Source organism: Streptomyces kanamyceticus (genome assembly GCF_008704495.1).
In the GTDB taxonomy this organism is placed as follows: domain Bacteria; phylum Actinomycetota; class Actinomycetes; order Streptomycetales; family Streptomycetaceae; genus Streptomyces; species Streptomyces kanamyceticus.
Genome location: NZ_CP023699.1, coordinates 6,561,666 through 6,677,008, shown reverse-complemented (window position 1 = coordinate 6,677,008; position 115,343 = coordinate 6,561,666). Strand labels below are relative to the sequence as shown.

Here is a 115,343-nt window from a genome sequence, read left to right as displayed (position 1 = left end):
CTGCCGGGACGAGGAGACCGTCGTCGGCGCCACCGTGCACCGGCTGCGCACCGACTTCCCCGCCGCGCACGTGTGGGTCGTCGACGACGCGAGCGAGGACCGCACGGCCTCCGTGGTCGCCGCGCTCGCCGAGGACGACGTCCGCGTCCACCTGGTCTCGCGCCGCCTGCCCGACGCCCGGATCGGCAAGGGCGCGGCCCTCAACGCCGCCTACGCCGAACTCGACGACTTCCTGCCCGCCGAGGCCGACCGCTCCCTGGTCGTCGTGTGCGTCGTGGACGCCGACGGGCACCTCGCCCCCGGCGCCCTCGACGCGGTCAGCGGGCCCGCCGGATTCGGCGACCCCGAGACGGGCGGCGTACAGGTCAGCGTGCGGATGCGGAACGTCGACGAGCCGCGCCCGCTGCCCGAGCGCGGGCGGCTCCTCAACTTCCTGGCCCGGCTCCTGGTCCGCATGCAGGACATGGAGTTCGCGGTCTCCAACGCGGGCATGCAGCTGCTGCGCGGCCGCACGGGATCCGTCGGCCTCGGCGGCAACGGGCAGTTCACCCGGCTCACCGCCCTCGACCGGATCGCCGCGGCCGAGCGCCGCCCCTGGCAGCGCGACGCGCTCCTGGAGGACTACGAACTGGGCCTGCACATGATCCTCGGCGGCTACAAGGTGGCCCACATCGCCGACACGTACGTCTCCCAGGAGGGCCTGCCGCACGCCCGCCGCTTCCTGACGCAGCGCACCCGCTGGGCGCAGGGGAATCTGCAGTGCGTGCGGTACGCGCCGCGCATCGTCGGCTCGCGCCACTACTCGGGACGCGGCGTCGTCGAGACGCTCTACACCTTCATGCAGCCCCTCGCGCACGTCGCGAGCCTGGCCCTGACGGTGCTGCTCGTGGCCGCCCTCGCGTTCGGCCGCACCCCGCTGGACTCGGCGGTGGGCGTCTGGCCGCTGGTGCTCGTCCTGTGCCTGCTCTCGATCCTGCCGTTCGCGCTGTGGGGCCCGGTCTACCGCAGGGACTTCGCGCCCGAACGCTCCTGGCTCGCGGGCCTGTTGTGGGGCTTCGCGCTGTGGCTGTACGCCTACCACGTGTTCGTCGTCGCGACCCGCGGGCTGCTGCGCGTGCTCCGGGGCAAGAACGGCTGGGCCAAGACGCGGCGCAACGCGGAGGCCGTGGGGACGGGGCCGGTCGCCACGGAGGCGTAGCACCACGGAGGCGTAGAACGGCGAAGGCTCCCGGGACCGAAGCACGGTCCCGGGAGCCTTCAACTACCTGTGCCCATCAGGCATTACGCGGCGGGCAGCGCCTCCAGCTGCGCCTGCAGCCGGGCGATGTCGGCTTCCGCCTTGGTAAGGCGGCCGCGGATCTTGTCGACCACGTTGTCCGGGGCCTTCGCCAGGAACGCCTCGTTGCCCAGCTTCGCCTCGGCCTGTGCCTTCTCCTTCTCGGCGGCTGCCAAGTCCTTGGCCAGGCGCTTGCGCTCGGCCGCGACGTCGATCGTGCCGGACAGGTCGAGCGCGACCGTGGCGCCCGAGACCGGCAGCGTCGCCGTCGCCGTGAAGGCGTCGCCCTCCGGCTGGAGGCGGAGCAGCTGGCGGATGGCGGCCTCGTGCGGGGCGAGCGCCGTGCCGTCCAGGGTGAGGCGGGCCGGGACCTTCTGGCCCGGCTGCAGGCCCTGGTCGGCGCGGAAGCGGCGGACCTCGGTGATGACCTGCTGGAGGGTCTCGATCTCCTGCTCGGCGGCCGTGTCGCGGAAGCCGCTGTCGGAAGGCCACTCGGCGATGACGAGCGACTCGCGGCCGGTCAGCGCGGTCCAGAGCGTCTCCGTCACGAACGGGACGATCGGGTGGAGCAGTCGCAGCGTGACGTCGAGGACCTCGCCCAGGACGCGGGCCGAGACCTTCGCGCCGTCGCCGCCCGCCATGAACGTCGTCTTGGACAGCTCGACGTACCAGTCGAAGACCTCGTCCCACGCGAAGTGGAAGAGGGCGTCGGAGAGCTTGGCGAACTGGAAGTCGTCGTAGAGCGCGTCGACTTCGGCGACCGTGGCGTTGAGGCGGGACAGGACCCAGCGGTCCGTGGCCGACTGCTCCTCGACCGGGGGCAGGTCGCCCTCGATCGTGGCGCCGTTCATCATCGCGAAGCGCGTGGCGTTCCAGATCTTGTTCGCGAAGTTGCGCGAGCCCTGGACCCAGTCCTCGCCGATCGGCACGTCGGTGCCGGGGTTGGCGCCGCGGGCGAGCGTGAAGCGCAGGGCGTCCGAACCGTACTTGTCCATCCAGTCGATGGGGTTGACCGCGTTCCCGAAGGACTTCGACATCTTCTTGCCGAACTGGTCGCGGACCATGCCGTGCAGCACGATCGTGTGGAACGGCGGGGTGCCGTCCATCGCGTACAGGCCGAACATCATCATCCGGGCGACCCAGAAGAAGAGGATGTCGTAGCCGGTGACCAGCACGGAGTTCGGGTAGAACTTCGCGAGCGATTCGGTCTGCTCGGGCCAGCCGAGGGTGGAGAACGGCCACAGGCCCGACGAGAACCACGTGTCGAGCACGTCGTTGTCCTGGTACCAGCCCTCGCCGGTCGGGGCCTCGTCGTCCGGGCCGACGCAGACGACCTCGCCGTTCGGGCCGTACCAGACGGGGATGCGGTGGCCCCACCAGAGCTGGCGCGAGATGCACCAGTCGTGGAGGTTGTCGACCCAGTCGAAGTACCGCTTCTCCATCTCCTGCGGGTGGATCTTGACCTTGCCGTCGCGGACCGCGTCACCGGCGGCCTGCGCGAGCGGGCCGACCTTGACCCACCACTGCATCGAGAGGCGCGGCTCGATGGTGGTCTTGCAGCGCGAGCAGTGGCCGACCGAGTGCGAGTAGGGGCGCTTCTCGGCGACGATGCGGCCCTCGGCGCGCAGCGCGCCGACGATCGCGGAGCGGGCCTCCAGGCGGTCCAGGCCCTGGAAGGGTCCGGGCACCGTGATGACCGCGTGCTCGTCCATGACGGCGACGTTCGGCAGGTTGTGGCGCTGGCCGATCTCGAAGTCGTTCGGGTCGTGCGCCGGGGTCACCTTGACGCAGCCGGTGCCGAACTCGGGGTCGACGTGCTCGTCCGCGACGACCGGGATGGAGCGGTCGGTCAGCGGCAGCTTGATCAGCTTGCCGACCAGGTGCTTGTAGCGCTCGTCGTCGGGGTGGACGGCGATCGCGGTGTCACCGAGCATCGTCTCGGCGCGGGTGGTGGCGACCACGACGGTCTCGTCCCCGTCGCCGTACTTCAGGGAGACCAGCTCGCCGTCGTCGTCCTGGTACTCGACCTCGATGTCCGAGATCGCCGTCAGACAGCGCGGGCACCAGTTGATGATGCGCTCGGCGCGGTAGATCAGCTCGTCGTCGTAGAGCTTCTTGAAGATCGTCTGGACGGCCTGCGAGAGGCCCTCGTCCATGGTGAAGCGCTCGCGCTCCCAGTCGACGCCGTCGCCCAGGCGGCGCATCTGTCCGGAGATCTGGCCGCCGGACTCGCCCTTCCACTGCCAGACGCGCTCGATGAACGCCTCGCGGCCCAGGTCGTGGCGGGACTTGCCCTCCTTGGCGAGCTCGCGCTCGACCACGTTCTGCGTGGCGATGCCCGCGTGGTCCATGCCGGGCTGCCAGAGCGTCTCGTGGCCCTGCATGCGCTTGCGGCGGGTGAGGGCGTCGATCAGCGTGTGCTCGAAGGCGTGGCCCAGGTGCAGCGCGCCGGTCACGTTCGGCGGCGGGATGACGACGGTGTACGGCGGCTTCTCGCTCTTCTCGTCGGCGGAGAAGTAGCCCCGTTCTACCCAGCGCTCGTACAGCGGCCCCTCTACCTCGGCCGGCGCGTACTGGGTCGGCAGTTCGGGAGTGGTCGCTGGGGGCTGCTGCTGAGCGTTCTCGGTCACGCGGCCAGTTTAGAGGGGTCGGGGAGCGGTCCCGAAACCGGAATCTTCGATATCGCTTACCTCCGGGGCCCCCACGGCGCCGCGACGTCGTTCAGGATGTCCGGGACACGTCAGCGTTCGGAGGGGGACCCACGCCATGAGCCACAACCAGCCGGGACCGTACGACGGCCAACAGCCGCAGCAGCCGGGACCGTACGGGCAGCAGCCCCCGCAGCAGCCCCCGCAGCAGCCCCCGCAGCAGCCAGGACCCTACGGGCAGCCGCAGCAGCCCCAGCAGCCCCAGCCCGGCTACGGGTTCCCCCAGCAGCCGCCCGGGCCCCCTCCGCAGGACGGCTACAGCCAGCCCCAGCAGCCCGGCCCCTACGGGCAGCAGCCGCCCCAGGGTCCGTACGGACAGGCCCCGCAGGCCCCGTACGGGCAGCCCCAGGCCCCTTACGGGCAGGTCCCGCCCCCTCCGGCGCAGGGCGGGGGCAAGAAGAAGACCGGCATCATCATCGGCGCGGTCGCGGTGGTCGCGGCGCTCGGCGTCGGCGCGTACTTCCTCTTCGGCGGCGACTCGACGTCGATCGAGGACGACGGCGCGCACAAGCTGGTGCCGCCCGCCTCGGTCGGCGAGTTCAAGAAGGGCGACGACGCCAGCTCGCCCGACGACGGCCCGCTGGGCTCCGGCGACAAGAAGAACGCCGAGGCCATCGGCATCAAGAACCCGCAGAACGTGGCGGCCTCCTACGAGTCCGGTGCGGCCCTCAAGGGGAAGCAGATGAGCTTCCAGGGGATGTACGGGGACATCGCCGACCCGGAGAAGTCCGTCGACGACGGGTTCGCCAAGGCCGACGAGAACTCGAAGAAGCAGTCGGGCGACGGCGCGGGCGGCTCCGACGACATCAAGCTCGTCGGCAGCCCCGAGACCGTCGAGCCCGACGGCCTCGACAACGCCGTCATGAAGTGCCAGAGCGCCAGCTTCGAGCAAGGAGGCAAGGAGCAGAAGCTGCCGATCTGCATCTGGGCCGACCACAGCACCTACGGCATCGTCTTCGGCGTCGACATGGCGGCGATGGCGAAGGGCGGCGGCATGGCCACGGACGACGTCGCCGGGTTCGCGGCCGACCTGCGCAAGGCGGCGCGGGTCAAGGCGTAACGGCCCATACGCGGAGGAAAGGCCCGGGGTGGTCCGCCCGCCCCGGGCCTTCGTACGTCCGCCCTCTGGCACAGCACATCAACAACTAGGCATCGATCCGGTCCGACCGCGCAACCCCGCACTCGCGTCCGCGAGGATGTTCGGAACACATAAGCATCGGGAGGGAACCCCAGTAATGAGCTACAACCAGCCGGGCCCGTACGACGGGCAGCAGCCGCAGCAGCCCGGTCCTTACGGCGGCGGGCAGCCTCCCCAGCAGCCTGGCCCCTACGGCCAGCCGCCCCAGGCCCCCCAGCCCGGCTACGGCTACCCGCAGCAGGCGCCGCCGCAGGGCGGCTACAGCCAGCCCCAGCAGCCTGGCCCCTACGGGCAGCAGCCGCAGCCCCCGTACGGGCAGCAGCCCCAGGGGCCGTACGGCCAGCAGCCGCAGGCCCCCTACGGGCAGGTCCCGCCCCCGCCCCCGGGCGGCGGCAGCAAGAAGACCGGCATCATCATCGCGGTCGCCGCCGTGGTCGTGGCCGCCGCGGTCGGCGGCTACTTCGTCTTCGCGGGCGGCGACGACGACAAGGGCGGCAAGAAGGGCGGCTCCTCCAACGTCGCCGGGGGCGACAGCGGCGGCATCAAGGACGACGGCCCGCACAAGCTCACGACGCCCGCGAACGTGCTCGGCGAGTACAAGACGGACCCGAGCCAGTCCGGCGGCACGAACAGCGTCGACCTCGACAAGGCCGAGGCCGCCGGGGTGAAGAACCCCAAGGACGTGTCGGCCGCGTACAAGTCGGGCGGCGAAGAGAACCCGATGGCGCAGAAGATCCTGAACTTCGGCGGCGTCTACGGCGACATCGAGGACCCCGAAGGCGTCGTGGACCACATGTTCACCAACGCCAAGGAGAAGAACGAGTCGTCGGCGGGCGCCAGCGGCGGCCAAGACGTCACGCTGGTCGGCGAGCCGAAGGAGTACAAGCCCGCGGGGCTCGACGGCGCCGTCCTGAAGTGCCAGGAGATGAAGGTCGCCCTGGGCGGCGGCGCGGGCACCACCGGATCCACCTCCGGGGCCGGCGGGTCGAAGGCGATGTCCGCGGCGACCTGCATCTGGGGCGACCACAGCACCATCGGCTACGTCGTCGCCACGGACGTGGCGAGCGCCGTGTCCGGCGCCTCCGTCGACCTCGACGAGGCCGCGGGCACCACGGCCAAGTTCCGCGGGGAAGTGCGCGTCAAGCTCTGACGCCGCGCGGTGGCACGGCGTCGAAGTGAGGGGCCCCGGTCGGCTGACCGGGGCCCCTGCGTCAGGATGTCGGCAACACATCAGCGTTTCGGAGGGGAACCCACGCCATGAGCCACAACCAGCCGGGCCCGTACGGCGGGCAGCAGCCGCCCCAGCCCGGTCCTTACGGCGGCGGGCAGCCTCCGCAGCAGCCAGGCCCCTACGGCGGCGGGCAGCCTCCCCAGCAGCCAGGACCCTACGGGCAGCCGCCCCAGGCCCCGCAGCCCGGCTACGGCTACCCGCAGCAGCCGCCCCAGCCCGGCTACGGCTACCCGCAGCAGGCCCCGCAGCAGGGCGGCTACAGCCAGCCCCAGCAGCCCGGCCCCTACGGGCAGCAGCCGCCCCAGGGCCCGTACGGCCAGCCCCCGCAGGGCCCCTACGGGCAGGTTCCCTTCGGGCAGGTCCCGCCCCCGGGCGGCGGCAGCAAGAAGACCGGCATCATCATCGCGGTCGCCGCCGTGGTCGCGGCGGCAGCGGTCGGCGGCTACTTCGTCTTCGCGGGCGGCGACGACGACAAGGGCGACGGCAAGAAGGGCGGCTCCTCCAACGTCGCGGACGGCGGCATCAAGGACGACGGCCCGCACAAGCTCACGACGCCCGCGACGCTGCTCACCGAGTACAAGAAGGACTCCAGCTCCACCGGCGGCTTCAACTCCAGCGACCTGGCGGCCGCCGAGCAGGCCGGGATGAAGGATCCCCAGGACATCGACTCCGCATACCAGGCGGGCGACAAGAGCAACCCCCTGTCGGCGAAGGCCCTGCAGTTCATGGGTGTCTACGGAGAGGTCTCCGACCCCGAGAAGATCGTCGACGCCATGTTCGCCAAGATCAAGAAGGACTCCAAGGGGAACAGCTCGGAGACCGGCGAACTGACCGGCAGCCCCCAGGACTTCAGCACGGACAAGGCCGTCCTCAAGTGCCAGGAATCCGTGGTCACCAACGAGAACCCGGCCGCGGGCGCCCCCAAGGAGATGCGGATGCCGGTCTGCATCTGGGGCGACAAGAGCACGGTCGCCGTGGTGGTCTCCATCGCGATCGCGGACGCCATGGCGGGCAAGGCCCCCTCGCTGAAGGACGCTTCGGCCACCACGCTCAAGGTCCGCGACGAGACGCGCGTCAAGCTCTGACACCGGACACGACGAAGGGGGCGCCCGGCGAGTGATCGCCGGGCGCCCCCTTCTCACGTACGCAACAGGGCGCCGCCTACGCGGACTTCTGCTCCCCCGAACCCGGGCCCCGCGCCTCGCGCGGCACCAGCGTCGGGTTCACGTTCGAGCGGACGACGTCCGCGGTGATGACCACGCGGGCGACGTCCTTGCGGGACGGCACCTCGTACATCACCGACTGCAGGACCTCCTCCATGATGGCGCGCAGGCCGCGCGCGCCGGTCTGGCGGAGGATGGCCTGGTCCGCGATGGCCTCCAGGGCCTCGCGCTCGAAGTCCAGCTCCACGCCGTCCAGTTCGAACAGGCGCTGGTACTGCTTCACCAGGGCGTTGCGCGGCTCGACCAGGATCTGGAGCAGGGCCTCACGGTCGAGGTTGTGGACCGAGGTGATCACGGGGAGGCGGCCGATGAACTCGGGGATCATCCCGAACTTCACCAGGTCCTCCGGCATGATGTCCTCGAACTGGTCCTTCTCCTCCATCTCGCGCTTCGAGCGGATGGTGGCGCCGAAGCCGATGCCCTTGGCGCCCGCGCGGGATTCGATGATCTTCTCGAGGCCCGCGAAGGCACCGCCCACGATGAACAGCACGTTCGTCGTGTCGATCTGGATGAACTCCTGGTGCGGGTGCTTGCGGCCGCCCTGCGGCGGTACGGAGGCGGTGGTGCCCTCCAGGATCTTCAGCAGGGCCTGCTGGACGCCCTCACCCGAGACGTCGCGCGTGATCGAGGGGTTCTCGCTCTTGCGAGCCACCTTGTCGATCTCGTCGATGTAGATGATCCCGGTCTCGGCCTTCTTGACGTCGTAGTCGGCCGCCTGGATCAGCTTGAGCAGGATGTTCTCGACGTCCTCGCCGACGTAACCCGCCTCCGTCAGCGCCGTCGCGTCCGCGATGGCGAACGGGACGTTCAGCATGCGCGCCAGCGTCTGCGCGAGGAGCGTCTTGCCGGATCCCGTCGGGCCGAGCAACAGGATGTTGGACTTGGCGAGTTCGATCGCGTCGTCACGGCCCTGTGCGCCGCCGTTCTCTCCGGCCTGGACCCGCTTGTAGTGGTTGTACACCGCTACCGAGAGGGCCTTCTTCGCGGGCTCCTGGCCCACGACGTAGCCCTCAAGGAATTCGTAGATCTCGCGAGGCTTGGGAAGTTCCTCCCAGCGCACCTCGCTCGTCTCCGCGAGCTCTTCCTCGATGATCTCGTTACAGAGGTCGATGCACTCATCGCAGATGTACACACCGGGGCCTGCGATGAGCTTCTTGACCTGCTTCTGACTCTTTCCGCAGAACGAGCACTTGAGCAGATCGCCGCCGTCACCGATGCGTGCCACGAGGTGCTTCCCCTTCGCCTGGGAGACGCCACGTTCAGCGGCTCCTGGTGCCTCTATCCGACGGTACCTTGCCGGGCCCCCCGTTCGGGCCCCCCTTGGCACGGTTCACTTGGACGCGGGCTCTGAGTCGAGCCCACGAGAACCTTCCGCGAACCATGCCAAGGAGCGGCAGATGCTACAGCGCCGTGTCAGGCCACCGAGGCATTGTTCATCTTCCGGGTGGAGATGATCTGGTCGATGAGGCCGTACGCGAGTGCGTCCTCGGCCGTGAGGATCTTGTCGCGCTCGATGTCGTCGCGGATCTTCTCGATCGGCGTCGTGGAGTGCTTGGCCAGCATGTCTTCCAGCTGCGCACGCATCCGGAGGATCTCGTTGGCGGCGATCTCCAGGTCGGAGACCTGGCCGCGGCCGGTCTCGCTGTAGGGCTGGTGGATCAGCACGCGGGCGTTCGGCAGCGCCATGCGCTTGCCCGGCGTACCCGCCGCGAGGAGCACGGCGGCGGCGGAGGCGGCCTGGCCCATGCAGACCGTCGACACGTCGGGCTTCACGAACTGAATCGTGTCGTAGATGGCCGTGAGGGCCGTGAACGAGCCGCCCGGGCTGTTGATGTAGATCGAGATGTCACGGTCCGGGTCCATCGACTCCAGGCACAGGAGCTGCGCCATGACGTCGTTGGCGGACGCGTCGTCGATCTGCACGCCGAGGAAGATCACGCGCTCCTCGAAGAGCTTCGCGTACGGGTCGTACTCGCGCACGCCCTGCGAGGTGCGCTCGACGAAGCGCGGGATGATGTAGCGGGACTCGGCGCGGGCGCCGGTGAACTCGGCCTGCGCGGCCTGGCCGTAGGCGGCCTCGGGGCGCTCGTAGAGGCCACTGCCGGGGAAGTTGTTCATCTCTCTTGGTCTCCTGAGGAGCGTGGGCTGAGGTGTCGGCTTGCGGGCGCTGAGGGGGTGCCTCAGGCGCCCGTGCCGCCCCCGCCCGGCATGCCGGCGGCGCTGGACATGATGTCGTCGATGAGGCCGTACTCCTTGGCCTCCTGCGGGTCGAACCAGCGGTCACGGTCCGAGTCGCGGGTGATCTGCTCGACGGACTGACCGGTGTGGTGAGCCGTGAGCTCCGCCATCCGCTTCTTGGTGTGGAGCAGCCGCTCGGCGTGGATCTTGATGTCCGACGCGGAGCCCGCCAGGCCCGCGGAGGGCTGGTGGATCAGGATCTCGGCGTTCGGCAGCGCGAAGCGCTTGCCGGGCGTACCGGCGCTGAGCAGGAACTGGCCCATGGAGGCGGCCATGCCCATCGCGATCGTCACGACGTCGTTCTTGATGTACTGCATGGTGTCGTACACCGCCATGCCGGCCGTGATCGATCCGCCGGGGCTGTTGATGTACAGGAAGATGTCCTTGTCCGGCTCGGCGGCAAGGAGCAGCAGCTGTGCGGTGATCTTGTTGGCAATGTCGTCGTCGACCGGCTGGCCGAGGAAGATGATCCGCTCGCCGAGCAGCCGGTTGTAGACCTGGTCGCCGAGGCCACCACCGATGGAGGGGTCGCCGGCGGCGGAGGGCATCAGATTCGTCACGTATCCACCTGCTCGTCTTACGACGGCGCCGGGCCGTCTCACGTCTTCTCGTAAGGCCTGGGGCCCCGCGTGCTCACCGCTCCGGGGCGGCTTCGGGGACTCCCCTGCCCTCGTATTCATGGACCCTAACGCGCGGGGTCCTCCGGGGAATCCCGCAGAGGGAACTGTTCGCTGTGAGCGCAGGTCGCTGCGCTCGGCCTGAGCGGGCGGGTGACTGCGCCCCGTAAGGGACGCGGGGAACTGCGCGAGCAACCCCCACAAGCCGCAGGCGCGTCTGCCGGGTGCGGTCCCAGGGCGGGTGCGGCCCGTCGCGGGCTGAGCGCGCAGTTCCCCGCGCCCCTTACGGGGCACGACGGGCCCCTGGGACAGTCAAGTCCCAGGGGCCCGTCGCTCATGTACAGCGGAAGCGATTACGCCTCGGTCTGCTCGCCCTCGGCGGCAGCCGTCTCGTCCGTCTCGTCCTCGTCGTCGAGGTCCACGACCTCGCCGTTCGTGTCCTTGACCGTCGCCGCCTCGACGACGACCGCGAGGGCCTTGCCGCGGGCGACCTCGCCGACCAGCATCGGGACCTGGCCGCCTTCGACGACGGCCTGGGCGAACTGGTCGGGGGACATGTTGGAGGACTGCGCGCGACGCATGAGGTGCTCGGTGAGCTCCTCCTGGTTCACGTTCAGCTTCTCCTTGTTGACGAGCTCGTCCAGGACGAACTGCGTCTTGATGCCCTTCTCGGCCTGCTCCTTGGTCTCGGCGTCGAACTCCTCGCGGGACTTGCCCTGGATCTCCAGGTACTTGTCCAGGTCGAGGCCCATCTGGCCGAGCTGGTGGTGCTCGAGGTTGTGCGTGCGGGTCTGGATCTCGTCCGCGAGGAGCTTCTCGGGGACGGGGACCTCGACCAGCTCGAGCAGCTTCTCCAGGACGCGCTCCTGGGCCTGCGTCGCCTGGTCGTACTGCTTCATGTTCTCGAGGCGCTTGCGGCTGTCGGCCTTGAGCTCGTCGAGGGTGTCGAACTCGGAGGCGAGCTGCGCGAAGTCGTCGTCCAGGGACGGGAGTTCACGGGCGGCGACCTGGGTGACCTTGACGGTGACCTCGGCCTCCTTGCCCTGCGCGGAACCGCCCTTGAGCTCGGAGGTGAAGGTGGCCTCGCCACCGGCCTCCAGGCCCTTCACGGCCTCGTCGATGCCCTCGAGGAGCTCGCCGGAGCCGATCGTGTAGGAGACGCCGGACGCGACGCCGTCCTCCAGGACCTCGCCGTCGACCTTGGCCTCGAGGTCGATCGTCACGACGTCGGCGTCCTCGGCGGCACGCTCGACCGGGGACGTGGAGGCGAAGCGCTCGCGCAGCTCCTCGACGGCCTTGTCGACGTCTTCGTCGCTGACCTCGACCGCGTCGACCTCGACCTCGATGCCGGAGTAGTCCGGGATCTCGATCGCGGGACGGATGTCGACCTCAGCGGTGAAGTTGAGGGTCTCGTTGTCCTTCAGCTCGGTGATGTCCACCTCGGGCTGGCCCAGGACGTTGAGCTCGGCCTCGTTCACGGCCTCGGTGTAGAACTTCGGGAGCGCGTCGTTGACGGCCTCTTCGAGGACGGCGCCGCGACCGAACCGCTGGTCGATGACCCGGTTCGGGATCTTGCCCTTACGGAAGCCCTTCACCGTGACCTGCTGGTTGATCTTCTTGTAGGCCGCGTCGAGGCTGTCCTTGAGCTCCTCGAAGGGCACCTCGACAGTGAGCCGAACCCGGGTCGGGTTCAGGGTCTCCACGGCGCTCTTCACGGTTCGGTCTCCTTGGGGGCTGACTTCTTGGGACTGCCCGGTTGAGAGACACACGGGCACACAGCTTGCATAGTAACGGCAAGCGGGAGTCGAGCCACAATGCGATCTTGTGGAGAGAAACGCGGAGAGATGCAAGGTGGTCGGGGTGGCGGGATTTGAACCCACGGCCTTCCGCTCCCAAAGCGGACGCGCTACCAAGCTGCGCCACACCCCGTCGGTGCGACACGTAGGGTACATGCCCGCAGGCAGTGCGGCTCCCGGATAAACGGGGACCGTACGAGGGGGGATGGTGAAGGGGGTGTGCGACAAGCCCCGTCGACCCGCTACGATGCCTGTCGTACCGCGGCTCCGGCCGTGGCGCGAACCGTGCGGGCGTAGCTCAATGGTAGAGCCCTAGTCTTCCAAACTAGCTACGCGGGTTCGATTCCCGTCGCCCGCTCTGAACGAAGAACCCCAGCCCTCCAGGGTCTGGGGTTCTTCGCGTTCCCGGGCCTTCCCGGGCCTTCCCGGTCCCTTCCCGGTCCCTTCCCGGATCCCTTCCCGGATCCCTTCCCGGGCCCCTTCCCCGGTCCGGCCATAACGGGATCTTTCAGGGGCGCATAGCCCACCCTCAGGGACGTATCGGGTCGGATACCGGCCGGTGGGGGCGGGTGGCGCCGGAGCCGGATCGGCTGCCTGGCCGCTCAGTGGGGGCGGGCCCGTTCCCCGTGCGGCGGTTTTGCGCCTGGCCTATGCCAAGGCCGTCACGGGACCCCTTGTGGTCCGGGACGCGCCGACCGGACGATCGGTCCCCTTCACCCGTCCTCTCCAGCCGTCCGCACGGCCCCCCGGAGGTTCCGATGACCGACCGACTCGCTCTCAGCCCGGATGCCGCACGGCAACTGGCGACCGCCACCAAGACCGTCCCGCAGATGCGCGGCATCACGCCCCGGTACCTGCTGCGCGCCCTGCCCTGGGTGGACCTCGACTCCGGTGTGTACCGCGTGAACCGGCGCCGCACCTTCGTCCTCGGCGACGACCGCATCAGCACCTACGACGACAACGGCAGTCCCCGCGTCGTCGCCGGGGACTTACGCGAGGTGCCGTACCTGTGCGAGGCCGACGACGCCCTGCTCGCCGAGCTCGCCGACGCCTTCACCGAGGTGTCCTTCGAGGCCGGGCAGGTCATCGTGCAGGAGGGCGACGCCGCGGACCGGCTCTGGGTCATCGTCCAGGGGCGCGCCGAGAAGCGGGTGACCGGGCGGTACGGCGAGGACGCGCTGCTCGAGGTGGTCGGGGACGGGCAGTTCTTCGACCTCGGCGCGTGGAGCAGGTCCGAGCCGATGCCGTACCGCGTCCAGGCGCTCACCCGGGGCACGGCGCTCTGTGCCGAGCGCAGCGCTCTCGCGGCACTCGCGGACCGTGACCAGGCGCTGGGCGCCGAGCTCGCGGCGTTCAACGCGAGCGACGCCGCGATGGCGGGCTGCGAGGTCCCGGTGGACTGCTCGTCGGGGCACGTCGGGGAGGTCGATCTGCCGGGGACGTACGTCGACTACGAGGCCGCGCCCCGTGAGTACCACATGACGCTCGCCCAGACCGTGCTGCGCGTGCACACCCGCGTCGCCGACCTCTACAACGGACCCATCGACCAGACGCGCGCGCAGGCGAACCTGACCATCGCCGCGCTGCGCGAGCGGCAGGAGTCCGCGCTCCTGAACCACCCCGAGTTCGGCCTGTTCCACAACGTCTCCCCCGGCCAGCGCGTGCAGGCGCGGACCGGCGCGCCCACCCCCGACGACCTGGACGAGCTGCTCGCCAAGGTCTGGAAGCAGCCCGGCTACTTCCTCGCGCACCCGAAGGCGATCGCCGCGTTCGGCCGCGAATGTACGCGCCGGGGCGTGCCCCCGGTGATCGACAACCGGTTCGGCAGCCCGCTGCTCACCTGGCGCGGAGTGCCGCTGCTTCCGTCGGACAAGGTGCGGTTCACCAACGGCGGCGGCCTCCACACGGGCACCACCGAGATCCTCCTGATGCGGATGGGCGAGGCCGAGCAGGGCGTGGTCGGGCTGCGGCCCGCCGAGGTCGCCGACGAGGCCGAGCCGGGCCTGTCGATGCGGAACATGGGCGTCGACAACAAGGGCATCACGTCGTACCTGATGACGGCGTACTTCAACACCGCGGTCCTGGTGGAGGACGCCATCGCCGTCCTCCAGAACGTCGAGGTGGCCAACTACCATGACTATTCCTGACGTTCAGGGTTTCGGCCCCGGGCTGACGGCGCTCACCGAGGCCGTGCCGACGACGGCACAGGCGGCACAGGCGACACCGGCAGCACCCGCCGCACTCCAAGCCCCGGTGCCCACAACGGTTCCCGCGGAGCCCGTCGCTCCCGCCGAACCCGCCCTGCCCGCCCTCTCGCCGCCCGGCGCCTTCTCCCCCGAGGCGGCCCGCAGGGACTTCCCGATCCTGCACCGCTTGGTGAACGGGCAGCCGCTCGTCTGGCTCGACAACGCCGCCACCACGCAGAAGCCGCGCCAGGTGATCGAGGCCCTCACCGCCTACTACGGCGTCGCCAACTCCAACATCCACCGCGGCGCCCACACCATGGCCCGCGAGGCGACGGAGATGTACGAGGCGGGGCGCGCGGCGGTCGCCTCGTTCCTGGGGGCCGAGGGGCCCGAGACCGTCGCCTTCGTGCGCGGCACCACCGAGGCGATCAACCTGGTGGCCCAGAGCTGGGGCCGGGCGAACCTCGGGCCAGGGGACGACATCCTCGTGCCGGTCCTCGAGCACCACTCGGACATCGTCCCCTGGCAGTTGATCGCCAAGGAGACGCGCGCCCGGGTGGTCCCCGTGCCGCTGGACGAAGCGGGGCAGATCGACCAGGCCGCGTACGCCGACCTGCTCTCCTACCGGACCAGGATCGTCGCGATCAGCCACGCGTCGAACGTCCTCGGCACCGTCCCGCCGGTCAAGGAGATGGCCGCGCTCGCGCACCGCTACGACGCCAAGGTCCTGGTGGACGGCGCGCAGGCGGTCGCCCACATGCCCGTCGACGTACAGGACTTGGGCGCGGACTTCTACGCCTTCTCCGGGCACAAGCTGTTCGGCCCGACGGGCATCGGCGCCCTGTACGCACGCCCTGAGGTGATGGCGGCGATGAAACCGTGGCAGGGCGGCGGCAACATGATCGAGTCCGTCTCCTTCGACCGGACGACGTTCGCGCCGCCACCGCACCTCCTGGAGGCGGGGACCGGGCACATCTCCGGGGTGGTGGGGCTGCTCGCCGCGCTGAACTGGCTGACGTCCTTCGACAGGGAGGCCGTCACGGCGTACGAGAACGCGCTCATGGCGTACGCCGAGCAGGCCATGGCCACCGTGCCCGGCCTCTCCCTGATCGGGGCGGCGCCCGAGCGGATCGCGGTGCTGACCTTCACGCTCGCGGGGCACGACCCGGCGACGGTCGCCGACTGGCTGGACCGCGACGGCATCGCGGTCCGCGCGGGACACCACTGCGCGCAGCCCGCGCTCGCGCACTACGGCCTGGAATCGGCGGCGCGCGCCTCGCTCTCGCTCTACAACACGTCGGAGGACGTGGACCGCCTGGTGGCCTCGCTGCGCGGGCTCCAACAGGCGTCCTGAGCAACACCCTTGGGGGCAGGGCGCGCCGACCGTCCTCCCCCAAGGGCCTCAGAAGCTGATCGAGTTGATGGTCTGCGCCAGTTCGTTCAGGAACCTGTTTATGGATGGCGCCATCCCGGTGGAGGCAAGGAAGAAGCCGAAGAGCACCGCGACGATCGCGGGGCCCGCCTTGAGTGATCCACTGCGCATGAGCACCACAAGGATGATCGCCAACAGCAGTACCACTGACAGCGAAATGGCCACACTGATCACACCCTAGGTCGGTCGCTCTCCCGGCCCGGGGGGTACGACCCCGCACACCCCCGCCGAGACCATCGTGCCACCAACACGCCGCCGGTATGCGGCCGGTGACACATCGTCGGCCACCGCTTCGCGGGGCGCGCACGCGGGGGTGCCCAGGGGGCGCGGGAGCGGAGCGTCGCCGTGCGGCAATTCGGTGGGTTCCGGGGGCCACAATTTCGGCTTGATCGTTTCCATCGCCACACACCACGTTCGCAGGAAATTCGAATTGTTGCCGCGCGCACATCTCGGGCCTTGAATTCTCCGACGATACGGACATTTCACCAGAGTCGCCCGAGGGTGTTATGCACCATTTAAACCGGATGAGTTGTGACGTACGGGACAAGATACGGCCACATCTCTTTGTCGACTCTCAGTGATTCCTGGGTACCCGGAGGTGATAGCCAGACCTGATATGCGGGATTCCCAGGTGGATTGAGTTGAGAGAAGTGACGAGGGTTTTACGAATACACCGCCGCGCCGCTAGGGTGCCTCAGATGTTCCACGCTGCCACCACCCCCGCAGGCGCAGTGCGGTCCCGGATCGTCTCACCGAGTCATCGGCGGGAGGGCCTGTGACCAACTCGGTGCATCCGCACGGACACCGGACGCCGCTCCCCCCGGTCCAGGCGCCGGCGTCCGGAGTCCCCACTCCCCGCGCCCATCCGACCCCGCAGGCCGCGACCGCTCCCCCCACCCCGGCCGACGGCACCGCCAAGGGCGCGCCGAAACCCGCCAAGCAGCGCGACGCGTTCTTCGACAACGCCAAATACCTGGCGATCGTCCTCGTGGCGATGGCCCACTCGTGGGAACCGCTGACGGATCACAGCCGCACCGCCGAGGCGCTGTACATGACCGTCTACACCTTCCACATGCCGGCGTTCATCGTGATCTCCGGCTATTTCTCCCGCAGTTTCGACATGCGGCCCGACCGCCTCAAGAGGCTCGTGACCGGTGTCGCCGTGCCGTACGTCATCTTCGAAGTGGCGTACACGTTCTTCAAGCGGTGGGCCGATGACGACCCGACACAGCCAATCAGCCTGCTCGACCCCTGGTACCTCACCTGGTTCCTGGTCGCGCTCTTCGTGTGGCGGCTCACCGTGCCGCTGTGGAAACTGGTGCGCTGGCCGGTGCCGCTCGCCCTCGCCGTGGCGACGCTCGCCGTGATCTCGCCGGACATCGGCGACGACCTCGACCTGCAGCGCGTCCTGCAGTTCCTGCCGTTCTTCGTGCTCGGTCTGTGCATGAAGCCCGAGCACTTCCAGTTGGTGCGCCGCCGCGAGGTGCGGATCCTGTCCGTGCCCGTCTTCGCGTGCGCCCTGCTGCTCGCCTACTGGGCGGCCCCCCGGATGTCCTCCGTGTGGTTCTACCGCAGGGACAGCGCACAGGAGTTGGGCTTCCCCTGGTGGATCGGCGTCATGATGACGCTGGCGCTCTTCGGCTGCTCGGTCATCCTCACCGCGTGCTTCTTCGCGTGGGTGCCGCGCCGCAAGATGTGGTTCACGGTCCTCGGCGCGGGCACGCTCTACGGCTACCTGCTGCACGGCTTCCTCGCCAAGGGCTCGCGCTTCGGGGGCTGGTTCGAGGAGTACGCGTGGCTGCACAAGCCGGCCGGTGAGATCTTCGTGACCGTGGTCGCGGCGACCGTGGTGACGCTGCTCTGCACTCCTCCGGTGCAGCGGATGTTCCGCTTCGCGATGGAGCCCAAGATGGAGTGGGCCTTCAAACGGGACGCGGCACAGCTCGCCAGGGAGCGGGCCAAGTCCTCCTAGGCCCTTCTAGCCGAGGGGCCCTCGGATCCCCAACAGGGCGCGCATGACGGTGTACTTCTCCGTCAGGCGCGCCCTTGTCGTCGCGTCGAGGACCGCGAGCCGGGCGGGGTCCGCGTTGTGTGCCAGGTCCGCCTCCTTGACGAGGCGGGCCCCCTCCGTGGCCAGGATGCGCTCGGCGTACGCCTCCTTGGGCTCGCCCGCGCGCTTGGTGAGGGCCAGGACGATGGCCTTCGTACGAGGGGTCAGCGCGGCCCGCGCCAGCCACTGCTCCGAGAGGGCGTCGTCCTCGACCGCGTCGTGCAGCCAGGCCGCGGCGATCTGTTCCTCGTCGCCGCCGCGGGCGCGGACTCCGTCGGCCACGGCCTGGAGGTGTTCGGCGTAGGGGCGGCCCGCCTTGTCCGTCTGGGCGGCGTGGGCTCGTCGTGCCAGGGCTTCCACTTCGGCGAGCGGGAGGACGGGGGCGGGGTTCATGGGGAGGATTCTTTCCCCCACCCCGCCCCTTCCCGAAACCGGGGCTCCGCCCCGGACCCCGCTCCTCAAACGCCGGAGGGGCTGAATCACGTGGCCCTCAGCGCCGCCCGTGCCGGGATCGTCGCCGACGCCAGGCCCAGGCCGAGGATCGCGGCCACGAACGAGCCGTAGACCAGCGGCGGGATGTACGGGGATTCGCCGGTCAGGCCCTTCATCATCGGGATGAGCGTGGCCAGGGCGATGCCCGAGCCGATGACGATGCCCGCGACGGTGACGATCAGCGCCTCCCAGCGGATCATCCGCAGCACCTGGCCGCGCGTGGAGCCGATCAGGCGCAGCGTGCCCAGTTCGCGGCGGCGGTCGAGGACCGTCATCACCAGGGTGTTGACCGCGGCGATGGCCGCGAAGCCGCCGAGTACGGCCGCCATCGTGGTGTTCGCCCAGGCGTTGAGCTCGTTGTCCAGGGACTTGGCGGTGGCGTAGCCCTCGCGGTCCTTGAGGGTGCCGAGGCCGGAGAGCGCCTGCGCGGAGCCGCCCCTGGTCCAGATCTCGGTGGCGAACGACGAGGTGACGTGCGGCTTCAGGTCGGTGGCGGACATCGTCACCTGGGAGAGGCCGAGCCCGCGGCCGTACGTCGCCACGATCTTCGGCGATGCCTTGGTGCCGTCGGGCAGGCGCAGGTCCAGGCGGTCGCCGGTCCCGACGTGGGCGGAGCGGGCGAGCGAGGCGTCGACGGCGATCTCGCCCTTGCCGAGCCGCACGGTGCCCGTCTCGACCTTCAGGTCCTGGACCTTGGCGAGGTCGGCGGCCGAGCCCGTGATGCCCTGGGTGGCGGCCGACTGCAGCCAGCGGTCGCCGCCCGAGCCGACCGGGACGAGCACGGACGTCTTGAGCAGTCCGACGGCCGAGGTGACCCCGTCCGCCGCGGCCGCCCGGCGCACCGCGCCGGGGGCGAGGCCGCCGTCGGAGCTGATGATGTGGTCCGCCGTGATGCCCGCGCGCTGCTGGTCGGCGGCGACCCGCTCCTGGCTGGTGTGCATGAACACGAGGACGGAGGAGAAGGCCATGGCGAGCACGATGGGGGTGATCGCGGAGGCCATCCGGCGGGAGTTGCTGCGGGAGTTGGCGGCCGCGAGCGAGGCGGAGGCGCCCGCGCCGCGCAGCGGGAGGCCGAACAGGGTGGCGCAGCCGCGGGCCACCAGCGGGCCGAGCAGGGCCACGGCGAGCATGAAGAGCATGACGACGCCGAGCGCCGCGTTCGCCGCGTCGTCGCCGGTGTTGCTCGCGGCGAACCCGGCGAAGACCGTGCCGCCAGCCGCGGCGGCGATGCCGAGCGGCGTGCGGATCCAGCCGAGCCCGGCCCGCTCCACGGAGGCCTCGCTGAGCGCCTGGCCCGGCTTGATGCGGGAGGGGCGGCGGGCCGCCATGTATCCGGCGCCGAGCGCGGTGAGCAGGGCGACGCCGACGGCGGTGCCGAGCGGGATGGCGGAGATGGAGAGGTCGACGGCCTCGGGGATCGCGCCCTTCTCCTTCAGCTGCCCGAACCACCAACGGGCCAGGGCGATTCCGGGCAGCACGCCGACCGCTCCGGCGAGCGGCGCGACGAGCAGGGTCTCGGTGGCGATGGTGCGGCGGATCTGGCGCGGGGTGGTGCCGATGGCCCGCAGGAGCGCGTACTCGCGGGCGCGCTGGCCCACCGAGAGCGCGACGGTGCCGGCCGCGGTGAACACGGCGGTCAGGGCGGCGATGCCGCCGAAGGAGCCGCCGAGGCCGGTGAGCATTTCCTTGGCGTAGGCGAGCTCCGAGCCCTCGGCGGCGCTGCGGTCGTCGCCGGTGTGGACGTCGGCCTTGCTGCCGACCGCGTGCGCGACCTGGGACTTGAGGGTGTCGGCGGAGACGCCCGCCTTGGGCAGGACGGCGATGGCGTCGATCTTCCCCGGGTGTCCGGAGACGCGTACGGCGTCGGAGTCGGTGAACCAGGCGGTGGCGGCGCCCCGCCCGGCCTCGACGGTGCCGGACACGCGGAAGTCGCGCGGTCCTGCCGCCGTGGTGAGCGTGGTGCGCTCGCCGACCGAGGCGCCGGGTGCGGCGAGGACGACCTCGCCGGGTCCGGGCGCCCGGCCCGAGGCGAGCTTCTCGCCGGTGAAGGCGGTGGAGCCCCAGCCGTGCGCGGTGACGTTCTTGTCGCCGGACCGCACGGGGAAGGTGACGTCGGCGACGGCGGTGCGCGCGCCGGGCACCGAGGCGGCCTTGGCCACCAGGGAGTCGTCGATCCGCGCCCGGTCGGGCAGCGGCGTGTCGCTCTCGGACCTGCTGTCGCCGCTGCCGGTGACGAAGTGGACCGACTGGTCGGCGGCGGCCACCACGGGGGCGCCCGCGTAGCGCTCGGTCGGCACGGAGGCGCGCAGGCCCGTCTCCAGGAGGATGCCGCAGGCGGCCACGATCAGCGAGGCCATCATGAGCGCGACGAACGTACCGGCGAACGCGGCGGGCTTGAAGCGGACGGCCGCGCGGGCCAGACCGTTGGGTGTGTAGGCCATTACGCCGCCGCCCTCGCGTAGGCCGGGGCGGCGGTCAGCGTCGTCATGCGGCCCGCGATCTGCTGGGCGGAGCCGCCCTCGATGCGGTCGACGATGGAGCCGTCGGCGAGGAAGAGGACGCGGTCGGCGTAGGCCGCGGCGGACGGGTCGTGGGTGACCATGACGACGGTGGCGCCCATGCCGTCGACGGCGGAGCGAAGGAGGCCGAGCACCTCGGTGGCCGTGGTGGTGTCCAGGGCGCCCGTCGGCTCGTCGGCGAAGATCACGTCGGGCTCGGTGACCAGGGCGCGGGCGATGGCGACGCGCTGCTGCTGGCCGCCGGAGAGCTGTCCTGGACGGCGGCGGCCCTTGTCGCCGAGGCCGACGCGGGTGAGCATCTCGGCGGCCTTGCGGCGGTCGGGGCGGTGGCCCGCGAGGCGCATCGGCAGGACGACGTTCTGTTCGACGGTCAGCGAGGGCAGCAGGTTGAAGGCCTGGAAGACGAAGCCGAGGCGGGTGCGGCGCAGCGCGGTCAGCTTGTTCTCGCTCATGCCGGTGATCTCGGTGCCGCCGAGGTGGACGGTGCCCGAGCTCGGCCGGTCGAGTCCCGCGGCGCACTGCAGGAAGGTGGACTTGCCGGATCCGGAGGGGCCCATGACGGCGGTGAAGCTGCCGCGCGGCAGGGCCAGGTCGATGCCCGCGAGGGCGTGCACGGCGCCGGAGCCCCGGCCGTACTGGCGGCGGACACCGCGCAGTTCGACGGCCCAGTCACCGGGCCGGGTGGTCGGCATGGCGGGCATCGGTACCGCCCCCGCGCCGTCTTCGGTCCGGTTCTTCCGTCGCAGCCCCATGGCTGTGCCCGCCTTCCGTTCGTACGTCGCTGATCGGTGTCCCTGCTGGGGTCCCTGATCGATGTCTCGAACGTACGGATCCGGGGGTGGTGCTGACCATGAGGTCGGCTGGCGAACCCGGGGTGGGGAGAACCCCACCACACGTCTTCAGAAGTCGCCCATCAGATCGTTTGGTAACCTAAGTATTGACGCGTTCTTGACGCTTCCTTTGCTCTATTTCTCATGCCCTGACGACATGCCCTGACGACTCGTACCGACCAAACAGGAGGAACGGGCCCATCGGACACGCAGACACCTTGATAGCCATGGGCGGCGCTTTTCTCGCCGCCGCCGTGCTCGCCCGCCTGGGCGGCCGCATCGGTCTCCCCACCATTCCCCTCTTCATCCTGGCCGGGATACTCCTCGGCCCGCACACCCCCGGCGTGGTCCTGGTCTCCGACCCCCACGACCTGGAAATGCTCTCGGCGCTCGGCCTGGTCCTGCTGCTCTTCTACCTGGGCCTCGAGTTCCACATGGACGACCTCAAGACGGGCGGTCGCAAGATGGCCGTCGCCGGAGGCATCTACCTCGCCCTGAACGTCGGCGCCGGCCTGGGCTTCGGATTCGCGCTCGGCTGGGGCACCTCCGAGGCCCTGGTCCTCGCCGGAGTACTGGGCATCTCCTCCTCCGCGATCGTCACGAAGGTCCTCGTCGACACCGGCAGGCTCGGCAACCCCGAGACCAAGCCGATCCTCGGCATCATCGTGGTCGAGGACATCTTCCTCGCGCTCTACCTCGCGGCGCTGCAGCCGATCCTGTCCGGCGCGGACAGCCTCTCCGCCGCCGTGATGGACGGCGGCAAGGCCTTCGGATTCCTGCTGCTCCTGGCCCTCGTGGCGCGCTTCGGCACCCGGGTCATCGGACGGCTCTTCGACACCAAGGACGACGAGTTGCTCGTCATCTCCTTCCTCGGCGTCGCGGTCTTCGTCGCCGGGGTCTCCGAGTGGTTCGGGGTCGCGGACGCGATCGGCGCGTTCATGGTCGGCCTGATGCTCGGCAGCACGGCGTCCGGCGACCGCATCCGCACCCTGGTGCACCCGCTGCGCGACGCCTTCGGCGCGATCTTCTTCTTCGCCTTCGGGCTCTCCATCGACCCCGGCGACCTGCCGGTCGTCCTGTGGCCGGTCCTCGCGGCGGTCGCGCTGACCCTGCTGATGAACGTCCTCGCGGGACTCGGCGCGGCACGCGTGTACGGCTTCGGCGCGGGCCCCGCGGCGAACATCTCCACGACGCTGCTCGCCCGCGGCGAGTTCGCCCTGATCCTCGCCACGATGGCAGCGGGCGCGGGCCTCGACTCGCGCCTCTCCCCCTTCATCGCGGGCTACGTACTACTGCTCGCGGTCCTCGGACCACTGGCCGCGGGCCGGTCGGAGTGGCTGGCGCGGATCCTGCCGGGGGGCCGGGACCTCGCGGTGGCGGGGGGACCTGGTCTGTCTCCGGCAGCAGGGACATCGGCCCCAGGGACATCGATCCCGTCGGACCGGTCAGAGAAGGCCGAACGCGCCTCGGCGAACAACCTGCCGTAGGCGAAGCTTTCAGAAGGGCGCGGGCAGTGACTGTCCGCGCCCTTCGCCCGCGTTCACGCCTCCCGGCAGATCAGCAGCAGCGCCCTGTCGTCGTTCACGTCCTTCGCGACCGCCTCGATCAGGTGCCAGGCGGCGCCGTGGAAGCCCCCGGCCACATACCGGTCGGCCTCCCCCGTCAGCCGGTCCATGCCCTCGGCGATGTCGCGGTCGGAGGTTTCCACCAGGCCGTCCGTGAAGAGCATCAGGACGTCGCCGGGGCGCAGCAGGCCCTTGACCGGGTCGAACTGTGCTCCGTCGTAGACGCCGAGGAGCGGTCCCTGGCCCGCCTTCTCCTCCCAGCGGCCGCTGCCCGCGCTGAGCTGGAGGCCCGGCGGGTGGCCCGCGGAGAAGAGTTCGTAGTCGCCGGTCTCCAGGTCGAGGACCAGGTGGATGGAGGTCGCGAAGCCCTCGTCCCAGTCCTGGCGAAGGAGGTAGCCGTTGGCTGCGGGCAGGAAGGCGTGCGGGGGCAGTGAGCCGAGCAGGCCGCCGAAGGCGCCGGACAGGAGCAGGGCGCGGGAGCCCGCGTCCATGCCCTTGCCGGAGACGTCGGTGAGGACGACCTCCAGGGTGCGGCCTCCGTTGGTGCGGGCCGCGACCACGAAGTCGCCGGAGAAGGACTGGCCGCCGGCCGGGCGCAGCGCCATCTCGCGGTGCCAGCCGCGCGGCAGCTTCGGCAGCTTGCTCTGTACGCGGATGCGTTCGCGCAGGTCGAAGAGCATGGTGCCGCCGCCGCGCCAGGGCACCCCGACCCGGCTGCGGAACTGGGCGATGACCAGGCCGAAGAATCCGCAGGCCGCGACCACGAGGACCACGCCTGGGGTGACCCGGGACGGCCCTTCCGTGTACGGGCCCAGCTTCACCGACTCCACGATCAGGGCCACCGCGGAGGCCGCGTACAGGCCGAGCAGGCTGGCGGGGCGGAGCAGCAGGCCGCCCGCGACGATCGGCAGGACGAGCGCGGCGGGCGAGAACCACACGTTGTTGACGATCGTGCAGCAGGTGATCACGGGGATGGTCAGGAGCAGACCGGCCAGGGCGACCCAGTCGGAGCCGTCGCCGCGGAAGTAGTCGACCCCGGATTTGCGCAGGCCGATGCGGGCCCGGTGCAGCCGTTTCTTCATCCGGGCCGTGAACGTCTCGGCTTCCGCACGACGCTCGCGTCGTCCGCGCCCCTGCTCTCCTACAGCCATTGCTCGTGGACCCTATCCAGCGGGCCGGGCACTTCGCACGGGAGGTCCCACTTGTCCCCCGTCAGGGGCATGCCGGAAACCGGCACGAACGCGACTTTCGGACTCGGTAAATCCTGTCGCACCGGTGTGTACCGCGCTGGTAGGGATGGCATATGACGACAGACGTGCGGATGCTCGACGAAGGCGACTGGGACACGTGGTACGGGGCGCTGGACGTCGCGTTCGGCGGGGTCCCCGAGTCGCCCCAGGAACAGAAGCTGTGGCGCGAGCTGATCGAGCTCGACCGCTCGTTCGGCGTGTGGGACGGGGCGTCGTGCGTGGGGACCGCGGCGGCTTTCAGCTTCCGGCTCTCCGTGCCCGGCGGCGCCCTGGTGGACGCGGCGGGCGTGACCATGATCAGCGTCGCGGCCACGCACCGGCGGCGCGGCATCATGACCTCGATGATGCGCAGGCAGCTCGACGGCCTGCGCGCGGGCGGCGAGTCCCTCGCCGTGCTCACGGCGTCGGAGCCGATGATCTACGGCCGGTTCGGGTACGGGGCGGCCACCCAGCAGCTGAAGGCCACCATCGACACGACCCGGGTGCGGCTCGCCCTGCCGTCAGGGGCGGCGGACGTACGCCTTCGGTACGCGAAGCCCACCGACGTCCACGAGGCGTGCGAGGCGCTGTACGCGCGCCGGGTCGGTGAGCGTCCGGGGCTGCTCGCCCGGCAGCCCGGCTGGGAGCGGCTCGGCCTGCTCGACCCGGCGTCCGACCGCGGCGGCGCCTCGCAGCTGCAGTGCGTGGTCGCCGAGCAGGACGGGGAGCTCGTCGGGTACGTGCGGTTCGCCGTCAAGCCCGAATGGGAGTGGCAGGGGCCCAAGAGCACGGTCCTGCTGCGCGATCTGGAGGCCGTCGACCCCGCGGCGTACGCGGCGCTGTGGCAGTTCCTCTTCGACATCGACCTGACGTCGTCGGTCGTCGCGCGCAGCCGCCCGGTGGACGACCCGCTGCTACAGCTGGTCTCGGACGTGCGCCGGTGCGACATCGCGGTGCGGGACTCGCTGCACGTGCGGCTCGTGGAGGTCGGCGCGGCTCTGGAGGCGCGCACCTATCAGGCCCCCGTCGACGTGGTGTTCGAGGTGACGGACGCCTTCTGTCCCTGGAACGAGGGGCGTTGGCGCCTCACGGGTGACGCCAAGGGCGCGTCGTGCGAGCGCACCCACGACCCGGCCGATCTCGCGCTCTCCGTACGGGAGTTGGCCGCGGCCTACCTCGGTGGCACCTCCCTGGTCTCGCTCGCGGGAGCGGGCCGGGTGCGGGAGTTGCGCGGCGGCGCGTTGGCTGAGGCGTCGCTGGCCTTCGGGTCAGCCAGTGCGCCGTGGCTGCCGCATGGCTTCTAGCCGAGGGCTTTGAGCTGGGGCTTTTGCTGCGGGTGCGTCGTGGCTGGGCGCGCTGTTCCCCGCGCCCCTTACGGGACACTCCTTACGCGCGCTGGCAGGTCGGGCACCAGAAGAGGTTGCGGGCGGCGAGGTCGGCGGTGCGGATCTCGCCGCCACAGATGTGGCAGGGCAGGTTCGCCCTGCGGTAGACGTACACCTCGCCGCCGTGATCGTCGACGCGCGGCGGGCGGCCCATCTCCTCGGGGGTGTGCTCGGGCCTGACGGTGTCGATCCGGTTGAGGCGGACGCCCTCGCGCATCAGCTCCACGAGGTCCTGCCAGATCGCCGCCCACTGGCGCTGGGTGAGGTCCTTGCCCGGGGTGTACGGATCGATGCCGTGCCGGAAGAGGACCTCGGCGCGGTAGACGTTGCCGACGCCCGCGATGACCTTCTGGTCCATCAGGAGCGCGGCGACGGTCGTACGACTGCGGGAGATCCGCTGGTACGCCTTGTCCGGGTCGTCCGCCGCGCGCAGCGGATCCGGGCCGAGCCGCTCGTGTATCGCCCGCTTCTCGTCGTACGTGATGAGGGCGCAGGTCGTCGGGCCGCGCAGGTCGGAGTAGTACGCCTCGTTGAGCAGGCGGAGGCGGACGGTGTCCGTGGGGGGCGGGGCGGGGCACTCGCCGATGGTGTACTTGCCGAAGAGGCCGAGGTGGATGTGGATCCACTCGGCACCCCCTTCGCCGAACCCGAGGAAGAGGTGCTTGCCGTGGGCCTCGGCGGTCTCCATCGACCTGCCGTCGACGAGGGCGGCGCTGTCGCTGAACTTGCCCTGCGGGCTGCGTACCGTCGTCGTCTTCCCCGCGAACCGTTCCCTGTGGTCCTGCGCGAGCCGATGAATGGTGTGCCCCTCGGGCAAGGGTCCCTCCGAGAATGAGTGCGGAGGGGCTGAATGTTCAGCCCCTCCGGCGTTTGAGGAGCGGGGTCCGGGGCGGAGCCCCGTGGGTTACGACTGGGGGTGGTGCGCGGGGATCGGGGGCAGCTCCCCGGACTCCTCATAAGCCGACAGCATGTCGATGCGGCGAGTGTGCCGCTCCTCGCCCGAGTACGGCGTGCTCAGGAAGATCTCGACGAACTTGGTCGCCTCCTCCTCCGTGTGCATGCGGCCACCGATCGAGACGACGTTCGCGTCGTTGTGCTCGCGGCCGAGCGCCGCGGTCTGCTCGCTCCAGGCCAGCGCCGCGCGGACGCCCTTGACCTTGTTCGCGGCGATCTGCTCGCCGTTCCCGGAGCCGCCGATGACGATGCCGAGGGCCTCCGGGTCCGCGGCCGTGCGCTCCGCGGCGCGCAGGCAGAACGGCGGGTAGTCGTCCTGGGCGTCATAGATGTGGGGCCCGCAGTCGACGGGCTCGTGGCCGTGGCTCTTGAGCCATTCGACCAGGTGGTTCTTGAGTTCGTAGCCGGCATGATCCGAGCCGAGGTACACGCGCATGGGTCCGAGTGTGGCACGTCGCGGAGGGGGTAGCCGCGACCGGGCAGGACCTTGATCTTGCCGAGATGTCGACGTGACGTCTCGGGCGCTGACCTTGGTCCAGGCCATTGGCCTGAATACAACGATCCGGATTCAGGACTTCCGTCCCGTTCACCCCTGAGTTTGAATGCGGGGGCTCGAGACCCGAGAACTTAAGGATTCGTCAATGACCTCGCAACCCTCCCTTGCGAAGGCAGACAGCGGCACCGCATCCCCTGGGGATCCGCAGTCTGGCCACAACGGTGACAACGGTGACGGCCTGCAAGCGGGTCTCAAGAACCGCCACCTCTCGATGATCGCCATCGGCGGCGTGATCGGCGCCGGGCTCTTCGTCGGCTCCAGCTCCGGCATCGCCGCCGCGGGGCCCGCGATCCTCATCTCGTACGCCCTCGTGGGCACGATGGTCGTCCTCGTGATGCGGATGCTCGGCGAGATGGCCGCCGCACGGCCGACCTCCGGCTCCTTCTCCACCTATGCCGACCAGGCGCTCGGCCGCTGGGCCGGTTTCTCCATCGGCTGGCTCTACTGGTTCTTCTGGGTCGTCGTGCTCGCGGTGGAGGCCACCGCGGGTGCCGTCATCCTCAACGGCTGGATACCCGCCGTCCCGCAGTGGGGCTGGGCGCTCATCGTGATGGTGGTGCTCACCGCCACCAACCTCGTGTCGGTGGGCTCCTACGGCGAGTTCGAGTTCTGGTTCGCCGGGATCAAGGTCGTCGCCATCGGCGGCTTCGTGATCATCGGCCTGCTCGCCGTCTTCGGCGTGCTGCCCGGATCGGACAACCCCGGCGCCGGATTCGCGCACCTCACCGACGCGGGCGGCTTCATGCCCAAGGGCGCGGGCGCCATCCTCACGGGTGTGCTCATGGTCGTCTTCTCCTTCATGGGCTCCGAGATCGTGACGCTGGCCGCCGGTGAGTCCGAGGACCCGCAGCGCGCCGTCACCAAGGCGACCAACAGCGTCATCTGGCGCATCGGCGTCTTCTACCTGGGCTCGATCTTCGTCGTCATCACCCTCCTTCCGTGGAACGACAAGTCGATCGCCAAGGACGGCAGCTACGTCGCCGCACTGAACTCGATCGGCATCCCGCACGCCGGTCAGGTCATGAACGTCATCGTGCTGACCGCCGTGCTCTCCTGCCTCAACTCCGGCCTGTACACCGCCTCCCGCATGGCCTTCTCGCTCGGTCAGCGCGGTGACGCGCCCAAGGCCTTCGCGCGCACCAACAAGCGGGGCGTGCCGCAGGCCGCGATCCTCGGCTCGGTCGTCTTCGGTTTCGTCGCCGTCTGGTTCAACTACCAGTGGAAGGACACCGTCTTCGACTTCCTGCTCAACTCCTCGGGCGCGGTGGCCCTGTTCGTCTGGCTGATGATCGCGTTCACGCAGCTGCGGATGCGCGGGATCATCCTGCGCGAGGAGCCGGAGAAGCTCGTCGTGAAGATGTGGCTCTTCCCGTACCTGACGTGGGTCACGATCGCGATGATCTCGTTCGTGCTCGTCTACATGCTCACCGACGAGGCCGGGCGCAAGCAGGTGCTGCTCTCGCTCCTCGCGGCCGCGTTCGTGGTCGTCTTCTCCCTGGTCCGGGAGAAGATCCGGCCCAGGGACGAGGTCCAGGAGCAGGTCGACGCCTGACCCTCGGCACCCTTTTCGTACGGCTTCGTACGGCGCCCCCGCGGAGTTCTCCGCGGGGGCGCCGTCGTGTCCGGGCGCGGGCGCCGGAAAAGTTGACGGCAGGTGTCAGGTTATTGCGGGATGCTCCGCCACGTCAGGCACCGCAGCACAACGGAGGCTTCCCGTGGACTTCACCGCACAGCGACTCGTCTTCCGGCCGGGAGACGCCGGGTACGACGAGGAGATCGCCGGGTTCCAGACCGGTTTCGCGACGCGGCCCGCGATCGTGTTCGGCGCGCGGAGCACCGACGACGTGGTCGCCGCCGTGTCGTACGCCGCCGCGCACGCCCTGCCCATCGGCGTACAGGCCACCGGGCACGGCCTGCCCGCGGCCTCCGAGGGCGGCGTCCTCGTCAGCACGCGGCGGATGGACTCCGTGCGCGTGGACGCCGCGGCGCGCACCGTCACCGTCGGGGCGGGCGCCAGGTGGGGGCAGGTCGCCGAGGCCGCCGCGCCGCACGGGCTCGCCCCGCTGAACGGCTCGGCGCCGGGCGTGGGCGCCGTGTCGTACACGCTGGGCGGCGGACTCGGCATCCTCGGCCGGGAGTTCGGGTACGCGGCCGACCACGTCCGCTCGCTCGACGTCGTCACCGCGGACGGCACCCCGCGCCACGTCACGGCGGACGGCGAACCCGAGCTGTTCTGGGGGCTCCTCGGCGGCGGCGCGAACCTCGGTGTGGTCACGGATCTCGAGATCGACCTGGTGCCGGTGGCCAGGCTGTACGGCGGGGCGATCGCGTTCGACGGGAGCGCGAGCGACCCCGCCGCCCTGCTGCGCGGCTACGAGGCGTGGACGCGGACCCTGCCCGACGAGCTGACCTCGTCCCTCTCGGCGCTCGTCTACCCGGACCTGCCGCAGCTCCCGCCGCATCTGCGCGGCCGCTATCTCGTCTCCGTCCGGGTCGCGTTCACCGGCACGGCGGCCGAGGGCGAGCGTCTGGTGGCGCCGCTGCGGGAGCTCGGGGACGCGGTGTCGGACACGCTGCGGGAGATGCCGTACGCCGAGAGCCACACCATCCACAGCGACCCGGACTTCCCGCACGCGTACTACGGGGACAGCGTGGTCCTGAGCGGCCTGGACGTCGCGGCGGCCGGTGAACTCCTCGCCCTGACGGGGCCCGCGGCGGACGCGATGCACGTCGTCCAGATCAACCAGCTGGGCGGGGCGCTCGCGAGGCCCGCGCAGAACGCGGTGCCCTTCCGTGACGCGGGCTGGCTGATCCGGATCCTGTCGCCGCTCGACGGCACGGACGTCGCGGCCGCGCGGACCGTGCACGCGCAGGCGTTCGGACTAGTGGCGCCGCAGACCCTCGGGCGCTCGCTCAACTTCGCCTTCGGCGGCGGCGATCGGCCCGACGGGCTCTACGACCCGGAAACGCGGAAGAGGCTCGCCGAGTTGAAGGCCACGTACGACCCGGCGAACCTCTTCAGGCGGAACTACGACGTCAGTTGACGCCCGCGCGTCCGACCGCTCAGCGGTCGAGGAACTTCCACGCCGTGGGCAGCGCGCCCATCGCGAGCGCGGCCTTCAGGGCGTCGCCGATCAGGAAGGGGGTGAGCCCCGCGGCGACGGCCTGGGTCATCGACATGCCGGTGGCGGCGGCCAGGTAGGGGACACCGACCGCGTAGATGATCGCGGAGCCGAGCACCATCGTGCCCGCCGTGCGCAGCACGGAGCGGTCACCGCCGCGGCGGGCCAGCGAACCGGCCACGGTGGCGGCGAGCAGCATGCCGAGGACGTAGCCGAGGGACGGCGCGGCGACGCCGGAGCCCGCCTCCGCGAACCACGGCATGCCCGCCATGCCGACGAGGGCGTACACCGCGAGCGAGAGGAAGCCCCTGCGGGCGCCGAGCGCGGTGCCCACGAGCAGCGCGGCGAAGGTCTGCCCGGTCACCGGCACCGGGGAGCCCGGCACGGGCACCGCGATCTGGGCGGCGATCCCGGTGAGCGCGGCGCCGCCGAGCACGAGGGCGGCGTCCTTCACGCGGGACGACGGGAGCAGGTCGGCGAGGACCTGGCCGGGGCGGACATGGGCGGCGGCGATGCTCATCGGGACTCCGCTGGGACGAGGGCAGGTGGGACCTGCCGACGCTATCCCAGGCGGACGCGGCGCGACACGGTGTCCGGCCGACAAGCCAGGGGCGGGGCCTTGGTGGGCTCTGCACAAAGGAGCCTCTGTACACCTCGCCGGGCGTGATGCGCGTCACTGAGGTCGGCGGGTGGGTGCCCCGTTTTGCACGAAGGGCGACCGCCCGGGGAGACTGTAGGTTCCCGCCAAAGCTTCGCCGGAGCTTTGCTGATCCCGAGAGCAGCACTGAGCACCATGCACGAGCCCGGAACCGTCGCGGCCGCCACGGCCACGCCCCTCGGGGAAGAGAACGAACCGCTCGCGGGCGGCCTCAAGCAGCGCCACCTCACCATGCTCGGGCTCGGCGGGGTCATCGGGGCCGGGCTGTTCGTCGGTTCGGGCGCCGGGATCGCGGTCGCGGGGCCCGGCATCGTCGTGTCGTACCTGATCGCGGGCGCGCTCGCGATGTGCGTGATGCGGATGCTCGGCGAGATGTCCGCGGCGATGCCCGCGTCAGGATCCTTCTCGGTGCACGCGGAGCGCGCGCTCGGCCGCTGGGCCGGGTTCAGCGTCGGCTGGCTCTACTGGTTCCTGCTCGTGGTCGTGCTCGCCGTGGAGGCGACGGGGGCCGCGCAGATCGCCAACGGGTGGGCGCCCGGCGTCCCCCAGTGGGCCTGGGTGCTGATCTTCATGCTGGTCTTCACCGGCGCCAACCTGGCCGCGGTGAAGAACTTCGGCGAGTTCGAGTTCTGGTTCGCGACCCTGAAGGTCTGCGCGATCGTCGCGTTCCTGGTGCTCGGCCTCCTCGCGGTCTTCGGGGTGCTGCCCGCTGGGTCCAATTCCTCTGGGGACCCGGTCGGCTTCACGCATCTCACCGGCGACGGGGGCTTCCTGCCGCACGGCTGGTCGGGCGTGATCTCCGGAGTGCTCGCCGTCGTCTTCGCGTTCGGCGGCCTGGAGGTCGTCACGATCGCCGCCGCCGAGTCCGACGACCCGGTGCGTTCGGTGGCCCGCGCGGTGCGCAGCGCCGTCTACCGCATCCTCTTCTTCTACGTCGGGTCGATGCTGATCATCGTGACGGTGCTGCCGTGGACGGCGCAGAAGGCGGGCATCAGTCCGTACGTCACCGTGCTCGACTCGATCGGGGTGCCGTCCGCCGGGACGATCATGAACATCGTGGTGTTCGTGGCGCTGCTCTCGGCGCTCAACGCCAACCTCTACGGCTCCTCCCGGATGATCTTCTCGCTCGCCGAGCGCGGCGAGGCCCCCAAGTCCCTGCTCAAGCTGTCGGGCGGCGGGGTGCCGCGCCGCGCGGTGCTCGCCTCGGTGGCCTTCGGCTTCGTGTCGGTCGTGCTCAATCTGAAGTGGCCCGACTCCGTCTTCCTCTACATGCTCAACTCGGTCGGCGCGGTGCTCCTGTTCGTCTGGGCGCTGATCGCCATCTCCCAACTGCGCCTCCGTCGGCGCATCGAGCGCGAGGCGCCGGAGCGGCTCGTCCTGCGGATGTGGGCGTTCCCGTATCTGACGTGGGCGGCGCTCGCGGCGATGGCCGTCGTGCTCGGCCTGATGGTGACGGACGACGGGGCGCGGCCGCAGCTCCTCTGGTCGGCGGGGGCGACGGGGCTCGTGCTCGCGATCGCGGGGCTGCGGGAGTGGCGCCAGAGGCGCGTGAACCGCACGTCGAGGCATTTGTGAACCGCGCGTGAACTTGACGTGCCCATTGCTTCACAAGGTGTGAGCGTCGTGTCCGTATAGCGGTCAGCTGTTCCCTGTCACCGGTACCGGACCTCAGACTGTGGGCCGCTCGCTCCCCCGTCTCGGCTACTGAACAGGGCACGCCCATGTCTCGGACGTCCACCCCGCAGGACCCAGCACCCGACGCAGCACCCGACGCACCCAAGACCGACTCCCCCCTGGTGCACGGCCTCAAGCAGCGACATCTCTCCATGATCGCCCTCGGCGGCGTGATCGGGGCGGGCCTCTTCGTCGGCTCCGGGGCGGGCATCGCGGCCGCCGGGCCCTCGATCGTCCTCGCCTACGCGATATCCGGCGCGCTCGTCATGCTCGTGATGCGCATGCTGGGCGAGATGTCGGCGGCGAACCCGGCGTCAGGATCCTTCTCCGTGCACGCCGAGCGGGCGATCGGCCCCTGGGCGGGCTTCACCGCGGGCTGGGGCTTCTGGTTCCTGCTCTGCGTCGCCGTCGGTCTTGAGGGCATCGGCGCCGCGAAGATCATGGTGGGCTGGTTCCCGGACAGCCCCGAGTGGGCCTGGGTCGCCCTCTTCATGCTGGTGTTCTGCGGCGCCAACCTGACGGCCGTGAAGAACTTCGGCGAGTTCGAGTTCTGGTTCGCCGCGCTCAAGGTCGGCGCCATCACGCTCTTCCTCGGCATCGGCGTCCTCGCGATCCTCGGCATCCTGCCGGGATCCGACGTGTCGGCGCCCGGTACCGACAACCTCACCGGCGTCGGCGGCTTCATGCCGAACGGCACCGACGGCCTGATCATCGGCCTCCTCGCGTCGGTCTTCGCGTACGGCGGTCTGGAGACCGTCACGATCGCCGCCGCCGAGTCCGAGAACCCGGTCAAGTCCGTCGCCAAGGCCGTGCGCACCGCGATGTGGCGCATCGCCCTCTTCTACGTGGGCTCGATGCTGGTCGTCGTCACGCTGCTGCCGTGGGACGACAAGGAGGTCGTCGCGAAGGGCCCGTACGTCGCCACGCTCAACCACCTCGGCATCCCCGGCGCCGGGGAGATCATGAACGTGATCGTCCTGATCGCGCTGCTCTCCGCGATGAACGCCAACATCTACGGCGCGTCGCGCATGTCGTACTCGCTGATCGAGCGCGGCATGGGCCCCAAGGCGCTCGGCAAGGTCTCGGGCGGCGTGCCGCGCCTCGCGGTGCTCGCCTCCTCGGTCTTCGGCTTCGTCTGCGTGCTGCTCAGCTACTGGCGCCCCGACGACGTCTTCCCCTGGCTGCTCAACATGATCGGCGCGATGATCCTGGTCGTCTGGATCTTCATCGCCGCCTCGCAGCTGATCCTGCGCCGCAGGACGGAGCGCGAGGAGCCGGAGAAGCTGGTCATCAAGATGTGGGCGTACCCGTTCCTGACCTGGGTGGCGCTTGCCGCGATGGCGTACGTGTTCTACCTGATGACGGAGCAGCCGGACACCCGCAAGCAGCTGCTCGCCACCGGCGCGCTGACGCTGGCGCTCGCCGTGATCGGGATCGTGCGGCAGAAGGTGGCGGAGAAGCGGGCGGCGGGCTAGCCCTCGCCCCCCCCCGACCTGGAGGAGCCCCGGACCAACTGGTCCGGGGCTCCGTCGCATCCGTGGATATTCCCGTGCGGACCTAGGACGAAGGGCTGATCAACTTCGCGTACCTCCTGCTGCTAGCCTGCACTTGCGAATGGGTTGCAATAACTTGGGCAACGCAGCGCACTAAGCGCACTACAGCAGAGCAGCAGTCGGAGGGCTCGGATCATGGCCATTTACACGCTTCCTGAACTTCCGTACGACTACGCGGCGCTCGAACCGGTCATCAACCCCCAGATCGTCGAGCTGCACCACGACAAGCACCACGCGGCGTACGTGAAGGGCGCGAACGACACCCTTGAGCAGCTGGAGGAGGCGCGCGACAAGGAAACGTGGGGCGCGATCAACGGCCTGGAGAAGAACCTGGCCTTCCACCTCTCCGGCCACATCCTGCACAGCATTTACTGGCACAACATGAACAGCCCCAAGGACGGTGGCGGCGGCGAGCCGCTGGCCGCCGACGGCGTCGGTGACCTGGCGGACGCGATCACCGAGTCCTTCGGCTCCTTCGCCAAGTTCAAGGCCCAGCTGACCAAGGCGTCGGCGACCACGCAGGGTTCCGGCTGGGGTGTGCTCGCCTACGAGCCGCTCAGCGGCCGCCTCATCGTCGAGCAGGTCTACGACCACCAGGGCAACATCGGCCAGGGTTCGACGCCGGTCCTGGTCTTCGACGCCTGGGAGCACGCCTTCTACCTGCAGTACAAGAACCAGAAGGTCGACTTCATCGAGGCCATGTGGCAGGTCGTCAACTGGCAGGACGTGGCCAAGCGTTACGCGGCCGCGAAGGAGCGGGTCAACAGCCTGCTGCTCGCCCCGTGAGCCACGGCTGTCGTCCGCTCCCCCGGTGACAGCCGATGAACGCCCCGCCTCGTGATCGTCTTCTCAACCTTCGCTGAGGCAGGCGGATAGAGGAAAGGCCCCCGTGAGGACATGACTCACGGGGGCCTTTCGGTGCGTTCGCCGCGGCAGCGGGGTCACGCGAAGTCGGGCCCTGCCGTCCGCGTCCGCTTGATCTCGTAGAAGCCCGGCGTGGACGCCACGAGCAGTGTGCCGTCCCAGAGCTTCGCCGCGGCCTCGCCCTTGGGGGCCGGGGTGACGACCGGGCCGAAGAAGGCGATCTGCTCGCCGTCGGCGCCGGGGACGGCGATGACGGGCGTGCCGACGTCCTGGCCGACCTTGTCGATGCCCTCCTTGTGGGAGGCGCGCAGCTCGGCGTCGTAGGTGTCCTTGCGCGCGTACTCGATGAGGTCGGCGGGCAGGCCCACGTCCGCGAGGGCGCCCGCGATGCTCTCGTCGGTCACGCCCTGGCCGCGGTTGTGGATGCGCGTGCCGAGCGCGGTGTACAGCTTGCCGAGGACCTCCTCGCCGTGCAGCTCCCGCGCGGCGATGGCCACCCGGACCGGGCCCCAGGACTTGCCGCCGGGACGCATGTTCTCGGCGTACTGCTCCGGCAGCTCGTCGAGCTTGTCCTCGTTCAGTACGGCGAGGCTCATCACGTGCCAGCGGACCTCCACGTCGCGGACCTTCTCCACCTCGAGCATCCAGCGCGAGGTCATCCACGCCCAGGGGCACAGCGGATCGAACCAGAAGTCGACGGGGGTCTTGCTGCCGTTCTCGGACATGTCTCTCCCTAGGGAATCCGTTCGCATCTGGCCGGGAGAACGTCGGTGGCGCATCGGGGCATTCCCGGATGTCGGCCGCGGACGGCACATGCGAGGATCGTAGACATTCGTACGAGTCATGCGAGTCACAAGGGAGTGCCGCCCGTGCCCGGTGAGAATCTGTCCCGCGACGAGGCCCAGGAGAGGGCCGCGCTGCTCTCCGTCGACGGTTACGAGGTCTTCCTCGACCTGCGGTCGGCGGTCGGCGAGAGCGGTCAGGAGCCGCGCACCTTCCGGTCCGTCACCACGATCCGCTTCCGCTCCGCGGAGCCGGGCGCCGCGACCTTCGCCGACCTGATCGCGCCCGCCGTCACCGCGGTCTCGCTCAACGGCAAGGACCTGGACCCCTCCGAGGTCTTCGACGGCACCAGGATCACCCTTGAGGACCTGGCCGAGGAGAACGAACTGGTGGTGGACGCCCAGTGCGCCTACAGCCGCACCGGCGAGGGCATGCACCGCTTCGTCGACCCGGAGGACGGCGAGGTCTACCTCTACACGCAGTACGAGCCCGCCGACTCGCGCCGCGTCTTCGCCAACTTCGAGCAGCCCGACCTGAAGGCGCCCTACCGCTTCGCGGTGCAGGCACCCGAGGGCTGGACCGCGTGGTCCAACGGCGTCGGTGAACTGACCGACGGCATCTGGAAGTTCGCCGAGACCAAGCCCATCTCGACGTACATCACGGCGGTCGTCGCCGGTCCCTACCACTACGTGACCGACTCCTACGAGCGCGTCCTGGACGACGGCACGCGCCTGGAGATCCCGCTCGGCGCGATGTGCCGCAAGGGCCTCGCCCCGCACTTCGACGCCGACGACGTCTTCCTGGTCACCAAGCAGGGCCTGGACTTCTTCCACGACAACTTCGACTACCCCTACCCCTTCGGGAAGTACGACCAGGCGTTCGTGCCGGAGTACAACCTCGGCGCGATGGAGAACCCGGGCCTGGTGACCTTCCGCGAGGAGTTCATCTTCCGCGGCAAGGTGACCACCGCGTCGTACGAGCGCCGGGCCAACGTGATCCTGCACGAGATGGCCCACATGTGGTTCGGCGACCTCGTCACCATGCGCTGGTGGGACGACCTGTGGCTCAAGGAGTCCTTCGCCGACTTCATGGGGTCCTTCTCGATGGTCGAGGCGACCCGCTTCACCAACGGCTGGATCACCTTCGCCAACAACCGCAAGGCGTGGGCCTACCGCGCCGACCAGCTGCCCTCCACGCACCCGGTCACGGCGGACATCCGCGACCTGGAGGACGCCAAGCTCAACTTCGACGGGATCACGTACGCCAAGGGCGCCTCGGTCCTCAAGCAGCTCGTCGCGTACGTGGGCCGGGACGCGTTCCTTGAGGGCGCCCGGCGCTACTTCAAGCGGCACGCGTACGGCAACACCGTCCTCGGCGACCTGCTCTCGGTCCTGGAGGAGACCTCCGGGCGCGACATGGCCTCCTGGTCCAGGGCCTGGCTCCAGACGGCGGGCGTCAACTCCCTCACCCCGCAGGTCATCCTGAACGCGGAGGGCCGGATCACCGAGCTCTCCGTTCTCCAGGAGGCCGCCGGCTCTGCTCATCAGTCGGCTCCGCCGACGGGCACCCCCGAACTGCGGCCGCACCGCGTCGCGGTGGGCCTGTACCGCCGCGCCGCCGGTGGCGACCTCGAGCGGTACGCCCGCGCGGAGGTCGACGTCGAGGGCCCGCGCACGGTGGTGGGCGAGCTGGCCGGCTCGGAGGCCCCCGAGCTGGTCCTGGTCAACGACGACGACCTGACCTACTGCAAGATCCGCTTCGACGAGAACTCGCTCGCCACGCTGCGCGAGCACCTCGGCGACATCACGGATCCGCTGGCCCGCGCCCTGTGCTGGTCCGCGCTGTGGAGCCTCACGCGCGACGGCCTGATGCCCGCGCGGGACTTCGTCTCCCTCGTGCTGCGCTTCGCCGGGCGCGAGAGCGACATCGGCGTCCTGCAGATGCTGCACGCGTGGACCAACTCCGCCCTCACGCACTACGCGGCGCCCGGCTGGCGCGAGGAGGGCGGGCGCGCGCTCGCCGAGGGCGCTCTGCACGAGCTGCGGATCGCCGGTCCCGGCAGCCAGCACCAGCTGACGTGGGCGCGGTTCTTCGCGACCGTGGCGTCCTCCGATGCCGATCTCCAGCTGCTCCAGGGCCTGTTGGACGGCACGGCCAAGATCGACGGCCTGGACGTCGACCAGGAGCTGCGCTGGGCGTTCCTGAGCCCCCTGGCCGCGCACGGCGCCGCCGACGAGCAGGTCATCGCCGCCGAACTGGCCCGTGACGACACGGCGTCGGGCAAGCGGCACCAGGTGCGGTGCCTGGCCGCGCGGCCCTCCGCGGCGGTCAAGGCGCAGGCGTGGGCCTCCGTCGTGGAGTCGGACGCGCTCTCGAACGCGCTGGTCGAGGCGACCATCTCCGGGTTCGCCCAGTCCTCGCAGCGGGAGCTCGTGGCGCCCTACGTCGCCAAGTACTTCGACGCCATCGAGCGGGTCTGGGCCGAGCGGTCCATCCAGATCGGCATGGACGTGGTGCGGGGTCTCTTCCCGCACCTGGTCAGCGACGAGGCGACGCTCGCGGCGGCGGACGCGTGGCTCGCCGCCCACGAGGCGTCGGCACCCGCCCTGCGCCGTCTCGTCCTGGAGGCGCGGGACGATCTGGCGCGGGCGCTGCGGGCGCAGCTCTGCGACGGGGCGGCCGCCGCTTAGTCCGAGCTGGTCCGGGGGCGGCCTGCGGCCCGCGTGGCTCGCTGGCCGCGGGTCGTCTCCGGTTCGGCCGAAGTTCCGTTTCATCGGCAGTCGAACATCCGTACTTTAGGGCGAGCTTGTCCGGATTTGTCGACGGGCGTGTAACAGCGGTTAGCTGGGGGACCGGTCGCGGGAACGACCGCTTCATGAACCACAACACCCCGCTCTCGCCCCTCCCCCTCCAGCACCTCGCCGATGTCCAGCTCCGCGTCATGAGCACCGCCCAGCTCGGCGCGCACGGCATCTCCTCCGCCGACGCGGGCGCCCACTGCCGCCCCGGCGGCCCCTGGCAGCAACTCCTGCCGGGTGTCTGCCTGTTGCACCCTGGACCGCCCACCAGCGAAGAGCGTCTGCACGGCGCCCTGTTGTACGCGGGCCGTCCCCCGGCCCGGGTGGCGCGGGCCGTGCCCGCGCAGCCCGGCGCGGGCGAGCCGCACGCCGCGTACGCCGACGCGATGATCACGGGTCTCGCGGCGCTCGCCCTGCACCGCTTCGCGTCCGCGCCCCCGTTGCTCTCCCTCGACCGCATCGACGTCCTCGTGCCGCGCACGCGGCGGCTGCGTTCGGTGGGGTTCACCCGGCTCGTGCGCGGCCACGGCATGCCGACTCCCCAGCAGATCACGGGAGTTCCCGTCGCCCCGGTGCCGCGTGCCATCGCCGACGCGGTGGCCCAGCTCACCGAGGCGGGTGCGGTGCGGCGACTGCTCACCGAGGCGGTGCGCGGCGGGCACTGCGAACCGGCCGCGATCGTGCGGGAGTTGAACCGCGCGCGGCTGCTCACCCGGCCCCACGTCGTGGACGCCGTCGACTCCCTGCTCGCCGAAGGGCGCGTCATCGCCGAGGACCGGCTGTACCGAATGGTCGCCGAGTACGGACTCCCCGACCCGCTGTGGAACGTCGACCTGCGGCTGCCCGGCGGCCCGCACCTCGGCGGCGTCGACGCCTACTGGCCCGACCAGGCCGTCGCCGTGGAGCTGGACACCCGGGCGCCGCGCCAGGGCTTCAGGCAGGACGACGACGCCCTGTGGTCCGAGTACGCGCGCAAGCGCGAGCATCTGGAGCGGCTCGGCATCACCGTCGTCCACATCACCCCGAAGAAGCTGCGGGATTCCCTGGAGCAGCAGGCCACGATCGTACGGACGGCGCTGATGGCGTCGACCGACCGGGACCCGGCCGCGTATGTGGTGGTGCTGCCCAGATGACACGGGCGCGGTGCGGCGGTCGCGGGACCGCAGGAGGGGAGTGAAGGGGCGGAACGCCGTGGGTCCACGGGTTCCGCCCCTTCGCATGTCCTCGGTCGCCTCGGTCTACTTGCCGCAGAACTCCGCCTCGGCCACGGGGTCGGCGTCGCCCGCCCAGTCGCCGTTCATGTTGAGCGCCAGCGAGTGGCTGCCGTCCTCGGTCGTCACCGCCAGGTTCGACGAGCCGTGGAGGTCGCCGTCGTGGCCCCAGACCGTCCGCTTGACCGTCCCCTTGCAGGGCAGTGTCAGCTCGATGAGGCCGAGCCCGTACCTGCCGCCGCGGTCCTCGCCCCGGGAGACCGTGTCCTTCATCTCGGCGAGCTGCTCCTTGGGCAGCAGGCGGCCGCCGAGGAGCGCCGAGTAGAAGCGGTTCAGGTCGGCGGAGTCGGAGATGACCTCGCCCGCGGAGCTCGCGAAGGACGGGTTGAGCTCCGTCACGTCGTACGTCTTGGCCTCGGGGTCCAGGGGGAGCTTGCCGTAGGCACGGGAGCTGGGCCGCGGCATGGTGGCTCGGGTGCCGGGGGCGATGGTGGCCTTCAGGTCGAGGGGTTCGATGACGCGCCGCTCGATCTCGTCGCCGTACGCGTTCCCCGTCACCTTCTTGATGATCATCCCGGCGACGACGTAATTGGTGTTGGAGTAGCCCCAGCCCTTGCCGGGCTCGAAGACCCGTTTGTTGCGCATGGCGAGCTTCACCAACTGCTCGGGCGTCCAGGTGTCGTAGCGGTGCTTGAAGAACTCCGTGCTGAACACCTTGCGGGAGAACTCGTCGTCCCGGGAGTAGTCGGCGATCCCGCTGGTCTGGTTGAGGATCTGGCGGACCGTGATCGCGTCCCCGTCGTGCTCGTTCCCCTCGACGACGCCCGGCAGCCACTTGCCCACCGTGTCGTCCAGATCGATCCGGCCCTCCGCCTGCAGTTGCAGCAGCACGGTCGCCACGAACGTCTTGGTGATGCTGCCGACCCGGAAGCTGTCGTGCTTGCCGCGCGGCGTGCCCCGTCTCAGGTCGCCGACGCCCGAAGCGGCGTTCCAGGAGCCGTACTTGTCGCGCACCTGCGCGGTCACGCCGGGCACGCCCTCCGCGACGATGCCGTCCAGCGCCCCCTGGGTCGCCTCGTGCCGGTGGTCGCCGTGCCCGGGCCGCGGCGTCGCGGCCGACGCGGGGGCCGCGAGCGCGCCCGCCGCCAGCGTCACGGTCAGCGCCGCCGCGGCGCCCGTCATGCCTCTGCGCGGCATCATGCCTTCTTCTCCGATCCACAGAACTCCGCCGTCACCGCGGGGCTTACGTCGCCCGCCCAGTCGCCGTTGATGTTGAGCGCCATCGAGTGGCGACCGTCCGGGGTCGTCAGCGCCAGGGACGACGAGCCGTGAATGCCTCCGTCGTGGCCCCAGAGCATCCCCTCGCAGGGCAGTTGGACCTCGGAGATGCCGAGCCCGTAGCCACCGGCCCTCCCGTCCACGGGAACCACCGTCTTCATCTCGGCGAGCTCCGCCTTGGGCAGCAGGCGGCCGCCGAGGAGCGCCGAGTAGAAGCGGTTCAGGTCGGCGGAGTCGGAGATGATCTCGCCCGCGGAGCCCCCCATGGACGGGTTGAGCTCCGTCACGTCGTACACCTTGGCCTCGGGGTCCAGGGGGAGCTTGCCGTAGGCGCGTGAGCTGGGCCGGGGCATGGTGGCGCGGGTGCCGGGGACCGTCGTGGCGTTCAGGTGGAGGGGGTTGATGACGCGGCGCCTGATCTCGTCGCCGTACGCGTTCCCCGTCACCTTCTTGATGATCATCCCGGCGAGGATGTAGTTGGTGTTGGAGTACTTCCACTCCGTGCCGGGCTCGAAGTCCGGCTTGTGGCGCATCGCGAGCTTCACCAACCGCTCGGGCGTCCAGGTGTCGTAGCGGTGCTTGAAGAACTCCTTGCTGAACACCTTCTTCGCGAAGTCCTCGTCGGTGGTGTAGTCGAAGATCCCGCTGGTGTGGTTGAGGAGCTGGCGGACCGTGATCCGGTCCCCGTCGTGCCCGTGGCCCTCGACGACGCCCGGCAGCCACTTGCCCACCGCGTCGTCCAGATCGATCCGCCCCTCCGCCTGGAGTTGCAGCAGCACGGTCGCCACGAACGTCTTGGTGATGCTGCCCACGCGGAAGCGGTCGTGCTCGCCGCGCGGCGTGCCCCTCTTCAGGTCCCCGACGCCCGAAGCGGCGTCCCAGGAGCCGTACTTGTCGCGCACCTGCGCGGTCACGCCCGGCACGCCCTCCGCGACGATGCCGTCCAGCGCCCGTCGGGTCGCCTCGTGCCGGTCCCCCTGCGCCGCGGCGGAGGCCGGGGCGGCGAGTGCCCCCGCCGCCAGCGCCATCGCCGTCGTCACCATCGCCGCCGCCCCCAGCACACGGCTCCTTCGCACTGCCATTTGGTGCCCCCTCCGCCGTTGATCGTGGTCGCCAGAGGGGACTGGGCCGCCCGGTGCCGAGGTTGACAGCGGTGTGCGGGTTGAGCGAGTTTCGGCCGATCGCCGGGAACCTCGATGTTCCCGCGCGTTCAGCCCTTCTTGAGGATCAGTTCCGTGTTCCTGTCCCCCGCCTCGCCGCCCAACGTCGGCTTCGCGCCAGGGGCGTTGAAGGACAGCTCGCGATACAGCGCGGCCAGTCCCGTCTGGGAGAGATCGGCGAAGTCCGTGCGGTGCGGGGCGGCGGATTCGATGAGCGTGGTGAAGAGGGAGACCGTGCCGTCGTGGTTGTCGCTGATCTCCACCACCCGCGCGAGCTGCGGAAAGTCGATGTGGGACGCCGTGGAGACCTCCCAGAAGGAGCCGTGCGGGGTCCGGTGCGGCGTGATGGCGTTCTTGTGGCTGTGGCCGTTGACCCAGGCCAGAACTGATCGGTGACGGCCGAGCAGCGCGAGGATCTCGTCGCCGCCGTGCCGGGCCTCGCCGGGCCTGGCGGGGTCGTGCCGGAGGTTCCGCATGGTCTTGCTGGTGTGGTGGCTGAGGACGATGACGTACGACGGGCCGCCCGCACGTCGTTCGTTGGCGGCCAGTTCCCTTTCCAGCCAGCGGAGTTGGCCGGTTCCGAGCGAGCCCTCGTAGTGGCCGCCCGGGTCGGTGGTGTCCAGGCTGATGCCGAGCACGTCGTCACTGATGCGGAAGGAGTAGTACTGGGTGGCGGCCGCGAGGTTCTCCTGCGTGTAGCCGTGGCCGACGGGGCCCCGGCCCTTGTGGACCGGGTCCAGGTGCGCCCGTATGTACTCGGCCGGGGTGAAGGGCGCCCGCGACTCGTCCGGCGTGACGTTCCGCATGTGCCGCGACTCGCTCTTGAGCAGCTCCTTGAAGTGGTCGCCCTTGGGGTCGCGACCCTTCTTGACGGCCTTCCACAGGGCGGCGCCGCGCTGCTCGTCCAGCGCCATCAACTTCCGCCCGCCGACGGCGAATTCGGTGAAGTAGGGGTCCTTGGGCGCCCAGCAGCCGCCGGGCAGCGCGTCGTGGTTGCCGACCGTGGAGTACCAGGGCAGACCGAGTCCCGGGCTGTTGACCTCGCGGATCGCGGCGTCGAGGAAGCCGTGCAGGCGCGGGAAGCCGAGGCGTTTGTCGGCGTCGCGCAGGACGTCGTCCGGGTGCCAGTAGAGCTTGAGTCCGCTGTCCTGGACGCCTTCGTAATGGCGCGGGTCACCGGTGTTGGGCGTGATGCGGCCGCCGCTCATCACCTTGAGGAACCAGTCCAGTTCACCGCGCGAGTTGTTGTCGGTGTTGTCGCCGGTGGTGACGACGCAGTGCAGCGGCGCGCCGGTGGCGGGCGCGCCGCGCAGCGAGTTGACGCGCTCGACGAGGGCGACGGCACCGGCCACCGAGAGGGACTCCTGCGGGCGCCAGGCGCTCGCGGTCTGCGCGCGCAAGTACTCGTAGCGCAGCGGGTGTTGCACGTCGACCAGGTGCAGATCGGTGAACTGGACGAACGCGGCGAGCGCGGTCCTGCGCCCCTCGCGCCCCGGCTTCGCGGCCGCCAGGTCGCCGCGGACCACGCGCCCCCAGGCGGGCCCTTCACCGAGCCGCCGGTAGCCGGAGGTGCCGCGCGCGGCGGCCGCGGTGAGCAGGGTGGTGCCGCCCCGGTAGGGCGCGAGGGGTGCGGCGGGCGCCTGCCGGGAGCGCGGTACGGTGGCGCGCCCGGCGGGTGCGGCGTTGCCCGAGCCCGCGCCGGGGCCGAGCGCGTAGCCGATGCCCGCGGAGAGGGTGACCGCTCCGGTGACGGCGAGGAACGCGCGGCGGTCGAGGGACGTGGCGGCCGTGGCCGTCGCGCGGGCGGCGTGGGCCGTGGCGGTGGCGGCGTGGGCGGCGGCCGTGGCGGTTGCGGTGGCGACAGAGCGTGTGCGCGGCATGGCGCGGTCTCCCCGAGTGCGAACGCGTCGGCAGTGGTCGCGGGGGGCCCGGGCCTGGCTTCGGCCTGCGAACTCCCCGCTCGTACTGGATCGTTGGCAGCGGGGGTGACCTGCGCGTGAACGAGACCGCAACGTGCGGCGCAGATCACCGTACGTGGATCAGCCGACACCCTGCGCGGTCACGAGGCCCTCTCCGGCCGGAGAGGAGGCGGTCACTCCTCGTTCATCTTTCGGGGAAGGGAAGGCTCATCGGGGGCTCAGCGGCCGGGTTCCGCGGCGTGGCCGCCGTGGCCGTCGGCGGGGCGTGCGCGCCACAGTTCGAGGCCGATGTCGACGAGTCCGACGCGGTCGAGGTCCGGCACGGACTCCAGGGGGTGCCAGGCGGCGAGGTCGGTGGAGCCGTCCGTCTCGTGGCGCAGGGTGCCGCCGGTGATCCGGCCCTCGTACACGATGCGCAGGCCGTGGAAGTCGGCGACGGCGCCGAGCCTGCGGGGGTAGCGGCGACGCAGCGAGTCGATGCCGAGGAGGGCGACCGGCTCGACCACGTAGCCGGTCTCCTCGTCGGCCTCGCGGATCACGGTGTCGTAGGGATCCTCACCGTGGTCCATGCCGCCGCCGGGCAGCGTCCACCGTTTGCTGCCGTCGCCTGCGACCCAGCGGGCCAGCAGCACCTGCCCGTCGCGTACGCATACGGCGTAGGCCGCCACCCGGAGCTCTTTCTGCACGGATTGACGCTAGGCGCTCCGCTGGGGTTTGGGGGGTTAACGTGCGGGTCCGTCTCGGCTGGGCGCGCCCACGCGGCGGAGCCGCACATGTCACAGCCCCGCGCCCCTAACGGGGCCCGGACCAGCGCCAGGGGCTTGCGTGCGGGGTCTCGGTCGTCTCTGTGAGGGTGAAGCGGACCGTGCGGGTGTCGTCGGGGGCGTAGGCGGTCTCGGCCGTGCCCGTGAGTTGGAGGGTGGTGCCCGTCGTCCAGTCGAGGAAGAGGAGGCCCGCCCGGGGGTTCTGTGTGAGGTTGCCCAGGGACAGGAACATGGCGTTGCCCGGGAAGTCGTCCCATTCCAGTGCGTACGGCGAGGTGACGCGGACGAAGCCGGGGTCGCCGCCGCGGTGGCTGGCGTCGGCGCCGTGCGCGTGGACCGTGGCGAGGAAGAAGGTGTCCGCGGCGGCGACGAACGCGCGCTGCTCGTCCGTGAGCCCCGTGCCGCGCCGGGGCTCGCCGGGACCTTCCGGCCGCCTCCCCTCGTACAGCTCCCGCTTCACGATGTACTTCGGGCAGTTGGAGAACACCTTGTCGGCCTCGATCGCGAGGCCGCGGGGCGTGGGCCTGGCCCGGCCGTTCAGGCGCATGCGGCGCCGGGTGCGGGGATCCAGGGCGATGGTGCCGACGGGCGCACCGTCGCGGGCGAGCGTCTCGGCGAGGGGGTCGGTCGCGGGCACCCCGTCCGCCACCGAGATCTGGCGGGGCCCCGTGGCCCGTACGAAGCCGGGGGCGCCGGTCAGGAGCGAGGCGTGGACGGCGCCCGCCCCGTCCGCGCCGCCGAGCACCAGCATCGGCTGGATCTCCAGGAACGCGGCGGCTACGGGGCGGATGCCCTGGCCTATTGAGCGGCCCACGTGGTCGGCCTGGGTCCTTACGCCTGCCTTGTCCTGCACGGTGCGGGAGCCCTGGTGGTAGGGGGTCTGCACTTCGGCGTGCGGCGTCATCTGTGAGCTCCTATCCGCGGGTGCGTTGTGGCTGGGCGCGCAGTTCCCCGCGCCCCTTATGGGGCGCCCCCCCTGCGGGACGCCTAGAAGAAGCCGCAGGTAGGGGCCGACTCCACCGGTGTCGTCCGCGACTCCGCGCCCGACGGGGCGTAGATCTCCAAGCGCGTGCCGTCCGGGTCGTGGAAGAAGATTCCGCCGGACGTCGCGCCCTCGCCGTGCGGTACGACCCCCTCGTACGCGAACTCCACGCCGTACGCCCGCAGTGCGCTCTCGTACTCCCTGACCCGTTCGACCGTGTCGACCTCGATCGCCAGGTGGTGCAGGCCCGCGTTGCCCTTGGCGTAGGCGGCGTCGGCCTGCTGCCAGAGCGTGAGCACGGGGCGGCCGCCCTCCTCCCCCAGGAAGGCGAAGCGGCGGCCTTCCTCCTTGCCCTCGCCGAGTACGACGCCGTAGCCGAGTACGTCCCGGTAGAACGCGAGTGAGCGCTCCAGGTCGGTGACGTTGAGGCCGATGTGGCCGGTGCGCGGAGCGGTGGACTTAGTCATGACTCTCCCCTGAGGCCGACTGGCACTAACCTTTGAAAGTGAGATTAAGGGTTAGAGATGGAGTGCGTCAACCAGTCACGTACCCTTGACCGGTTAGTTCCGAAGGGAGCCCCCATGTCCGCCGCCGCCAAGGCCCCGCACGACCCCCGCCCGCTCGTCGGCGAGCCGCTCTCCCTCGATCTGCTCAACACCGTCTGGATGCGTGACGGCGAGCGCCAGGACCTGCTCACGGACACCGAGGGGCTCGCGGTCTGGCTCGCGGCGAACGGGCTCGGTGACCGCTTCGCCGCCGACGGCCCGACCCTGGAGCACGTCCTGCGCGCCCGCGACGCGCTCGCCCGTGCCGTGGACTCCCCCGGCGACCCGGCGGGCGCCGCCCTCGTCGACGAGGTCCTCGCGCACGGCCGCATCCGCGCGCGCCTCACCGGTGAAGGTCCCGGCGAGGAGCCCGAGTTCGCGGATCCGGCGTGGGGCGCGGCCTGGCTCGCCGCGCGCGACTATCTGCGCCTGCTCGCCACCGCGCCCGACCGGATCCGCGGCTGCGCCCACGAGGCGTGCGTGCTGCACTTCTTCGACACCTCGCGCAACGGCACCCGCCGCTGGTGCTCGATGGCCGCCTGCGGCAACCGCGCGAAGGCGTCGCGGCACTACGCGCGCTCGCGCGAGACGTGACGGGGACGTGAACAGTTCCCTGCCCAAGTCCCCCTATACACCGCCTTGTCCGCCATGGCGCATGGCGGAATTGCGTCATGGCTCGATCACAGCTCGGACAACTCTCCCCAAACAGCTGTCACTTGCGTAAGGCTGAGCGGTCATCCGGCCCCGGATTCCGGAACGTCACGGGATCCGGGGCCGAATCGACCCTCCTTCCCGACCTTCACGCACAGGGATGCCGATGCCCAGATCCAGTTCCAGCGCCAGACGCGCGCCCCGTCTCGCGATAGCCGTCGGTCTCACCGCCGCGCTCTGCGCGACCGGGGCCGCCCCCATGGCCTTCGCCGCGGACAGCGCGCCCGTCCCCGCCCCCAAGTCCACCGGTGACAAACTCGGTTCGGCCGACGCCGAACTGCTCGCCGACGCCAAGGCGGACGGCGAGAAGACCGTCACGATGATGGTGGCCACCGCGCCCGGCGCCACCGAGCAGGTCGCGGACCAGCTCGACGCCGTCAAGGGCGGCTCGGTCGGCCGCACCTACGACAAGCTCGGCTACGTCCGCGCGACCGTGCCGACGGCCAAGGCCGACGCCGCGATCAAGTCGGCCGCCAAGCTGTCGTCCGTGCACGGCATCGACCTGCGGCACGAGATCGAGCTCGACGACCCGACCCCGGCCGCGGACCGCGCGAAGGGCGCGAAGCCCGCCGCCAAGGGCACGTACGCGGGCCCCGGCAAGAGCACCCCGGCGAAGAACCCGTACAACCCGTCCGCCGAGACCGGCGCCGTCGACTTCGTGAAGAAGCACCCGAAGGCCGACGGCCGCGGCATCACCATCGGCATCCTGGACTCCGGCATCGACCTGGGCCACCCCGCGCTGAAGAAGACCTCCACCGGCGAGCGCAAGATCACCGACTGGGTGACGGCGACCGACCCGATCGTGGACGCGGACGGCACCTGGCGCCGCATGACCAACCCGGTCACCGGACCCGTCTTCACCTGGGACAGCGAGACGTGGAAGGCCCCGGCGGGCTCCTTCCAGGTCAACCGCTTCCGTGAGTCGGCCACCACGGGCGGCGACGCCAAGGGCGACATCAACCGCGACGGCGACACCACCGACAGCTGGGGCGTCCTGTACGACCCGGCGGCCGGGACGGTCCGCGTCGACCTGAACGACAACAACGACTTCACCGACGACGAGGTCCTCAAGCCGTACAAGGAGGACCACCAGGTCGCCTACTTCGGCAAGGACGACCCGGCGACCGACGTCGTCGAGCGCGTCCCGTTCGTCGTCGAGATCCGCAAGGACGTGCCGACGGACCCGTACGGCGGCGACTGGGTCGGCAAGAAGGCCGACTTCGTCAACATCGGCGTCATCGAGTCCGAGCACGGCACGCACGTCGCGGGCATCACCGCGGCCAACGGCCTGTTCGGCGGCAAGATGAACGGCGCGGCGCCCGGCGCCAAGCTGGTCTCCTCGCGCGCCTGCACCTGGACCGGCGGCTGCACCAACGTCGCGCTCACCGAAGGCATGATCGACCTCGTCACCAAGCGCGGCGTCGACATCGTGAACATGTCGATCGGCGGCCTCCCGGCGCTGAACGACGGCAACAACGCGCGCGCCGAGCTCTACAAGCGCCTCATCGACGAGTACGGCGTCCAGCTGGTGATCTCCGCGGGCAACAGCGGCCCCGGCGCGAACACCATCGGCGACCCCGGCCTCGCCGACAAGGTCATCTCGGTCGGCGCCGCCATCTCCAAGGAGACCTGGGCCGCCAACTACGGCTCCCAGGTGGAGAAGAAGTACGCGATGATGCCGTTCTCCTCGCGCGGCCCGCGCGAGGACGGCGGCTTCGCGCCGATCATCTCCGCGCCAGGATCGGCCATCAACACCACGCAGACCTGGCTGCCGGGCTCCCCGGTCGCCGAGGCGGGCTACCAGCTGCCCGCCGGTTACTCGATGCTGCAGGGCACCTCGATGGCGTCCCCGCAGGCCGCGGGCGCCTCCGCGCTGCTGCTCTCCGCGGCCAAGCGCGAGCACATCAAGCTCACCCCCGCGAAGCTGCGCACCGCGCTGACCTCGACCGCGAGCCACATCCGCGGCGAGCAGGCGTACGCGCAGGGCACCGGCCTGATCGACATCGTGGACGCCTGGGACTCCATCGAGGACAACGCCAAGGCGCACACGTACACGGTGAAGGCCCCGGTCGACACCGCCCTGGAGCAGGAGCTGAAGAAGCCGGGCACCGGCATCTACGACCGTGAGGGCGGCCTGAGGACCGGCCAGAAGCGGACGTACGACGTGACGATCACCCGCACCTCGGGCCCGGACCGCGGCGTCCACCACGAGCTTGACCTGGTCAACAACCACGAGAACACGTTCAAGCTGCTCGGCAAGGGCGACGTGACGCTGCCGCTGAACAAGCCGGTCACCGTCAAGGTCCAGGCGAAGGCCAAGTCCGCCGGGCTACACAGCGCGATCCTGACCGTGGACGACGAGCGCACCGAGGGCATCGACCAGCAGATCATGTCGACGGTCGTCGTCTCGGCGCCGCTCGCCAAGCCGTCGTACACGTTCTCCGCGTCCGGCGCCACGCAGCGCAACAGCACCACGTCGTACTTCGTGACGGTCCCCAAGGGCGCCAAGTCCCTGGAGGTCTCGCTCGGCGGTCTGAAGGACAAGAGCCAGACGCGCTTCATCGCGGTGCACCCGTACGGCGTCCCGCTCGACTCCACCTCGTCGATCGTCTGCTACCCGAACTACGAGAACCCCGCCAACACCTGCCGCCCGGACCTGCGTTCGTACGCGGACCCGCAGGCCGGTGTCTGGGAGATCGAGGTCGAGTCGCGCCGTACGTCGCCGCTGCTCGACAACCCGTACAAGCTGAACGTCGCCGCGCTCGGTGTCGCCTTCGACCCGGCCGTGCAGACGCTGCCCGAGGCGAAGGTCGGCACCCCGGCCCCCGTCTCGTGGAAGGCCACGAACGACTTCGCGGCGGTCGACGGCAAGCTGAAGGGTGGCTCGCTCGGCTCCTCCAAGTCGGCGCGGCCCACCATCAAGCAGGGTGACACGCAGGTCACCGAGGTCGTCGTGCCCGCGGGCGCGGAGCGTCTCGACGTCGCCATCGGCTCCACCGCCGATGTCGCCGCCGACCTCGACCTGGCCGTCAAGAAGGACGGCGTCGTCGTCGGTTCGTCGGCGGAGGGCGACTCGGAGGAGTCGGTCAGCCTGACCAAGCCCGCCGCCGGTACGTACACGATCGAGGTGGCGGGCTACTCGGTGCCGTCGGGGTCGACCGCGTACGACTACCGCGACGTGTTCTTCTCCGACGCGCTCGGCAAGGTCACCGTCGACGAGTCGAAGCAGATCAAGCTCGGCAACGGCGCCACGGCGGGCGTCGATGCCAAGGTCGAGGCAAAGGCCCCGGCTGCCGCGGGCCGTGAGCTGTTCGGCGAGGTGTCCCTGCTGAACGCCGGTGGCACGGTCGCGGGCAGCGGCAGTGTGAAGGTCGCGAAGGTCACGTCGTAACAGTGTCCTCAATCGCCGGACGGGCTCGAACGAGCCCGTCCGGCGCACTGGATCGTCGTCGACCTCGGCAGGGCCTTGAGGATCATCGCGCGCAGCCGCTCGCGGTCCTTGCCGGTGGCCCAGTTGTCCGGCTCGGCCGCGTTCTTCGGGATGGTGATCAGGACGTCGTCGCCCTTCTTCAGGCGCGGGTCCACGTCGTGGTTCATGGGGAACCTGAGCGTCCCGGCCCCCGTCTTCGGCTTCAGATAGCGCTTCACGTCGAGCGTGACGCGGTCCTGTACGCCGCCGGGCACCGGATCGACCGCCGTGACCGTGCCCTCCACGATCAGCCGCGAGCAGGCGACGAAGCCCTCGGGGCTCTGGTCGGCGGCGGCTCCTCCGCCGCCGTCGCCCCGCCCCTCGGGCGCCGCCCCGCTCGCCTTGTCCGTGTCGCCCGTCGTGCTCTGCCCGGCGTCCACGGCGAGCCAGGCGAGCCCGCCGATCACCAGCGCGGCCACCGTCGCGGCGACGGTGCCGAGGCCGACGGTGACGCGGTGCCGGGCCGCCGAGCGCGGGGCCCTGATCGGCACCACCGGAGCCGGAGCCGGAGCCGGAGCCGGAGCCGGAGCCGGAGCCGGAGCCGGTGGCGCGGGCTCGGGCGCGGCCGCGAGCGCGTCGCCCACCGCGCCGAGCCGCTCCCGCAGCAGCGTGATGTCCGCCACGGCCGCCGCGTGCTCGGCGGCGAAGTCGGGGTCGCGCCGTGCCTCGTCCGGCACGGGCTCGTCCGTGATCGCCAGCAACAGCGCGTCGAAGTCCCCGCGGTCGGTCTTGTCGTCGCCGGGCACGTCACACCACCTCCCCTTCGTGCAGCCGCGCCCGCAGGAGACGTACCGCCGTGTGCAGCCTGCTCTTGACCGTGCCCTCCGGTATGCCCAGTTCGTCGGCGATCGCCCGGACCGGCAGATCCGCGTAGAAGCGAAGGACCACGACCTGGCGCTGGGCGTCCGGCAGCTCCCCGAGGCCCTGCGCGACGGCGAGCGAGGTGGCCCGCGCCTCCGCGCCGTCCTCGTCGGTGGACTCGCGCCACAGCACGGCGAGCCGCTCGCCGAGCCGCTCCTGCCTGCGCCTGGCCCGGTGCCAGTCCATGGCCAGGTTGGAGGCGACGACGGCCGCCCACGCGGACACGTCGCGCGGCGCCTCGCGCCCGTCGGCCGCCCGCTCCAGGAGTTTCAGACGGACCTGCTGCACCCCGTCCGGCAGGTCGGCGTGCGGCACGCCGCCGAGCGCGAGCACGGCCCTGACCCGGTCCTCCTGGGCGGGATCGAGCGGATCCGCCCCCCGTGGCACGGCCCCCGCCTGTGACGCGCGGCGCACTTTCCTGCGCGGCAATGTGCCCCTCCGATCCCCGCCTTTCCCCTACGACGCGGGGGCGGCCCGAAACGTTCGCCCCGATGTGGCGTCCCGCACCTCGGACATTGGATTGGACAACGCGGCCCTGGACAGACGCATCATGGAGCAAGCCCAGGCCGGGGTCACCGGGCCGCACACACACGGAGGAAGTACCTGTGAAGGTCGGAATCGTCGGAGCCACCGGTCAGGTCGGCACGGTCATGCGCAAGATCCTCGCCGAGCGGAAGTTTCCCGCCAACGAGCTGCGCCTGTTCGCCTCGGCCCGTTCGGCGGGCTCGGTCCTGGACGGCGTGACCGTCGAGGACGCCTCCACGGCGGACTACACGGGCCTGGACATCGTGCTCTTCTCCGCCGGTGGCGCCACCTCCAAGGCCCTCGCCGAGAAGGTCGCGTCGCAGGGCGCCGTCGTGATCGACAACTCCTCGGCCTGGCGCATGGACCCCGAGGTCCCCCTCGTCGTCTCCGAGGTCAACCCGCACGCGATCGCGAACCGCCCCAAGGGCATCATCGCCAACCCGAACTGCACGACGATGGCCGCGATGCCGGTCCTCAAGCCGCTGCACCTGGAGGCGGACCTCGAAGCCCTCGTCGTCGCCACCTACCAGGCGGTGTCCGGATCGGGCCTCGCCGGTGTCGACGAGCTCTTCGAGCAGGTCGAGAAGGTCGGCGAGGAGGCCCCGAAGCTCACCCACGACGGCTCGGCCGTCGACTTCCCCGAGCCGGACAAGTACGTCGCGCCCATCGCGTACAACGTGCTGCCGATGGCGGGCTCCATCGTCGACGACGGCCTGAACGAGACCGACGAGGAGCAGAAGCTCCGCAACGAATCCCGCAAGATCCTGGAGATCCCGGGCCTGAAGGTCTCCGGCACCTGCGTGCGCGTCCCGGTCTTCACCGGCCACTCCCTCCAGGTCAACGCCCGCTTCGCGCGTCCGCTGAGCCCCGCGCGGGCCACCGAGATCCTCGCCTCCGCCGAGGGCGTCGTCCTCACGGACGTCCCGACGCCGCTGGTCGCCGCGGGCAAGGACGACGCGTTCGTGGGCCGCATCCGGAGCGACGAGACGGTCGAGAACGGCCTGGCCTTCTTCATCTCCGACGACAACCTCCGCAAGGGCGCCGCGCTGAACGCCGTCCAGATCGCGGAGCTGGTCGCGGCGGAGCTCAAGGGCTGACGCACCGGCCGTACGTCCGGGAGGGACGGTCACCGCTCGGCGGTGGCCGTCCCTTTCGCGTGCGCCCGCTCGTGCTCCGTCCCGTGCCCGTTCGCGTGCCCCGCGGACCGCGCGCACGCCACGACGGCCATCGAGAGCACCGCGAGCCCGCCGCCGAGCCAGAGCACGCCGCCCGCCCCTCGGCCGTCCGCGACCCGGCCGCCGACGAAGGCGCCGAGCGCTATCGCCACGTTGAACACGCCCGCGAAGAGCGCCGACGCCGCCTCCCGGGCGTGCGGCGCCGCGTTCATCACCCAGTTCTGGGCGGAGACCGAGACCCCGCCGTACGCCAGGCCCCAGGCCACGAGCAGCGCCACCGACGCGGCGAGCGCGGCGCCCGCGGGCACCATCAGGAGCACGACGGCGGCGAGCCCCGCGCTGATCGCGAGCAGCGCCTTGCGCGGGTCGCGGGCCGCGACGGCGCCGCCCACGAAGTTGCCGACGATGCCCGCGACGCCGTAGGCGAGGAGCAGGGTGCTGATCAGGCCCGCGCCGATGCCGGGCACCCGTTCGAGGACGGGGCGGATGTAGGTGTACGCGGCGAAGTGCCCGGTGACCAGGAGGGTGACGGCGAGCAGGCCTGTGCGCAGCCGCCCGATCCGCAGCAGTCCCGGGAAGGCGCCGAGGCTGACGCCCTCGTGGGCGGGGAGCCTGGGCAGGGCCGTGCGCAGCAGCGCGGCGACGCCGACGGCGAGCGCCGCGAGCGCCGCGAACCCCCAGCGCCAGCCCGTCAGTTCGCCCAGGAGCGTGCCCGCGGGCACACCGAGCACGGAGGCCACCGCGATGCCGCTGAAGATCACGGCGGTGGCCCGGCCCGCGGCCTCCGCGGTGACCAGGCGTACGCCGAGGCCCGCCGCGATGGCCCAGACGCCGCCGATGCACACACCCACCAGGACGCGCGCGACGAGCAGGACGGTGAAGGAGGGGGCGAGCGCGGAAGCCAGGTTGGCGGCGGCGAGGAGCAGCATCAGCGTGCACAGGACGGTGCGCCGGTCGGCCGTGCGCACGGCGACGGGCAGCAGCAGCGCGGCGAGGGCGGCGACGAGTCCCGGCAGGGTGACGGTGAGGCCCGCGGTGCCGTCCGAGACGTGCAGGCCGGAGCCGATCGAGGTGAGGAGTCCGACGGGGAGCATCTCCGTGGTGACGACGGAGAAGGTGGCGGCGGCGACCGCGAGGACGGCGACGCGGCCGCCAGGTTTCTTCAACCCGCCCTGAACAGCGGGAAGTTGGATGCTCTGGGTGGTCTGTGACATGACATCCACCCTCCGCCGCCCACTTGCGGGGAACAACATGGAAGATCTCATCCTTGTATGAGCTGGACTGATCGATGCAGGGGAGAGGGGACGGCGCACCATGAGCGGACTGGAGATCCGGGAGCTGGAGTGCTTCCTCGTGCTCGCCGAGGAGCTGCACTTCGGGCGGGCGGGTGAGCGGCTCTACATCTCGCAGAGCCGTGTCAGCCAGCTGCTCGCCGCCCTGGAACAGCGCATCGGCGCCCGGCTCGTGGAACGTACCAGCCGCCGGGTGCGGCTGACCACGCTCGGCGAACGCTTCCTGTCCGAACTGAGGCCTTCATACAACGAGTTGGCGGCGACCGTGCAGCGGGCCAGGGCGGCCGCGCGGGGCGTCGACGGCACGTTCAGGCTCGGCTTCCAGGGCACCGCGGACGCCCGGCTCATGCGGGCGATCGCCGCCTTCCAAGAGCGTCATCCGGCCTCTGTGACGGACGTCGTGGAGATCCCCTTCGCCGACCCCTTCGGCGCGGTGCGGGACGGCGACGTGGACGCGGCGATCGTGCTGCTCCCGGTCGCCGAGCCGGATCTGGTGCTCGGTCCCGTCTTCGCCAGCGACCCGCAGACCCTGGCCGTCTCGGTGCGGCACGCCTTCGCCGGGCGGGCCTCGCTGGGCGCGGCGGAGCTGGCCGGGACCTCACTGATCGCGGCGAGGCCGCCCGCCCCCGCGTACTGGCGCGAGGCACAAGCCCCCCGCACCGCCCCCTCCACCGCCCCGGCCGCCGAGGTCCGCACGCTCCAGGAGGGCCTGACGATGGTCGCGGCGGACCGGGGCGCGATGCTGCTGTGCCGCCCTACGGCGGAGTACCACCACCGCGACGACGTGGTCTTCGTGCCGGTCGACGGGCTGCCGGACTCGGTACTCGGCATGGTGTGGCGCCGGGACGGGGAGACGGCACGGGTACGGGAGTTCGCACGCACGGTCGCCGCCACCGCCGCCACCGCCATCGCCGCGTGATCAGACCTCCCCGCGCACCTCGAAGAGGAAGCAGCCGTACTCGACCGCGCGGACGTGCACGAGGGCGACCTCCGGATCGGCGAACGCCTCGGCGAACACGCCGTCGAAGCCCCGCTCCGCGTCCTCGGGGATCTCCATGAGGCGCCCGCCGACGATGTGCCCCTGTCCGTCGTAGCGCCGGACCGTGCGCAGCGCCCCGGCCCGCGAGAACGGGTAACCGGACCGCCCGCCCTCCGGCCCCTCGCAGGGGTCGGCGTGGATGAAGACCGGGCCCTGCTCGTCGTAGGCACCGGGCGCCGCGCCGGTCTCCCGCGCCCAGCGGCGCAGCGGCGCGTACGAGACGAGGGCGACGCGCTCGCCGGGGGCGATGGGCCGCAGACAGCAGCGCAGCGGGTCGCCGCCTTCCGCGTCGACGTACGGGACGCAGGGGCGGCCCGCGTCGTCGGTGTCGCGGAGCTGCTTGAGCGCGTCGGGGGCGATGGGGCGGGGCGTGTACGTGGTGTCCGTGTGCGTGGTGTCCGTGTTCATGGGTCGAGCCTCGCGCGCGGGCGAGGCGTTGGCTGGCGGGATTCGGACGGGGAGTTCACCCCACCCGTACGACCCACGCGTTCACCCCACCCCCCACGACCCCCGCGCGTTCAGCTCGGCCACGTCCACGCCCGTCGTGCTGCGGTACGCCTCGTTGATCGAGCCGAGTTCGGCCGGGGTCAGGACGTCCTCGACGTGGGTGAATCCGTCGGGGGCCCGTTCCGCGACGGTCTGCAGGACGCGGTCGGCCGGCATGTCGCGGTTGGCGAGCACCACCGCGTTCACCGCCTCTCGGCGCACCGATTCGTACGCCCGCAGTCCCGCTTCCCTGTCGGGCGCGGCGAGCGCGAGGCAGCGGGCCAGGACCCGGGCGTCCAGGATCGCCTGGGAGCCGCCGTTGGACCCCACCGGGTACATCGGGTGGGCGGCGTCGCCGAGCAGCGTCACCGGGCCCCGGCCCCAGAACGGCAGCGGGTCCCTGTCGACCATGGGGTACTCCAGGATGTGCCGGGTGGCGGCGAGCAGCGCCGGAACGTCGAGGTCGCCGATGCGCCAGCCCGCGTAGTGCGGCAGGACGTCCGAGAGGCGCCCCGAGCGGTTCCAGTCGGCGGGCCCGGCGAGCCCGAGGTGGTGCTCGACGGGGAACCGCACCTCCGCCACCCAGTTGAGCAGCGCCCTGCCGTGCTCCTCGGCGTACCGCGAGATCGGGTAGACGACGAGTTTCGCGGTGGCGTTGGATCCGGCCACCGCGACGGTCCGCCCGCCGAGCACGGGGTGCCAGTCGGCGGTGCCGCGCCACATCCGGATGCCGTTCCACAGCGGCGGCCGCTCCCCGGGGTGCAGCTGGGCCCGCACCGCCGAGTGCAGCCCGTCGGCCCCGACCAGCGCACCCACCCGTACCGAGTACTCCCTGGCCCGCCCCTTGTCCCGCAGGACGACCCGCAGCGCGGACCCCTCCCGTTCGGCCATGCGCACGAACGCGGTGCCGGTGTGCACCGCGCGCTCGCCGAGCCTGTCGCGCACCGCGTCGAGCAGCAGCAGCTGGAGGGCGCCGCGGTGCACCGAGTACTGCGGCCAGTGGTAGCCGAGGGCGAGGCCGCGCGGCTCGCTCCAGATGCGGTTGCCGTGCCGGTCGAAGTGGACCATCTGGTCGGGCGGGACGGCGGTCGCGGCGAGTTCGGCGCCGAGCCCCAGCTCGGTCAGTTCCCGCACCGCGTACGGCAGGAGGTTGATGCCCACGCCGACCGGGCGCAGCTCCTCGACGGCGTCGACCACGCGGACGCCGATGCCCGCCGCGTGCAGGCTGAGGGCGGTCGTGAGCCCGCCGATGCCGGCTCCGGCCACCAGTACGTCGGTCACGGCCGCCGTACCGTCCGGTCCCGGGAGCGGCCCCCGGACCGGCTGTGAAGCGGTCTGTTCGTCCCCGGCATTCCGGTTCCCCCCGGGCGTCGGCACGGCCGCCGCGCGGTCAATCGCGGCGATCGTGGGGCATCAGTCGACGCGCGGAGCGTAACCGGACGACAGCGGGAGGACAATGGCCCGGGCGGCCGTACGAACGCGCATGGAAGGATGGCCGGAAACGCCACAAGTCGTACCCGCCGAACCACCCGGCGTACGACGCGGCGCACGACACGTCGTACCCGAGGAGATGACCGCGTGCCCGGCACCAATCTGACCCGCGAAGAGGCGCAGCAGCGGGCGAAGCTGCTCACCGTTGACTCGTACGAGATCGAACTCGACCTCACCGGCGCGCAGGAGGGCGGCACCTACCGGTCCGTGACCACGGTGCGCTTCGACTCCGCGGAGGCGAACGCCGAGACCTTCATCGACCTGGTGGCCCCCGCGGTCCACGAGGCCGTCCTGAACGGCCACGCGCTGGACGTGGCTGCGGTCTTCCGTGACTCGCGCATCGCGCTGAGGCACCTGGAGGCGGGCCCCAACGAGCTGAAGGTCGTCGCCGACTGCGACTACACCAACACCGGTGAGGGCCTGCACCGCTTCGTCGACCCGGTCGACCAGCAGGCCTACCTGTACACGCAGTTCGAGGTACCGGACGCGCGCCGCGTCTTCGCCTCCTTCGAACAGCCGGACCTGAAGGCCACCTTCGAGTTCACCGTGAAGGCGCCGAGCGGCTGGACGGTGATCTCCAACTCGCCGACGCCGGAGCCCAAGGACGACGTCTGGCACTTCGAGCCGACGCAGCGCATGTCGACGTACGTCACGGCCCTGATCGTCGGCCCGTACCACTCGGTGCACTCCTCGTACGAGGGCCCGAACGGGCAGTCGGTGCCGCTCGGCATCTACTGCCGTCCCTCGCTCGCCGAGTTCCTCGACTCGGACGCGATCTTCGAGGTCACCCGGCAGGGCTTCGACTGGTTCCAGGAGAAGTTCGACTACGCCTACCCCTTCCCCAAGTACGACCAGCTCTTCGTCCCCGAGTTCAACGCGGGCGCGATGGAGAACGCGGGCGCGGTGACGATCCGCGACCAGTACGTGTTCCGTTCGAAGGTGACGGACGCGGCGTACGAGGTGCGGGCCGCGACGATCCTGCACGAGCTGGCCCACATGTGGTTCGGCGACCTGGTCACCATGGAGTGGTGGAACGACCTGTGGCTGAACGAGTCGTTCGCCACCTACGCGGAGGCCGCCTGCCAGGCGTACGCCCCCGGCTCGAAGTGGCCGCACTCCTGGACCACCTTCGCCAACTCCATGAAGACGTGGGCGTACCGCCAGGACCAGCTGCCCTCCACGCACCCGATCATGGCCGACATCCGTGACCTGGACGACGTCCTGGTCAACTTCGACGGCATCACGTACGCCAAGGGCGCATCCGTCCTGAAGCAGCTCGTCGCGTACGTCGGCGAGGACGAGTTCTTCCAGGGCGTGCAGGCGTACTTCAAGCGCCACGCGTTCGGCAACACGCGCCTGTCCGACCTGCTCGGCGCGCTGGAGGAGACCAGCGGCCGCGACCTGAAGACCTGGTCGAAGAAGTGGCTGGAGACAGCGGGCATCAACGTCCTGCGCCCGGTCGTGGACGTCGACACGCAGGGCGTCATCACGTCCTTCGCCGTCAAGCAGGAGGCGCCCGCGCTGCCCGAGGGCGCGAAGGGCGAGCCGACGCTGCGCCCGCACCGCATCGCGATCGGCCTCTACGACCTCGACGACGAGTCCGGCAAGCTGCTGCGCACGGACCGCGTGGAGCTGGACGTCGACGGCGAACTGACGGCGGTGGACGCGCTGGTGGGCAAGCACCGCCCGGCGGTGATCCTGTTGAACGACGACGACCTTTCGTACGCGAAGGTCCGCCTGGACTCCGAGTCCCTGGCCTTCGTCACGGACCACATCGGCGACTTCGAGGCGTCGCTGCCCAGGGCCCTGTCCTGGGCGTCGGCGTGGGACATGACGCGCGACGCGGAGCTCCCGACGAGTGCGTACCTTTCGCTGGTCCTCTCCGGCATCGCCAAGGAGTCCGACATCGGCGTCGTGCAGTCGCTGCACCGCCAGGTGAAGCTGGCGCTCGACCTGTACGCGGCCCCGGCGGGCCGGGACGCGGCGCTGACCCGCTGGACCGAGGCCACGCTGGAGCACCTGCGGGCCGCGGAGCCGGGCAGCGACCACCAGCTGGCCTGGGCCCGCGCCTTCGCGGCGACGGCCCGCACGGACGCGGAACTGGCCCTCCTGGAAGCCCTGTTGGACGGCTCGGAGTCGGTGGAGGGCCTCGCCGTCGACACGGAGCTGCGCTGGGGCTTCGTGGCGCGGCTCGCGGCGACGGGACGCCTCGACGAGGCCGGCATCGCGGCGGAGCTGGAGCGGGACAAGACGGCGGCGGGCGAGCGGCACGCGGCGTACGCGCGGGCGGCGCGGCCCACCGAGGAGGCGAAGGCCGCGGCCTGGGCCTCCGTCGTGGAGTCCGACTCCCTCCCCAACGCCATCCAGGAAGCGGTGATCGGCGGCTTCGTCCAGACCGACCAGCGCGAACTCCTCGCGCCCTACGCGGAGAAGTTCTTCTCCTCGGTCAAGTCCGCGTGGGACTCCCGCTCCCACGAGATGGCCCAGCAGATCGCCGTGGGCCTGTACCCCTCGATCCAGGTGTCCCAGGAGACGCTTTCCGCGACGGACGCGTGGCTCGCCTCGGCGGAGCCGTCGGCGGCGCTGCGGCGTCTTGTCACGGAGTCCCGTGCGGGCGTCGAGCGGGCGCTGCGGGCTCGCTCCGCGGACGTTTAGCCCCACCCTCCGGCCGGGCGGGGGACAACTTCCCCTGCCCGGGCGGGGTTTGGGTTTTCGCTCGGCTGCGGGCGCATCGTGGCTTGTCGCGCAGTTCCCCGCGCCCCTAGCGGGGCGCCCCGTCAGGGGCGCGGGAAACTGCGCGATCAGCCACAATGCGCCCGCAGCCGAGCGACGGCCCTTTAAGGGGCGCGGGGAACTGCGCGATCAACCACAACGAGCCCGCGGCCAAGCGACGGGCTCTTAAGGGGCGCGGGGAACTGCGCGACCAGCCACGACGGGCCCGCGGCCAAGCGCGGCCAGCCACGACGGGCCCGCGGCCAAGCGACGAGTAGCTACCCCACCCGCGTGGGAACCGCCTCCCGGAGGGAGGTCAGGACGCGGGAGACCGCCGCCCCACCCGCCGCCCCGCGACGCACCGCCGCGATCACATGGCGGCGAGGCCGATCGGCACCGAGGTCCCGCATCACGACACCGTCCCGGCTCACCGCTGCCATGCGCGGCACGAGCGCGACCCCCATCCCCGCCTCCACCATCGCGAGGATCGCCGTCCAGCCGGAGGCGGAATGCGCCTGCTCCGGCGTGAAGCCCGCGCCCTCGCACGCCGCCCTGGTGATCTCCGACCAGGGCCCGCTCCCGCCGAAGATCCACGGCTCGCCCGCGAGATCGGCGAGCCGGGGCGCGGCGGACGACGCCAGCGGATGCTCCCCGGGAAGCGCCACGTCCAGCGGGTCGGCGAGGAGCGACTCCCGGGTGAAGCGCGTGTCCGCGTCGCCCGCGGCGGGCGCCTGCGCCGCGAGGGAGAGCGCGATGTCCACCTCACCCGCCGCGAGCAGCTCGTACGCCTCCGCCGCCTCCGTCTCCCGTACCCGTACGGAAATCCCCGGCGCGGCCTCCCGCAGGGCCCGCACCGCGGGGACGACGAGCGCGGGCACCGCGGTGGAGAACGCCCCGACCCGCACCTCCCCCGCCTCCCCGTGCACATACGCCGCCAACTCCGCGTCGGCCCGCTCCAGTTGGGCGAAGACCGCCTCCGCGTGCCGCAGCACGAGATGCGCCGCGTCGGTGAGCCTGACGCGGCGCCCGTGCGCCTCCAGGAGCGGTACGCCGAGCTGCTTGGCGAGGTTGGACAGCTGCTGGGACACGGCCGACGGCGTCATCTGGAGGGCGCCCGCGGTCGCCGTGACCGTGCCCCGCTCGCTCAACGTCCGCAGGATCTGCAGCTTCTTGATGTCCCACTCGCTCATGGAGTCAACGTACAGACCCCCCACGCCCGCCATGTCAGCCGCGGTCCCGGACGCGTACGGAGTGGGACCCCGCGGCCGAGCCGAGGACGACGCCGCCCAGGATCAGCCCCATGCACAGCACCTGCAGCCAGCCCATCGCCTCGCCGAGGAGCGCGAAGGAGAGCAGGGCGACGCAGACCGGCTGGAGGTAGTAGACGACTCCGGCGCGGGCCGCGCCGATGATCGAGATGGCCTTGTTCCAGGCGAAGAAGGCGATCGCCGAGGAGACCACCCCGACGTACAGGAGCGGCGACACCGTACCGACCGTCGGCTCGAAGCCGCCCTGCAGCACATAGCTGGCGACGAACACCGGAAGCAGCATCAGCGCGCCGAGCACGAACGTCGAGAAGAGGAAGGGCAGTCCGCCGATCTCCGCGGGCCTGCGCTTGAGGAGCGCGCTGTAGGAACCGAAGGAGAACGCGCCCGCGATCACCCACAGATCGCCGACCGCGAAGTCCATGTCGAGGGAGCCCTCGCTGACCAGGAGCAGCACCCCGGCGCAGGCGACCAGCATGCCGGTGACGCGGCGGGCGCCGAGCCTGGTGCCGCCGACACGTTCGTAGACGGCCATCAGGACGGGCGACGCGGCCATGATCATGCCCATGTTGCCCGCGGTGGTCGTCATGCCCGCCTGGTTCACGAGGGTGTTGTAGACCGTGACGCCCAACAGGGAGGCGAGCAGCAGGAACCGGATGTGCCGCCGCAGCAGCGCCCGCTGCCGCCAGGTCTCCCACACCGCGAACGGCGCCACCGCCGCGATCGCGATGATCCAGCGCCAGAACGCGTGCTGGACGGGCGGCACGGTGTCGTGCAGGGCGCGCGATGTGACGAAGCTGCCCGACCAGACGACGGTGGCGAGGGCGGCGAGCGCGAGGCCCACGCCGAGGGGGCGGCCGACACCTACAGGGCGGGCGTCGGCGGCCTCGCTGCCGCTCTTCGCGGTGTTGACGGGGGTCCGGTCCAGGACGGTCACTTGGTATCCCTTGCCTCTCTCCCCGCCTCGGCGGGGATCTCGGTGCGTTGCGGGACTACCGTGACACTCCCAGACCCATCAGGTCCATCGAAACTTTACGAGGTTAACTTGAAGCAGTACTGAACGTTCAGCCCTTCGTTCCGATCCCCCACTTCCCCAGCGCCGCCGCCACCGCCCCCGCGTCCGCGTCCTCCGCCGCCCAGGCCACTTACCCGTCGGGGCGGACGAGGACCGTGGTGCGGCGCCCGGCCGTCGTCCAGTGCGCCGCCACCGCCCGGCCCGCTCCCCCGTGGTCCACGCCCTCCGGCGCGATGAGCACGAACCGACCCTCGCGCAGGACTTCGTGGAGGCGGCCCTCCTTGAGCTCGACGTCCGGCACCCGGCGCCCGGTCAGCCGGTGGGCGCCCCTCGGCGCCCGGTAGGCGACGCCGATGCCGGTGATCTGGCCGACGGCCCGCGCGCGCACCGGGCGCAGGTGCCCGACAGCGGTGGCGACCGCGGCGCGGGCGGCCAGCGTCCAGGGGCGCTTGGCCATCGCGAGCCTGACGAGTCCGCCGCTGGTGCGCAGGACCGTCTTGCCCACCGGGTGCCGCTCGCTCTGGTAGCTGTCCAACAGCCCTTGCGAAGCACGCCCGTTGACGGCGGCGATCAGTTTCCAGCTGAGGTTCGCGGCGTCCTGGAGGCCGGTGTTCATGCCCTGGCCGCCCGCCGGTGAGTGGACGTGCGCGGCGTCCCCGGCGAGGAAGACCCGGCCCACGCGGTAGGCGGGCGCCTGCCGTTCGTCGCTGTGGAAGCGGGACATCCAGCGGGCGTCGTGCATCCCGAAGTCCTCGCCGAGCGCCGCCCGGACGATCTCCTTGACCTCGGCGAGGTCGAGCGGCTCGCTGTCGGGGACGTCGCGGGCGCGGTTCCAGCCGATGACGCGGTGGTAGCCGTCGGCGAAGGGCGCGATGAAGGCGAAGGCGTCACCGACGCCGTTGACGGCGAGCAGCGTCTCCGGCGGCCGGGCCAGCTTGACGTCGGCGAGGACGAGGGAGCGGATGACGGACCTGCCGGGGAAGGGCAGCCCGACCGCCTCGCGCACACCGCTGCGCAGGCCGTCGGCGCCGACCGCGTAGGCCGCGCCGAGGGTGCTCGACTCGCCTCCCGGGCCCCGGACTTCGAGCGTCACCCCGTCGGCGTCCTGGCTGAGGCCGACGACCTCCGTCTCGTACGCGAACCGGACCCCGGCGTCGACCGCGCGCCGCTCCAGGACCCGTTCGACCTCGTACTGCGGCAGGACGAGGACGCACCGGAAGCGGGACGGCAGGTTCGTGAGGTCGAGGGAGAGGCGGTCGAAGAGGCGGAGCCTGTCGAGGGGTTCCCCCTTGGCCACCAGCTCGTCGGCGATGCCTCGGGCGTCGAACTGCTCCAGGGTGCGGGCGTGCACCACCAGCGCGCGGGAGAGGTCGCTGATGCCCCGCGGGCGCTTCTCCACGAGGGTGACGGGGACGCCCGCGACGGCGAGGTCGCCCGCGAGGAGGAGTCCGGTGGGGCCCGCGCCCACGACGACTACGCCGCGGCCGGTGACGCGATCGGTGGTGCCCATGGTTCCGGTGGTGGTGCCGTTCATGGCTGCCTCCTGAGGCCCTGGTTACCCGCTGACCTGGTGACCCGCTGGCCTGATGCCCCGATGCCAACAACTGTTGGTCAACGCTTGTTGACCAACGTAGAACCGCCGCTATGGACTGTCAACAGCTGTTGGCCTACGTTTGTTGGCATGACTGAAACGGGCGCACGCCGCTCCGACGCCACCCGGGCCGCCATCCTCACCGCGGCCCGCGAGCGGTTCGCCACCGACGGCTACGAACGGGCGACGATCCGCGCCATCGCCAAGGACGCCAGGATCGACCCGTCCATGGTGATGCGCTACTACGGCAACAAGGAGGGCCTCTTCGCCGCGGCCACCTCGGCGGATCTGCTGCTGCCCGACTTCACGCGGGTGCCGCGCGAGGACGTCGGCCGGGTGCTCGTCTCCCACTTCCTCGACCTGTGGGAGGGCGGCGGGACGCTCACCGCGCTGCTCCGCGTGGGCATCACCAACCCGGCGGGCGCCGAGCGCATGCGGGACATCTTCACGCGACAGCTGCTGCCGGTGGCGCGCGCGGTCTGCCCCGACCCGGCGCAGGCCCCGACGCGGGCCGCGCTCTGCGCGGCGCAGGTGCTCGGGCTCGCGCTGACCCGGTACGTCCTGCGGTTCGCCCCTTCGGCCGCGCTGAGCCGGGAGGAGATCACCGACTGGCTCGCGCCGACGGTCCAGCGCTATCTGACGGCCGAGCGGGCCTAGGGCCTGTCCGGCGGGTGGGCGCAAGCACGTCGAGGGCGCGCTTCACCAGAAGTTCCTGGTGAAGCGCGCCCTCGACGGAGCGTACGAAAGGGTGGCGTGAGCCCCCGGATCGGTCCTGTCAGCCCTGCTTCTGCTGCTTGCGGGACTTGTCGCCGACCATCACGAGGCCCGCGATCACCAGGAACAGCACGATGGGCGCCACGACATAGAGGCCGAGCGTGTCGATGACACTCAGGCCCGGACCCGGGTCGTCGCCGTCGTCGCGCACGAGCGCGCTCGCGGGGGACGACATCAGCAGCATCATCAGCGTCGTGCCGGAGGCCAGGGCGCCGGCGCGCAGAGCGTTCTTCTTGTCCACGGTGCAAACGTAGCGAACTCCTAAACCGGGTGCGCGCCCGGGGGTGCCGTACGGGTCGTCTCGGCACTTCCGACGGCCGTCACCGCGCCCGGCCTGAAGACCGTCATGAACGCGTGCAGGCGCGGCGAGGCGGCGAGTTCCTCCAGGGTGAGGGGGCGTCCGGCGGCGTCGGCGATCGGCAGGCGCCAGTTCGGATACTGGTCCCGGGTGCCCGGCAGGTTCTGCGGGCGGCGGTCGCCGACCGTGTCCGGCAGCCAGATGCCGACCATCCTGGCGGGGGTGGCGAGCAGGAAGCGGTGCACGGCGCGGATCTCGTCCTCCTCGCAGCCCATGCCGCCCGGCAGCATGCCGAGCCTGCCGAGCAGGGCGAGCCATTCGTGCACGTCCGCCGCCGCCTCGGCCCGCTCCACCGCGAGATCGCGGGTCAACAGGCCCAGGTCGTACCGGAGTCGGACGTGCTCACCGCTGAGCCGCGCGGCCGTCGGGGGCAGGTCGTGGGTGGTGGCCGTGGCCACGCAGTCCGCGCGCCAGGCGTCGGCGGGCAGCGGGCGGCCCGTGCCCTCGGCCCCGTCCGCGCCTGCCCAGTCCCGTTCGAACCAGAGCACCGAGGTGCCGAGCACGCCGTGCTCGCGCAGGGTCTCGCGCACGCCCGGCTCGACAGTGCCGAGGTCCTCGCCGATGACGAGGGCGTCCGCGCGGTGCGCCTCCAGGGCGAGGACGGCGAGCATCGCCTCGGCGTCGTAGTGCACGTAGGTGCCCTCGGTGGGGTCGCGGCCCTCGGGGATCCACCAGAGCCGGAACAGGCCCATGACGTGGTCGACGCGGAGCGCGCCCGCGTGCCGCAGCAGGCCGCGCAGGAGCGCGCGGAACGGCGCGTAGCCGGACTCGGCGAGGCGGTCGGGGCGCCAGGGCGGCAGGCCCCAGTCCTGCCCGCGCGCGTTGAAGGCGTCCGGCGGGGCGCCGACGCTCATGCCCGGGGCGAAGTGCCGCTGCTGCGCCCAGGCGTCGGCGCCGCCCGGGTGCACGCCGACCGCGAGGTCGTGCACCAGGCCGATGGCCATGCCCGCCTCGCGCGCGGTGCGCTGGGCGGTGGCCAGCTGGGCGTCGGTGAGCCAGGCGAGGCGGCTGTGGAAGTCGACGCGGTCCATCAACTCGCGGCGCGCGCGGGCGGTTTCGGGCGAGGCGGGGTCGCGCAGCGCGGCGGGCCAGGAGTGCCAGTCGGGGCCGTACGCCTCGGCGAGCGCGTACCAGGTGGCGTGGTCCTCCAGGGCGGTGCCCTGCTCGGCGAGGAACGCGCTGTAGGCGGCGCGGCGGCCTGGCCCGAGGGGGACGTCGTGGAGCAGTTCGAGGGCTTCGCGCTTGAGGGCCCAGACCGCGTCCCGGTCGATCAGCTCGCCCTCGCGCAGCACGGACGCGCGTAATCGCCCGGCCGCGCCGCGCAGCTCCTCGGCGCGCTCGCGGGCGGCTCCCCGCAGCCTGACGTACTCGGGGACGTCCTCGACGCGGAGGTGGACGGGGTCGGGGAAGCGGCGCGAGGAGGGCCGGTACGGAGAAGGGTCGCCGCCGGGACCGCCCGGCGGGCTCGGCACGGCCGCGTGCAGCGGGTTGACCTGGACGAAGCCCGCGTCCAGGGAGTACCCCGACCAGGCGGCGAACTCGGTCAGGTCACCGAGGTCGCCCATGCCCCAGGAGTGCCGGGACAACAGCGAGTACAACTGCACCAGGAACCCGTGCGTACGTCCTGGCGGCGCCTTGATCCGGCGGGGCGCGGCGACGAGGTGCGCCTGCGCGGTCCGCCCGTCGGGACCGAGGGCGACGAGCCGGTGCACGCCCGGCGGTAACCGCAGCGCCCCTGGCGGTGACGCGACGGTCGCATCAGACCCCGGCGGCGTCTCCCAGGTGGCCGTCCCGCCGTTCTCCAGCTCCACCCGCACTCGCGTCCCCGGCGCCAGCCGCGCGAAGGCCGGGGCCTCGGGCACCGGGGCGTCGGTCCAGACCACCACCGTCGGCGGGAGGAGGCTCCCGGACAGGTGGGCCTCGCGCGCGGCGAGGGCCGCGCGGGTCGCCTCCGGAGTGCTCGCGTCCACGCCCAGGGCGGCGAGCGCCGCGATCACCGCGGCTTCGGAGGCCGGGACGGTGCGCCCCGGGGACGGGGAGTAGGAGGTGGCGACACCATGGGCGGCGGCCAGCCGGGAAAGGGTCATCAGACCCCCATGTAGTCCAGGCCCGAAGCCATGCCGGTGGCGGTCGGCTCGCTGGTCAGCGGCGCCGCGTCGGCGAGGGGCGGCTCGCTGGTCAGCGGCGCGGCGTCGGCGAGCGGGGGCTCGCTGGTGAGCGGCGGCTCCAGGCAGCCGCAGGAGCAGGAGCCGTCGAGGCCCGAGTCCGGACCGGAGACCTGTTTGGAGAGGGCGGAGAGCAGAAGGTTCGCAGAAGCGGCCACGTGGAGCTCCTTGTCAGGGGGCAGGTCACGGCAGCCCTACCCAGTGCGCAAGGCCGCAGACGTATACGGTGGCCCAACGTGACGGTGGTCACATTTGGTTCCCGGTACGGGAGTTGTTCCCACACACCCACTTCCCTCCCGGAAGATCGGCCGCCCAAGCCCCCGCACCCCGGGAAGATGTCCACTCCCCCGAAATCCCCCGGCCGCCCCCTGCCGACCCCGTTGACACCCCGACTGCCACAGTGGTGGGCTCATCACCACACGTGCACACACGCACACGCGGCGTCAGGAACCCCTGGCACGACGAGAGGGGCGGGCCGTGCAGTTGCGGCAGTCGCGGCAGTTCCGGCGCGGGAAAGGCGCGGCCGCCGTCGCCGTCGCCGTCATCGCGGGCGCGCTCGGCGGCGCCCCCGGCGCCCTCGCGGCCCCGCCCGCCCCCGGCACGCCCGCCACCTCCCCGGACGACGACCGCGCGAACGACGGGCTTGTGCCGGTCTGGCCGCGCCCGCAGTCGACGATCGCCGCGGGCACCGCCGTCACGATCGGCGACGACGTCACCGTCATCGCGGACGCGGACACGGACCCGTACGCCCTGGACGCCCTGCGCACCCTCCTGCGCGACGCGGGCGCCCGCCGGATCACGGAGGTCCGCGACGGCGCCCCGCCGCCCGCGGGCCGCTCCCTCGTCGTCCACGCGGACGGCGCGGGCGCCGACCGGGCGCTGCGTTCCCTAGGCGCACGCGCGCGTGGGGACCTGCCCGCGGGCGGATACCGGCTGGCCGTCGGGCAGGTCGCGGGGCGGGACACCGTCGCTCTGGCGGGCGTCGGCGCGGACGGGCTGTTCCACGCCGTACAGACCCTGCGGCAGCTGGCGGGGACGGGGACGGGCGGTCCGAAGACCCGCACCATCCCCGGCGTGCGGATCCGCGACTGGCCGGGCACGGCCGTGCGCGGCCTGACCGAGGGCTTCTACGGCACCCCCTGGACCCGCGAACAGCGCCTGGAACAGGTCGACTTCATGGGGCGCACGAAGCAGAACCGCTATCTGTACGCCCCCGGCGACGACCTCTACCGCCAGGCCCGCTGGCGCGAGCCCTACCCCGCGGACCAGCGCGCCGACTTCCGCGCCCTGGCCGCGCGCGCGAAGGCCAACCACGTCACGCTGGCCTGGGCGGTCGCCCCCGGCCAGGCGATGTGCATGTCGTCGGAGAAGGACGTCAGGGACCTCAACCGCAAGATCGACGCGATGTGGGCGCTCGGCGTGCGCGCCTTCCAGCTGCAGTTCCAGGACGTCAGCTACAGCGAGTGGCACTGCGGGCAGGACGCGGAGACGTTCGGTTCGGGGCCGAGGGCCGCCGCGCGGGCGCAGGCCGAGGTGGCGAACGCGGTCGCGGCCCACCTCGCCGAGCGCCACCCGGACGCGGGGCCGCTCTCCCTGATGCCGACCGAGTACTTCCAGGACGGCTCGACCGAGTACCGCGCGGCGCTCTCGACCGGCCTCGACCGCCGCGTCGAGGTGGCCTGGACGGGCGTGGGCGTGGTCCCCAGGACCATCACCGGGCGGGACCTCACGGGCGCCCGCGCGGCGTTCGGACCGCATCCGCTGGTCACGATGGACAACTACCCCGTCAACGACTTCGCGCAGGACCGCGTCTTCCTCGGCCCCTACACCGGCCGCGAGCCCGCCGTGGCCGCAGGTTCGGCCGCGCTCCTCGGCAACGCCATGGAGCAGCCGTCCGCCTCCCGCATCCCCCTCTTCACCGCCGCCGACTACGCCTGGAACCCGCGCGCCTACCGCCCCCACGAGTCCTGGCTGGCCGCGATCGACGACCTGGCGGGCCCCGGCGCGCCCGCCAGGGGCGCGCTGCGGGCCCTGGCGGGCAATGACGCGTCCTCGGTGCTCGGCGCCGACGAATCGGCGTACCTGCGCCCTCTCATGAGCGATTTCTGGCGGGCCCGCGGCACGCCGTCCCTCACCACGCCGGACCGCGCCCGCACCGATGAGTCGGCGCGGCGGCTGCGCGCGGCCTTCGGCGTCATGCGCCGGGCCCCCGAGCGGCTCGCCGACAGCGCCCTCGGCGACGAAGTGCGGCCCTGGATCGAGCAGTTGGCGCGGTACGGCGCGGCGGGCGAGACCGCCGTGGACATGCTGCGCGCGCAGTCCGACGGCGACGGCGCGGCCGCCTGGCGGGCCGCGCGCACCCTGTCCTGGCTCCGCGAGGAGCTGCGGGCGAGCCCCGCCACCGTCGGCAAGGGCGTGCTCGACCCGTTCCTGGCCCGGGCCCGGGCGTCGTACGACAAGTGGGCGGGCCTCGACGCCGAGCAGGCGTCGGACCACGCGACGGCGAAGCTGCCGCGCACCCGCACCCTCTCCGCCGTCACGGCCCTCACCGACCCCGGCACCCGGGGCGAGCTCCAGGCGCACGTGCCGGGCGAGGGCTGGCGGAGCATCGGCGCCCTGTCCAGGAGCGGCTTCACCGAGGTCGCCCTCGCGGACGTGCGCGCCGACGCGGTCCGCGCCCGCCCCACCACGGGCACCGTCCGCCACCTCGTGCCCTGGTACGCCGACTCCCCCGCGGCCCGGCTGACGCTGGCCCGCACCGAGGCCGACGCGGAGATCGGCGGCGCGCCGCGGCGGGTCACGGCGAAGCTCCTTTCGCTGCGCCCCGGCGACGTACGCGGCGAGCTCACGGCGAAGGCGCCGGGAGGCATCGAGGTGCGCGCGCCGGGGGCGTCGACGCTGCCGCGCGGCACGGAGGTCCACGTGCCGCTCGACATCACCGTCCCGGCGGGCACGCGCGCGGGGACGTACGACATCCCGGTGCGCTTCGGCGACGAGAGCCGCACGGTGCTGTCGGTCCGGGCCTATCCGCGCACGGCGGGGCCCGATCTGGCGCGCGGCGCGAAGGCCACCTCGTCGGGGGACGAGACGGCGGACTTCCCGGCCTCCGCCGCCACCGACGGCGATCCGAAGACCCGCTGGTCGTCCCCCGCGAAGGACGGCGCGTGGTGGCAGGTCGACCTCGGCCGCCCGGTCCGCGTCGGGCAGGTGGTGCTGCGCTGGCAGGAGGCGTACGCGGCGGGCTATCGCGTGCAGACGTCGGCCGACGGCAGGACCTGGCGGACGGCCGCGACGGTGCGGGACGGCAGGGGCGGCCGTGAGGCGGTCCGCATGGACGCGCGTGGCGCCCGCTACCTCCGGGTGCAGGGCGACGAGCGGGCTACGCGTTTCGGCTACTCGCTCTGGTCCGTGGAGGCGTACGCGGTCGCGGAAGACTGACGACCGCGCACTCCCGCACGCCTCGCAGAGCCGCACGCCCCCACGTGCAACCGTGCGCCCGCTGCGTCGCTCACTCCTCTCAGAACGACAAAGGCCCGGATCGAGTTCTAGGCAGAAATGCCATCGATCCGGGCCATCGCGTCCTCCGCGCCGAACGGCTGCAAATACGGCAGCCAGCGCGGATCCCTATGTCCGGTCCCGATGATGCGCCACGCGAGGCCCGAGGGCGGCGCGGGCTTGTGCCGCAGCCGCCAGCCCAGCTCCAACAGGTGCCGGTCGGCCTTGACGTGGTTGCAGCGGCGGCAGGAAGCCACCACGTTGTCCCAGGCGTGCTGGCCGCCCCGGCTCTTCGGAATGACGTGGTCGACGCTGGTTGCGACGCCACCGCAGTACATGCACCGACCGCCGTCGCGGGCGAACAGTGCCCGCCTGGTCAGAGGAACGGGCCCCCGGTAGGGGACCCGCACGAACCGCTTGAGGCGGACCACGCTGGGTGCGGGGACGGTGCGCGTTGCGCTGTGCATGAAGGCGCCGGATTCCTCGAGGCAGAGAGCCTTGTTCTCCAGGACGAGGACGAGCGCGCGGCGGAGCGGTACGACGCCGAGTGGCTCGTACGACGCGTTGAGGACCAAGACATGCGGCACGGCGGATGCCTCCTTGTACGCCGGCGGCGCGTGGCTCGCGCCGGGACGATCTGTTGCCAGTCTCCCCTCATGCCTGGTCGTGGCGCCACCATGTGCCGGTAACGGCCTTGAAGTGTTTTCGACCACAGCGGCGACGGGCGGCAGGACGTCACCCGGTTCTTCCCCAGGTGAGCACCGTCTCTCCCTCGAACATCACAACGATCCACACACAATGCCCCGTTAGTGTGGTGCTTCTGCCCGGGGCATCTTCTGGGCAGGCCGCGATACCTGGAGGTACCAGCCGTGCTCTTGTCCGTCCTGTCGGCTGCCGGAACGGACCCGGACGACAAGTCGACGTCGAAGCCGCCCACGTTCGAGGACGCCCAGGAAAGCGCCACGAACGCGGCCAGCTGGGTGGAGCAGAACTGGTCCACCTGGCTCGGCATCGGCCTGCGCATCGTGCTGATCGTCGCGATAGCGATCGTCCTGCGCGTCATCGTCCGCCGCGCCATCACCAAGCTGATAGACCGCATGAACCGCACGGCGCAGGCCGTGGACGGCACCGCGCTCGGCGGCCTCCTGGTCAACGTGGAGCGCCGCCGCCAGCGCTCCCACGCCATCGGTTCGGTCCTGCGTTCGGTGGCGTCCTTCCTGATCCTGGGCACCGCCGCGCTGATGATCCTCGGCACGTTCGAGATCAACCTGGCGCCGCTGCTCGCCTCCGCCGGTGTGGCGGGCGTCGCGATCGGCTTCGGCGCGCGCAACCTCGTCACGGACTTCCTCTCCGGCGTCTTCATGATCCTCGAGGACCAGTACGGCGTGGGCGACTCCATCGACGCGGGTGTGGCGTCCGGCGAGGTCATAGAGGTCGGCCTGCGCGTCACGAAGCTGCGCGGCGACAACGGCGAGATCTGGTACGTCCGCAACGGCGAGGTCAAGCGCATCGGCAACCTCTCCCAGGGCTGGTCCACGGCGGGCGTCGACGTCACGGTCCGCCCCGACGAGGACCTGGACAAGGTCAAGGAGACCCTCACGTCGGTCGGCGAGACCATGGCCAAGGACGAGCCGTGGAACGAGCGCCTGTGGGGCCCGATCGAGATCCTCGGCCTGGACAGCGTCCTGCTGGACTCCATGGTCGTACGCGTCTCCGCCAAGACGATGCCGGGCAAGTCCCTGGGCGTCGAACGCGAACTGCGCTGGCGCATCAAGCACGCCTTCGACGAGGCGGGCATCCGCATCGTAGGCGGCCTCCCGCTCCCCACGGAGGAGGCGCCGACCGACCCCACGGCAGGCATGTCGGCCCCCTCCGCGTACGCCTCGGCGACGTCTCCCCAGTCCCTGGCATCGGCGCCGATACCGCCGCCGAACCTGGCGAAGTAACAAGGGGGCCTCTCCCCTCTACGTGAAGGGGGCGCCCGGAGAAATCCTCCGGGCGCCCCCTTCACGTATGTCTGTCATCGCCCTGTCATCCGAACCAGCTCACCTGAACCACCACGATCCGCTCTCCCCGTACATCGGTCAGGTAGTTGAGCATGAGCTTGCCTCGCGCTTCGGTACGCAGGCCCGGGCCGGGCCCGGTGTACGCGGCCCCCTCCAGGAAGACCATGGATTCGCGGATGGCGATCTCGTTGGCCAGCCGCTCGGCCTCACCGCGTGCGATGTCCGGCAGCCCGTCCATCAGGTCGTCCTGGTAGTACTCCCAACTCCATTCAGCCACCCTCGACCTCGCGATGTGCGGCGCGCACGATGTCACCGGCTTCGCGTACCGCCCGGTCGCGCTCTGCTGAGTCGGGGCTGCTCAGTGCCCGCTCGGCGGCGTGCAGGCGCCTGGCCGTATCGGGGTACCGCTCGATCTCGACCACGACAGCCCACTGCCGATAGAACATCCGGATGGGTACGACACTGTCCTCGTCCCCAGCGCGTACGAACGCCTTCTGAAGGTCTTCGAAGAACTCAGGGAGCCGGGCAGGAGCAACTGTCGCGACGGCCTGTCGTAGGGCGGGCAGTGTCAGCTCGGGCGCGGGGATGATCGGGCTGTCCCCGTCCACATGCGGCATGGTCATCGGTGACCGTCCCTTCTGCTCTTCCAGCACCGGTGCGGCACATGGCCACGCTAGCGCCATTCCAGTCGCCCCTTCGTGTCCATCGCCAGATGGCACACCACGCCACGCGCCGCACGGCGGGCCGGGACGCGCCACTCCGCGCACACCGTTTTCCCAACGTCGCACAGCTCGCACCACCACCGGTCGGCCAGCGCCCCCACCAGCAGCAGCCCGCGCCCGAACTGATCCCCGCCCTCCGCCGCACGCGGCTCCGGCAGACGCTCGCCGCGCGGGTCGGTGACCTCGACGCGGAGGGCGTCGGCGGTGAGGGCGATCCGTACGCGGATCAGGCGCTCGCGGAGGAGGGCGTTGGTCATCAGCTCGGATACGACGAGGGCGGCGTCACCGGCGAGGGCGGGGTGCCCCCCACTCCGTGACGAGGCGGGCGGCCCTGCGGCGGGCGAGGCCGACGCTGCGGGCCTGCGGGGTGTAGTCGAGACGGTCCTCCCGGAGTACGGCTGGTTGGGGCACCGGGTCCGAGCGGGCTGGTTCGGCCATGGTGACGCGCACCTCCTTGTGCGGCAAGTCGCTCCGCTGGGTTAGCGGTTGAGCGCTGAACGTAGCCGCCGTGAAACTCCGAGAGCAATCAACTTCAGGAAGTTCTTCCTGAAAGAGTGAAACTCGTCGTCGTATCGAAGGCAGTGGGACACACTGTGACCGTGATGCGATCAACTCGGCCCCGACAGGGACAGGTCTCAACTGTCCTGGCCCGCAGGCTCGGTGGAGAACTGCTTCGACTGCGCGATGCCGCAGGAAAGACCCAGCAGCAGGCCGCTGAGTCCATCAACGCGACCGGCACGAAGATCGTGAAGATGGAGCGAGGCTGGGTACCAATGCGGGACCCGGACATCCGCGTGCTGTGCGAGTTCTACGGGTTGGAGGAACCCAAGTCCGTAGCCCGACTCCTGGAATTGGCGAAGCTCGATCGAGAGCGCCGGAAGGCGAAGGGCTGGTGGCGAACCATCTCGCCAGACACCGACGTCATGGCGGAATACATCGCGATGGAAGACGTCGCCAGCCGCGTCCGCAGCTGGCAGTCATCGTTGGTTCCCGGCCTGCTCCAGATCCCCGAGTACACCCGCGCGCTCTGCGTCAGCGAGGGCTCCTGGGTCGATCCAGACGACATCGAACGCCGGGCCGTCGTCAAACAGAGGCGCCAGGAACGGCTGTTGGGCGAGAGACCTCTCCAGTTGTACGCGGTCATCTGGGAGGCCGCCCTGCGCCAACAGGTCGGCGGGCCCACTGTCATGCAAGCCCAGTTGGAACGCCTTCTGGAACTCGTTGAACTGCCGAACGTACGCCTGCAAGTGCTCCCGTTCCGTGCTGGCGCGCACCCATGCATCGCGGGGCCGTTCAGCATCATCTCCTTCGCGGAGGACGAGGCCCTCGATGTAGTCCAGAGCGACACCATCACGGGGATGGCCTGGGTGGAGGACGAGGTGGAAAGCAACACATTCAGCGTCCTGTTCGACCGGACATCCCGGCTTAGCCTGGCCCCACGCGACTCCATCACGCTTATCGACAGCATCCGTAAAGGAATGTGAACCGTGACCGATTTCGACTTCGCCAAGTCCAGCTACAGCACAGACACACACGAATGCGTCGAAGTCGCCTGCAACGTCCCCGGAACTGTCGCCGTCCGCGATTCCAAGGACCCTGCCCCCGACGCCCCGATACTCCGCCTGGCCCCGGCGGCCTGGACCCGCTTCACGGGGTCACTGCGCTGAAGGCCGGTTCGGGCGGCGCCGGGCGCACGCCAGGACAGCGCCACGCGGCCGCAGAGTTGCCCCCGGGTCCCTGGAGGGACGCGGACCCCACACCCCAGGATGACTCCCGTGGCTCAGCCACACCTCTGAGTATGACCAGCTCAGAACATGCAGGACAAGCAGGGAGAAAACCATGAAGTCGTGGCGTACTCGTATCGGTGTCAGTCTCGCTGTCGGCGCGGCGGCAATCGCCATTCCACTGACCAGCACCACCGCCTTCGCCGCCGACCCGCCCGGCGCGGGCTGGGTCCCCATCGGCGCCGAGGCCTACCCCTCGAAGGCGGCGTGCGAGGCGTCGGAGCTTCCGTTGGCTCACGACGCCGGGTACAACGAGGTGTGGTGCGACGACAGCAAGCACATCATGCCCATTTTTTACCGCTGACGACTGACGTCGCACTGAGAAGAACCACAAACCACTGCCCCTGGCGCATCGCGCCGGGGGCAGCAGGCGTCGGACGGCCTACCGCGGAGCCTCGCCGAAGACCATGCGGTGCGCGCGGGCCGTGTCCATGTACTCGCGGACCCGGTGGATGAGCCCGTCCCGGAGCTCGAACACGAAGCAGTAGTCGTTGGCGTAGTGGTTGCCGTTGGCCAAGGTCGCCGTCATGGTCTCTTCCACGATGACCCGATTGCCGTCGGCGTAGAACCCGTGAAAGGTGACGGTGACGTCGCGTACGAAGAGGCGGGGAAAGTCACTGGCGAGGAACTGCACGATCGCCTTCCTGCCGACCAGATGGCTAGGGCCCTCCAGCGCGACGGCAGTGGCGTTCCCCGGGGGCGCCAGCCACTCGGCGTCCTCGGTGAAGACGGCGGAGATCCGCTCGCCGTCGTGACTGGCGAACGCCTTCCACGCGTTCTCGACGATGGTGCGGCTCTGCTCTGACATGCCCGCGACGCTAGGCCGCTGACGCGGGAGGAGCTGGCGGGTTCCCGACGTCATCCGCGAGGTCCCGGGACTGGTGCCGGTTCGTGGTGGGCGTCGGATGGCGGTCGCCCCGCGGGGGGTTGGGGCGTTGCATCACCCGACTGACCACCTGACCACCTGACCACCCGGCGACCTGGCGGCCGCCCGGCGGGGCTGGGCCAACATCGCGGATGCGCTGTCGACGGGGGTGCCGCCCACCCCACACGACCGCGTCACGTGCCCGCGACGATCCGCCCCGCACTCGGCAACGAAGGGCGACGCCCCGAACGACGAGGCCGGGCAACGGACCGATCCCTGCCCGAGACAGCCACGCACGACGAACCGGCCCGCACCCGGCAAAGCGACATCCCCGCGAGGAAGCAGCCCGCCCACCATCACGATGGCGCCGCCCCGCACCCGACAATGCGAGGGGATGCCCCCAGCAACGAACCCGAACCGGCGGGCCAAGCCCACGCCCGCAGCAGCGCCACACGGTGGACCGGCCCGCACCCGGCAACGCAACGCAATGCCCCACACAGCAAAGCCGAACCCGTGGACCAAGCCCACGCCCGTGCCAACGACCCACGGTGGACCGGCCCGCACACGGCGACACAACGCAATGCCCCACACAGCAAAGCCGAACCCGTGGACCAAGCCCACGCCCGTGCCAACGACCCACGATGAACCGGCCCGCACACGGCAACGCAACGCAATGCCCCACACAGCAAAGCCGAACCGGCAGGCCAAGCCCACGCCCGCAGCAGCGCCACACGGTGAACCGGCCCGCACCCGGCGACACAACGCAATGCCCCACGCAGCAAAGCCGAACCGGCGGGCCAAGCCCACGCCCGTAGCAGCGGCACACGGTGAGCCGGCCCGCACCCGGCAACGACGGAATGGCCCGAGCAGCGAAGCCCGCCGCCTCACCCCTGGGCGGCCCGGTCGGCTTCAACCTGCGGTGCAGGGACGGGAGTCAAGGGTGGAGCGCAGCGCAATCGGCGCAGCCGACGCGACGCAGGAGCGCCCTTTACTCCCGTCCCGGAACCGCCACGCTCCGAGAAACCGGGCGGCCCCCATCGACCCAACCTCCCGACCAACTCCAACTCCCTTGTCCCACACCGGACTACCACCCCACTGGCCGACGGCATGAGGCCGAGCCGAGAGGGGCGAGCATGCGGGGCGAGGCGCAGGCCCAACTCGGCACCACCCCTACTCGGACGGGCATCGACGCGGCGCCCCACCCGGGGGGAGAGAGGCGGCCCTTGCCTGGGACCCGGACCCGGAGCAGCCCCGGCGGGCCTCCCCCGGCCAGAGGCAAGCGGCCACACGCGGAGGGGGCGGGCGGGCGGGACGAGGCACCGGCACGACCACGCCGAGGGAAACAGGGCGCGGCTCGACCCAGCAGAGCAGCGAGGCTGCGGAACCAAGTCCGGCACAACAGCGCCGAAAGGGACGGGGATCAACGCGGCGAGACGAGAGGGGGTGGCAGCCTCGCCTCAGGCCCGCATCCGGACCAGCCCCGGTGGGCCTCCCCCGGCCAGAGGCAGACGGCCACACGCGGAGGGGGCGGGCGGGCGGGACGAGGCACCGGCACGACCACGCCGAGGGAAACAGGGCGCGGCTCGACCCAGCAGAGCAGCCAGGCTGCGAAACCAAGTCCGACACAACAGCACCGAAAGGAACGGGGATCAACGCGGCGAGACGAGAGGGGGTGGCAGCCTCGCCTCAGGCCCGCATCCGGACCAGCCCCGGTGGGCCTCCCCTGGCCAGAGGCAGACGGCCACACACGGAGGGGGCGGGCGGGCGGGACGAGACACCGGCACGGCCACGCCGAGGGAAACGGGCCGGGTCGGCCCCGTGAGGGAAACGCCTCCGTGGGGCCGGTCGCACGAGACCCACGTGTCGACGAGTGCATGCCACCTCTCGGGGTCAAGATCTGCCGAGTCACGGAACTGTCCCAGCGCCCGGTGACAGAGAACACGTGCCGACCGGCGACCGGAACCACCACCCCGACCCACCGGCCAACCACCCCCGCGCGACACGGCGAACCCACGTTCGACCCCCAGTTTCCGCGCCGGACGGCGCAGAAGAGGGATGCGGAAGGGACGCGGAAGGGGCACCGCACAGGACCGCGCACAGACCGCCCCCACCCGCCAACCGCGCACGTCATCCTCACCGCGCCTGTAACAGGAGTGTCTTAGGCGGAAGTTGAGCGGAACGGTTCGCCGGTCCCGGGCTGTCCTGGTGGTCAGTAACGCTCGCTCGTACCGCCCGGTGCCGAGCAGCCCGGCACCACCAACCGACACTGAGGGAAAAGACGATGCGCGTTCGCAAGCTCACCACCTTCGCCGCCCTGGCCGTCGCCGCGAGCCTCTCGCTCACGGCCTGCAACGGCGACGACGTCGCGAGCGGCGACTCGTCCTCCGCCTCCTCCTCGTCCTCGGGCGGCGGTTCGGACCAGGGCGGCTCGAACGACACCGCGGGCAAGGACTCCGGCGGCGAGAAGCCCGCCCCGGCGGGCAAGGACTCCGCGGGATCGGGCTCGGGCTCCGGCTCCGGCCAGAGCGGCACGGGCGGCAAGTGCCGCACCGACGACCTGAACATCACCGCGTCGGACAGCACCATCGACGGCGACACCGACGGCTCCGTCGCGGTGACGTTCGAGAACGGCGGCGCGGACTGCACCCTGTCCGGCTTCGCGGGCGTCGACCTGAAGACCAGCGAGGGCGACCTCTCCGCCACGCGCACGGGCCAGGGCGCCAGCCCGATGACCCTCAAGAGCGGCAAGTCGGTGTCCTTCAGCGTCGGCTACCCGGTCAACGACTCGGGCGGCTCCGGCGTCCGCGTCACCAGCCTCGTCGTGACCCCGCCCGGCGAGACGAAGTCGTTCTCCGTGGAGTGGCCGGGCTCCGGCACCCTGCCCGTCACCGACGGCTCCGGCTCCCCGGTCAAGGTCTTCGCGATCGGCAGCGCGGGCCAGGGCGGCGCGCAGTAACAACCCACACCCGCACACCCGCCCCCGCACCCACCCCTGCGCCCGCGACTGACCGCCCGGCCCCAACCGGCCCCGGTCAGTCGCGGGCGTAGTAGTAGCCGTCCCCGTGCGAAGGACCCACGTTGTGCTGGATGCCGCTGCCGTTGATGGTGAAGTACGAGGGGTCCATCGTCGGGTAGCAGGTGGGCGGACGGCTGCCCACGAACGTCGCCGTGCCGATGTTGATCCGGCTCCCCTGACTCCCGGACGACGTCACCTTCGCCGCGTACGTACACGCGGCCTGCTTCTCCATGGTCAGCCGGACGGCTCCGCTGCGGGAGATCGTCACCGAGTCGGGCTGCCCGAGGTTGAAGTCGCCGCTGAACTTCCAGGCCCCCGCGAAGAACGTGGGCACGAGGCCACCGCCCCCACCGCCGCCCCCGTTCCCCGAGCCGGATCCCGAACCGGAACCGGAACCGGAACCGGAGTCGCCGTCGGACGAGCCCCCTGGCGACGTGCCGTCACCCGCGGACGAGCCGGAGCCGCTGCCCTTGGAGCCGTCCGAGTCACCGGAGTCCTTGCCTCCGCCGCCGTCCTTCCCGTCAGCGCCGTCCGCCCCGTCCGCGCCGTCCTTGCCGCCGTCGCCCTTCTTGTCCTTCTTCCCCTCGTCCCCGTCGTTGTCGCCGTCCTTGTCCTTGGACTTGCCGCCCTTGGACGGTGAACCCTCGGGCGACGGCGACGAGTTGGGGCCCGGCGTCACCGGCGCGCTGCTGGACGGCGGCGACGCGCCGTCGTCGCTGTCACCGCCGAACGGCTGCAGCACCGCGACCGTGCCACCGCCGACGGAGAGTACGGCCACGACCGGGAGCGCGATCACCAGGGGACGGCGACGCCGCTTCCCCTCCCCGGCGGGAGCACTCCCACCGACCCCACCTGCCCTACCCGTCACCGCCGCCACCTCGGCGGCTCCCGCCTCAGCCCTATCCCCATCCCCAGCCCCGGCCCCTGCCCCCGCACGCAGCCGCGCCGTCTCCCGGTCCACCACCTCGGCCCCTGAGGACGCGTCCACCCCCTCGGCGACGACCGGCGCCACCTCCCGTACCGGCGCGGAAGCCTCCGCGTCCAGGAGTCGCGCCGCCTGCTGCGCGAGGCGCGTGACGACGTCGGCGGGCAGCCACGACGCCTGGGCCGCCGGCGGGCGTGTCCCCTCGGCAGCCTCCAACAGCTCGTCCAGGTCCGCGCGTTCGTCCACGTCCTTGGCGAGGCAGCGGGCGATGAGCGCCCGCAGGCCGTCGTCGGCCACCGCGTCGAGGTCGGGCTCTGCCTCGACGATCTGGTACATGACCGCGTGCTGGTTGCTGGCCCCGCGTCCGAAGGGCAGCGCGCCCGTCGCGGCGTACGTCAGGACGCAGCCGAGCGTGAACACATCGCTCTTGGGACCCGCGCTCTGGCCCTGGATCTGCTCGGGCGCCATGAAACCGGGCGAACCGATGACCATGCCGGTGCTGGTGAGGAGCGACTCCACGGAGGTCTGCATCGCGCGGGCGATGCCGAAGTCGATGACGCGCGGGCCCTCGACGGTCAGCATCACGTTCGACGGCTTGAGGTCGCGGTGGACGATCCCCGCCGAGTGGATGTCCTTGAGCGCGTGCAGGAGTCCGTCGGCGAGCGCGAGGACGGACTTCGCGGGCAGCGGGCCGTGGCCACGTACGACTTGTTCGAGGGAGAGCCCGGGGACGTACCCCGTGGCGACCCAGGGCAGGTCGGCGTCCGGGTCCGCGTCGAGCACGGGTGCGGTGTAGCGCTCACCGACACGCCGCGCGGCGTCGATCTCGCGCCGGAAACGGGCCCTGAACTGGGCGTCCGAGACGTGTTCCTCGTGGACGACCTTCACCGCGACGGTGCGGCCGCTCTCGGAGCGGGCGAGGTAGACCCGCCCCATGCCGCCCGCGCCGAGCCTGCCGAGCAGCAGATAGGGCCCGAACCGGGCGGGATCCGCCGCGATCAGCGGCTTGATGCCCCCGTCGAGGCTCTCGTCCGCGCCGCCTCCGCCGTCCCCGCCGTCCCCGCCGACTCCGTCGCCTTCGTGGACCCCGTCGGTCTCACTGGTCATGGTGGTCTGGTCCCCCGGTCGTCCCGCTGGTCAGTCGAACAGACGTGAGGATAAGTGCTGCCGATCACTCCCCGGAAGCTCGGGACGTGCGGGAGGGCAGGGACGGTTCTGCCCAACTGGGGAGTAAGGGACCGGAGTTATGGGATGGCCGAAAACGCACAGTGCGGGACGGCCGAGAGCACGCCCCGAACGGCCCACCCCCACGAACCCGACCCAAGTGCACCCCTTGCAACGCCCCGCCCCCACAGGTAACGACTTGGTTGCCGGGCGGGCGCCCGCTATTGACGCCTCATTCACGCCAGCCGTACGGTCCTCACCAATTGGAAAGTTTCCTAACAGTCCTGATCGGCCAGGGGTCGGCGATCAACCCAACGGCGGGCGGAAGGCAGGTGCCGTCATGGCAGCAGCGGGCACGGGCAGCACACCCGGGACCCCGGGGACCCCGGGCACCCCGCGCGTCCTGCGCGCCATGAACGACCGCGCCGTACTCGACCTCCTGGTCCTGCACGGCCCCCTCACCCGTACCCGCATCGGCGAGCTGACCGGTCTCTCCAAGCCCACCACCTCGCAGCTGCTCGGCCGCCTCGAAGCCGCCGGGCTCGTGCACACCACCGGCAGCCTCAGCGGGCGCCCCGGGCCCAACGCCCTGCTGTACGAGATCGATCCGGGCGCCGGGCACGTCGCCGCGCTGTCCGCCGATCCGACCGGCATCACCGCCCTGGTCGCCGACATCACCGGCACCGTCATCGGGCAGGCCCGCGTCGAGGCCGACGCCGTCGCCGAGGACGTGCGCCACCGCACCGCCCAGCTGGTCGCGGAGGCCGTCGACGGCGCGCTGCGGCAGGCCGGGCTCGGCCACGACGACCTGCGGGCCGCGGTGATCGGCACCCCCGGCGCCATCGACCCGCACACCGGCCAGCTGCGCTACGCCCCGCACCTGCCGGGCTGGCACTCCCGGACGCTGCGCGACGATCTCGCCGCCGTCCTCGGCACCCCCGTCGCCATCGAGAACGACGTGAACCTCGCCGCCGTCGCCGAGCAGTACGAGGGCGCCGCACAGGACTTCGACAACTACGTGCTGACCTGGCTCGACGAGGGCGTCGGCGCCGCCATCGTGCTCGGCGGCACCCTGCTGCGCGGCGCCACGGGCGGCGCGGGCGAGATCGGGTACATGCCGCTGCCCGGCGCCCCGCTGGTGCGTGGCGGCTCGGCGGGCAGCGGCTCGCCGGACGGCGGCGGTGACGGCGGGTTCGAGAGCCTCGTCTCGGCGTACGTCGTCCGCGAACTCAGCGGCGGCGGCGCGACGTTGACCGAGGTCATGGCCGACGACGCCGCACTCGGCGAGGTCGCCCGGCGCATCGCCACCGGCATCGCCGCCGTCGTCGCCGTCGTCGACCCCGAACTCGTCGTGCTCTCCGGCTCGGTGGCCCAAGCGGGTGGGGACAAACTCCGCGTACGCGTCGAGGAGGAGCTCACCGGGCTCGCGCTGCCCCGCCCGCAGATCCGCATCAGCGAGCTCGACGGCGACCCGATCCTCACCGGCGCCCTGCGCTCGGCCCTCACCCAGGCCCGCGACCAGGTCTTCGACACGGCCTGACCTCGCCCGACCGCCCACTTCTCCAGCCACTCACCGCACCTCTCCTCCCCCGTAAAGGAAGTCCGCCATGCCGCGATGGCGCATACCCACCTGCGCGTCCGCGGCGCTCGCCGCAGCCGGTCTGTTGCTCTCCGGCTGTGCCAACCCGAGCGTCGGCAGCGCGAACGACGACCCGACCAAGCCGGTCACCCTGAAGTTCTGGCACGGCTGGGCGACGCCCGGCGAGGTCAAGGCCGTCAACGACAGCATCGACCGGTTCGAGAAGCTGCACCCGAACATCAAGGTGAAGGCCACCGGGAACGTCTCCGACGAGACCATCAACCAGGCCCTGCGGGCGGGCGGCGACAAGGCCCCGGACGTGGTGTCCTCCTTCACCACCAACAACGTCGGCCAGTACTGCGACTCGGGGATGTGGGCGAACCTCGATCCGTTCATGAAGAAGACCGGCCTGGACAAGAAGAAGACCTTCCCCAAGACGCTTCTGGACTACACGAGTTACCGCGGCAGCCAGTGCGCCCTTCCGCTGCTCGCCGACGCCTACGGCATGTACTACAACAAGGACGCCTACAAGGAGGCGGGCATCGAGCGCCCGCCGCGCACGATGTCCGAGTTCAAGAAGGTCGCCGAGAAGCTCACCGTGCGCAGCGGCAAGGACTCGTACAAGCGGGTCGGGTTCATGCCCAACTTCCGCTTCTACCAGAACAGTCCGGACCGGCTCTTCGCGCAGTGGGGTCCCCAGTACTTCGACGCCAAGGGCGACGCGCGGCTCGCCGATGAGCCCAAGACGTACAAGTTCTTCAAGACGGCCGACCAACTCGCCGACGCACAGGGCGGGTACGACGACCTGGAGAGGTTCCGGCTGACCTTCGGCGACGAGATGTCCAGCCAGAACGCCTTCCTGACCGGCAAGGTCGCCATGCACCTGGACGGCGAGTGGCGCGGCCTGATGCTGGACGACGCGAAGGCGAAGTTCGACTGGGGCGTGGCGCCGCTGCCCGTCCCCGACGACCAGGCCGACACGTACGGACGCGGCTTCATCACCGGCACCGTCGCGGGGATCGCGCACAGCAGCAAGCACCAGAACGCCGCCTGGGAGCTGGTGCGGTTCCTGACCGCGGACACCGACCAGGTGGTGAAGTTCGCGAACGCCATCCACAACGTGCCCTCCACGTTCGCCGCCCTCAAGTCGCCCAAGCTGGACGCCGATCCGACCTTCCGGACCTTCTTCGACATCCTGCGGAACAAGCACAGCAAGGCCCTGCCGCCCTCCGTCAACGGCGGCGCCTACGTGGTCTCGCTGCAGGACTTCTCGTACTCCGTCGAGGCCGGACGCGTGGGTGATCTGCGCAAGGGGCTGAAGAAGCTCGACGACCAGATCGACGCCGACACCCTCCAGTCGAAGAGCTGAGGACCGAAGCCATGGCACTGCAACTCTCCAACCCGGCGCGCCGCAGGCTGCGCACGCTCGGCTTCCTGTCCCCCTGGCTGGTCGGCTTCAGCGTCTTCTTCGCGTACCCGCTGATCGCCACCGTCTACTTCTCGTTCATGCACTACAACCAGATCAAGGAGCCCACCTTCGTGGGCCTCAGGAACTGGCGGTACGTGTTCGAGCAGATGCCGCTGTTCGGCCCGGCCCTGTGGAACACCCTGTGGCTGGTCGTGATCATGGTGGCGCTCCGGGTGGTCTTCGGGCTCTCGCTCGGGCTGCTCATCACGAAGATCAAGACGGGCGCCGGGTTCTTCCGCACCGCCTTCTACCTTCCCTACCTCGCCCCGCCGGTGGCCGCCACGGTCGCCTTCGTCTTCCTGCTCAACCCGGGCACGGGCCCGGTCAACGAGATCCTGAGCTCGATCGGGATCACCGGGCCCAACTGGTTCAACGACCCGGACACCGCCAAGCCCTCGCTCGTGCTGCTCTCCCTGTGGGGCATCGGCGACCTGATGGTGATCTTCATGGCCGCGCTGCTCGACGTACCGAAGGAGCAGTACGAGGCGGCGGACCTGGACGGCGCGGGGCCCTTCGCGAAGTTCCGCTACGTGACCTGGCCCGCGATCACCCCGATCGTGATGTTCGCGGTGGTCACGGGCGTCGTGCAGACCATGCAGTACTACACGCAGGCCCTGGTCGCGGGGAAGGTCGCCTCCGGCGTCAACATCGGGCCCGGCTCGGTGATCCAGCCCGGCTACCCGGACCACTCGACCCTCACGGTCCCCCAGCTCGTCTACCAGATGGGCTTCCAGAACTTCAACACCGGTGCGGCGTGCGTTCTCTCGCTCGTGCTCTTCGCCATCGCCATGGCCGTGACGATGCTCCTGATGCGCAAGCGCTCCGGACTGCTCGCGGCGGAGGACTGAGGACTCATGACGACTACGACTCTCACCGCGCCGACGACACCCGAACGGACCGCCCCGACCCGGGGCCCCGCCGCCGCCCGCGCCCGCCGCAAGCGCATCCTGCACTGGATCGCCGTGCACAGCGTCGCGATAGCCGTCGCGCTGCTCTTCGTCCTGCCGTTCGTCTTCGTCTTCCTGACGTCGGTGATGAGCGACTCGCAGGCGATGAGCGGCGACCTGTGGCCCAACTCCTGGCACTGGTCGAACTACAAGGAGGTCTTCGAGACGCCGGGCTTCCTCGACTGGTGGCGCAACTCGCTGATGTACGCCGGTCTCGGGACCCTCTTCACCGTCTGCTCGGCGATCCCCGTGGCGTACGCGCTCGCCAAGTTCCGCTTCCGCGGGCGGCGCACCGCGATGCTGCTCGTCATCTCCACGATGATGCTGCCGCCGCAGGTCATCGTGATCCCGATGTACCTGGTGTGGGCCCAGCAGTTCCACCTCTCGGGCACGCTCTGGCCGCTGATCATCCCGATGGCGTTCGGCGACGCCTACTCGATCTTCCTGCTTCGTCAGTTCCTCCTCACCATCCCCAAGGAGTACATCGAGTCGGCGAAGGTCGACGGCTGCGGCGAGTTCCGCACCATGGTCAAGATCGTGGTGCCGATGGCCAAGCCCGGCATCGCCGCCATCGCGCTCTTCCAGTTCTTCTACTGCTGGAACGACTACTTCGGGCCGCAGATCTACGCGGCCCAGAACCCCGGCGCCTGGACGCTCAGTTACGGCCTGGAGTCGTTCAAGAGCGCGCACAGCGTCAACTGGAACATGACCATGGCGGCGACGCTGCTGGTCATGGCTCCCGTGATCATCATCTTCTTCTTCGCACAGAAGGCCTTCGTCGAAGGCGTCACCCTCACCGGAGTAAAGGGCTGAGAACCGATATGAAGCTCGCAGTGGTCGGCGGAGGCTCGACCTACACCCCCGAACTCATCGATGGATTCGCGCGGTTGAGGGACACCCTGCCGATCGAGGAACTCGTCCTCGTCGATCCGGCGGCCGACCGCCTGGAGCTGGTGGGCGGCCTCGCGCGGCGCATCTTCGCCAAGCAGGGCCACCCCGGCCGCATCGTCACCACCTCCGACGTGGACGCGGGCGTCGCGGACGCCGACGCCGTGCTCCTGCAGCTGCGCGTCGGCGGGCAGGCGGCCCGCGACCAGGACGAGACGTGGCCCCTGGAGTGCGGCTGCGTCGGCCAGGAGACCACCGGCGCGGGCGGCCTCGCCAAGGCGCTGCGCACGGTGCCCGTGGTGCTCGACATCGCCGAGCGCGTCCGGCGGGCCAACCCGAACGCCTGGATCATCGACTTCACCAACCCGGTCGGCATCGTCACCCGCGCGCTGCTGCAGGCCGGACACAAGGCCGTCGGCCTGTGCAACGTGGCGATCGGCTTCCAGCGCAAGTTCGCCAAGCTCCTCGACGTCGCGCCGGGCGAGGTCCACCTGGATCACGTGGGGCTCAACCACCTCACCTGGGAGACGGGCGTACGCCTCGGCGGCCCGGGCGGCGACGACATCCTCCCCAAGCTCCTCGCGGAGCACGGGGACGCGGTCGCCGAGGACCTGCGCATGCCGCGCGCGATCGTCGACCGGCTCGGTGTCGTGCCCTCGTACTACCTGCGCTACTTCTACCAGCACGACGCCGTGGTCGAGGAGCTGCGGACCAAGCCGTCGCGGGCCTCCGAAGTGGCCGCGATGGAGCGTACGTTGCTGGAGATGTACGGCGACCCCACGCTCGACGAGAAGCCCGAACTGCTCGCCAAGCGCGGCGGCGCCTTCTACTCGGAGGCGGCCGTGGACCTCGCGGCCTCGCTGCTCGGCAACGGGGGCAGCCCGTACCAGGTGATCAACACCGTCAACAACGGCACGCTGCCCTTCCTGCCCGACGACGCGGTCATCGAGGTGCAGGCCACGGTCGACGGCAAGGGCGCCAAGCCACTCGCCGTGCCGAAGCTCGACCCGCTGTACGCCGGGCTCATCGCGAACGTCACCGGATACGAGGACCTGGCGCTCCAGGCCGCGCTGCACGGCGGCCGCGAGCGCGTCTTCAAGGCGCTGCTCGCCCATCCGCTGGTCGGCCAGTACGCGTACGCCGAGCAGCTCACGGACAGCCTCATCGCGCACAACCGGGAGCACCTGGCGTGGGCGTAGGCACGAGCGTGCTCGCGATCGACGCGGGCAACAGCAAGACCGACGTCGCGGTGGTGGCGACCGACGGCACCGTCGTCGGCGCGGCCCGCGGCGGCGGGTTCCAGCCGCCGCAGATCGGCGTCGAACCGGCGGTGGACATCCTCGCGGACGCGGTGACACGGGCGTTCACCGAGGCGGGCGTGGCCTCCGTGGGCCATGTCTCGGCCTGCCTCGCCAACGCCGATCTGCCCGTCGAGGAAAGGGAGTTGGCCGAGGCCCTGCGGCGGCGCGCGTGGGGCGCGTCGGTCGACGTACGCAACGACACCTTCGCCATCCTGCGCGCCGGGCTCCTGGAGGACGCCGAACCGCGCGGCGTCGCCGTGGTGTGCGGCGCGGGCATCAACTGCGTGGGCATGCTGCCCGACGGGCGCACCGCCCGCTTCCCCGCCATCGGCCGGATCTCCGGCGACTGGGGCGGGGGCGGCGGCCTCGCCGAGGAGGCGCTCTGGTTCGCGGCGCGCGCCGAGGACGGCCGCGGCGAGGCGACCGCGCTGCGCGAGATGCTGCCCGCGCACTTCGGCCTGGAGTCCATGTACGCGCTGATCGAGGCGCTGCACCTGGGCCGCATCGCCCCTGTGCGGCGGCACGAGTTGACGCCGGTGCTCTTCGCGGCCGCGGCGGCGGGCGACGCCGTGGCGCGCTCCGTGGTGGACCGGATGGCCGACGAGGTGGTGGCCATGTCGACCGTCGCCCTCGACCGCCTCGACCTGCTCGACGAGGCGGCGCCGGTGCTGCTCGGCGGCAGCGTCCTGGCCGCGCGCCATCCTCAACTGGACGACCGGATCAGGGCGTTGCTGGACGAGCGGGCGCCGAAGGCGGTGCCCCGGGTGGTGGCGGAGCGGCCCGTGCTGGGCGCCGCGCTCCTCGGCCTCGACCAGGTCGGGGCGCCGACCGAGGTGCACGCGCGCGTGCGGGCGCATTACGAGGCCGCGGCCTCCTGAACCGCGGTGCGTCCGGGCCCCGTCGGCCCGGACGCACCGCGCCCCCGGAATCCGGACGCTCCGCGCCCCCTCAATGGCGCCCGCAGGGAACCGAACACCGGTGAATCTCGTGTTCAAGGGCAGGGATCCGAACAAGATCGAGACAAGGCCTGTGCGGATGTCAGTCCCTGCGGCAATACTTGCGGCCGTGCCCTGCTTCCCACGCTGACCGCGCGGGGCGGGGCGGGACCGTCCGATGACCAAGGGGGAGGTCGAGGTCAAGGTGACACATCCGCCGAACGGCAGCGCCGTGCCGCCGGGCCCGCCCGGGCAGCCGCCCGCCGTACCCGCGCCCGCGCCGCCCGCGGTTCCGCCGCAGGCACCGGGCCCGTCGCCCGCGCAGCCGCCGCGGTCCGCGCCGCCCGCCGCCGCGCGCCGCACGGCCTGGGCCGAGGGGACGGACCGGCTGCGCGCCGCGGCCACCACCGAGCCGGGCAGGCTGCGGATCATCGGCGCCTTCCTCGCCCTGCTCGTCGTCGCCTTCGGCGCGGTCACCACCTGGCAGATGACGGACCGTTCGGCCGCCGCGGACGACGTGCTGCACCGCAGCCAGCCGCTGAGCGCCGACGCCGCGGCCATCTACCGCTCGCTCGCCGACGCCAACACCGCGGCGTCCAGCGGCTTCCTCGCGGGCGGCCAGGAGCCCGCCGCGGCGCGCTCCCGCTACGAGAGCGACATTGAGCGGGCCTCGGAGAAGCTCGCGAAGGCCGCGTCGAACGCGGGCGCGGACTCGTCGTCGGCCGCCGCCGTGGCCAAGCTGAACAAGCTCCTTCCCCAGTACACGGGCCTGATCGAGCGGGCCCGCGCCAACAACCGCCAGGGCCTGCCGCTCGGCGGCGCCTATCTGCGCTACGCGAACGACAAGATGCAGACGCAGATGCTCCCGGCCGCCGAGAAGCTCTACAAGGCGGAGAACAGCCGCCTCGACTCCGACTACGGCAAGGCGAAGCCGTACCCGTGGTTCGCCATCGCCCTCGGCCTCCTCGCGCTCGCCGCCCTCGTCTGGGCCCAGCGCCGCAACTACCGGCGTACGAACCGGGTGTTCAACCACGGCCTGCTCGCCGCCACCGCCACCGCGACGGTCGTCATGCTCTGGCTGGTGGTCGGCCACACCTTCGCCAGGTCGGGCCTCAACGACTCCTACGACAACGGGGTGCAGTCCCTGAACGTCCTCAACGACGCCCGCATCAGCTCCCTGAAGGCCCGCGGCAACGAGAACCTGACCCTGGTCAGCAGGGGCGCGGAGACCATCGAGGTGGGCGGCAAGGTGCAGGACAAGTTCGACGTCTCCTACCGCACGCTGATGAAGCGCCTGGGCGACTCGGACAACGGACTGCTCGGGAAGGCCGCCGCCCTCGCCGACGACCAGGACGGCAGGAACCCGGTCGCCGCCGCCGTGAAGAACGTGGGCGTGTGGAAGCTGCGGCACAAGGAGGCGCGTGCCAGCGACGACTCCGGCGAGTACCAGGACGCCCTTGACAAGGTCATCGGCACCAAGGCCGACGCGCCGACCGGAGAGTGCTTCGACAACGTGGACGCCGCTCTCGAGCAGGCACTGGCGCACGAGCAGGGCGAGTTCAAGCAGGCGGCCGAGGACGGCAGGGGCGCCATGAGCGGCCTGCCCGTCGGCGCCGCCGTCCTCGCGGTCCTCGGCGCGGCGGGCGCCGTGCTCGGCATCGGCCGCAGGCTTTCGGAGTACCGGTGACGGGGCCAGAGGTGAGAGGAGGCGCGCAGACGATGCGTACACGACGTGGCACGGTCAGGCTGCGCGGCTGGGGCGGCGTGGGGGCGATGGGCGCCGCCTGCGCGCTCGCGGGGACGCTCGTGCTGGCGCTGCCGCCCGGTGACGGGGGCGGCGGGGACGACGGCGTGGGCCGCGGCGGCCCCGGTGTCACGGTCGCGGCGCCCGCGCGCGCCGACGCCGACGACTGCAACGACCGGAGCCTGCGCCCCTCGCCCAAGGACGGCCCGACGATCGAGGCCATCAAGAACCGCGAGGTCAAGAAGCTCGTCGTCGGCGTGGACCAGAACAGCTACCAGTGGGGCTACCGCGACCCGAACAAGAAGGGCGGTGAGCTGGAGGGCTTCGACATCGATCTCGCGCACAAGATCGCCGAGGAGATCTTCGGCAACCGCAACGCCGTCAAGTTCCGGGCCATCCCCACCAACCAGCGCATCCCGGCGATCCAGAGCGGCCAGGTCGACATGGTCGTCCGCACCATGACGATCAACTGCGCCCGCCTGGACGACGTCGACTTCTCCACCGGGTACTTCGAGACGGGCCAGCAGGTGCTCGCCCCCAAGAAGTCCGACATCACGGGCTACAACGACACGCTGAAGGGCAAGAAGGTCTGCTCGGCGGCCGGTTCCATCGCGGAGGAGGAGCTCAAGAAGAAGTCCTTCGGCGCCGACATCTCCACCACCGTGCCCAACCAGCTCGACTGCCTGGTGCGGCTCCAGCTCGGCGAGGTCGACGCCGTGGTGACCGACAGCGCGCTCGCCGCGGGACAGGCCGCACAGGACCCGACGGTCGAGCTCAAGGGCAAGGAGCCGTTCACCACCGAGCACTACGGAGTGGCGATGAAGAAGGGCTCGGACGACCTGGTGCGCCGGGTCAACAAGGTCCTCGAGGACTACCGCGAGGACGGCGGCTGGCAGAAGTCCTACGACAAGTGGCTCGCGGGCGGCCTCAACGGCAAGGTGACCCCGCCCGCTCCGGAGTACCGCGACTGATCGCCAACCGACCTGGTACCACTGAAGAGTTGCGGCACACGCAGCGCGGCACACGCAGAGCGGAGAGTGATCGATGAGCGTCACGGGACCCCCCGGTCCGGTACTGGACCGGGACGAGGTGGACCGTGCGCTGGCGCGCCTCGACGCCGAGCACGAGGCGATCGAGACCTCGCTCCTCGCCCTCCAGGACCACGCGGGCCGCCGCCTCCTGGAGGGCGCCGCGCTGACCGGCGTCACCGAGGAGCGCTGGGCCGACGCCGAGGGCCGTATCACGCTGCTCTGGGCGTACTTCGACGCGTACGCGGCCGCCCTGCGCACCGCGCACGAGCTGCGCGAGCGCCGCCGCTGGCCGAGCCGCGAGGACCTCGTGGAGCTCACGGAACTGCTGCGCGGCGAGTCCGTGACCGTCTCGGGCGGCTCGACGAGCGGCACATCGCCCTCGGTCACCGGGCCCGCCAAGCTCACCGAGCGCTTCACGCTCGAGCAGCTGGTGTCCCGGATGAACGACCTGTACGCGCACTCGCTCGACATGGTCGTCGCCGCCGACGCCGTCTGGTCGGCGCTGCCCGCCCGCATCGACCTGCTCGCCGCCGAGCTGTCCCGCACCCGCCAGCTCGCGCACTCCGTGGGCGTACGTCCGGGTGAGCACCCCTCGGGCGACGACCTGGAGCGCATCACCCGCGCCCTGACCGCCCTGCGCGAGCAGGTGGTCTCCGATCCGCTCGCCTTCTGGCAGCGCGCGCAGGGCAGTTCGGCGCCCGGCGGCGGCCGCCCCGGCACCGAGCGCTACGACCGCGAGGCACGCGCCCTGGAGGAGGTGCGCCGCGAGATCGACGCGGTGCTCACCGTCCGCCAGGACGCCGAGGCGCGCCTGGGCAGGCTGCGCGACGTGCTCTCCCGCGCGGACCGCACCCTCGCGGAGGCGCGCAGCGCCCGCGGCGAGGTCCTCGCGAAGATCGCCGCGTCCGAGGTGCCCGCGGTCAGCGGCCCGCCGACCGCGCTCCAGGAGCAGCTGGCGACGGCCGCCGACTACCGCAGGAACGCCCAGTGGCACCGGCTCTCGCCGCTCCTGGAATCGCTTGAGCAGAAGGCCGACGACGAACTCCTGCGCGCGCGTGAGTCGTTGACGGCCGTCACCGCGCCCCTCGCGGTCCGCGCCGAGCTGCGCGGCCGCCTGGACGCGTACAAGGCGAAGGTCGCCCGGCTCGGCCACGCCGAGGACCCGCTCCTGATCGAGCGGTACGACGCGGCCCGCCGGATGCTGTGGAGCGCGCCCTGCGACCTGCGCGTGGCCGAGCAGGCGGTGCTGCGCTATCAGCAGGCCGCGGCCGACGCGCTCGCGCCGAGGGTCCCCCAGCAGGGCGGGCCCACCGACCGGAGGGAGGAATCGTGAGCCAGCAGCAGTGTCAGCGGCCCGGCTGCACAGGGTCGTACGAGGACGTCGGCGGCGGCGAGCTGTACTGCGACACCTGCGGCCTCGCCCCGGTCGTCGCGCCCAACGGGATGGTGGGTTCGCCGCCGACCGGGCTCACCGTCGGCGGCAAGGGCTCGCGGGGCTCGGGCAGTTCGAGCTCCCGCTCGTCGTCGCGGTCCACGCGCTCGTCACGCTCGTCGCGCTCCCAGTCCTCGCGCAGGTCGGTGTCGGGGCGGCTTTCCCGCGCGCTTTCGGGGCGTTCGACCTCGCGCTCGGTCTCGGTGCGCAGTTCGGGCTCGTCGGCGGCCTCGTCGGCGCGCGGGCGGCTCGGCGTCGGCCTGGTCGCGGTGCCGGACGTGCCGCGCCCCGACCCGCGCGGGGCGGTGCAGAAGAACCCCGAGGTGCCCGAGCGGAAGCGATTCTGCTCGCGCTCGGACTGCGGCGCCCCGGTGGGCCGCGCACGCGGCGAACGCCCGGGCCGCACCGAGGGTTTCTGCACCAAGTGCGGGCACCCCTACTCCTTCGTACCGAAGCTGAACGACGGCGACATCGTGCACGGCCAGTACGAGGTCGTGGGCTGTCTGGCGCACGGCGGCCTCGGCTGGGTCTACCTCGCCATCGACCGCGCGGTCTCCGACCGCTGGGTGGTCCTCAAGGGCCTGCTCGACACCGGCGACCAGGACGCGATGGCCGCGGCGATCTCCGAGCGCCGCTTCCTCGCCGAGATCGAGCACGCCAACATCGTGCGGATCTACAACTTCGTCGAGCACCTCGACCAGCGCACCGGCTCCATGGACGGCTACATCGTCATGGAGTACGTCGGCGGCAAGTCCCTCAAGGAGATCGCCAACGGCCGCCGCACCGCCGAGGGCAAGCGCGATCCGCTGCCGGTCGAGCAGGCCTGCGCGTACGGCATCGAGGCGCTCGAAGCCCTCGGACACCTGCACAGCCGCAACGTCCTGTACTGCGACTTCAAGGTCGACAACGCCATCCAGACCGAGGGCCAGCTCAAGGTCATCGACATGGGCGCGGTCCGCAGGATGGACGACGACGAGTCCGCGATCTACGGCACCGTCGGCTACCAGGCGCCCGAGGTCGCCGAGGTGGGCCCCTCGGTCGCCTCCGACCTCTACACCGTCGCGCGCACGCTCGCCGTCCTCACCTTCGACTTCCAGGGCTATACGAACGTCTTCGTGGACTCCCTGCCCGACCCCGACAACATCGAGGTCTTCCGGACGTACGAGTCGTTCTACCGGCTCCTGGTGCGCGCCACGGACCCGGACCCGGCCCGCCGCTTCGCCTCCGCGCAGGAGATGGCCGAGCAGCTCACCGGCGTCCTGCGGGAGGTCGTGGCGCTCCAGACGGGCAAGCCGCGTCCGGCGCTCTCCACCCTCTTCGGGCCCGAAGTGAAGGTCACTGACACCGAGTTGTTCGCCGAGCTCTCGGGCGACGAGTCGCGTCTCGGGGTGCGCTCGCTCGCCCCCTCGGGCAACGGCGGCCCGCCCGCGCTGCCCGGCACGACCACGGAGGCCACCACGATCGTGCGCCCGCTGGACGCCGCCGTGACCGCCCTGGCCCTGCCGGTGCCCCGCGTCGACCCGAACGACCCGAACGCCGGGTTCCTCGCCGGGCTGCTGGCCTCCGCGCCCGCCGAGTTGATCAGCGCCCTCGACGCCGCGCCCGGCGACTCGATCGAGCTGCAACTGCGCGGCCTGCGCGCCCGCCTCGCGATGGGCGAGCTGACGCCCGCCGCCGAGGCCCTCGCCGATCTGGAGCGCCGCCACCCCGACGACTGGCGGGTGGTCTGGTACCGAGGCATCTCGGCCCTGGCGACCGGGGACTTCGAGAGCGCGGCGCTCTCCTTCGACGCCGTCTACGACGCGTTCCCCGGTGAGCCCGCGCCGAAGCTGGCGCTCGCCGTCTGCGCGGAGGTGCTCGGCCAGCTGGACAACGCCGCCGAGTACTACCGCCTGGTGTGGACCACCGACCCGAGCTACGTGAGTTCCGCGTTCGGCCTGGCCCGTGTGCAGCTGGCCGCGGACGACCGCGGCGGCGCCGTGCGCACCCTGGAGTCGGTGCCGGAGTCCTCCATCCACTACACCGCGGCCCGGGTCGCGGCGGTGCGGGCGCGGCTGCGTCGGCGTATGACGTCGGACACGGCGGCGGCGCCCGGAGCGGGCTTCCTCGACGACCTGACGGCCGCCGCGGGGCAGGTCGAGGCCCTGGCGGGCTTCGGTCTCGACGCGGTGCGCAGGGAGCGCCTGTCGACCGAGGTTCTGGGGACGGCGCTCGACTGGGTACTCTCCGGTAGGCACTCTGGTCACGCTTCCGCACCACCGGCCACCACCGGGGCGCGGGCCGTACTGCTCGGCAGCGACCTGGACGAGCGTGGTCTCCGGTTCGGTCTGGAGCGTTCGTACCGGACACTGGCCCGGCTCGCACAGGGTGGCCAGGAGAGGATCGAACTGGTGGAACGGGCCAACCGTTTCCGCCCCCGGACGTGGGTGTGAGTATGTCGCAGATGCCCCAACTGTCTGCCTGCCCCAGCTGTGAGGAGCCGCTGGAGTCGGGTGACCTGTTCTGTGGTGCGTGCGGGTTCGACCTTTCGGTCGTCCCGGCGCGGCCGGACGCCTCACCCAACGGGTCGGCCGCCAAGGCCGCCGCCGCACAGTGGCCACCGGCCCCCGAGGTGGACAGCTCGGACGTGCCGGTGCCGACGCACCGGCCCCACGACGTACCCGGCACGGACTCCGGGGGCACGGACCTCGCGCAGCCGGATCCGGGACCCGCGGGTCCCGGGCCCGCGGGCACCGAGCCCGACGAGTACCCGCTGCCCGCGCCGGGCACCGCCGGTGCGGCCGCGGCGCCTGACGCCCCGGACGCGGCGGGTACGAACCCGGCGGCAGCGCCCGGCGAGGGCGCCGACCCCCGGGCAGCGCCCCCCGAGCCGACGCCCCCCGCGGGCACCAAGCTCTGCGTGGCCTGCCGTTCGGGCCGCGTCGACCCGGACGGGTACTGCGAGAACTGCGGGCACGCCCAGCCCCGCGAGCGCGACCACATGGAGCAGGAGCTGGACGCGGTCGCCGCGGTCAGCGACCGAGGGCTCCGCCACCACCGCAACGAGGACGCGTTCGCGATCTCGGCGGCCGCGCTGCCCGACGGCTCACCCGCCGTCGTCGCGATCGTCTGCGACGGCGTCTCGTCGGCGACCAGGCCCGACGAGGCCTCGCTCGCCGCCTCCCTGGCCGCCAACGAGTCGCTGCAGGGCGCGCTGCCGCGCGGCACGCACCCCCAGCAGGCCATGCACGACGCGATCATCGCCGCGGCCGACGCGGTCAACGCGCTGGCCGCCGAGCCCGCGACCGCCCGCGACCAGGGCCCCCACCAGAACGCGCCCGCCTGCACCCTGGTCGGCTCGATCGTCGCCGGCGGCCTGCTCGTCGTCGGCTGGGTCGGCGACAGCCGCGCCTACTGGGTCCCCGACGACCGCTCGGGCCCCACCGTCCGCCTCACCGAGGACGACTCGTGGGCCGCGCAGATGGTGGCCGCGGGGCTGATGAACGAGGCCGAGGCGTACGCGGACGAGCGCGCGCACGCCATCACCGGCTGGCTCGGCGCCGACGCGTACGAACTGGAGCCGCACACCGCTTCCTTCAAGCCCGACCGTGCCGGTGTAGTGGTGGTGTGCACGGACGGGCTGTGGAACTACGCGGAGGCCGTCGAGGAGATGGCGGGCGCCGTGCCCGCCGACGCGGCCCGGCGGCCGCTGCACAGCGCGCAGGTCCTGGTCGGTCACGCCCTGGACGGCGGGGGCCACGACAACGTAACAGTGGCGGTCGTCCCGTTCCCGTTCGTGCCGCAAGGGGCAGGATCGGCCTAGAGCGGACGCTCCCGCCGTAAACGCGCGGGAGCCGATGCGCGCGCCAACACACGCGTCACCCGGCCGACTTGGGGGAAGCCGGGGGACGGATGTCCGAGGGTCTGAGGGGGAGCAGCATCCATGGCCAATTTCTCGAAGTCGAACGTGCCGCAGTTCTCGGTCGACGTCTATCAGAACGAGTTCCTGCCGGAGGGCGGCAGGGAGGTCAACGCCATCGCCACGGTGACCTCCACCGGCGGCGGAACCATCGGCTCCGCGGTCGGTGCGCCCCACTTCTACCCGGCCGGGCAGAGCCCCGACGCCGCCGTCGCGATCATGGTCGACTGCTCGGGCTCCATGGACTACCCGCCGACGAAGATGCGGGGCGCTCGGGACGCCACGGCCGCCGCGATCGACGCCGTCCGCGACGGCGTGCACTTCGCGGTGATCGGCGGCACCCACATCGCCAAGGAGGTCTACCCGGGCAACGGCCGCCTCGCGGTGGCAGAGCCGCGGACCAGGGAGCAGGCCAAGCAGGCCCTGCGCAAGCTCAGCGCGGGCGGCGGCACGGCCATCGGCACCTGGCTGCGCCTGGCCGACCGGCTGCTCGCCGCCGCCGACGTCGCCCCCTCCGCCGTACGGCACGGGATCCTGCTCACCGACGGCCGCAATGAACACGAGTCACCCGAGGACCTCAAGGCCGCGCTGGACTCCTGCGCGGGCCGCTTCACCTGCGACGCCCGTGGCGTCGGCACGGACTGGGAGGTGAAGGAGGTCACGGCGATCGCCTCCGCCCTCCTCGGCACCGCCGACATCGTCGCCGACCCCGCGGGCCTGGCCGCCGACTTCACGCGGATGATGGAGACGGCGATGGGCAAGGAGGTCGCCGACGTCAGTCTGCGGCTGTGGACGCCGCTCGGCTCGGAGATCAAGTTCGTCAAGCAAGTGGCGCCCACCGTCGAGGAGTTGACGGACCGTCGCACGGAGGCGGGGCCGCGCGCCGGGGACTACCCCACGGGATCCTGGGGCGACGAGTCCCGCGACTACCACATCTGTGTGCGGGTGCCCGATGCCGAGCTCGGCCAGGAGATGCTGGCGGCCCGGGTCTCACTGATCGTGCCGGGGGGCGACGGCGGCGTACAGACGCTGTCGCAGGGTTTGGTGCGTGCGGTGTGGACGGACGACATGGCGGCCTCCACGTCGATCAATCCGCAGGTCGCGCACTACACGGGCCAGGCGGAACTGGCCCAAGTCATCCAGCAGGGGCTCGATGCGCGTAAATCGGGAGATGTCGACGGGGCGACGGCGAAGCTCGGCCGCGCGGTCCAGCTCGCCAGCGCCTCGGGCAACGCGGATACGGCGAAACTCCTTTCGAAGGTGGTGGACGTCGTCGATGCCGCGGCAGGTACTGTTCGATTGAAGGCGAAGGTCGCCGAGGCCGACGAGATGACACTCGAGACGCGCTCGACGAAAACTGTTCGCGTGAAGAAGCAGTAGCGGAAGCAGTCGCCGAAGCGGTAGCGGAGGCGGCAGCACGTGCGGCTGCCGCACGCGAAGCGCTCCACCAGCAATCCGTAAGAAAAAGCGCAGTACACGGCCCTCGGGCCGGAGAAGGAGAGGGGGAAGCGCCGACATGCCGACCTGCCCGAACGGACACCAGTCGGGTTCCGACGACTGGTGCGAGGTCTGCGGTCACCGCATGGCCGGTGCCGTACCTCCGCCGCCCCCGCCGCCGCCCGCGGCCGGGTACGGCTATCCCCCGCCGCCGCCCGGTCAGGACCCGGGCTTCCCGCAGCCCGCGCCGCCGCGCCCGCACCTGGCCGCCGTGCCCGACCCGGCGCCCGAGGGCGAGCTCTGCCCGCAGTGCCGCACGCCCCGCGAGGCGAACGCGCCGTTCTGCGAGGAGTGCCGCTGGAACTTCCTGACGAACACGGCCACCTCGTACACCCCGGCCGCGCCGAACCCGCCGCTGCCGGGCACGCACGGCGGTCCGGGACCCGGCATGCAGCCGCCCGGGCCGAACCCCGCGCAGCAGTTCCAGCCGCCGCCGGGACCGGGCTACGACTACCAGGGCTCGCGCCCCTCGCAGATGAACCGGCCCGCCGAGCCGATCCCGCCGTTCGGCAACGGCGGCGCCCACGGCGGTGGCAACGGCGGCGGCCCCGGAAACGGCTTCGGCCAGCCGGGTCCCGGCCAGCCCGGCCCCGGCCAGACGCCGCCCGGCGCCCCGCAGGCGTTCCAGCAGCCGGGTCCGCCCCCGCCGCCCGCCTTCCCGCAGGCCCCGCAGGAGACCGGCGGTCCGCAGGGTCCGCCCCCGCCGCCGCCAGGTCCGCAGGGACCCGGTCCCGCGGGTCCGGGTCCTGGTCCCGGTCCGGGTCAGCCCGGTCCTGGTCAGCCCGGTCCCGGCGGCCCGTCCTTCGGCGGCGGAGGCGACGACTGGGTGATCTCACCGCCCTCGGCCCCCGCCCGGCAGGACCCGTTCCAGCAAGGTCCCCCGCAGCCCCAGGACCCGTTCCAGCAGGGCCCGCCGCCGCAGCAGGACCCCTTCCAGCAGGGGCCCCCGCCGCAGCAGGGCCCCGGTACCTGGACGGCGACGATCGGTCCCGACCGTGAGTACTTCATGGCGATGATGCAGCGCAGCGGTCCCGAGGCGTCGGGCCTGAACCTGCCCGCGTACTCGCCGGAGCAGCAGCGTCCGCTGGTCGGCAACCAGATCACCATCGGCCGTCGCCGCCACTCCACGGGCGACACCCCGGACATCGACCTGTCGGTGCCGCCGGAGGACCCCGGCGTATCGCACCAGCACGCGGTCCTGGTCCAGCAGCCGGACAGCAGCTGGGCGGTCGTCGACCAGAACTCCACGAACGGCACCACGGTCAACAACGGCGAGGAGCCCATCCAGCCGTTCGTCCCGATCCCGCTCCAGGACGGCGACCGGGTGCACGTGGGCGCCTGGACGACGATCACGATCCGCCGCGACTGACACCCGCGGGGCGGTCCTCACAGCGGCCAGACGTACGGCCCTTCGGGGTCGTCGAGCCAGGCCCATTCGTAGGGGCCGCTCACGGTGATCCCGAAGCGCTCGCGCACCGGCCGCTCCTCGCGCTGCCACAGCGCGAGCGCCTCATGGGGATCGAGGCTGCCCGCGGTCAGCTCGAGAAGGAAACGGAAGAGTTCGTTCTGCAGGGCCCTGCGCGGCAGCCCCCCGATGTGCTGCTCGTGCGGGGCCCTTCGGCTGCCGCCGCGCAGCGGTACGAAGTAGGCGGGCGTGTGCAGGAAGCGGCCCTCCGCGTACTCCGCGTCGCGCACCGTCAGCGTGATCAGGCCGGTGGCCAGCGGCGCGAGGATCCGGGCCCCCGGACGGCACTGGGCGAGCCAGGCCCTGGGCACCGAGCCAAGCGTGCAGGTGGCGATGATCCTGTCGTAGGGCGCGCGCTCGGCGCAGCCCGCCGCCCCGTCGCCGGTCACCACGGCCGGACGGTATCCGGCGGCCGCCAGGTGCCGGCGCGCGGACTCGGTGATCTCCGGGTCGAGGTCGACGGTGGTGACGTGCTCGTCGCCGAGCCGGTGGGCGAGCAGCGCCGCGTTGTAGCCGGTGCCCGCGCCGATCTCCAGGACCCGGTCCCCCGCGCGCACGTCGAGCTCGGCGAGCATCATCGCCATCAGGGACGGCTGGCTGCTCGACGACAGCAGATCACCGTCGCGCAGGCGGGTGGCCAGGGGCGCGTCCGCGTACGCCCCGCGCAGCCAGCGCGCCCGTCTCGCCGCGTCCGGGTCCTCGCCCCACAGCCGCTCGTGGCCGCCGCCCGCGTTGACGTAGTAGTACGGCACGAACACGTGCCGCGGCACGGACTCGAACGCGGCCCGCAGCCCGGGGTCGCCCCGCCAGACTCCGGTCGCGTCGATCTCCCGCACGAGAGCGGCCCGCGCCGCTGCGGCGAGTGCGGCATCGGGTTCGGGTTCCATGAGTCCACTGTGCTGCGCCGCCGCCCGCGATGCGAGTGGCGGGCGGGGCCCGGTCCCCGGGAGGTCCTAAGTCTTCCGTACTCGGCCGCCCCGTCTGAGACCATGGACGGTGTGAACGAGATCCCACGCGGCGCGCTTCAGGAGCAGACCTTCTACGAGCAGGTCGGCGGCGAGGAGACCTTCCGGCGCCTGGTCCACCTCTTCTACCAGGGGATCGCGGAGGATCCCCTGCTGCGGCCCATGTACCCGGAGGAGGACCTCGGGCCCGCCGAGGAGCGGCTCGCGCTGTTCCTGATGCAGTACTGGGGCGGCCCCCGCACCTACAGCGACCACCGCGGCCACCCCCGCCTGCGCATGCGGCACGCGCCGTTCACGGTCGACAGGGCCGCGCACGACGCGTGGCTCAAGCACATGCGCGCCGCGGTCGACGAGCTCGGGCTCTCCGAGGAGCACGAGCGGACGCTGTGGAACTACCTGACGTACGCGGCGGCGTCCATGGTGAACTCCGAGGGGTGATAGGTCGACTCCGAGGGGTAACAGACGAACTCCGAGGGGCGATCCCGGTAATACCCAAACCTCCTCCTGACACCTCACCCCCTTCCCCAAATGCCTGCCCTCTGAAAACATCCGGAAAGACCGCTGGGGGGCGATACGCAGGCAATTAGTCATGCCCGCGTACGCGAAGCACGCAGGCGTGCATACATGCACGCCTGCGTAGGCGCACAGCACGGGCACGGGGGGCACCAGGGTGACGGGGTTCATCTTTCTGCGCGTACGCGCGCACCGTCTGCTACTGGCCGCGGCCCTCCTCGCCGTCCTGCTGACGACGGCGGTCCTCGCCACGCTCACCGCGTTCTCCGGCGCGATCGGCGACGCGGCCCTGCGCCAGAGCCTGCGCACCCGCTCGGCGCCCCAGGCCGCGCTCGTCGTACGGACCCAAGTCCCGCCGGGCAAGGACGACGCGGCGCGCGAGGAGGTCGAGGAGGGCGCCCGGCGCACCTTCGACGGCCTTCCCGTGCGGTTGCGCTCCCTGGCCCGCTCGGGGACGTACGCCCTGCCGGAGAAGGAACGCGCGGGGCGGGGCGGCCAGCCCGACCTGACCCGCTTCGCGGCGCTCGACCGGTCCAGGATCAAGCTGGTCAAGGGCGCTTGGCCGACCGGCACAACAGGCACGACAGGTTCGGGCGGCACGGTCGAGGTGGCCCTGCCCGAGACCGCGGCGGCCAAGCTGAAGCTCGGCCCCGGCGCGGCCCCCCTCACCCTCACCGACCGCCTCACGGGCCCCAAAGTCACCGTGCGCGTCACCGGCGTCTACCGTCCCACCGACGCCACCGACCCGTACTGGCAGCTCGACGAACTCGGTGGACGCGGCGTGCGCAAGGGCGTCTTCATGACGTACGGGCCGCTGCTCGTGGCCCCTTCGGTGCTCACCGGGTCGCGCGTCTCGACGGAGGGCACGCAGTGGCTGGCCACCGCTGACTTCGCGGCCATGACCACGCGGCGCGTCGACGCGCTGCGCGACGCCGCCACCGAAGGACCGGCCGCGCTCACCAAGAACCGTGCCCTGGGCGGCAATCCGAGCGCCGACACCGCGCTGCCCAAGGTCCTGGACCGGGCCGAGCGCGCCCTGCTCGTCTCCCGCTCCACCCTGCTGATCGTCGCCCTCCAGCTCATCATGCTCGCCGGGTACGCGCTGCTGCTCGTGGCCAGGCTGCTCAGCACCGAGCGCGGCGGCGAGACCGAACTCCTGCTCGCCCGGGGCGGCTCGCGTGGCCGGATCACCTGGCTCGCCGCCGTCGAGGCACTGCTCCTCGCGCTGCCCGCCGCCGTCATCGCACCGTTGCTCGCGGCCCCGTTGACCCGGCTGCTCGCCGGACAGGGCGCCCTCTCGCGCACCGGACTCCGCCTTGAGGTGTCGGCGGGCACCGGGGTGTGGCTCGCCGGTCTGGTCACCGCGCTCGGCTGCGCGCTCGCGGTCGTCGCGCCCGCCCTCTCGGCCGCTTCGGGCGGGCGCCGCTCCGTCCGCGTACCCGCACTGCCCGCGCCGCTGCGGGCGGGCGCGGACGTGGGCCTCCTTGTCATCGCCGGGGTCGCCTACTGGCAGCTGGACAGCCGCACTTCGGGCTCCGGCGCGCTCAGCGACGACCGCGGCGGACAGCTCGGCATCGACCCGCTGCTCGTCGCCGCACCCGCCCTCGCCCTCCTCGCGGGCACCGTCGTGACCCTGCGCCTTCTGCCGCCCGCGGCACGGCTCGCCGAGCGCCGCGCGGCCCGCGGCCGCGGCCTGCCCGGCGCGCTCGCGGGGTGGCAGCTCAGCAGGCGGCCGCTGCGCGGCGCGGGACCCGTGCTGCTCCTGGTGCTCTCCGTGGCGATGGGCATGCTGGCGGTCGGCCAGGGCGCGTCCTGGGACCGGTCGCAGGAGGACCAGGCGGACTTCCGCGCGGGCGCCCAGATCCGGGTGCTCGGCAGCCGGGTGGCCGACGGCGAACAGGCCGGGGTGTTCGGCGCGTTGCCCGGGGTGCGCGCGGCCGCGCCCGCCGTCCGCGACACGATGAGCCTGTCGGACGACCGGCAGGCGACGGTGCTCGCCCTGGACACCGCGAAGGCCGTGCCCGGCCTGCTGACCCGCGACGACCTCGGGAACGGCGCCACGATCACCGCGGCGCTCGCACCTGACCGGGAGCCGACGAAGGCGGCCGCGGAGCCGCGCGCCGTGGTCACCGACGCCTTCCTCGACGCGAGCGGCTCCCGGGTCGGGGACCGGATCGAGGTGCCCGCGGGGAGCAGGAAGGTCCCGGTGCGCATCTCCGACGCGGTGCCCGAACTGCCCACGGCGGGCGCGCCCGAGGGCGCCTCGGGACCCGGTGGGGGCGGCATCCTGCTCGACCTGCCGACCCTCGACGCCCGCCTCGCCAAGGACGGCGCCAAGCCGCTGGCCCCTTCGGAGTGGTGGCTCACCACCGGCGACGGCGAGGCGGCGCAGGCGGCCGCCGCGCTGCGCTCCCGCCCCGACATCGACCCCGAACAGGTCCTGGTGCGCGACGAGATCGCCGCCCAGCTGCGCGACGACCCGCTCGGCGCGGGACCGCAGGCCGCGCTGCTCGCGGTGGCCGCGGCCGCCGCGGCGCTGGCCGCCGTCGGCTTCGCGGTGAGCGCGGCGGGGTCGCTGCGCGAGCGCTCCGCGGAGTTCGCGGTGCTGCGCGGGCTCGGCGCGCCACGGCGTCAACTGGCCCGGCTCATCGCCGCCGAGCAGGGCTTCCTGCTCGGGCTCGCGCTCCTGGTCGGCCTCGGCCTCGGCGCGGTCCTGACCCGCGCCGTGATCCCCCTGATCGTCCTCACCGGCGAGGCGGCCCAGCCGGTGCCACCGGTCCTGGTGGAACTCCCCCTGGGCCGCGTCGCCCTGCTGCTCGCCGCGACCGCCGCGGTGCCGCTCCTGATCATCGCGGCGCTCTCGCTGCGCCGCGGCGACCCGAAGGTGTCCCTGCGCCACGAAGGGGGCCACTGACATGCGGACGCCCACCCTCTGCCCCCTGACCGCCCGAGAAGGCTACTGACGTGCCCGTACCCGCCGTTGCCCCCTGGGTCCGCACCCGGCTGCGCGCCGCTCCCGGCGCCGCGGTCGCGCTCGCCGCGCTGGTGGCCGTGACCGCCTTCCTCGCCGCGCTCTTCCCGCGCGCCGTCGAGACGTACGAGAACGACGCGCTCCGCACCGCCGTCGCCGACGCGGGGGCCGCCCGTACCGGCATCGAACTCACCGCCCCCGCACCGGGTCTGGAGGCCGACCGGCGCGACCGCGAGGAGGCGCTGAACCCCGGTCCGCTGGGCGAGCGGTACGCGAAGACGCTCAAGGCCGTGCCCGCGCCGATCCGGGTGGACCGGGACCAGTCGACGTACGGCGCGCGGACCGTCAGGTCGCCGAGCGGCCTGGACCGTTGGCTGCCCCGGCTCGACGCGCTCCCGCCGCAGTTCACGCTGGCCGCCCAGGCCGGACTCGACCGGCACGCGCGCGTGCGGGAGGGGCGGCTGCCCCGGGGCGAGGGCGTCACGTCGAACAGCCGCCGCGTCGAAGCGGCCGTGACCGCGGACACCGCGCGCGTGATGAAGCTGCGCGTCGGCACGTCCGTCCACCTGCCGACCACCTACGGCCCGCGCGTCACCGTCCGGATCACCGGCATCGTCGAGCCCGTGCGCCCCTCGGGCGGCTACTGGGCGTACGACTCCGTCATCGCCGCCCCCGTCACGGAACTCGCCCCAGGACCCGCCCCGCAGCAGAGGCGCTGGCACGCCGGGCTGCTCCTGGCGCCCGAGGCGGGCGGCTTCCTGCCCGCCGTGGACCAGAGCCCGCAGCGGTACTGGCGCGTCGCTCCGGCGTCCGGCGACCTCACCGCCCGCGACATGAGCGCGCTCAAGGCGCGCATCGCGTCGCTGGAGAGCGGCCCGCTGCTCACCCGGCTGCGGGGCTTCACGGACAGGAGCGCCCAGGTCTCCAGCGACCTCGACGACGTCCTCAACGAGCACGCGGGGCTGCGCGACGCGGTCACGCCGGTGGTCGCCGTGGCCGCGTACGGCGTCGGCGGGGTCGCGGCGGTCGTCCTCCTGATGACCTGCGCGCTGAGCGCCGCGCGTCGGCAGGACGAACTGGCGCTGCTGCGCTCGCGCGGCGGCTCCGTGCGCGGCATCGCGGGCCGGTTGCTCGCCGAGACCTCCGTGGTGGCCGTGCCCGCGGCGGGCCTCGGACTGCTCGCCGCGGTCCTGGCCGTGCCGCACGCGCGCGTGGGGCCCTCGCTCTGGGCCGCGGCCGCGGTGGGCGCGCTGGCCTGTGTGGTCCTTCCGGTGCGGGCCGCGGTCGCGCACCGCAGGCCGCGCGCGCACGCGGGCCGCGACGACGTCCTGACGGCCCGCCCCTCGCGGCGCCGGACGGTGGCCGAACTGGTGCTGCTCGTCCTCGCGGTGGGGGCGGTGGTCACGTTGCGCAGGCGGGGGACGGGTGACGGGGGCTCGCCCGCGTCGGGAAGCGGCGGCGCCGGTTCTGGTGCTGGTTCCTCTTCCGGTACTGGTTCTGGTTCGACCGTCGGCTCGGCGGACTGGCTGGTCAGCGCCGCCCCGGTGCTCATCGGCTGCATCGCCGCGCTCGTTCTCGTACGCCTCTATCCCCTGCCGCTGCGTCTCCTCGCGCGCCCGTTCGCGCGGCGCAGGGGCCCGCTCGGCTTCCTGTCGATGGCGAGCGCGGGCCGGGCCTCCGCCGCCCATGTCCTGCCGCTGCTCGGCCTGCTGCTCGCCCTGACGACGGCGGCCTTCGGCGGTTCGGTCCTTGCCGGTGTGCACGACGCCCGCGACCGCACGGCGCTCCTCACGGTGGGCGCGGACGCCCGCGTGGAACGCACCGGCAAGCCGCTGCCCGCCTCCCTCGCGGCCGAGCTCCGCAAGGCCTCCGGGGTGCGCGAGGTGTCGGCCGTGCACATCGACTGGACCCTGACGCTGCCCGACGGTTCGGCCGTCCCGCTGGTGGCGGTGGAACCGGAGACGTACGCGCGACTGACCGCGGCCACCGGCCTCGGCCGCGTCACGAAGATGGACCTCACCGCGGCGCGCCCGGCGGATTCCGCCCCGCTGCCCGCCGTCGCCTCCCCCGACGTCGCCCGACGCCTGGGCACCGCCACCCACTCCTTCCGCACCCCTTCCGGCGACTTCACCGCGAAGGTCGGCCCCATCCGCACGACCACCCCCGCGCTCCCCACGCACGGCAGCTTCCTCCTGATCGACCGTGCGGGCCTGCCCAAGGCCAAGGACACGGCGCTGCTCGCGACGGGTGACGGCATCACGCGGAAGGGGATCGCGGCAGCGAGGGCGGCGGCGGAGGCGGACGCCGATGCGCAGGCTGGTGCCGACGAGGCGGAGACCAACACCGACGCGGAGGCCCGCGCCGAAGCGGAAGCCGGTGTCGTCAAAGTCCAGGTGCGTGCCGACGCGCGTGCGGCGCTGACCAGTTCGCCCCTGCAGTCCGGCGCCGAGAACGTCTACGCGGCCGCCGTCGCCGCGGCCGCCGGATACGCCGCCCTCGCCGTACTGCTCTCCCTGCTGCAGTCCGCGCCCCGGCGCCGCATGCTGCTCGGCCGACTGCGCACCATGGGCCTGAGCGCCCGCCAGGGCCGCGGCCTGCTCGCCCTGGAAGCCCTGCCGCAGGCCCTGCTCGCCGCGGTCGGCGGCGTCCTCGCGGGGTGGGCGGCGATCGGCCTGCTCGCGGAAGGACTCGATCTGCGCCGCATCGCGCTCGCCGCGCACGGCGGCCTCACCGGCCTGGGCGAGGTCACCCTGCGGGCCGACCCCTGGTCCCTGCTGCTGCCCGCCGCGGGCATCGTCGTACTCGTCGCCGGGGTGGCGTTCGCCCAGGCCTGGTGGACCACCCGGCGCACGGCCGCCGTCGACTTGAGGACAGGAGACAACCGATGACCGAGACCACCGCCGCGACCGGCCCCTCGCTCGCCGATCTGGAGGCGCGGGCCACCGCGCGCCGCGACCGGCCCGCCTACGGACACGACGCGCTGATCACCTGCGACCGGCTGGTCCGCGTCTTCGCCACCGACGGCGTCGAGGTGCAGGCGCTCCAGGGCCTCGATCTGCTCGTCCGCGACGGCGAGTTGATGGCCCTGGTCGGTGCTTCGGGCAGCGGCAAGTCGACGCTGATGAACATCCTCGCGGGCCTGGACGAGCCGACCGCGGGAGCCGCGCGCGTCGCGGGCTGCGACCTGCTCGGCATGGGCTCGAAGGAGCGGCTGCGTTACCGGCGCGAGGTGGTCGGCTTCGTCTGGCAGCAGACGGCCCGCAACCTCCTGCCCTATCTGACGGCCGCGCAGAACGTGGCGCTGCCCATGCAGTTGCGCGGCCGCACCGCCCGCTCCAAGCGGGCCAAGGCCGAACGCGCCGACCGGCTCCTGCAGATGCTGGAGGTCGCCGAATGCCGCGACCGGCGCCCGCACCAGATGTCCGGCGGCCAGCAGCAGCGCGTCGCCATCGCGGTGGCGCTGGCCAACGATCCCGCGGTGCTCCTCGCCGACGAGCCCACCGGCGAACTCGACTCGCACACCGCGGAACGGATCTTCGCCGCGTTCCGCACCGCCAACGAGGAACTCGGCACCACGATCGTCATCGTCACCCACGACCAGGCGGTCGCCTCCGAGGTCCGCCGCACGGTCGCCATCCGCGACGGCCGCACCTCGACGGAGGTCCTGCGCCGCACGGAGGTCGACGAGTCGACGGGCCAGGAGTCACTGATCTCCCGCGAGTACGCGATGCTGGACCGCGCGGGCCGCCTGCAACTGCCCGCCGAGTACACGGAGGCCCTGGACATGCGGGACCGGGTCGCGCTGGAACTGGAGAAGGACCACATCGGCGTGTGGCCGGACGAGAGGGGCTGAGCCGGCCGCTCCCCCCTGCCTGCCTACGCGGGCGTGACCGAGAGCCCTCCGACGCCGGACCGCCGCACGGCGATGGACCCGAAGTCCGTACGCAGCCGCATCCACGCCCCGGCCGAGAGCAGGTCGAGCGTGTGCCCGCGCAGGAAGCCCAGCGCCTGCGCCGCATGCGCGACCCGCACAGGGAGACCGGTGTCCGCGATGGTCCGCGACCAGATCTCGCGGCCCACCCGGTCGAGCTCGGCCCGCACCCGCCGCTCCTGCGGCAACTCCTCGACACGGGCCTTGAATTCGGCGACGGCGGCCGCCACCAGGCCCCGCACCGCCTCCGGAGCGGGCAGCCCCGGTTCCTGCCGCCAGCCGCCGCGCGGCGGAAGCACTCCGGCCCACGGGGGCCCGGTCACGGCCGTCGGTACGGCGGCGACGCCCGCCGTCCGCACCGACTCGGCCGACGCGGCCACGGACTCCAGGAGTTCACCCGCGGAGACGGTGACGTCGAGCGTCGTCTCGAGCCCGTCCTCGTACGGCTTGGCGAGCCGTGCCGTACGAATGGCGAGCACCTCGAAGGACGGCGGCCGCCCGAACACGGCGAGCGTGTCCCCCGCCGCCTGCAGCCGCACCGCGGCCGCCTTGTCGTAGTGGATGAGCCGGGCCAGGAAGGCGGCCAGATCTGCCGCCTCCCCGGCGTCGGCGAAGTGCAGCCGCGCGGTCATGCGGCAAGCGCCCCCGAGCCACCGTCGGCGCTGTCGTCCACGTACAGCTGGAGGTACGACTTCTCCTCCTTGGTGATCCGGCGCGGCCGCTGGGCCTCCAGATCGAACGGCACGACCACCGTCGAAGCCCGCACGTAGACCTGCTCGTCGTCCTTGATCTCATACGCGATCGTGAGCGACGCCGCACCTATCTTCGTCACCCACGACTCGACGGTGACCGGCTCGTGCCGGTGCACCAACGGCCGTACGTAGTCGATCTCGTGGCGGGCCACCACGGACCCGCCGGAGAACGACGGCGAGCCGTCCCCGGGCGCGAGCCGGAACATGAAGTCGATCCGCGCCTCTTCCAGGTACCGCAGGAAGACGACGTTGTTGACGTGCCCGAAGGCGTCCATGTCCGACCAGCGCAGCGGGCACTGGTAGATGTGCCGAGTCACAGCTGCCTCAGCCCCGGGTGAGCTTCTTGTAGGTGGCGCGGTGCGGACGGGCCGCGTCGGCGCCCAGGCGCTCGATCTTGTTCTTCTCGTACGACTCGAAGTTGCCCTCGAACCAGTACCACTTGGACTCGCCCTCGTAGGCGAGGATGTGCGTGGCCACCCGGTCCAGGAACCACCGGTCGTGGGAGATCACGACGGCGGCACCGGGGAACTCAAGGAGCGCGTTCTCCAGGGAGGACAGGGTCTCGACGTCGAGGTCGTTCGTCGGCTCGTCGAGGAGCAGCAGGTTGCCGCCCTCCTTGAGCGTCAGGGCCAGGTTGAGGCGGTTGCGCTCACCGCCGGAGAGGACACCGGCAGGCTTCTGCTGGTCCGGGCCCTTGAACCCGAAGGCGGAGACGTACGCCCGCGAGGGCATCTCGACCTGGCCGACGTTGATGTAGTCGAGCTCATCGCTCACGACCGCCCAGAGGGTCTTCTTGGGGTCGATGTTGGCGCGGCTCTGGTCGACGTAGGAGATCTTGACCGTGTCGCCGACCTTGATCGCGCCGGAGTCCGGCGTCTCCAGGCCCTGGATCATCTTGAACAGCGTGGTCTTGCCCGCGCCGTTCGGACCGATGATGCCGACGATGCCGTTGCGCGGCAGCGTGAAGCTCAGGTCGTCGATCAGGACCTTGTCGCCGAAGGCCTTCGACAGGTTCTCCACCTCGACGACGATCGAGCCCAGACGCGGGCCCGGCGGGATCTGGATCTCCTCGAAGTCCAGCTTCCGCATCTTGTCGGCCTCGGCGGCCATCTCCTCGTAACGGGCGAGGCGCGCCTTGGACTTGGCCTGACGCCCCTTGGCGTTGGACCGCACCCACTCGAGTTCTTCCTTCAAGCGCTTCGCGCGCTTGGCGTCCTTCTGGCCCTCGACCTTGAGACGGGACTGCTTCTTCTCCAGGTACGTGGAGTAGTTGCCCTCGTAGGCGATGGCGCGGCCGCGGTCGAGCTCGAGGATCCACTCGGCGACGTTGTCCAGGAAGTACCGGTCGTGGGTGACGGCGATGACGCAACCCGCGTACTTCGCGAGGTGCTGCTCCAGCCAGTTCACCGACTCGGCGTCGAGGTGGTTGGTGGGCTCGTCGAGGAGCAGCAGGTCGGGCGCCTCGATGAGGAGCTTGCAGAGCGCGACGCGGCGCTTCTCACCACCGGAGAGGTTGACCACGGGCCAGTCGCCGGGCGGGCAGCCCAGCGCGTCCATGGCCTGCTCCAGCTGGGCGTCCAGGTCCCACGCGTTGGCGTGGTCCAGGTCCTCCTGGAGCTTGCCCATCTCCTCCATCAGCGCGTCCGAGTAGTCCGTCGCCATGAGCTCGGCGACCTCGTTGAAGCGCTTGAGCTTGCCCATGATCTCGGCGGCCCCGTCCTGGACGTTCTCCAGAACGGTCTTGGACTCGTCCAGCTGCGGCTCCTGCATGAGGATGCCGACGCTGAACCCGGGCGAGAGGAACGCGTCACCGTTCGACGGCTGCTCGAGACCGGCCATGATCTTCAGCACCGTGGACTTACCGGCGCCGTTGGGGCCCACGACACCGATCTTCGCGCCAGGCAGGAAGCTCAAGGTGACGTCATCAAGGATCACCTTGTCGCCGTGCGCCTTGCGCGTCTTGCGCATGGTGTAGATGTACTCAGCCAAGAGAAACCGTCCGGCAATCAGTGTGTGGGCAGATACACCCCATCTTGCCTGACGGCCACCTCCCGGAGGAAACCCGTATTGCCGGGGGCTCGTGACCTGGACGTTCCTCGGCCACTTGGGTAGCCAACCCATCACCGGCTGTCACTATCGGTGACCGGTCGCTCGCCAGGATCGCCGTCGGGACGTCGTGGCAAGGCCATGTGCTTCTTCAAGGCGTCACTCGCGGCAGGAGCGGTGTCACGCACCGCGTCGGAATGCTCCGTGAGCTTCTCGGCACCCGCGTGTTCATCCTTGATCGTCTCCGCCGCACCGTAGGCGACGATGCGCTGCACCTGCCCGTTGTAGCGCAGCACACTCTGCGAGTAGGCGATCATCGCCTGCTGCTGCTCGGGCTTCATGTGGTGCACGACCGGCAGCACTGTCGTGAGCATCTGCGTCGGCAGATCGGTGGTCGACCGCGCCTTCGCGATCCGCTCCGCCACGCCCACCTCCATGACAGCGGCACGGAGAGCCGCCGTCTCCGCGCGGCGCTGCTCCTGGTCGTTGGTTTCCACCAGTCGGCGAGCCGCCTCACGAGCACCGTGGACGGCCATCCCCGCCCCGGCCACGGCCCCGAGGACGGACGCCAGGAACGCTGTGACGGCCTCGGTGAGATCCATGACAGCACCACCCCGAAGAAGGCAGGTTCGCTGGCACCCACCTTCTTGCCCTGCCGCGCCCGCCGCCATCGCCCTTTCTCCGTAGGCGGCGGGACCCCTGCGCACTACGGTGCGCTCACTCCTCGGTCGGCGCCTGCGCCGGGTCCTTCTTCTTGCGGAGGAGGAAGATCGCCATGCCGCCGATCACGACGAACGCCACCGCGACCCCCGCGATCAGGGGCGTATTGCTGGAGCTGCCCGTCTCGGCCAGGTCGCCGCCGCCCGAGGTGCCGCCTGCCGACGCGGGGCTCGGCTCGGAGACGGGCTGGGCCTTGTTGTCGAGCGCGGCGCCTTCGGTGCGGCAGTCGAGTACGCCCTTGAAGCGCTTCTCGAAGCCGTTGGGTCCCTTGATCGTGAAGTCGAAGGGCTGGTCTTCCTGGAGCGGGATCGTCACCGTCTGCGACGCGCCCGCCTTGATCGTGTGCTTGAAGCCCATGAGCTGGAAGGTGAACGGCTCGTCGCCCTTGTTGCCCGCCGTGATGTCCACGCCTCCCTTGGCGCAGTTCTTCTCCGCCGAGAGCGCCGGTATCGCACCCTTCTCGGCCCAGTTGGCGGTCGCCGTCGCCGAGACCGTGGACTCGCTGGAGCCCGCGAGGATCTGCGTCTGGCTTCTGGTCTCGGAGGCGAAGGCGCGTCCGACGGGGACCGTGGTCGACGCCTGTACCGAGAGCGCTGCCGAGCCGTCCGGCGCGTCCTTCGGCACGTCGAAGTAGATGCGGCTGCCGTTGGCCGCGGACTTCACGGGCTTGCCGTCCTTGCTGACGACCTTCACACCGCTCGCCGCGGAGTCGGCGGGCGGCGTCACCGTCACCGCGTCCGCGTCCGTCCGCACGGTGACCGGCCCGATGCGCTCCCCCGCCCGCCCGGAGACGGCCGGCGGTTCGAGCGTCAGCGACGCCTTGGGCTCCGCGCTGCTGCGCGCGCTCTTGTGCAGGTAGTCGGCGAGCTTCTCGGCCTGCGGGTCGATCGCGTCGACCTTGGCGCCGTCCGAGTACCGCCAGATCGCCACCTGCGTACCGGCCGCCGCGGTCTCCTCGGTCAGGGAGCGCGCACCCGCCTTCTCGGCGAGCTCGGCGAGGTCGTTCACCTGCGGGTAGGAGTGCTGCAGGATCCAACGGATCTTGCCCGCGTTGCGATTGGCGCTCAGCGAGGTGCCGCTCCAGGGGGTCTCCTGGTATTCGGCGTCCTTCTGCGTGGGGTTGTGGATGTCGATGCAGTACGTCTGCAGGGTGCCGCCGTTCTCCACGGACATCTCGAAGAGCCCCGCGGGCACCTGCTCCGTGCTGCCGCCGTCTCTGACCACGGCCTGGCCGTACGTCTGCAGGCCGTTCAGTGTCGCGACCGCTCCGCCCCGGTGCTGCGGTGCCTCTTCCGCCTCGGCCGCACCGGCGCCGGTTATCGCGGCCGCGGCGACGATCCCGGAGACCGCGACGACGGCGGCGAGGCGGGCCCCGATGCCGCGGCCACGCATGGACGACGCGCTACGCGCGCTCAACGCTGAAAACACTGAATTCCCCTCCGGGCGGGACCCGTTCGCATGAGGGGGGTGGTCCCGCCAGCAGATTGAAAAGGGCAGGATCATCCGCCACCTGCATGACAATGCCTGCCAACTGCCCCGTGAGTTACGTTCGGCATCCTAAGGAAGTGGCACACCACCGTCCCCAGTCATACCGTCGGATAACCGATCCGACTCGGAATCGTTACCCCCAACACCCTTTCCGAGCTGGGCTTATCGACAAATCAACGGCAGCCATTCGTCGATAAGCCGCACATCGGGCACCTTCGCCGGGACCCGAACTGACGGCTCATCACCACACTCGTCGCCCCACTCATCGCCCCACCGGCGACGGCTCTCCGTCCCGCTCGGCCGCCGGTTCCCTCAGCGCCGGTTCCCTCAGCGCCGGTTCCGTCAGCGCCGGGTTCGCCTTGAGCACCCGGCGGAACGCCGCCGTACCGCGCGAGAGATCATGCCCGACGACGACCGCCTCGATGTCCGCCGACGTCCAGTGCTGCCCGCCGCGCTCCTCGTCACGCACCCTCAACCGCCCCTGCACGATGACCGGTTCACCCACCGACACCGACCCCTGCACATTGGTGCCGAGCGCCCGCCAGGCCCACACGGTGAAGAAGTTGGTGTGCCCGTCGGACCACGTGTTCTGCACGCGGTCGTACTTCCGCGTGGGAACCGCGAGCCGGAACCGCGCCACCGGTCCCGTCGGCAACTCCCGGTACACCGGCGTCGTCGCTACGTTCCCCACCACCGTCACCATGGTCTCGTTCATGCCGAACCCCTCCCGTGCGTCCGCTTCCGCCGCCGCGCCCTCCGCGGCTGCGATCTCAGATTGCACCGGTCCCGCCGAGCCCGCTGAGCCCTGTGTACGACCGCCCGGTTGTGGATATCTCCGTCACCCGACGGAGGGAGGTCACCCGACGGAGGGAGCCCCGGCCACCCGGACGTACTGCGCCCTGACCTCGCGGTACCGCAGCAGTTCCGCCGCCACCGGATCGAGGACCCGCGCCCGCCCGCACCCGGCGGCCGCCTCGCGCAGCCGCCGTTCCGCGTCGAGGCCGTAGCGGCGCGCGGGGCCCCGCGCCGCCATCCGGCTCGCCCACTCCACGCACGGACCGCCCACGATGCCCGCCAGCATCAGCAGCGCGGGCACGCCCAGATTCGGCTGGGCGATGCCGATGATCTGCCCGATCAGCCAGAGCCCTCCGACGACCTGCAGCATCGTCATCGCCGCCTGCGCGAGGACCGCGACCGGCCACCAGCCGGGCCGCGGCGGCCGCCCCGCGGGGACGCCCGCGGTCACCGCCAGCTCGTCGAGCGCCTCCGGGAGCCCTTCGGCGCCGCGCACCGCCGCCTCCCGCACCGCCTGCCCCCAGGGCGCGGGCAGTCCGGTCGCCGCCTCGTCGGCCACCGTGCGCACGGCGTGCTCGACGCGCTGGCGGGCCGTCGCCTCCTCGTCCGCGGGCGGCTGCGCGACCGGCCCGGTGCCGATCTGCGGCGTGCGCCGCACCTCGTACCACCGCCACAGCCTGAACCAGGGATCGCCGCACGCCTTGCCCGCGTTCCTGCGCCAGGACCGCTCCGCCGCGTCGCCCGCCGCGGTCGCCCCCACGGCGTCCGCGAGCCGGTCGGCGAACTCCTCGCGCGCCTCCTCGCTGAGCCCGATCCGCCCGCGCCCCCGGCCCTGCGTCGTCCCGTTGACGTACACGGGGCGCAGCCGGACGGCGGCCGCGTCCAGGTCGGCCGAGATCCGGCGGGCCGCGGCGCCGCGGTCCTGGGTGAACTGGCCGAGCGCTTCGCGCAGTTCACCGAGTCCGTCGCCGGTCAGCGCGGAGAGCGCGAGGACGGTGGCGCCCGGCTCGCCGTGTTCGCCGAGCGCGATGCCGTCCTCGTCCAGGAGCCGCCGCAGATCGTCGAGCACCTGGTCGGCGGCGTCCCCCGGGAGCCGGTCGATCTGGTTGAGCACGACGAACGTGACCTCCGCGTGGCCCGCCATGGGCCGCAGATACCGCTCGTGGAGCATCGCGTCGGCGTACTTCTCGGGGTCGACGACCCAGATGACCGCGTCGACGAGGGCCAGGATCCGGTCGACCTGCTCGCGGTGTTCGCCGACCGCCGAGTCGTGGTCGGGCAGATCGACCAGGACGAGCCCCTGGAGGTCGTCGGCGCCGGGCCCCTGGAGCGGGC

91 protein-coding genes and 2 tRNA genes (2 of these 93 cut by a window edge) are annotated in these 115,343 nt (G+C 71.6%); 46 read left to right on the top strand and 47 right to left on the bottom strand.

The annotated features are described in order from the left end of the window. Positions 1 to 1,198, top strand: the 3' portion of a protein-coding gene (locus CP970_RS28785; RefSeq protein WP_224058767.1) for a glycosyltransferase. The gene continues 152 nt to the left of window position 1, outside the view; only the last 1,198 of its 1,350 coding nucleotides appear in the window; the start codon falls outside the window, past its left edge; it ends in the stop codon at positions 1,196 to 1,198. A gap of 83 nt (positions 1,199 to 1,281) precedes the next feature. Here the strand turns inward: CP970_RS28785 and CP970_RS28780 are convergent, their stop codons facing one another. After that, on the bottom strand, positions 1,282 to 3,906 hold the full coding sequence (locus tag CP970_RS28780) for a valine--tRNA ligase (protein WP_150494106.1): 2,625 nt from the start codon (positions 3,904 to 3,906) through the stop codon (positions 1,282 to 1,284). Positions 3,907 to 4,042: 136 nt separating this feature from the next. Here CP970_RS28780 and CP970_RS28775 point away from each other — a divergent pair, with 136 nt between their 5' ends. From CP970_RS28775 to CP970_RS28765, 3 genes are all read left to right on the top strand, one after another. Then, on the top strand, positions 4,043 to 5,044 hold the full coding sequence (locus tag CP970_RS28775) for a hypothetical protein (RefSeq protein ID WP_150494104.1): 1,002 nt from the start codon (positions 4,043 to 4,045) through the stop codon (positions 5,042 to 5,044). A 175-nt stretch (positions 5,045 to 5,219) separates the two neighbouring features. After that, positions 5,220 to 6,272, top strand: a complete 1,053-nt coding sequence (locus CP970_RS28770; RefSeq protein WP_150494102.1) for a hypothetical protein — start codon at positions 5,220 to 5,222, stop codon at positions 6,270 to 6,272. A gap of 107 nt (positions 6,273 to 6,379) precedes the next feature. Beyond that, positions 6,380 to 7,438 carry a hypothetical protein gene (locus tag CP970_RS28765; RefSeq protein ID WP_055552959.1) on the top strand — a complete coding sequence of 353 codons (1,059 nt, stop codon included), beginning with the start codon at positions 6,380 to 6,382 and terminating at the stop codon, positions 7,436 to 7,438. 76 nt (positions 7,439 to 7,514) lie between these two features. Here the strand turns inward: CP970_RS28765 and clpX are convergent, their stop codons facing one another. The 5 genes from clpX to CP970_RS28740 form a co-directional block, all read right to left on the bottom strand. After that, on the bottom strand, positions 7,515 to 8,801 hold the full coding sequence (gene clpX / locus CP970_RS28760) for an ATP-dependent Clp protease ATP-binding subunit ClpX (RefSeq protein WP_055552958.1): 1,287 nt from the start codon (positions 8,799 to 8,801) through the stop codon (positions 7,515 to 7,517). A 188-nt stretch (positions 8,802 to 8,989) separates the two neighbouring features. Beyond that, on the bottom strand, positions 8,990 to 9,694 hold the full coding sequence (locus CP970_RS28755; protein ID WP_055552956.1) for an ATP-dependent Clp protease proteolytic subunit: 705 nt from the start codon (positions 9,692 to 9,694) through the stop codon (positions 8,990 to 8,992). 62 nt (positions 9,695 to 9,756) lie between these two features. Further along, entirely contained in the window at positions 9,757 to 10,362 is a 606-nt protein-coding gene (locus CP970_RS28750; RefSeq protein ID WP_055552955.1) for an ATP-dependent Clp protease proteolytic subunit, read from the bottom strand. Between the two features lie 422 nt (positions 10,363 to 10,784). Next, positions 10,785 to 12,146, bottom strand: coding sequence for a trigger factor (tig, locus tag CP970_RS28745; protein WP_055552954.1), 1,362 nt, complete (start codon positions 12,144 to 12,146; stop codon positions 10,785 to 10,787). 137 nt (positions 12,147 to 12,283) lie between these two features. After that, a tRNA-Pro gene (locus CP970_RS28740) sits at positions 12,284 to 12,360 on the bottom strand. 154 nt (positions 12,361 to 12,514) lie between these two features. Between CP970_RS28740 and CP970_RS28735 the strand changes: the two genes are divergently transcribed. From CP970_RS28735 to CP970_RS28725, 3 genes are all read left to right on the top strand, one after another. Continuing rightward, a tRNA-Gly gene (locus CP970_RS28735) sits at positions 12,515 to 12,585 on the top strand. 400 nt (positions 12,586 to 12,985) lie between these two features. Next, positions 12,986 to 14,374: a family 2B encapsulin nanocompartment shell protein gene (locus tag CP970_RS28730; protein WP_150494100.1), complete on the top strand. Its 1,389-nt coding sequence runs from the start codon at positions 12,986 to 12,988 to the stop codon at positions 14,372 to 14,374. After that, a complete protein-coding gene (locus tag CP970_RS28725) occupies positions 14,361 to 15,767 on the top strand; it encodes a cysteine desulfurase (RefSeq protein ID WP_150494098.1) in 1,407 nt (468 codons plus the stop codon). The genes CP970_RS28730 and CP970_RS28725 overlap by 14 nt, the downstream gene beginning before the upstream one ends. A gap of 48 nt (positions 15,768 to 15,815) precedes the next feature. Here CP970_RS28725 and CP970_RS28720 read toward each other — a convergent pair whose 3' ends face one another. Then, on the bottom strand, positions 15,816 to 16,010 hold the full coding sequence (locus CP970_RS28720) for a hypothetical protein (RefSeq protein ID WP_055553784.1): 195 nt from the start codon (positions 16,008 to 16,010) through the stop codon (positions 15,816 to 15,818). Between the two features lie 610 nt (positions 16,011 to 16,620). On the opposite strand from CP970_RS28720, the gene CP970_RS28715 reads away from it, so the two are divergent. Then, the gene (locus CP970_RS28715) at positions 16,621 to 17,817 is read left to right on the top strand and encodes an acyltransferase family protein (protein ID WP_055553779.1); all 1,197 of its coding nucleotides are present in this window, start codon (positions 16,621 to 16,623) and stop codon (positions 17,815 to 17,817) included. 6 nt (positions 17,818 to 17,823) lie between these two features. On the opposite strand, the gene CP970_RS28710 is transcribed toward CP970_RS28715, so the two are convergent. From CP970_RS28710 to CP970_RS28695, 3 genes are all read right to left on the bottom strand, one after another. Then, entirely contained in the window at positions 17,824 to 18,288 is a 465-nt protein-coding gene (locus CP970_RS28710; RefSeq protein WP_055553781.1) for an HD domain-containing protein, read from the bottom strand. Positions 18,289 to 18,374: 86 nt separating this feature from the next. Further along, positions 18,375 to 20,828 carry an ABC transporter permease gene (locus CP970_RS28700; protein WP_055553661.1) on the bottom strand — a complete coding sequence of 818 codons (2,454 nt, stop codon included), beginning with the start codon at positions 20,826 to 20,828 and terminating at the stop codon, positions 18,375 to 18,377. After that, complete coding sequence (locus CP970_RS28695; protein WP_055553659.1) at positions 20,828 to 21,658, bottom strand: ABC transporter ATP-binding protein; 831 nt, start codon at positions 21,656 to 21,658, stop codon at positions 20,828 to 20,830. The genes CP970_RS28700 and CP970_RS28695 overlap by 1 nt, the downstream gene beginning before the upstream one ends. Positions 21,659 to 21,963: 305 nt before the next feature. Here CP970_RS28695 and CP970_RS28690 point away from each other — a divergent pair, with 305 nt between their 5' ends. Continuing rightward, entirely contained in the window at positions 21,964 to 23,223 is a 1,260-nt protein-coding gene (locus tag CP970_RS28690; RefSeq protein WP_055553657.1) for a cation:proton antiporter, read from the top strand. Between the two features lie 53 nt (positions 23,224 to 23,276). Here the strand turns inward: CP970_RS28690 and CP970_RS28685 are convergent, their stop codons facing one another. Next, positions 23,277 to 24,452, bottom strand: coding sequence for a PP2C family protein-serine/threonine phosphatase (locus CP970_RS28685; protein ID WP_055553655.1), 1,176 nt, complete (start codon positions 24,450 to 24,452; stop codon positions 23,277 to 23,279). Between the two features lie 152 nt (positions 24,453 to 24,604). Here CP970_RS28685 and CP970_RS28680 point away from each other — a divergent pair, with 152 nt between their 5' ends. Beyond that, entirely contained in the window at positions 24,605 to 25,834 is a 1,230-nt protein-coding gene (locus tag CP970_RS28680; protein ID WP_055553653.1) for a GNAT family N-acetyltransferase, read from the top strand. Between the two features lie 82 nt (positions 25,835 to 25,916). Here CP970_RS28680 and CP970_RS28675 read toward each other — a convergent pair whose 3' ends face one another. After that, entirely contained in the window at positions 25,917 to 26,732 is an 816-nt protein-coding gene (locus tag CP970_RS28675; protein WP_055553651.1) for an Fpg/Nei family DNA glycosylase, read from the bottom strand. A gap of 87 nt (positions 26,733 to 26,819) precedes the next feature. Then, positions 26,820 to 27,305 (bottom strand): ribose-5-phosphate isomerase, encoded by a 486-nt coding sequence (locus CP970_RS28670; protein WP_055545383.1) that lies wholly within the window; start codon positions 27,303 to 27,305, stop codon positions 26,820 to 26,822. 205 nt (positions 27,306 to 27,510) lie between these two features. Between CP970_RS28670 and CP970_RS28665 the strand changes: the two genes are divergently transcribed. Then, on the top strand, positions 27,511 to 28,977 hold the full coding sequence (locus CP970_RS28665; RefSeq protein ID WP_055545384.1) for an amino acid permease: 1,467 nt from the start codon (positions 27,511 to 27,513) through the stop codon (positions 28,975 to 28,977). A gap of 163 nt (positions 28,978 to 29,140) precedes the next feature. Beyond that, positions 29,141 to 30,469: an FAD-binding oxidoreductase gene (locus CP970_RS28660; protein WP_079043343.1), complete on the top strand. Its 1,329-nt coding sequence runs from the start codon at positions 29,141 to 29,143 to the stop codon at positions 30,467 to 30,469. A gap of 19 nt (positions 30,470 to 30,488) precedes the next feature. Here CP970_RS28660 and CP970_RS28655 read toward each other — a convergent pair whose 3' ends face one another. Continuing rightward, positions 30,489 to 31,067 (bottom strand): biotin transporter BioY, encoded by a 579-nt coding sequence (locus tag CP970_RS28655; protein WP_055545385.1) that lies wholly within the window; start codon positions 31,065 to 31,067, stop codon positions 30,489 to 30,491. Between the two features lie 273 nt (positions 31,068 to 31,340). Here CP970_RS28655 and CP970_RS28650 point away from each other — a divergent pair, with 273 nt between their 5' ends. The 3 genes from CP970_RS28650 (at position 31,341) to CP970_RS28640 (ending at position 35,218) form a co-directional block, all read left to right on the top strand. Then, on the top strand, positions 31,341 to 32,780 hold the full coding sequence (locus tag CP970_RS28650) for an amino acid permease (RefSeq protein WP_055545386.1): 1,440 nt from the start codon (positions 31,341 to 31,343) through the stop codon (positions 32,778 to 32,780). A 146-nt stretch (positions 32,781 to 32,926) separates the two neighbouring features. After that, entirely contained in the window at positions 32,927 to 34,354 is a 1,428-nt protein-coding gene (locus CP970_RS28645; RefSeq protein WP_055545387.1) for an amino acid permease, read from the top strand. 213 nt (positions 34,355 to 34,567) lie between these two features. Next, a complete protein-coding gene (locus CP970_RS28640) occupies positions 34,568 to 35,218 on the top strand; it encodes a superoxide dismutase (protein WP_055545388.1) in 651 nt (216 codons plus the stop codon). A gap of 155 nt (positions 35,219 to 35,373) precedes the next feature. Here CP970_RS28640 and CP970_RS28635 read toward each other — a convergent pair whose 3' ends face one another. Continuing rightward, positions 35,374 to 36,021, bottom strand: coding sequence for a mycothiol-dependent nitroreductase Rv2466c family protein (locus CP970_RS28635; RefSeq protein WP_055545389.1), 648 nt, complete (start codon positions 36,019 to 36,021; stop codon positions 35,374 to 35,376). A gap of 144 nt (positions 36,022 to 36,165) precedes the next feature. On the opposite strand from CP970_RS28635, the gene pepN (CP970_RS28630) reads away from it, so the two are divergent. Next, positions 36,166 to 38,769, top strand: coding sequence for an aminopeptidase N (gene pepN, locus CP970_RS28630; RefSeq protein ID WP_055545390.1), 2,604 nt, complete (start codon positions 36,166 to 36,168; stop codon positions 38,767 to 38,769). 185 nt (positions 38,770 to 38,954) lie between these two features. Then, complete coding sequence (locus CP970_RS28625; RefSeq protein ID WP_055545391.1) at positions 38,955 to 40,010, top strand: hypothetical protein; 1,056 nt, start codon at positions 38,955 to 38,957, stop codon at positions 40,008 to 40,010. A 105-nt stretch (positions 40,011 to 40,115) separates the two neighbouring features. Here the strand turns inward: CP970_RS28625 and CP970_RS28620 are convergent, their stop codons facing one another. From CP970_RS28620 to CP970_RS28595, 6 genes are all read right to left on the bottom strand, one after another. Then, on the bottom strand, positions 40,116 to 41,288 hold the full coding sequence (locus tag CP970_RS28620) for a serine hydrolase domain-containing protein (protein WP_224058766.1): 1,173 nt from the start codon (positions 41,286 to 41,288) through the stop codon (positions 40,116 to 40,118). Continuing rightward, entirely contained in the window at positions 41,285 to 42,448 is a 1,164-nt protein-coding gene (locus tag CP970_RS28615) for a serine hydrolase domain-containing protein (protein ID WP_055545393.1), read from the bottom strand. Before CP970_RS28615 ends, CP970_RS28620 begins: the two co-directional genes overlap by 4 nt. A gap of 128 nt (positions 42,449 to 42,576) precedes the next feature. Further along, complete coding sequence (locus tag CP970_RS28610; RefSeq protein ID WP_055545394.1) at positions 42,577 to 44,406, bottom strand: TIGR03767 family metallophosphoesterase; 1,830 nt, start codon at positions 44,404 to 44,406, stop codon at positions 42,577 to 42,579. Between the two features lie 257 nt (positions 44,407 to 44,663). Beyond that, complete coding sequence (locus tag CP970_RS28605) at positions 44,664 to 45,131, bottom strand: NUDIX hydrolase (RefSeq protein ID WP_055552117.1); 468 nt, start codon at positions 45,129 to 45,131, stop codon at positions 44,664 to 44,666. Positions 45,132 to 45,237: 106 nt separating this feature from the next. Further along, on the bottom strand, positions 45,238 to 46,113 hold the full coding sequence (locus CP970_RS28600; RefSeq protein WP_055552119.1) for a pyridoxamine 5'-phosphate oxidase family protein: 876 nt from the start codon (positions 46,111 to 46,113) through the stop codon (positions 45,238 to 45,240). Between the two features lie 83 nt (positions 46,114 to 46,196). Beyond that, positions 46,197 to 46,658, bottom strand: coding sequence for a VOC family protein (locus tag CP970_RS28595; protein ID WP_055552122.1), 462 nt, complete (start codon positions 46,656 to 46,658; stop codon positions 46,197 to 46,199). A 114-nt stretch (positions 46,659 to 46,772) separates the two neighbouring features. Here CP970_RS28595 and CP970_RS28590 point away from each other — a divergent pair, with 114 nt between their 5' ends. Together CP970_RS28590 and CP970_RS28585 are read left to right on the top strand one after the other, a co-directional pair. Then, positions 46,773 to 47,330 (top strand): CGNR zinc finger domain-containing protein, encoded by a 558-nt coding sequence (locus tag CP970_RS28590; protein ID WP_055552124.1) that lies wholly within the window; start codon positions 46,773 to 46,775, stop codon positions 47,328 to 47,330. 223 nt (positions 47,331 to 47,553) lie between these two features. After that, positions 47,554 to 50,838, top strand: coding sequence for a S8 family serine peptidase (locus CP970_RS28585; protein ID WP_079043801.1), 3,285 nt, complete (start codon positions 47,554 to 47,556; stop codon positions 50,836 to 50,838). 8 nt (positions 50,839 to 50,846) lie between these two features. On the opposite strand, the gene CP970_RS28580 is transcribed toward CP970_RS28585, so the two are convergent. Both CP970_RS28580 and CP970_RS28575 read right to left on the bottom strand, forming a co-directional pair. Then, the gene (locus tag CP970_RS28580) at positions 50,847 to 51,662 is read right to left on the bottom strand and encodes a hypothetical protein (protein ID WP_055552128.1); all 816 of its coding nucleotides are present in this window, start codon (positions 51,660 to 51,662) and stop codon (positions 50,847 to 50,849) included. A gap of 1 nt (position 51,663) precedes the next feature. Further along, a complete protein-coding gene (locus tag CP970_RS28575) occupies positions 51,664 to 52,206 on the bottom strand; it encodes an RNA polymerase sigma factor (RefSeq protein ID WP_055552130.1) in 543 nt (180 codons plus the stop codon). Positions 52,207 to 52,382: 176 nt separating this feature from the next. Between CP970_RS28575 and CP970_RS28570 the strand changes: the two genes are divergently transcribed. Continuing rightward, on the top strand, positions 52,383 to 53,399 hold the full coding sequence (locus CP970_RS28570; RefSeq protein ID WP_055552132.1) for an aspartate-semialdehyde dehydrogenase: 1,017 nt from the start codon (positions 52,383 to 52,385) through the stop codon (positions 53,397 to 53,399). Between the two features lie 29 nt (positions 53,400 to 53,428). On the opposite strand, the gene CP970_RS28565 is transcribed toward CP970_RS28570, so the two are convergent. Then, positions 53,429 to 54,691: an MFS transporter gene (locus CP970_RS28565; protein WP_079043802.1), complete on the bottom strand. Its 1,263-nt coding sequence runs from the start codon at positions 54,689 to 54,691 to the stop codon at positions 53,429 to 53,431. Between the two features lie 100 nt (positions 54,692 to 54,791). Between CP970_RS28565 and CP970_RS28560 the strand changes: the two genes are divergently transcribed. Next, positions 54,792 to 55,688 (top strand): LysR family transcriptional regulator, encoded by an 897-nt coding sequence (locus tag CP970_RS28560; RefSeq protein WP_150494094.1) that lies wholly within the window; start codon positions 54,792 to 54,794, stop codon positions 55,686 to 55,688. On the opposite strand, the gene CP970_RS28555 is transcribed toward CP970_RS28560, so the two are convergent. Together CP970_RS28555 and CP970_RS28550 are read right to left on the bottom strand one after the other, a co-directional pair. Next, positions 55,689 to 56,216, bottom strand: coding sequence for a DUF1203 domain-containing protein (locus tag CP970_RS28555; RefSeq protein WP_150494092.1), 528 nt, complete (start codon positions 56,214 to 56,216; stop codon positions 55,689 to 55,691). An 81-nt stretch (positions 56,217 to 56,297) separates the two neighbouring features. Then, positions 56,298 to 57,575, bottom strand: a complete 1,278-nt coding sequence (locus CP970_RS28550) for a flavin-dependent oxidoreductase (RefSeq protein ID WP_055554213.1) — start codon at positions 57,573 to 57,575, stop codon at positions 56,298 to 56,300. A 297-nt stretch (positions 57,576 to 57,872) separates the two neighbouring features. Here CP970_RS28550 and pepN (CP970_RS28545) point away from each other — a divergent pair, with 297 nt between their 5' ends. Next, a complete protein-coding gene (pepN, locus tag CP970_RS28545; RefSeq protein ID WP_055554215.1) occupies positions 57,873 to 60,440 on the top strand; it encodes an aminopeptidase N in 2,568 nt (855 codons plus the stop codon). Between the two features lie 335 nt (positions 60,441 to 60,775). On the opposite strand, the gene CP970_RS28540 is transcribed toward pepN (CP970_RS28545), so the two are convergent. From CP970_RS28540 to CP970_RS28530, 3 genes are all read right to left on the bottom strand, one after another. Continuing rightward, positions 60,776 to 61,687 (bottom strand): LysR family transcriptional regulator, encoded by a 912-nt coding sequence (locus CP970_RS28540; RefSeq protein WP_055554225.1) that lies wholly within the window; start codon positions 61,685 to 61,687, stop codon positions 60,776 to 60,778. Positions 61,688 to 61,721: 34 nt separating this feature from the next. Continuing rightward, entirely contained in the window at positions 61,722 to 62,699 is a 978-nt protein-coding gene (locus tag CP970_RS28535) for a DMT family transporter (RefSeq protein ID WP_398655920.1), read from the bottom strand. 208 nt (positions 62,700 to 62,907) lie between these two features. Next, positions 62,908 to 64,311, bottom strand: a complete 1,404-nt coding sequence (locus CP970_RS28530) for an FAD-dependent monooxygenase (protein ID WP_079043917.1) — start codon at positions 64,309 to 64,311, stop codon at positions 62,908 to 62,910. Positions 64,312 to 64,458: 147 nt separating this feature from the next. On the opposite strand from CP970_RS28530, the gene CP970_RS28525 reads away from it, so the two are divergent. Further along, the gene (locus CP970_RS28525; protein WP_055554217.1) at positions 64,459 to 65,025 is read left to right on the top strand and encodes a TetR/AcrR family transcriptional regulator; all 567 of its coding nucleotides are present in this window, start codon (positions 64,459 to 64,461) and stop codon (positions 65,023 to 65,025) included. A gap of 118 nt (positions 65,026 to 65,143) precedes the next feature. Here the strand turns inward: CP970_RS28525 and CP970_RS28520 are convergent, their stop codons facing one another. The 3 genes from CP970_RS28520 to CP970_RS28510 are packed head-to-tail and all read right to left on the bottom strand — an operon-like array spanning position 65,144 to position 67,823. Next, positions 65,144 to 65,383, bottom strand: coding sequence for a hypothetical protein (locus CP970_RS28520; protein ID WP_055554219.1), 240 nt, complete (start codon positions 65,381 to 65,383; stop codon positions 65,144 to 65,146). Between the two features lie 20 nt (positions 65,384 to 65,403). Next, positions 65,404 to 67,587 (bottom strand): 4-alpha-glucanotransferase, encoded by a 2,184-nt coding sequence (malQ, locus tag CP970_RS28515; protein ID WP_055554221.1) that lies wholly within the window; start codon positions 67,585 to 67,587, stop codon positions 65,404 to 65,406. Then, entirely contained in the window at positions 67,587 to 67,823 is a 237-nt protein-coding gene (locus tag CP970_RS28510) for a hypothetical protein (RefSeq protein WP_055554223.1), read from the bottom strand. Before CP970_RS28510 ends, malQ begins: the two co-directional genes overlap by 1 nt. A 319-nt stretch (positions 67,824 to 68,142) precedes the next feature. Here CP970_RS28510 and CP970_RS28505 point away from each other — a divergent pair, with 319 nt between their 5' ends. Further along, a complete protein-coding gene (locus tag CP970_RS28505) occupies positions 68,143 to 71,103 on the top strand; it encodes a beta-N-acetylglucosaminidase domain-containing protein (protein ID WP_224058764.1) in 2,961 nt (986 codons plus the stop codon). A 107-nt stretch (positions 71,104 to 71,210) separates the two neighbouring features. Here the strand turns inward: CP970_RS28505 and CP970_RS28500 are convergent, their stop codons facing one another. Further along, complete coding sequence (locus tag CP970_RS28500; protein ID WP_055555610.1) at positions 71,211 to 71,747, bottom strand: HNH endonuclease; 537 nt, start codon at positions 71,745 to 71,747, stop codon at positions 71,211 to 71,213. A 282-nt stretch (positions 71,748 to 72,029) separates the two neighbouring features. Here CP970_RS28500 and CP970_RS28495 point away from each other — a divergent pair, with 282 nt between their 5' ends. After that, entirely contained in the window at positions 72,030 to 73,106 is a 1,077-nt protein-coding gene (locus CP970_RS28495) for a mechanosensitive ion channel family protein (protein WP_055555608.1), read from the top strand. 85 nt (positions 73,107 to 73,191) lie between these two features. Here the strand turns inward: CP970_RS28495 and CP970_RS28490 are convergent, their stop codons facing one another. Genes CP970_RS28490 through CP970_RS45825 form a run of 4 tightly spaced genes read right to left on the bottom strand, consistent with a single transcriptional unit; the run spans position 73,192 to position 74,326 of the window. Continuing rightward, the gene (locus CP970_RS28490; protein WP_150494090.1) at positions 73,192 to 73,443 is read right to left on the bottom strand and encodes a hypothetical protein; all 252 of its coding nucleotides are present in this window, start codon (positions 73,441 to 73,443) and stop codon (positions 73,192 to 73,194) included. Next, on the bottom strand, positions 73,436 to 73,789 hold the full coding sequence (locus CP970_RS28485) for a hypothetical protein (RefSeq protein WP_055555604.1): 354 nt from the start codon (positions 73,787 to 73,789) through the stop codon (positions 73,436 to 73,438). Before CP970_RS28485 ends, CP970_RS28490 begins: the two co-directional genes overlap by 8 nt. Positions 73,790 to 73,839: 50 nt before the next feature. Continuing rightward, complete coding sequence (locus tag CP970_RS45830) at positions 73,840 to 74,145, bottom strand: ATP-binding protein (RefSeq protein WP_063806250.1); 306 nt, start codon at positions 74,143 to 74,145, stop codon at positions 73,840 to 73,842. 25 nt (positions 74,146 to 74,170) lie between these two features. After that, positions 74,171 to 74,326 (bottom strand): hypothetical protein, encoded by a 156-nt coding sequence (locus tag CP970_RS45825; protein WP_317987169.1) that lies wholly within the window; start codon positions 74,324 to 74,326, stop codon positions 74,171 to 74,173. Between the two features lie 164 nt (positions 74,327 to 74,490). On the opposite strand from CP970_RS45825, the gene CP970_RS28475 reads away from it, so the two are divergent. The 3 genes from CP970_RS28475 (at position 74,491) to CP970_RS28465 (ending at position 75,976) form a co-directional block, all read left to right on the top strand. Next, the gene (locus tag CP970_RS28475) at positions 74,491 to 75,372 is read left to right on the top strand and encodes a helix-turn-helix domain-containing protein (RefSeq protein ID WP_055555614.1); all 882 of its coding nucleotides are present in this window, start codon (positions 74,491 to 74,493) and stop codon (positions 75,370 to 75,372) included. 3 nt (positions 75,373 to 75,375) lie between these two features. After that, positions 75,376 to 75,555: a DUF397 domain-containing protein gene (locus tag CP970_RS28470; RefSeq protein ID WP_055555602.1), complete on the top strand. Its 180-nt coding sequence runs from the start codon at positions 75,376 to 75,378 to the stop codon at positions 75,553 to 75,555. Positions 75,556 to 75,727: 172 nt separating this feature from the next. Beyond that, complete coding sequence (locus tag CP970_RS28465; protein ID WP_055555600.1) at positions 75,728 to 75,976, top strand: hypothetical protein; 249 nt, start codon at positions 75,728 to 75,730, stop codon at positions 75,974 to 75,976. A gap of 78 nt (positions 75,977 to 76,054) precedes the next feature. Here the strand turns inward: CP970_RS28465 and CP970_RS28460 are convergent, their stop codons facing one another. Then, positions 76,055 to 76,480 (bottom strand): nuclear transport factor 2 family protein, encoded by a 426-nt coding sequence (locus tag CP970_RS28460; RefSeq protein WP_055555598.1) that lies wholly within the window; start codon positions 76,478 to 76,480, stop codon positions 76,055 to 76,057. A gap of 2,338 nt (positions 76,481 to 78,818) precedes the next feature. Between CP970_RS28460 and CP970_RS28455 the strand changes: the two genes are divergently transcribed. After that, the gene (locus CP970_RS28455) at positions 78,819 to 79,493 is read left to right on the top strand and encodes a DUF4232 domain-containing protein (RefSeq protein ID WP_150494088.1); all 675 of its coding nucleotides are present in this window, start codon (positions 78,819 to 78,821) and stop codon (positions 79,491 to 79,493) included. A gap of 76 nt (positions 79,494 to 79,569) precedes the next feature. Here the strand turns inward: CP970_RS28455 and CP970_RS28450 are convergent, their stop codons facing one another. Further along, entirely contained in the window at positions 79,570 to 81,585 is a 2,016-nt protein-coding gene (locus tag CP970_RS28450) for a serine/threonine-protein kinase (protein WP_150494086.1), read from the bottom strand. 397 nt (positions 81,586 to 81,982) lie between these two features. Here CP970_RS28450 and CP970_RS28445 point away from each other — a divergent pair, with 397 nt between their 5' ends. From CP970_RS28445 to CP970_RS28385, 13 genes are all read left to right on the top strand, one after another. Continuing rightward, positions 81,983 to 83,182 (top strand): ROK family transcriptional regulator, encoded by a 1,200-nt coding sequence (locus CP970_RS28445; protein WP_150494085.1) that lies wholly within the window; start codon positions 81,983 to 81,985, stop codon positions 83,180 to 83,182. Positions 83,183 to 83,249: 67 nt separating this feature from the next. Beyond that, positions 83,250 to 84,590, top strand: coding sequence for an ABC transporter substrate-binding protein (locus CP970_RS28440; RefSeq protein ID WP_055555393.1), 1,341 nt, complete (start codon positions 83,250 to 83,252; stop codon positions 84,588 to 84,590). A gap of 11 nt (positions 84,591 to 84,601) precedes the next feature. After that, positions 84,602 to 85,537, top strand: a complete 936-nt coding sequence (locus tag CP970_RS28435) for a carbohydrate ABC transporter permease (RefSeq protein WP_055555391.1) — start codon at positions 84,602 to 84,604, stop codon at positions 85,535 to 85,537. 6 nt (positions 85,538 to 85,543) lie between these two features. Beyond that, on the top strand, positions 85,544 to 86,449 hold the full coding sequence (locus CP970_RS28430) for a carbohydrate ABC transporter permease (RefSeq protein WP_055555389.1): 906 nt from the start codon (positions 85,544 to 85,546) through the stop codon (positions 86,447 to 86,449). Between the two features lie 8 nt (positions 86,450 to 86,457). After that, positions 86,458 to 87,723, top strand: coding sequence for a 6-phospho-beta-glucosidase (locus CP970_RS28425; RefSeq protein WP_055555387.1), 1,266 nt, complete (start codon positions 86,458 to 86,460; stop codon positions 87,721 to 87,723). Next, positions 87,714 to 88,703 (top strand): N-acetylglucosamine kinase, encoded by a 990-nt coding sequence (locus tag CP970_RS28420; protein WP_055555385.1) that lies wholly within the window; start codon positions 87,714 to 87,716, stop codon positions 88,701 to 88,703. The genes CP970_RS28425 and CP970_RS28420 overlap by 10 nt, the downstream gene beginning before the upstream one ends. 235 nt (positions 88,704 to 88,938) lie before the next feature. Continuing rightward, entirely contained in the window at positions 88,939 to 90,447 is a 1,509-nt protein-coding gene (locus CP970_RS28415) for a hypothetical protein (protein WP_169801298.1), read from the top strand. A 32-nt stretch (positions 90,448 to 90,479) separates the two neighbouring features. Beyond that, a complete protein-coding gene (locus CP970_RS28410) occupies positions 90,480 to 91,475 on the top strand; it encodes a glutamate ABC transporter substrate-binding protein (protein ID WP_055555383.1) in 996 nt (331 codons plus the stop codon). 73 nt (positions 91,476 to 91,548) lie between these two features. Further along, complete coding sequence (locus CP970_RS28405) at positions 91,549 to 92,868, top strand: coiled-coil domain-containing protein (RefSeq protein WP_055555380.1); 1,320 nt, start codon at positions 91,549 to 91,551, stop codon at positions 92,866 to 92,868. Further along, positions 92,862 to 95,399 carry a serine/threonine-protein kinase gene (locus tag CP970_RS28400; RefSeq protein WP_055555395.1) on the top strand — a complete coding sequence of 846 codons (2,538 nt, stop codon included), beginning with the start codon at positions 92,862 to 92,864 and terminating at the stop codon, positions 95,397 to 95,399. Before CP970_RS28405 ends, CP970_RS28400 begins: the two co-directional genes overlap by 7 nt. Before the next feature lie 2 nt (positions 95,400 to 95,401). After that, positions 95,402 to 96,769: a PP2C family protein-serine/threonine phosphatase gene (locus CP970_RS28395; protein WP_055555379.1), complete on the top strand. Its 1,368-nt coding sequence runs from the start codon at positions 95,402 to 95,404 to the stop codon at positions 96,767 to 96,769. 120 nt (positions 96,770 to 96,889) lie between these two features. Next, the gene (locus CP970_RS28390) at positions 96,890 to 98,245 is read left to right on the top strand and encodes a vWA domain-containing protein (RefSeq protein ID WP_055555377.1); all 1,356 of its coding nucleotides are present in this window, start codon (positions 96,890 to 96,892) and stop codon (positions 98,243 to 98,245) included. A 136-nt stretch (positions 98,246 to 98,381) separates the two neighbouring features. After that, a complete protein-coding gene (locus CP970_RS28385) occupies positions 98,382 to 99,731 on the top strand; it encodes an FHA domain-containing protein (RefSeq protein WP_150494083.1) in 1,350 nt (449 codons plus the stop codon). A 17-nt stretch (positions 99,732 to 99,748) separates the two neighbouring features. On the opposite strand, the gene CP970_RS28380 is transcribed toward CP970_RS28385, so the two are convergent. Then, positions 99,749 to 100,714, bottom strand: a complete 966-nt coding sequence (locus tag CP970_RS28380; RefSeq protein WP_055546096.1) for a methyltransferase domain-containing protein — start codon at positions 100,712 to 100,714, stop codon at positions 99,749 to 99,751. Between the two features lie 102 nt (positions 100,715 to 100,816). Here CP970_RS28380 and CP970_RS28375 point away from each other — a divergent pair, with 102 nt between their 5' ends. From CP970_RS28375 to CP970_RS28360, 4 genes are all read left to right on the top strand, one after another. Then, positions 100,817 to 101,230: a globin gene (locus CP970_RS28375; RefSeq protein ID WP_107098898.1), complete on the top strand. Its 414-nt coding sequence runs from the start codon at positions 100,817 to 100,819 to the stop codon at positions 101,228 to 101,230. A gap of 232 nt (positions 101,231 to 101,462) precedes the next feature. Further along, the gene (locus CP970_RS28370; protein WP_055546094.1) at positions 101,463 to 104,219 is read left to right on the top strand and encodes an FtsX-like permease family protein; all 2,757 of its coding nucleotides are present in this window, start codon (positions 101,463 to 101,465) and stop codon (positions 104,217 to 104,219) included. Between the two features lie 50 nt (positions 104,220 to 104,269). Further along, complete coding sequence (locus CP970_RS28365) at positions 104,270 to 107,164, top strand: FtsX-like permease family protein (protein WP_055546092.1); 2,895 nt, start codon at positions 104,270 to 104,272, stop codon at positions 107,162 to 107,164. Continuing rightward, on the top strand, positions 107,161 to 108,129 hold the full coding sequence (locus CP970_RS28360) for an ABC transporter ATP-binding protein (protein ID WP_055546090.1): 969 nt from the start codon (positions 107,161 to 107,163) through the stop codon (positions 108,127 to 108,129). Before CP970_RS28365 ends, CP970_RS28360 begins: the two co-directional genes overlap by 4 nt. 23 nt (positions 108,130 to 108,152) lie before the next feature. On the opposite strand, the gene CP970_RS28355 is transcribed toward CP970_RS28360, so the two are convergent. The 7 genes from CP970_RS28355 to CP970_RS28325 all read right to left on the bottom strand — a co-directional run. Next, on the bottom strand, positions 108,153 to 108,839 hold the full coding sequence (locus CP970_RS28355; protein WP_055546088.1) for a hypothetical protein: 687 nt from the start codon (positions 108,837 to 108,839) through the stop codon (positions 108,153 to 108,155). Then, positions 108,836 to 109,276, bottom strand: coding sequence for an acyl-CoA thioesterase (locus CP970_RS28350; RefSeq protein ID WP_055546086.1), 441 nt, complete (start codon positions 109,274 to 109,276; stop codon positions 108,836 to 108,838). Before CP970_RS28350 ends, CP970_RS28355 begins: the two co-directional genes overlap by 4 nt. A 7-nt stretch (positions 109,277 to 109,283) precedes the next feature. Beyond that, positions 109,284 to 110,948, bottom strand: coding sequence for an energy-dependent translational throttle protein EttA (ettA, locus tag CP970_RS28345; protein WP_079043394.1), 1,665 nt, complete (start codon positions 110,946 to 110,948; stop codon positions 109,284 to 109,286). A gap of 131 nt (positions 110,949 to 111,079) precedes the next feature. Continuing rightward, the gene (locus tag CP970_RS28340) at positions 111,080 to 111,607 is read right to left on the bottom strand and encodes a hypothetical protein (protein ID WP_055546084.1); all 528 of its coding nucleotides are present in this window, start codon (positions 111,605 to 111,607) and stop codon (positions 111,080 to 111,082) included. Positions 111,608 to 111,722: 115 nt separating this feature from the next. Beyond that, positions 111,723 to 113,117 carry a Cys-Gln thioester bond-forming surface protein gene (locus CP970_RS28335; protein ID WP_055546082.1) on the bottom strand — a complete coding sequence of 465 codons (1,395 nt, stop codon included), beginning with the start codon at positions 113,115 to 113,117 and terminating at the stop codon, positions 111,723 to 111,725. Positions 113,118 to 113,475: 358 nt separating this feature from the next. After that, a complete protein-coding gene (locus CP970_RS28330; RefSeq protein WP_055546080.1) occupies positions 113,476 to 113,928 on the bottom strand; it encodes a single-stranded DNA-binding protein in 453 nt (150 codons plus the stop codon). A 141-nt stretch (positions 113,929 to 114,069) separates the two neighbouring features. Continuing rightward, on the bottom strand, positions 114,070 to 115,343 hold the 3' portion of the coding sequence (locus tag CP970_RS28325) for a YfjP family GTPase (protein ID WP_055546078.1). 562 nt of this gene lie beyond the right edge of the window; only the last 1,274 of its 1,836 coding nucleotides appear in the window; its start codon lies beyond the right edge, outside the window; the stop codon is at positions 114,070 to 114,072.

Coding starts and splice junctions, on each gene's coding strand:
- CP970_RS28610 (WP_055545394.1), bottom strand. CDS start 44,406: ATGCCGCGCACACGCTCTGTCGCCACCGCAACCGCCACGGCCGCCGCC.
- CP970_RS28775 (WP_150494104.1), top strand. CDS start 4,043: ATGAGCCACAACCAGCCGGGACCGTACGACGGCCAACAGCCGCAGCAG.
- CP970_RS28330 (WP_055546080.1), bottom strand. CDS start 113,928: ATGAACGAGACCATGGTGACGGTGGTGGGGAACGTAGCGACGACGCCG.
- CP970_RS45830 (WP_063806250.1), bottom strand. CDS start 74,145: ATGACCAACGCCCTCCTCCGCGAGCGCCTGATCCGCGTACGGATCGCC.
- CP970_RS28525 (WP_055554217.1), top strand. CDS start 64,459: ATGACTGAAACGGGCGCACGCCGCTCCGACGCCACCCGGGCCGCCATC.
- CP970_RS28755 (WP_055552956.1), bottom strand. CDS start 9,694: ATGAACAACTTCCCCGGCAGTGGCCTCTACGAGCGCCCCGAGGCCGCC.
- CP970_RS28405 (WP_055555380.1), top strand. CDS start 91,549: ATGAGCGTCACGGGACCCCCCGGTCCGGTACTGGACCGGGACGAGGTG.
- CP970_RS28485 (WP_055555604.1), bottom strand. CDS start 73,789: ATGACCATGCCGCATGTGGACGGGGACAGCCCGATCATCCCCGCGCCC.
- CP970_RS28690 (WP_055553657.1), top strand. CDS start 21,964: ATGGGCGGCGCTTTTCTCGCCGCCGCCGTGCTCGCCCGCCTGGGCGGC.
- CP970_RS28565 (WP_079043802.1), bottom strand. CDS start 54,691: ATGTCACAGACCACCCAGAGCATCCAACTTCCCGCTGTTCAGGGCGGG.
- CP970_RS28425 (WP_055555387.1), top strand. CDS start 86,458: ATGAAGCTCGCAGTGGTCGGCGGAGGCTCGACCTACACCCCCGAACTC.
- CP970_RS28410 (WP_055555383.1), top strand. CDS start 90,480: ATGCGTACACGACGTGGCACGGTCAGGCTGCGCGGCTGGGGCGGCGTG.
- CP970_RS28640 (WP_055545388.1), top strand. CDS start 34,568: ATGGCCATTTACACGCTTCCTGAACTTCCGTACGACTACGCGGCGCTC.
- CP970_RS28475 (WP_055555614.1), top strand. CDS start 74,491: ATGCGATCAACTCGGCCCCGACAGGGACAGGTCTCAACTGTCCTGGCC.
- CP970_RS28460 (WP_055555598.1), bottom strand. CDS start 76,480: ATGTCAGAGCAGAGCCGCACCATCGTCGAGAACGCGTGGAAGGCGTTC.
- CP970_RS28450 (WP_150494086.1), bottom strand. CDS start 81,585: ATGACCAGTGAGACCGACGGGGTCCACGAAGGCGACGGAGTCGGCGGG.
- malQ (WP_055554221.1), bottom strand. CDS start 67,587: ATGACCCTTTCCCGGCTGGCCGCCGCCCATGGTGTCGCCACCTCCTAC.
- CP970_RS28725 (WP_150494098.1), top strand. CDS start 14,361: ATGACTATTCCTGACGTTCAGGGTTTCGGCCCCGGGCTGACGGCGCTC.
- CP970_RS28665 (WP_055545384.1), top strand. CDS start 27,511: ATGACCTCGCAACCCTCCCTTGCGAAGGCAGACAGCGGCACCGCATCC.
- CP970_RS28360 (WP_055546090.1), top strand. CDS start 107,161: ATGACCGAGACCACCGCCGCGACCGGCCCCTCGCTCGCCGATCTGGAG.
- CP970_RS28380 (WP_055546096.1), bottom strand. CDS start 100,714: ATGGAACCCGAACCCGATGCCGCACTCGCCGCAGCGGCGCGGGCCGCT.
- CP970_RS28555 (WP_150494092.1), bottom strand. CDS start 56,216: ATGAACACGGACACCACGCACACGGACACCACGTACACGCCCCGCCCC.
- CP970_RS28730 (WP_150494100.1), top strand. CDS start 12,986: ATGACCGACCGACTCGCTCTCAGCCCGGATGCCGCACGGCAACTGGCG.
- CP970_RS28650 (WP_055545386.1), top strand. CDS start 31,341: ATGCACGAGCCCGGAACCGTCGCGGCCGCCACGGCCACGCCCCTCGGG.
- CP970_RS28680 (WP_055553653.1), top strand. CDS start 24,605: ATGACGACAGACGTGCGGATGCTCGACGAAGGCGACTGGGACACGTGG.
- CP970_RS28355 (WP_055546088.1), bottom strand. CDS start 108,839: ATGACCGCGCGGCTGCACTTCGCCGACGCCGGGGAGGCGGCAGATCTG.
- CP970_RS28615 (WP_055545393.1), bottom strand. CDS start 42,448: ATGGCAGTGCGAAGGAGCCGTGTGCTGGGGGCGGCGGCGATGGTGACG.
- CP970_RS28430 (WP_055555389.1), top strand. CDS start 85,544: ATGACGACTACGACTCTCACCGCGCCGACGACACCCGAACGGACCGCC.
- CP970_RS28655 (WP_055545385.1), bottom strand. CDS start 31,067: ATGAGCATCGCCGCCGCCCATGTCCGCCCCGGCCAGGTCCTCGCCGAC.
- CP970_RS28440 (WP_055555393.1), top strand. CDS start 83,250: ATGCCGCGATGGCGCATACCCACCTGCGCGTCCGCGGCGCTCGCCGCA.
- CP970_RS28530 (WP_079043917.1), bottom strand. CDS start 64,311: ATGAACGGCACCACCACCGGAACCATGGGCACCACCGATCGCGTCACC.
- CP970_RS28620 (WP_224058766.1), bottom strand. CDS start 41,288: ATGATGCCGCGCAGAGGCATGACGGGCGCCGCGGCGGCGCTGACCGTG.
- CP970_RS28635 (WP_055545389.1), bottom strand. CDS start 36,021: ATGTCCGAGAACGGCAGCAAGACCCCCGTCGACTTCTGGTTCGATCCG.
- CP970_RS28770 (WP_150494102.1), top strand. CDS start 5,220: ATGAGCTACAACCAGCCGGGCCCGTACGACGGGCAGCAGCCGCAGCAG.
- CP970_RS28585 (WP_079043801.1), top strand. CDS start 47,554: ATGCCCAGATCCAGTTCCAGCGCCAGACGCGCGCCCCGTCTCGCGATA.
- CP970_RS28465 (WP_055555600.1), top strand. CDS start 75,728: ATGAAGTCGTGGCGTACTCGTATCGGTGTCAGTCTCGCTGTCGGCGCG.
- CP970_RS28700 (WP_055553661.1), bottom strand. CDS start 20,828: ATGGCCTACACACCCAACGGTCTGGCCCGCGCGGCCGTCCGCTTCAAG.
- CP970_RS28395 (WP_055555379.1), top strand. CDS start 95,402: ATGTCGCAGATGCCCCAACTGTCTGCCTGCCCCAGCTGTGAGGAGCCG.
- CP970_RS28335 (WP_055546082.1), bottom strand. CDS start 113,117: ATGCGTGGCCGCGGCATCGGGGCCCGCCTCGCCGCCGTCGTCGCGGTC.
- CP970_RS28645 (WP_055545387.1), top strand. CDS start 32,927: ATGTCTCGGACGTCCACCCCGCAGGACCCAGCACCCGACGCAGCACCC.
- CP970_RS28435 (WP_055555391.1), top strand. CDS start 84,602: ATGGCACTGCAACTCTCCAACCCGGCGCGCCGCAGGCTGCGCACGCTC.
- CP970_RS28540 (WP_055554225.1), bottom strand. CDS start 61,687: ATGAGCGAGTGGGACATCAAGAAGCTGCAGATCCTGCGGACGTTGAGC.
- CP970_RS28415 (WP_169801298.1), top strand. CDS start 88,939: ATGACCAAGGGGGAGGTCGAGGTCAAGGTGACACATCCGCCGAACGGC.
- CP970_RS28455 (WP_150494088.1), top strand. CDS start 78,819: ATGCGCGTTCGCAAGCTCACCACCTTCGCCGCCCTGGCCGTCGCCGCG.
- CP970_RS28670 (WP_055545383.1), bottom strand. CDS start 27,305: ATGCGCGTGTACCTCGGCTCGGATCATGCCGGCTACGAACTCAAGAAC.
- CP970_RS28695 (WP_055553659.1), bottom strand. CDS start 21,658: ATGGGGCTGCGACGGAAGAACCGGACCGAAGACGGCGCGGGGGCGGTA.
- CP970_RS28600 (WP_055552119.1), bottom strand. CDS start 46,113: ATGACGCCGCACGCCGAAGTGCAGACCCCCTACCACCAGGGCTCCCGC.
- CP970_RS28340 (WP_055546084.1), bottom strand. CDS start 111,607: ATGGATCTCACCGAGGCCGTCACAGCGTTCCTGGCGTCCGTCCTCGGG.
- CP970_RS28375 (WP_107098898.1), top strand. CDS start 100,817: ATGGACGGTGTGAACGAGATCCCACGCGGCGCGCTTCAGGAGCAGACC.
- CP970_RS28595 (WP_055552122.1), bottom strand. CDS start 46,658: ATGACTAAGTCCACCGCTCCGCGCACCGGCCACATCGGCCTCAACGTC.
- CP970_RS28590 (WP_055552124.1), top strand. CDS start 46,773: ATGTCCGCCGCCGCCAAGGCCCCGCACGACCCCCGCCCGCTCGTCGGC.
- CP970_RS28710 (WP_055553781.1), bottom strand. CDS start 18,288: ATGAACCCCGCCCCCGTCCTCCCGCTCGCCGAAGTGGAAGCCCTGGCA.
- CP970_RS28560 (WP_150494094.1), top strand. CDS start 54,792: ATGAGCGGACTGGAGATCCGGGAGCTGGAGTGCTTCCTCGTGCTCGCC.
- CP970_RS28385 (WP_150494083.1), top strand. CDS start 98,382: ATGCCGACCTGCCCGAACGGACACCAGTCGGGTTCCGACGACTGGTGC.
- CP970_RS28445 (WP_150494085.1), top strand. CDS start 81,983: ATGGCAGCAGCGGGCACGGGCAGCACACCCGGGACCCCGGGGACCCCG.
- CP970_RS28765 (WP_055552959.1), top strand. CDS start 6,380: ATGAGCCACAACCAGCCGGGCCCGTACGGCGGGCAGCAGCCGCCCCAG.
- CP970_RS28750 (WP_055552955.1), bottom strand. CDS start 10,362: ATGCCCTCCGCCGCCGGCGACCCCTCCATCGGTGGTGGCCTCGGCGAC.
- CP970_RS28685 (WP_055553655.1), bottom strand. CDS start 24,452: ATGGCTGTAGGAGAGCAGGGGCGCGGACGACGCGAGCGTCGTGCGGAA.
- CP970_RS28625 (WP_055545391.1), top strand. CDS start 38,955: ATGAACCACAACACCCCGCTCTCGCCCCTCCCCCTCCAGCACCTCGCC.
- CP970_RS45825 (WP_317987169.1), bottom strand. CDS start 74,326: ATGGCCGAACCAGCCCGCTCGGACCCGGTGCCCCAACCAGCCGTACTC.
- CP970_RS28390 (WP_055555377.1), top strand. CDS start 96,890: ATGGCCAATTTCTCGAAGTCGAACGTGCCGCAGTTCTCGGTCGACGTC.